This window comes from Escherichia sp. B1147, from assembly GCF_001660175.1.
Classification (GTDB): Bacteria; Pseudomonadota; Gammaproteobacteria; order Enterobacterales; family Enterobacteriaceae; genus Escherichia; species Escherichia whittamii.
The window spans coordinates 57,672-173,014 of sequence record NZ_LFHY01000003.1 but is presented as its reverse complement, the minus strand read 5'-3'; the positions used below and the strand labels follow the sequence as shown (position 1 = coordinate 173,014).

The window sequence follows — 115,343 nt, the reverse complement described above, 5'->3', positions numbered from 1 at the left end:
CCAGCAGGATGAAGACAGTAACCAGCCCACACTGCATCCACATGGCGATAGACGGCATGCCCATGGCGTTCAGGCGCGTCATCGGTTCCGGCCATAACGCTTTCGGCGTACCCTGGATGATCGCTTTTAGTGGCGAGTAGCAAAGTGTAAAGAACGCGCCGGTGTAAGCCAGGAACATCGAAAGCCCGGTAATACGCGCAAACCATACGCCCAGCGACAATGACGCTTCAGGTGACAAATGCAGCACGTTACCCAGCGTCATCCCCAGGCTTTTCATCAATACATAGGTGATATTGCCGAGGTTAACGGAACCATTACTTAATACCTGCTGCCAGTTAGTGCTGACGCCCCATAAAAATATCGCCAGTGAATAACCGATTGAAATAACAATAGCGGCAAAAACAATACCTTTGGCAAAGTTCTTTTCTGGGTTTTCTGTTTTATCTACCAGACCACCAACAGCTTCAATTCCGCCGTAAGCGAAAATGGCAAATACCACAAACGATAACATCGCCAGACCGGATTGATATCCTGGATTCGGCGATACCACGAAATTAATATCTTGTGCAAAATGGCCACCATTTAATAACAAAATGGCAATGCTCACTAACAGTAACACTAAATTAAGACACATTACTGCAATACCACCTACTGCAGTAATACGGGCAATTTTATTAATCCCTTTTGAGGCAACCACGGTAACCAGGATCATCCATGCCACCGCCAGCAGCCCCACTACCTGCGTTGGCTCCAGGCCAGCAATGCGCCAGTGCTGGGTCATGTCGGTACCGTAGAGGAACGTAGAAAATGGTACCCAGACTTTAGCTGAAGTACTCACCATCCAGATGATATAAGAGGAAAACCACATAAATGTGCCGATAAAGGCGAAACGTGGTCCGACACTATTATTCATCCAGGAATAAATGCCGCCTTCTTCTTTGCGATAGGCCGCGCCCATTTCTGCCATCATTAAGGCAAATGGTATGAAAAATAATAATGCAGAAAATATATAAAAGGGAATCGCACTATATCCCATTAAATAATAAGCTGCCGGGCTATTGGCAAACCCAAATACTGAAGTAAAGATCATCAATATGAGCCCTATCAGACTCATCTTCTTTATCGTGTGAGGCATGAAATTATCCTTCGTGTTAGCACATGTATAAAACGCGCGCACTGAACTGCACTACCCATCGATTGACGGGCCGCAATAAAAAATCATACAGAATTGATACCTGGATGATAGCAAATATCCAGTCTTAAATTGTGGCCTTTAGCAGAAAAATGAAAACATCCGCTACAGAATGGCGTTACAGCGCCATTCTGTGTGGTTAATTAGATGATTTTTCAGAATTATGCCCGGTCAACGCTAAAGGCAATCACTTCCGCAAGAGTCTCCGCGCCCAGCGCCAACATCACCAGACGATCAACGCCCAGAGCCACACCGGAGCAGTCAGGCATACCGACTTTCAGAGCTTCTATGAGGTTTTGGTCGATAGGATGCTGCGGTAAACCACGCGCCGCACGCTTGCGGTTATCCTGCTCAAAGCGTTGTTGCTGTTCACGGGCATCCGTCAATTCATGGAAACCATTCGCCAGCTCAATACCTTTGTAGTAAACCTCGAAGCGTTCTGCGACCCGATGATCCTCGGTACTAATTTGCGCCAGTGATGCCTGACTGGCAGGGAAATGATAAACAAAGGTCGGTTTTTCTTTACCAATGTTCGGTTCCACACCAAAGGTAAACAGCAACTGTAACAGCGTATCGCGGTCTTCTTCGGTATCTGCAACGTTGCTCAGATCCAGTTTCGCCGCCACTTCCCGCAGCTGCGTTTTATCAGCTGAGAGTGGATCAATGTCCAGATAACGTAAGAAGGCTTGCTGATAAGAAAGGCTTTCTGCTGCCGGGCAATCCAGTACTTGCTGCAGAAGATCGTCAACTTCGTTCATCAACCGGTACATATCATAATGCGGCCGATACCACTCCAGCATCGTGAACTCAGGGTTGTGATAACGCCCCATCTCTTCATTACGGAAGCTGCGACACAGCTGGAATACTGGGCCACAACCGGCAACCAGCAGGCGTTTCATGTGATATTCAGGGCTGGTCATTAACCACAGATTCATCCCCTGAGAGTGTCCGGGGCCAACGAAACGAGTCTCAAACGGGACCAAATGAATATCGGTTACCGTCGCCTGGCTCATACAAGGCGTCTCCACCTCCAGCACTCCACGATCGGCAAAGAAACGACGGATCTCCGCCATAATCGCCGCGCGTTTTAATAAGTTAGGAATGGATGCGCTCGGCTGCCAGGATGCCGTTTCGCTCATAGTGAAATCTCCAGTTTTTAACAAGGGCACGAAGTCTACTCGCAACGCGACGGCGAGACAAATTTTACGCAGGAATCAATCATCGGTGGGCGGTGACTAAAAAAACCGCAATATGATGGTTTAGTAATTAAATTAATCATCTTCAGTGATAATTTAGCCCCCTGGCGCACTAAAAAAATCGATCTCGTCAAATTTCAGACTTATCCATCAGACTATACTGTTGTACCTATAAAGGAGCAGTGGAATAGCGTTCGCAGACCGTAACTTTCAGACACTTCCCCTGAAGTACGGTGCTGCGGGATAAAAACAATCTGGAGGAATGTCGTGCAAACCTTTCAAGCCGATCTTGCCATTGTAGGTGCCGGTGGCGCGGGATTACGTGCTGCAATTGCTGCCGCGCAGGCAAATCCGAATGCAAAAATCGCACTAATCTCAAAAGTATACCCGATGCGCAGCCATACCGTTGCCGCTGAAGGGGGCTCCGCCGCTGTCGCGCAGGATCATGACAGCTTCGATTATCACTTTCACGATACCGTAGCGGGTGGCGACTGGTTATGTGAGCAGGATGTTGTGGATTATTTCGTCCACCACTGCCCAACCGAAATGACCCAACTGGAACTGTGGGGATGCCCCTGGAGTCGTCGTCCGGATGGTAGCGTGAACGTACGTCGCTTCGGCGGCATGAAAATCGAGCGTACCTGGTTCGCCGCCGATAAGACCGGCTTCCATATGCTTCACACTCTGTTCCAGACATCTCTGCAATTCCCGCAGATCCAGCGTTTTGACGAACATTTCGTGCTGGATATTCTGGTTGATGATGGTCATGTTCGCGGCCTGGTAGCCATGAACATGATGGAAGGTACGTTGGTGCAGATCCGCGCTAATGCGGTAGTCATGGCAACCGGCGGTGCTGGCCGTGTTTATCGTTACAACACCAATGGCGGCATCGTAACTGGCGACGGTATGGGTATGGCACTGAGCCACGGTGTTCCGCTGCGTGATATGGAGTTTGTTCAGTATCACCCGACTGGCCTACCGGGTTCCGGTATCCTGATGACCGAAGGTTGCCGTGGTGAAGGCGGTATTCTGGTCAACAAAAATGGCTACCGTTATCTGCAAGATTACGGCATGGGTCCAGAAACTCCGCTGGGCGAGCCGAAAAACAAATACATGGAACTGGGTCCACGCGACAAAGTTTCTCAGGCCTTCTGGCACGAATGGCGTAAAGGCAACACCATCTCCACTCCACGTGGCGATGTGGTGTACCTCGACCTGCGTCACCTGGGCGAGAAAAAACTGCACGAACGTCTGCCGTTCATCTGTGAACTGGCGAAAGCTTACGTTGGCGTCGATCCGGTTAAAGAACCGATCCCGGTACGTCCGACCGCGCACTACACCATGGGCGGTATCGAAACCGATCAGAACTGTGAAACCCGCATTAAGGGTCTGTTCGCCGTGGGCGAATGTTCCTCTGTAGGTCTGCACGGTGCAAACCGTCTGGGCTCTAACTCCCTGGCGGAACTGGTGGTCTTTGGTCGTCTGGCCGGTGAGCAAGCGATGGAGCGCGCATCTACTGCCGGTAATGGCAACGATGCAGCAATCAATGCACAGGCTGCTGGCGTTGAACAGCGTCTGAAAGACCTGGTTAACCAGGACGGCGGCGAAAACTGGGCGAAGATCCGCGACGAAATGGGCCTGGCCATGGAAGAAGGCTGCGGTATCTACCGTACGCCGGAACTGATGCAGAAAACCATCGACAAGCTGGCGGAACTGCAGGAACGCTTCAAGCGCGTGCGTATCACCGATACTTCCAGCGTGTTCAACACCGACCTGCTTTACACTATTGAGCTGGGCCACGGTCTGAACGTTGCCGAATGTATGGCGCACTCCGCAATGGCGCGTAAAGAGTCCCGCGGCGCGCACCAGCGTCTGGACGAAGGTTGCACTGAGCGTGACGACATCAACTTCCTCAAACACACCCTCGCCTTCCGCGATGCTGATGGCACTACCCGCCTGGAGTACAGCGACGTGAAGATTACTAAGCTGCCGCCGGCCAAACGCGTTTACGGTGGCGAAGCGGATGCAGCCGATAAGGCGGAAGCAGCCAATAAGAAGGAGAAGGCGAATGGCTGAGATGAAAAACCTGAAAATTGAGGTGGTGCGTTATAACCCGGAAGTCGATACCGCACCGCATAGCGCATTCTATGAAGTGCCTTATGATGAAACCACCTCATTGCTGGATGCGCTGGGCTATATCAAAGACAACCTTGCGCCGGACCTGAGCTACCGCTGGTCTTGCCGTATGGCGATTTGTGGCTCCTGCGGCATGATGGTTAACAACGTGCCGAAACTGGCATGTAAAACCTTCCTGCGTGACTACACCAACGGCATGAAGGTTGAAGCGTTAGCTAACTTCCCGATCGAACGCGATCTGGTGGTCGATATGACCCACTTCATCGAAAGCCTGGAAGCTATCAAACCGTACATCATCGGCAACTCCCGCACTGCGGACCAGGGGACTAACATCCAGACCCCGGCGCAGATGGCTAAGTATCACCAGTTCTCCGGTTGCATCAACTGTGGTCTGTGCTATGCCGCATGCCCGCAGTTCGGCCTGAACCCAGAGTTCATCGGTCCGGCTGCCATTACGCTGGCACACCGTTATAACGAAGATAGCCGCGACCACGGTAAGAAGGAGCGTATGGCGCAGTTGAACAGCCAGAACGGCGTATGGAGCTGTACTTTCGTGGGCTACTGCTCCGAAGTCTGCCCGAAACATGTCGATCCGGCTGCGGCCATTCAGCAGGGCAAAGTAGAAAGTTCGAAAGACTTTCTTATCGCTACCCTGAAACCACGCTAAGGAGTGCAACATGACGACTAAACGTAAACCGTATGTACGGCCAATGACGTCCACCTGGTGGAAAAAATTGCCGTTTTATCGCTTTTACATGCTGCGCGAAGGCACGGCGGTTCCGGCTGTGTGGTTCAGCATTGAACTGATTTTCGGGCTGTTTGCCCTGAAAAACGGCCCGGAAGCCTGGGCGGGATTCGTCGACTTTTTACAAAACCCGGTTATCGTGATCATTAACCTGATCACTCTGGCGGCAGCTCTGCTGCACACCAAAACCTGGTTTGAACTGGCGCCGAAAGCTGCCAATATCATTGTAAAAGACGAAAAAATGGGACCAGAGCCAATTATCAAAAGTCTCTGGGCGGTAACCGTGGTTGCCACCATCGTAATCCTGTTTGTTGCCCTGTACTAGTAAGGAGCCTGAGATGATTAATCCAAATCCAAAGCGTTCTGACGAACCGGTATTCTGGGGCCTCTTCGGGGCCGGTGGTATGTGGAGTGCGATCATTGCACCGGTAATGATCCTGCTGGTTGGCATTCTGCTGCCGCTGGGTCTGTTCCCGGGTGATGCACTGAGCTACGAACGCGTTCTGGCGTTCGCGCAAAGCTTCATTGGTCGCGTATTCCTGTTCCTGATGATCGTCCTGCCGCTGTGGTGTGGTTTACACCGTATGCACCACGCGATGCACGATCTGAAAATCCACGTGCCTGCGGGCAAATGGGTTTTCTACGGTCTGGCTGCTATCCTGACAGTTGTCACGCTGATTGGTATCGTTACAATCTAACGTATCGCCAATGTAAATCCGGCCCGCCTATGGCGGGCCGTTTTGTATGGAAACCAGACTTTATGCTCAAAACAACGCTTTGCGCCTTACTGATTACCGTCTCTTGCTCCACACTTGCCGCCCCCCACAGTGAACAACAAATCAACGATATTGTGCATCGCACGATTACCCCACTTGTTGAGCAACAAAAAATCCCCGGCATGGCCGTTGCAGTGATTTATCAGGGCAAGCCTTATTACTTTACCTGGGGCTACGCTGACGTGGCAAAAAAGCGACCCGTCACACAGCAAACATTGTTTGAGTTAGGCTCGGTCAGCAAAACATTTACGGGCGTGCTTGGTGGCGACGCTATTGCACGAGGGGAAATCAACCTGAGCGATCCCGTCACAAAATACTGGCCTGAACTTACCGCTAATCAGTGGAACGGGATCACACTATTACATCTCGCTACCTACACCGCTGGCGGCCTGCCATTGCAGGTGCCGGATGACGTTAAATCCGCAACTGACCTGCTACGTTTCTATCAAAACTGGCAGCCTGCATGGGCGCCAGGAACACAACGTTTATATGCGAATTCCAGTATTGGTTTGTTCGGCGCATTGGCTGTGAAGCCATCTGGTTTGGGTTTTGAGCAGGCGATGCAAACTCGTGTCTTCCAGCCACTCAAACTCAACCATACGTGGATTAATGTACCGCCTGAAGAAGAAAAGAATTACGCCTGGGGGTATCGCGAAGGTAAGCCGGTGCATGTTTCACCGGGGGCGCTGGATGCTGAAGCTTACGGTGTGAAATCAACGATTGAAGATATGGCACGCTGGGTACGAAGCAATATGAATCCCCGTGATATCAACGAAAAAACACTTCAGCAAGGTATCCAACTAGCGCAATCTCGCTACTGGCAAACCGGCGATATGTATCAGGGCCTGGGCTGGGAAATGCTGGACTGGCCGGTAAATCCTGACAGCATCATTAATGGTAGCGACAGTAAAATTGCGCTGGCGGCACGACCAGTAAAAGCGATGACGCCCCCAACTCCTGCTGTACGTGCATCATGGGTACATAAAACAGGCGCGACTGGTGGTTTTGGCAGCTACGTCGCGTTTATCCCAGAAAAAGAGCTGGGTATTGTGATGCTGGCTAACAAAAACTATCCCAATCCAGCGAGAGTCGACGCCGCCTGGCAGATCCTCAACGCCCTGCAGTAAAATTTCACCGGGTCCGAATTTTCGGACCTTTTCTTCGCATTTTCTTGCTGTCATCTACACTTAGAAAAAACCAGTAAGGAAACATCTATGCGCCTGCTCCCCCTCGTTGCCGCAGCGACGGCTGCATTTCTGGTCGTTGCCTGTAGTTCTCCTACGCCACCGCGTGGCGTGACCGTAGTGAATAATTTCGACGCTAAACGCTATCTTGGCACCTGGTATGAGATTGCTCGTTTTGATCACCGATTTGAGCGCGGGCTGGAGAAAGTCACCGCAACATACAGCCTGCGGGATGATGGCGGCCTGAACGTCATCAATAAAGGCTATAACCAGGACCGGGAGATGTGGCAGCAAAGTGAAGGGAAAGCATACTTTACCGGCGCGCCTGACCGCGCGGCGCTAAAAGTGTCGTTCTTTGGCCCTTTCTATGGCGGCTATAACGTGATTGCGCTCGATCGGGAGTACCGCCACGCGCTGGTTTGCGGACCGGACCGCGACTACCTGTGGATACTCTCCCGCACGCCAACCATTTCTGACGAAGTTAAACATGAGATGCTGGCAGTCGCGACCCGGGAAGGGTTTGATGTCAGTAAGTTTATTTGGGTACAGCAGCCCGGTAGTTAGTGAGTGCTAAGTTTCAGACCAATAATACCCAGTACGATTAACGCCAGACTCGCCAGGCGCATCGGGTTAGCGGACTCGCCGAGCAGCACAATGCCGGTGATGGCCGCGCCGACTGCGCCAATCCCCGTCCAGACCGCATAAGCCGTCCCTACAGGCAATGACTTCATCGCCCAGGCGAGCAGCGCCATACTGACAATCATCGCCATCACGGTAATAACACTTGGCGTCAAACGGCTAAAACCGTGGGTATATTTCAGGCCAACGGCCCATACTACTTCGAGCAGACCAGCAATAATTAATATTATCCAGGACATATCAGGCTCCGGAGAATTGGGGCCGTCCCCGGTGGAAAGAAGCGTTTGCAGGTCGTCCTGCAAAGCTGATGGTTGAACGGGTATTTTGCCTGGTGGCAGGGGAATTTCAACTATTACCTTAGTGACTATCGCAGAAAAAAACAAACGGCACGACACAGCTGTCGCACCGTTACACATTGTTGACAAAATGCGCGTTGTTTATGCCGGATGCGGCGTAAACGCCTTATCCGGCCTGCAAAATCGTGCAAGTTCAATACATTGCATGGGAAATGTAGGCCTGATAAGCGAAGCGCATCAGGCAGTTTTGCGTTTACCATAAGTCTCAAACGGCACGACAACTCTGCCGTACCGTTATTGCTTATTGCTGTGCCTTCGTCGCTGCGCCAGAAATCGCATTACCGCCGTCGGAAATATCTTCACCAACGCCACGCGTGGTGTTGCAGGCAGTTAATACAGTTGAAAGCACCAGAACAGAAAAGATCGCTGCAATTGTCTTCTTCACCATAACGTCTTCCTTTTAGGTAATGTTATTTGTGTTTGCCTATAGCAAATTAATAATAGACAACACCACCGAAAATGACGGAAATCTGATGATTTTTATGAAGAGAAGAAAAATTAGCTGGCAGCGCGGGAGATGGAATTACCGAGATGTTTAATGTCTTCACCAAAACCGCGAGCGGTGTTACAGCCCGTGAGCAGCGCACTGGCAAGCAAAACAAGAAGGATAAGGCGTTTCATCATCTCTGACCTGAGAAAGTGATGGTGCAGCCAACAGGCCGCACCACAACCGCATTACTTCACGCGAGATACGTATTCACCAGAGCGGGTATCCACTTTGATGACTTCGCCGATCTGTACGAACAGCGGAACTTTAACCACAGCGCCAGTAGACAGGGTAGCTGGTTTGCCGCCAGTACCTGCAGTATCACCTTTCAGACCTGGATCGGTATCAACGATTTCCAGTTCAACGAAGTTCGGCGGAGTTACGGAGATTGGCTGGCCGTTCCACAGAGTTACGATGCACTCAGCCTGATCCAGCAGCCATTTAGCGTTGTCGCCAATTGCTTTCGCATCAGCAGACAGTTGCTCGAAGGTTTCGTTGTTCATGAAGTGCCAGAACTCACCGTCGTTGTACAGGTAAGTCAGGTTCATATCGACAACATCAGCGCCTTCAGCGGAATCGGTAGATTTGAAGGTTTTTTCTACGCGAGTACCAGTCAGCAGACGACGCAGTTTAACGCGAGCGAATGCCTGACCTTTACCCGGTTTCACGAATTCACTCGCTTCAACCGCGTAAGGTTCGCCATCTAACATGATTTTAAGACCAGCACGAAAATCGTTGCTATAGTACGTTGCCATAAGGCCCTCTGAAATTTGTTAATTGGTAGCTAAGCCACAAAATGGCACATATTGTAACCCTAAATACCCCATCCAGAGAAGATTGGTTAACGCAACTTGCCGATGTTGTGACCGATCCTGATGAACTTCTGCGTCTTTTGAATATAGACGCGGACGAAAAACTGTTGGCCGGACGCAGTGCTAAAAAGCTGTTTGCCCTGCGAGTGCCCCGCTCATTTATCGATCACATGGAGAAAGGCAATCTGGACGATCCACTTTTGCGTCAGGTACTTACCTCGCAAGATGAGTTTGTCGTCGCGCCCGGATTCTCCACCGACCCATTGGAAGAACAGCACAGCGTAGTGCCTGGTTTGTTGCATAAATACCACAACCGGGCGCTATTGCTGGTCAAAGGCGGCTGCGCGGTAAATTGCCGCTATTGCTTCCGCCGCCACTTCCCGTATGCCGAAAATCAGGGCAATAAACGTAACTGGCAGACGGCACTGGAGTATGTTGCTGCGCATCCTGAACTGGACGAGATTATTTTCTCCGGCGGCGATCCGCTGATGGCGAAAGATCACGAACTGGACTGGTTGTTAACGCAACTGGAAGCCATCCCACATATCAAACGTCTGCGTATTCACAGCCGTCTGCCGATTGTGATTCCCGCTCGTATTACAGAGGCGTTGGTTGAACGCTTTGCCCGTTCTACGCTGCAAATCTTGCTGGTGAATCACATCAACCATGCCAATGAGGTGGATGAAACATTCCGTCAGGCGATGGCTAAATTACGCCGTGTCGGCGTCACCCTGCTTAACCAAAGCGTTCTGTTACGTGGCGTGAACAATAACGCGCAAACGCTGGCAAATCTGAGTAATGCACTGTTTGACGCCGGTGTGATGCCCTATTACCTGCATGTGCTCGATAAAGTGCAGGGCGCGGCGCATTTTATGGTGAGTGATGACGAAGCGCGGCAGATTATGCGTGAGCTTCTGACGTTAGTATCGGGATATCTGGTGCCCAAACTGGCACGCGAGATTGGTGGCGAACCCAGCAAAACACCGCTGGATCTCCAGCTACGCCAGCAGTAACTGATTAAACATAGAAGTTAGATGTAAACATTGCCTGATGCGCTTCGCTTATCAGGCCTACATCGGGCATTGTAATTGATTGAATTTTCTATGAGCTGTAGGCCGGATAAGGCGTTTACGCCGCATCCGGCCAGAGCAACGAACACGAGTACAGCGATCTGTCATTAAACAGGGAAGTTTAATCTTTACCCGTTGCATTAGCCTTAAATATTCATTTGATGTATTTTTTATCACTTACATAATTAACATCAATAATTATCCATTCTTTTCTGTTTATCTAGAGTGCCCCCCCTAATTTGTGTTATTTTAACAGCTATTACTATGAAGCTCATTTATCTAGCTTATAAATTAAATTTAATTATTTTTTTGAGAAATGGTTAGGGAGAACCTACATGGCCATAAGCATCAAGGGTGTTAATACTGGTGTTATTCGCAAGAGTAATAATTTCATTGCGCTGGCGCTGAAAATAAAAGAGCCTCGCAATAAAGAATCGTTGTTTTTCATGTCTGTGATGGAAATGCGCGACCTACTGATTGCACTGGAAAGTCGTCTACATCAAAAGCATAAACTGGATGCTGATGCACGCCTTCAGTACGAGCAGGCTCGCGATAAAGTCATTAAAAAAATGGCAGAAAATATCCCAGAAATCCAGGTTGATGAGCTGAAGAATGCCGATATTAATCGCCGAGTTAACACGCTGGAACTTGCAGATAACCAAGGTGAAAATCTCACATTCACATTAACTCTGCATGATGGCAGCAAAAGTGAATTAATCGTCAATGAGTTGCAGATTGAAATGTTGGCGCGGGCAATCATTCATGCAATTAATAATGCAGAAATGCGTGAACTGGCATTGCGTATTACATCTCTGTTAGATTTCCTGCCGTTATATGACGTCGACTGCCAGGAGAATGGTAATCTGGAATATGACACCTATTCACAACCAGCATGGAAACATAATCTGTTTAACCATTATCTGGCGGTACTTTATCGCTTTAAAGATGAAAGTGGCAAAGAGCAATTTAGCGGCGCAGTAGTAAAAACGCGTGAAGCAACACCGGGTAAAGAAGTGGAGGCTATCACTCGCCGGATGCTTGATTTCAGCCCTCGACTGAAAAAGCTCGCTGGAGTGCCATGTCAGGTCTACGTTCGTACCGTGGCAGCAAATAACGCCCAACCACTAACCCAGGATCAATGCTTACGCGCGCTGCATCACCTACGCGTCCAGTCCATCAGCAAAACTGCACCACAGGCGAAATAATCTCATCTGTTTTACTACAAGGCTGGAATCATCCAGCCTCGGATTGCTGATAACGTGATCGTTTCTCTTGCTGGATGCGGCGTAAACGCCTTATCTGGCCTACAAATTCTCGAACATTCCATCAATTACAATGCACGATGTATGCCTGATAAGCGAAGCGCATCAGGTAATTACACGTTTGCTATCCAGCCTCTGAATCACATCAGTTCGGGCACTTGTAGACCTGGCCGATAATCTGGCTATCAGTCGGGACAAAGCTGGACAACATTCCCTGCGACGGGCTGCTGATACCATAAATCACGTTACCGCCCATTGCTGCCGCCTGGTTGCGCAGATCGTTTGCCGCTCCGCGCATAGAACCGCCTTCTTCACCGTGTTGTCCGGAAAGCCAGTTACTTTGCTTACCTGTAGCTGTACCAATCAGCTGGCACTCTGCACCTGGTTGCTCGTCCACGATGCGAACGCTCTGTCCGGCAGCGCTCAATTCGTTGCTGGAGCTACAACCCGCCATCAGTAGCGCGGCACCGACAATCCCTGCTAAGTATTTTACGTGCATGTTATTCCCCATAATCAATGAGCTGGACGCAACTCGCGTCGTCCGTGTCTGAATCTTATACTAGAAAGATGACCAAAAGAAAAACCCCCAGACATTTCTGCCCGGGGGTTTCTTTATTTCTGCGAGGTGCAGGGCAATTACATCATGCCGCCCATGCCACCCATGCCGCCCATACCGCCAGCAGCGCCTAAGTCAGCTGCATCGTTTTTCGGCAGGTCGGTAACCATGCACTCAGTGGTGATCATCAGGCCAGCCACAGAAGCTGCGTACTGCAGAGCAGAACGAGTTACTTTGGTTGGATCCAGGATACCCATGTCGATCATGTTGCCATATTCTTCGGTTGCAGCGTTGTAGCCGTAGTTGCCGTCGCCAGCTTTAACAGTGTTCGCAACAACAGACGGTTCTTCACCGCAGTTCAGCACGATCTGACGCAGCGGAGCTTCCATTGCACGCAGTGCAACTTTGATACCCACGTTCTGCTCTTCGTTCTGACCACGCAGGTCAGCCAGTTTAGACGCTACGCGGATCAGCGCAACACCACCACCAGCAACCACGCCTTCTTCTACCGCAGCACGGGTCGCGTGCAGGGCGTCTTCAACGCGTGCTTTTTTCTCTTTCATTTCAACTTCGGTAGCAGCACCAACTTTGATAACTGCAACGCCGCCAGCCAGTTTCGCTACGCGCTCCTGCAGTTTTTCACGGTCGTAGTCAGAAGTTGCTTCTTCAATCTGCTGACGGATCTGAGCAACACGGCCCTGGATTGCAGCTTCTTCACCCACGCCATCGATGATGGTGGTGGTGTCTTTGTTGATTACAACACGTTTAGCCTGACCCAGGTCTTCCAGGGTTGCTTTTTCCAGCTCCATACCGATCTCTTCAGAGATTACAGTACCGCCGGTCAGGGTTGCGATATCCTGCAGCATAGCTTTACGACGATCGCCGAAGCCCGGAGCTTTAACCGCAGCGACTTTCACGATGCCACGCATGGTGTTAACAACCAGAGTTGCCAGCGCTTCGCCTTCAACATCTTCAGCGATGATCAGCAGCGGTTTGCCTGCTTTTGCAACAGCTTCCAGAACTGGCAGCATTTCGCGGATGTTGGAGATTTTCTTGTCAGCCAGCAGGATGAACGGGCTTTCCAGTTCTACTGCGCCAGTTTCCGGCTTGTTGATGAAGTAAGGAGACAGGTAACCACGGTCGAACTGCATACCTTCAACCACGTCCAGTTCGTCCTGCAGACCAGTACCGTCTTCAACGGTGATAACGCCTTCTTTACCGACTTTGTCCATCGCTTCAGCGATCAGTTTACCTACGGTTTCGTCGGAGTTAGCGGAGATAGTACCAACCTGAGCAATCGCTTTAGAGTCAGAGCACGGTACGGACAGCGCTTTCAGTTCTTCAACTGCAGCGGTTACAGCTTTGTCGATACCACGTTTCAGGTCCATCGGGTTCATGCCCGCAGCAACAGCTTTCAGACCTTCAGTGATGATAGCCTGAGCCAGTACGGTTGCGGTGGTGGTACCGTCGCCTGCAGTGTCGTTCGCTTTAGAGGCAACTTCTTTCACCATCTGCGCGCCCATGTTTTCGAACTTGTCTTCCAGTTCGATTTCACGAGCAACGGAAACACCATCTTTGGTGATGGTCGGTGCACCGAAAGATTTATCCAGAACTACGTTACGGCCTTTCGGACCGAGGGTAACTTTCACTGCATCTGCCAGTACGTTTACGCCGCGCAGCATTTTCACACGAGCGTCGTTACCGAATTTTACGTCTTTAGCTGCCATTATCTTTATTCCTTAAATTCGTATGTTCAGTGTCGTGCGCGGATTACGCTTCAACAATTGCCAGAATGTCGCTTTCGGACATGATCAACACTTCTTCATTGTCGATCTTCTCAGACTTCACACCGTAGCCATCATTGAAAATTACGATGTCGCCAACTTTCACGTCCAGCGGCTTCACTTCGCCATTTTCAAGGATACGGCCATTGCCAACAGCCAGCACTTCGCCACGGGTAGATTTAGCCGCTGCAGAGCCGGTCAGAACGATGCCGCCAGCAGATTTAGTTTCAACTTCTTTACGCTTGACGATCACGCGATCATGCAATGGACGAATATTCATTGATAACTCTCCTTTGAGAAAGTCCGTATCTGTTATGGGTGACGCCGGACCTTACGTGGTTTCCCGGCTGGTGACCAGTGAAATGGGGATGGGCATCTCCCCCTTCAAGGGGGCAAATGAAAAAAAATTCTGATCAGTACAAAATCGGGTAAAAATCCTGATTCACATCACATTTCATCGCAATTTCTCCATCGCCGCCATACGCGAATCCGATTGTGCTACCATCAAAATCCTGCGCAGTTGCCCAAAATTTGGGCACAATTGGACATTAACCCATGAGTGGACTCAAACAAGAACTGGGACTGGCCCAGGGGATCGGCCTGTTATCAACCTCATTATTAGGCACAGGCGTATTTGCCGTTCCCGCATTAGCTGCCCTGTTAGCGGGCAATACCAGTCTGTGGGCCTGGCCCGTTTTGATTATCTTAGTGTTCCCGATTGCAATCGTCTTTGCGCTGCTGGGACGCCACTATCCCAGCGCGGGCGGCGTCGCGTACTTTGTTGGCATGGCATTCGGCTCGCGGCTTGAGAGGGTCACTGGCTGGCTTTTTTTATCGGTCATTCCCGTTGGCTTGCCCGCTGCGCTACAAATTGCCGCTGGCTTTGGCCAGGCAATGTTTGGCTGGCATAGCTGGCAACTGTTATTGGCGGAACTCGGTACGCTGGCGCTGGTGTGGTACATCGGTACTCGCGGTGCCAGTTCCAGTGCTAATCTACAAACGATCATTGCCGGGCTTATCGTTGCGCTGGTTGTCGCTCTCTGGTGGGCGGGCGATATCAAACCTACAAATATCCCCTTCCCTGCGCCTGGTAATATCGAACTTACCGGGTTATTTGCTGCATTATCGGTGATGTTCTGGTGCTTTGTCGGTCTGGAGGCATTTGCCCATCTCGCCTCGGAGTTTAAAAATCCGGAGCGTGATTTTCCGCGCGCTCTGATGATTGGTCTGCTGCTGGCAGGACTAGTCTATTGGGGCTGTACGGTGGTGGTATTACACTTCGACGCCTACGGTGAAAAAATGGCGGCGGCAGCATCGCTTCCAAAAATTGTGGTGCAGCTATTTGGTGTAGGAGCGTTGTGGATTGCCTGTGTGATTGGTTATCTGGCCTGCTTTGCCAGCCTCAACATTTATATACAGAGTTTCGCCCGCCTGGTCTGGTCGCAAGCACAACATAATCCTGACCACTACCTGGCACGCCTCTCTTCTCGCCATATCCCGACTAATGCCCTTAATGCCGTGCTCGGCTGTTGCGTGGTGAGCACGTTGGTGATCCATATGTTAGGGATCAATCTGGACGCACTCATCATCTATGCCAACGGCATCTTTATTATGATCTATCTGCTGTGCATGCTGGCAGGCTGTAAATTATTGCAAGGACGTTATCGGCTACTGGCGGTAATTGGCGGGCTGTTATGCGTTCTGTTACTGGCGATGGTCGGCTGGAAAAGTTTATATGCACTGATCATGCTGGCAGGGTTATGGCTGTTTCTGCCAAAACGAAAAACGCCGGAAAATGGCATAACCACATAATCCGGCGTTTCGACATTAATCCTGGCGATCGTCTTTATGATCAAGGCGGTCGCGGTCATCATCCTTTCGCTGATACTCACCATCAAAAGTATTACCGCCACCGGTCCCGGCGCTAAAACCGCCGCCCGGCATACGGGAAAAGCGCAAATGCGGCATCAGCTTCACAGTCAGGTGCTTTTGCACTGGCGGTAATAAAAGAAGAAGGCCGAGGAAATCGGTGAAAAAGCCCGGTAATAAAAGCAACAAACCGGCAATGATCAACGAAACACTTTTAATCATTTCCGCCGCCGGGTTTTCACCCGTCGCCATTTTTTGTTGCATCAGCACAAAATTCTTAAAGCCCTGGTTACGTACCAGCGACATACCGATAACCGATGTGAATATAACCAATACAAGAGTTAGCAATACACCTAATACATGAGCAACCTGAATAAAGATTGAAATCTCAATATAGACATAAAGGAAAATGGCAATAAAAGGTAACCAGCGCAAAGGTTTCTCCTGTAATAGCAACCGGTTAAATCCGGATGCCTGAATGGGTTGCGAATCGCGTTCAGCTTATATTGTGGTCATTAGCAAAATTTCAAGATGTTTGCGCAACTATTTTTGGTAGTAATCCCAAAGCGGTGATCTATTTCACAAATTAATAATTAAGGGGTAAAAACCGACACTTAAAGTGATCCAGATTACGGTAGAAATCCTCAAGCAGCATATGATCCCGGTTATTCGACTGATGCAGGGGATAATCGTCGGTCGAAAAACATTCGAAACCACATATATTCTATGTGTTTAAAGCAAATCATTGGCAGCTTGAAAAAGAAGGTTCACATGTCAAACAACATTCGTATCGAAGAAGATCTGTTGGGTACCAGGGAAGTTCCAGCTGATGCCTACTATGGTGTTCATACTCTGAGAGCGATTGAAAACTTCTATATCAGCAACAGCAAAATCAGCGATATTCCTGAATTTGTTCGCGGTATGGTAATGGTTAAAAAAGCCGCAGCTATGGCAAACAAAGAGCTGCAAACCATTCCTAAAAGTGTAGCGAATGCAATCATTGCTGCATGTGATGAAGTCCTGAACAACGGAAAATGCATGGATCAGTTCCCGGTAGACGTCTACCAGGGCGGCGCAGGTACTTCCGTAAACATGAACACCAACGAAGTGCTGGCCAATATCGGTCTGGAACTGATGGGTCACCAGAAAGGTGAATATCAGTACCTGAACCCGAACGACCACGTTAACAAATGTCAGTCCACTAACGACGCCTACCCGACCGGTTTCCGCATCGCGGTTTACTCTTCTCTGATTAAACTGGTAGATGCTATTAACCAACTGCGTGAAGGCTTTGAACGTAAAGCTGTCGAATTCCAGGACATCCTGAAAATGGGTCGTACCCAGCTGCAGGACGCAGTACCGATGACCCTCGGTCAGGAATTCCGCGCTTTCAGCATCCTGCTGAAAGAAGAAGTAAAAAACATCCAACGTACCGCTGAACTGCTGCTGGAAGTTAACCTCGGCGCAACGGCAATCGGTACTGGCCTGAACACGCCGAAAGAGTACTCTCCGCTGGCAGTGAAAAAACTGGCTGAAGTTACTGGCTTCCCATGCGTACCCGCTGAAGACCTGATCGAAGCGACCTCTGACTGCGGCGCTTACGTTATGGTTCATGGCGCGCTGAAACGCATGGCTGTGAAGATGTCCAAAATCTGTAACGACCTGCGCTTGCTCTCTTCTGGCCCACGTGCCGGCCTGAACGAGATCAACCTGCCGGAACTGCAGGCGGGCTCTTCCATCATGCCAGCTAAAGTAAACCCGGTTGTTCCGGAAGTGGTTAACCAGGTTTGCTTCAAAGTCATCGGTAACGACACCACTGTTACCATGGCAGCAGAAGCAGGTCAGCTGCAGCTGAACGTTATGGAGCCGGTCATTGGCCAGGCCATGTTTGAATCCGTTCACATTCTGACCAACGCTTGCTACAACCTGCTGGAAAAATGCGTTAACGGCATCACTGCTAACAAAGAAGTGTGCGAAGGTTACGTTTACAACTCTATCGGTATCGTCACTTACCTGAACCCATTCATCGGCCACCACAACGGTGACATCGTGGGTAAAATCTGTGCCGAAACCGGTAAGAGTGTACGTGAAGTCGTTCTGGAACGCGGTCTGTTGACTGAAGCAGAACTAGACGATATTTTCTCCGTACAGAATCTGATGCACCCGGCTTACAAAGCAAAACGCTATACTGATGAAAGCGAACAGTAATCGTACAGGGTAGTACAAATAAAAAAGGCACGTCAGACGACGTGCCTTTTTTCTTGTGAGTAGTAACTTAAAAATAACAACCTTATATCAACTTGTTAAAAAACAAGGAAGGCTAATATGCTAGTTGTAGAACTCATCATCGTTTTGCTGGCGATCTTCTTGGGCGCCAGACTGGGGGGAATCGGTATTGGTTTTGCAGGCGGATTGGGGGTCCTGGTTCTTGCCGCTATCGGCGTCAAGCCTGGTAACATCCCGTTCGATGTCATTTCCATTATCATGGCGGTTATCGCCGCTATTTCTGCCATGCAGGTTGCTGGCGGCCTGGACTATCTGGTTCACCAGACAGAAAAGCTGCTGCGCCGTAACCCGAAATACATCACGATCCTTGCACCGATCGTGACCTATTTCCTGACCATCTTTGCGGGTACCGGCAACATCTCTCTGGCAACACTGCCAGTTATCGCTGAAGTTGCGAAGGAACAAGGCGTTAAGCCTTGCCGTCCACTATCAACGGCGGTAGTTTCCGCGCAGATTGCGATCACCGCATCGCCAATCTCTGCGGCGGTGGTTTACATGTCTTCCGTGATGGAAGGTCATGGCATCAGCTACCTGCATCTGCTCTCTGTGGTCATCCCGTCTACCCTGCTGGCAGTTCTGGTGATGTCCTTCCTGGTAACCATGCTCTTCAACTCCAAACTGTCTGACGATCCGATTTATCGCAAGCGTCTGGAAGAAGGTCTGGTTGAACTGCGCGGTGAGAAGCAGATTGAAATCAAACAAGGCGCGAAAGCATCCGTCTGGCTGTTCCTGCTGGGCGTAGTTGGCGTGGTTATCTATGCGATTATCAACAGCCCGAGCATGGGCTTGGTTGAAAAACCGCTGATGAACACGACTAACGCTATCCTGATTATCATGTTGAGCGTTGCAACCCTGACCACTGTTCTTTGCAAAGTGGACACCGACAACATCCTCAACTCCAGCACCTTCAAAGCAGGTATGAGCGCCTGTATTTGTATCCTGGGTGTTGCATGGCTGGGCGATACTTTCGTTTCCAACAACATCGACTGGATCAAAGATACCGCTGGTGAAGTCATTCAGGGTCATCCGTGGCTGCTGGCTGTTATCTTCTTCTTTGCTTCTGCTCTGCTGTACTCTCAGGCTGCAACTGCAAAAGCACTGATGCCGATGGCTCTGGCACTGAACGTTTCTCCGCTGACCGCTGTAGCTTCTTTCGCAGCCGTGTCTGGTCTGTTCATTCTGCCGACCTACCCGACGCTGGTTGCTGCGGTACAGATGGATGACACGGGTACCACTCGTATCGGTAAATTCGTCTTCAACCATCCGTTCTTCATCCCGGGTACTCTGGGTGTCGCCCTGGCCGTTTGCTTCGGCTTCTTGCTGGGCAGCGTGATGCTGTAATGACAAATCGCGGGGCATTCACGCCCCGCTTTCTTTCCCGCCGACTAACATCCTTTCCCCGTCCGTTGTATAGTGACCTCTCTCTTGCGGTTCCATCTGTTCTTGCGAGGTGTTTATGCTTGATGAAAAAAGTTCGAATACCGCGTCTGTCGTGGTGTTGTGCACCGCGCCGGATGAAGCAACGGCCCAGGAATTAGCCGCCAAAGTGTTGGCGGAAAAACTGGCGGCCTGCGCGACCTTGATTCCTGGCGCTACCTCTCTTTATTACTGGGAAGGTAAACTGGAACAAGAATACGAAGTGCAGATGATTTTAAAAACCACCGTATCTCACCAGCAAGCACTACTGGAATGCCTGAAGTCTCATCATCCGTATCAAACCCCGGAGCTTCTGGTTTTACCTGTTACACACGGAGACACAGATTACCTCTCATGGCTCAACGCATCTTTACGCTGATCCTGCTACTTTGCAGCACTTCCGTTTTCGCCGGATTATTCGACGCGCCAGGACGCTCACAATTTGTCCCCGCGGATCAAGCCTTTGCTTTTGATTTTCAGCAAAATCAACATGACCTTAATCTGAGCTGGCAGATTAAAGACGGTTACTATCTTTACCGTAAACAGATCCGCATTACGCCGGAACAAGCGAAAATTACCGACGTGCAGCTGCCGCAAGGCGTCTGGCATGACGATGAGTTTTACGGCAAAAGCGAGATTTACCGCGAGCGGCTGACGCTTCCTGTGACCATCAACCAGGCAAGTGCTGGTGCGACATTAACTGTCACTTACCAGGGCTGTGCTGACGCCGGTTTTTGTTATCCACCAGAAACCAAAACCGTTCCGTTAAGCGAAGTGGTTACCAACAACGCGACGCCACAGCCTGCATCCGTTCCGCAGCAAGAGCAGCCCACCGCGCAATTGCCCTTTTCCGCGCTCTGGGCGTTGTTGATTGGTATCGGTATCGCCTTCACGCCATGCGTGCTGCCAATGTACCCACTAATTTCCGGTATCGTGCTGGGTGGTAAACAGCGGTTATCTACCGCCAGAGCATTGTTGCTGACCTTTATTTATGTGCAGGGGATGGCGCTCACCTACACGGCCCTGGGTCTGGTGGTTGCTGCCGCAGGATTACAGTTCCAGGCGGCGCTACAGCATCCTTACGTGCTTATCGGCCTCGCTATCGTCTTTACCTTGCTGGCGATGTCGATGTTTGGTCTATTCACCCTGCAACTTCCCTCATCACTGCAAACACGCCTCACGCTAATGAGCAATCGCCAGCAAGGTGGCTCGCCCGGCGGTGTGTTTGTTATGGGGGCGATTGCCGGGTTGATCTGTTCACCATGCACCACCGCGCCACTTAGCGCGATTCTGCTGTACATCGCCCAAAGCGGGAACATGTGGCTGGGCGGCGGCACGCTTTATCTCTATGCGCTGGGCATGGGCCTGCCGCTGATGCTAATTACCGTCTTTGGCAACCGTCTGCTGCCGAAAAGTGGCCCGTGGATGGAACAGGTCAAAACCGCGTTTGGTTTTGTGATCCTCGCGCTGCCGGTGTTCCTGCTGGAGCGAGTAATTGGTGATGTCTGGGGATTACGCTTGTGGTCGGCGCTTGGCGTCGCATTCTTTGGCTGGGCATTTATCACCAGCTTACAGGCCAAACGCGGCTGGATGCGCATTGTACAAATTATTTTGCTAGCAGCGGCGCTGGTTAGCGTGCGCCCATTACAGGATTGGGCATTTGGCGCCACTAACATCGCGCAAACTCAGGCGCATCTCAACTTTACGCAAATCAAAACGGTAGATGAATTAAATCAGGCACTCGCCGAAGCCAAAGGCAAACCGGTGATGTTAGATCTCTATGCCGACTGGTGCGTCGCCTGTAAAGAGTTTGAGAAATACACCTTCAGCGACCCGCAGGTGCAAAAAACGTTAGCAGACACGGTCTTACTTCAGGCCAACGTCACTGCCAACGACGCCCAGGATGTGGCGCTGTTAAAGCATCTTAATGTCCTTGGCCTACCGACAATTCTCTTTTTTGATGGACAAGGCCAGGAGCATCCACAAACGCGCGTCACGGGCTTTATGGATGCAGAAACCTTCAGCGCACATTTGCGCGATCGCCAACCGTGAACGACACTTCAGTGGGAAAGACGGAGGAAAATAGCGTGCAACGTGAAGATGTTCTGGGAGAAGCCCTGAAATTATTAGAATTACAAGGGATTGCCAACACCACGCTGGAGATGGTTGCTGAACGTGTGGATTATCCACTGGACGAACTGCGCCGCTTCTGGCCAGACAAAGAGGCAATCCTCTACGACGCGCTGCGCTATCTTAGCCAACAGATAGATGTCTGGCGTCGTCAGCTGATGCTGGACGAAACGCAAACCGCCGAACAAAAGCTGCTGGCGCGTTATCAGGCGTTATCAGAGTGCGTTAAAAACAACCGCTATCCCGGCTGTCTGTTTATCGCTGCCTGTACGTTTTATCCCGATCCTGGCCACCCTATTCATCAACTGGCCGATCAGCAAAAAAGCGCGGCCTACGATTTCACCCACGAACTGTTAACCACGCTGGAAGTTGACGATCCGGCGATGGTGGCAAAGCAGATGGAACTGGTGCTGGAAGGTTGTTTAAGCCGAATGCTGGTGAATCGTAGCCAGGCGGATGTCGACACCGCACACCGACTGGCGGAAGATATCCTGCGCTTCGCCCGCTGCCGCCAGGGCGGAGCCCTGACGTAATTCGGATTTCTGGCTCTTTCGTATACGCATATAATTCCGCCAACACGGATATATAAAAGGGAATTATATGCGCCTGCTTCACCACTCCACACTTGCCGCTCTTTTTGTTATACCATTTTTTGCCAATGCCATAAGTGGCCTTACTTTCAGCCATAAAGACTGGGAACTCGCGTGCGATAACACCGGCACCTGCCGCGCAGCGGGCTATGGTGATAACGTCAGTACATTGCTGACGCGTCGTGCGGGTATATCCCCTGATACAAGAATAGAGGTAACTTTTTCCCAACGAGAACAAGGGCAATCCCCCATATCCACTGCCGTGCTTTTTATTAATAATCAAAAACAAAGGCCGCTTATTCCTGTTTCTGATGGCTATTTTTTGCTGGGAAGTGATATCAGGTCTGACTTTATTCGGGCATTACAACAAAATGACGTGATTGAATTTGAAGCCGACGGCGAACGTAAAATGCTCTCTCTGGCAGGATCTGACGCCGTACTGCTGAAAATGGATGCGTTCCAAAAACGCATTAACACCGAAAGCGCCCTGCTTAAGCCAGGACCTGACAACAGTTTCAAAGCACTCCCCGAATCTCCCACACCGCTTATCACGACACGCCCCGTTATCTCATCACCGAAAATTACACAACTAACGGAATTACAGCTCCAAAATATCCAGTCACAGCTTCAACTGACACCAGAGATGAACTGTAGCGGGACGGCGGAGGAGGGAAATAACCGCTATTACGCCATTCCGGTTGATAAAAATCATACGTTAATTCAAACAGCCTGTTTCGATATCTCCCGTTACGCCATGTGGCTAACTAACTCCACACTAACAGCCCCTCCGCAATTGATTACCAACGATGCAAGCGGCTATGAGGACGGAGAGATAAGAAAATTTGCCGAGCCGATACAGGTCTGGCGCTGGACCGGAAAAACGTTTGCATTAACCGATGAATACCGTAGCGGTGGTCGGGGAACTTTATCTGTTAACGGAGTCTGGACGCTACCCACGTTCGTGAGCCATGTCCGCACGCAACAAGACATCGACAAAGATAATGCCGCGCTAAAGTCCCTTCGTGATGCCATCAATAAAGAAAAAGCGATTAACCCAGAACTGAATCTGAAGAAAGTTGCCGACCAGTTTCCATTAATGGGGCAGTCTACGGATTTCTCCGTGCAAAGCATCGATGAACAAGATAATCCATTACCCGATCAAAAACCCTCAGCCGAAATCAGTGACGATGAATGGCAGGCCTTTAAACAATCGCCGGTAGGAGGAGTTTCCGAAAATGGGCGAATCGACTATGTGTTGGTTGATTTAGATGGTGACGGAAAACGCGATCTCATTATTAACTGCTATGTTGGTGGTACGGGGCTTTTCAGCTACACGGGCGTACTAAAACGCGGAGATAAGACATTTTATGCGGTAAAGAGCACTGACGATGAAAACCTTGAGATAGCAGGTGCGTTGTTCTCGGAATCCATACGTGGTGCTAACCAGTGGAGTCAATGGGTTCGCATAAACGACCAGGTTTATGCGCTCTGGTATAACGGACAGTTTGGTGAAGATAACCTTTATTTACTGCGACCTTTTATCAACACAGACAAAGTTCCTGTTGTGACTATTCGTCACCGCTATGCATTAGAAATAATGAAAGCCCACAGCAAAGAACTCCCGGCAATCAGTGGTAAAGACCGCAATGGGCTGTTGAAAGCTCTCGCCCGGATGCAGGACCATCTCATTAAAGATATGCCCTCAAATCAACCTCCTGCTGCTATATGCCCAATTCCACCAAACACGTCTGCCGCAGATGCAAATAACTACCGCTTCGGTGAGCCACTGCATTACGCCTTTGAAACGGTTGCCGTCATTCCCGTCTGGTTGAATAACAAATGCTACCTGGGTACTGTTGCCAGTCATCACGGTTATTACCAGAATGGCGTAGATGCAGAAATAATTATCGACTCCCCGAGACAAGAAGACGGTTTTATACCGGGCTATTCGCTTACGGGTAAACGGCATGTCACCGCAATCCAAAGCGGCTGGAAACCGCGGGAAGGTGATATGGGAGTGATGTAATTTTCCGCAGTAATGGTCCAGAACTGCGCAAATTGCCGCAAAGATAAGCAACCAGACAGCAAAACGTGAAATTGAGTTGACGAGATGTGCAGATTACGGTTTAATGCGCCCCGTTGCCCGGATAGCTCAGTCGGTAGAGCAGGGGATTGAAAATCCCCGTGTCCTTGGTTCGATTCCGAGTCCGGGCACCAAATTCATATAAGCGGACCTCCACGGAGGTCCGTTTTTCGTTTCAGAACGCCAGGATTTAAGCGTTCTGCCTCCAAAGCATTACTACCAAACTCAACCAAATTCTCTACATCACCAGCATTTTGCGGGTATATCCCAGTTCGAGAGAATTTCTCCCTATGCTATGGCAGCTATGGCACTGACTGACGCGAAATGTCGTGCGCCCCCGTGATGCTGTTGAACGTCACATGACGTCATCATGAGCGTAACGGTGTCGTTGCCGATGACATCCATAAAGCACAACATCAGGCAGAACGCCGTCTGATGAGATTTTCTGAATGAGAACAAAGAGAAATGCATCAGTCCGCTTGATCATGCAAAGACTAACAATCCATTAAAATAGTTAGCGTTCCGGGAATTATTTCCTGAACATTTTTCTTTGGCAAAGATGATGAATTTTGATGGTAAGGCAAATTACTTCTGCTTTTCATTAAAGTCCTTTTGTAATGCCATGTAATCAAGAAGTTTATGGTTGGTAAAAATAACGTCCTATATTCACTGATAATATGTAAACACATTCATCTATAGATGGTAAAAATAGGTTATGGCAATTATCATTGCACCATTCCCTTTTCGAATGAGTTTCTATTATGCAACAACCTGTAGTTCGCGTTGGCGAATGGCTTGTGACTCCTTCCATAAATCAAATCAGTCGCAATGGGCGTCAACTTACCCTTGAGCCGAGATTAATCGACCTTCTGGTTTTCTTTGCTCAACACAGTGGCGAAGTACTTAGCAGGGATGAACTTATCGATAATGTCTGGAAGAGAAGTATTGTCACCAATCATGTTGTGACGCAGAGTATCTCAGAACTACGTAAGTCATTAAAAGATAATGATGAAGATAGTCCTGTTTATATCGCTACTGTACCAAAGCGCGGTTATAAATTAATGGTGCCGGTTATCTGGTACAGCGAAGAGGAGGGAGAAGAAATAATGCTGTCTTCGCCTCCCCCTATACCAGAGGCGATTCCTGACACAGATTCCCCCTCCCACAGCCTTAACATTCAAAACACCGCTACGCCACCTGAACAATCCCCAGTTAGAAGCAAACGATTCACTACATTTTGGGTATGGTTTTTTTTCCTGTTGTCGCTAGGTATCTGTGTAGCACTGGTGGCGTTTTCCAGTCTTGAAACGCGTCTTCCTATGAGCAAATCGCGTATTTTGCTCAATCCACGCGATATTGACATTAACATGGTGAATAAGAGTTGTAACAGCTGGACTTCCCCGAATCAGCTCTCTTACGCGATAGGTGTGGGCGATTTGGTAGCCACGTCACTTAATACCTTCTCCACCTTTATGGTGCATGACAAAATCAACTACAACATTGATGAACCGAGCAGTTCCGGTAAAACATTATCTCTTGCGTTTGTTAATCAGCGCCAATACCGCGCTCAACAGTGCTTTATGTCGGTGAAACTGGTAGACAATGCAGATGGTTCAACCATGCTGGATAAACGTTATGTCATCACTAACGGTAATCAGTTGGCGATTCAAAATGATTTACTGGAGAGTTTGTCAAAGGCGTTAAATCAACCGTGGCCACAACGAATGCAGGAGATGCTCCAACAAATTTTGCCTCCTCGTGGTGCGTTATTAACTAATTTTTATCAGGCACATGATTATTTAATGCGTGGCGATGATAAATCATTGAACCGTGCCAGTGAGTTATTAGGTGAGATTGTTCAATCATCTCCCGAATTTACCTACGCGAGAGCAGAGAAAGCATTAGTTGATATAGTACGTCATTCTCAGCATCCTTTAGATGAAAAACAATTAGCAGCACTGAACACAGAAATTGATAACATTGCTACACTGCCAGGAATGAATAATCTGGCCATTTTCTATCAAATAAAAGCAGTTAGTGCTCTGTCAAAAGGGAAAACAGACGAATCTTATCAGGCGATAAATACTGGCATTGATCTTGAAATGTCCTGGCTAAATTATGTGTTGCTTGGCAAAGTTTATGAAATGAAGGGGATGAACCGAGAAGCTGCTGATGCATATCTCACCGCCTTTAATTTACGCCCAGGAGCAGACACTCTTTACTGGATTGAAAATGGCATATTCCAGACTTCTGTTTCTTATGTTGTCCCTTATCTCGACAAATTTCTTGCTTCAGAATAAGAAAATCCTGGGTTGATTCATTCACGGGAATTCTGAGTGTTGAGTTTTTGTATATTTTTATTGGTATAATATGTTGCAGCAATTTATTTGCTGCATAATTTTTATCACATTAACTTAACCATCAACTTTCTCGCAACTCATTGTAAACATTGAATGTTTATCTTTTCATGATATCAACCTGCGATCCTCATGTGTTAATAAAAAACCTCAAGTTCTCACTTACAGAAACTTTTGTGTTATTTCACCTAATCTTTAGGATTAATCCCTTTTTCGTGAGTAATCTTATCGCCAGTTTGGTCTGGTCAGTAAATAGTTATACATCATGACCCGGACTCCAAATTCTAAAATGAAATTAGGAGAAGAGCATGAGTTCTGCCAAGAAGATCGGGCTATTTGCCTGTACCGGTGTTGTTGCCGGTAATATGATGGGGAGCGGTATTGCATTATTACCTGCGAACCTTGCAAGTATCGGTGGTATTGCTATCTGGGGTTGGATCATCTCTATTATTGGTGCAATGTCGCTGGCTTACGTATATGCCCGACTGGCAACAAAAAACCCGCAACAAGGTGGCCCAATTGCTTATGCTGGAGAAATTTCCCCTGCATTTGGTTTTCAGACAGGTGTTCTTTATTACCATGCTAACTGGATTGGTAACCTGGCGATTGGTATTACCGCTGTATCTTATCTTTCCACCTTCTTCCCGGTATTAAATGATCCTGTTCCGGCAGGTATCGCCTGTATTGCTATCGTCTGGGTATTTACCTTTGTAAATATGCTCGGCGGTACCTGGGTGAGCCGTTTAACCACTATTGGTCTGGTGCTGGTTCTTATTCCTGTGGTTATGACTGCTATTGTTGGCTGGCATTGGTTTGATGCTGCTACTTATGCAGCTAACTGGAATACTGCGGGTACCACTGATGGTCATGCGATCATTAAAAGTATTCTGCTCTGCCTGTGGGCCTTCGTGGGTGTGGAATCCGCAGCTGTAAGTACTGGTATGGTTAAAAACCCGAAACGTACCGTTCCACTGGCAACCATGCTGGGTACTGGTTTAGCAGGTATTGTTTACATTGCTGCGACTCAGGTGCTTTCCGGTATGTATCCGTCTTCTGTAATGGCAGCTTCCGGTGCTCCGTTTGCAATCAGTGCTTCTACTATCCTGGGTAACTGGGCTGCGCCGATGGTTTCTGCATTCACCGCCTTTGCGTGCCTGACTTCTCTGGGCTCCTGGATGATGCTGGTAGGCCAGGCAGGTGTACGTGCCGCTAACGACGGTAACTTCCCGAAAGTTTATGGTGAAGTCGATAGCAACGGTATTCCGAAAAAAGGTCTGCTGCTGGCTGCAGTGAAAATGACTGCTCTGATGATCCTCATCACTCTGATGAACTCTGCCGGTGGTAAAGCATCTGACCTGTTCGGTGAACTGACCGGTATCGCAGTACTGCTGACTATGCTGCCGTACTTCTACTCTTGCGTTGACCTGATTCGTTTTGAAGGCGTTAACATCCGCAACTTTGTCAGCCTGATCTGCTCTGTACTGGGTTGCGTGTTCTGCTTCATCGCTCTGATGGGCGCAAGCTCCTTCGAGCTGGCAGGCACCTTCATCGTCAGCCTGATTATCCTGATGTTCTACGCTCGCAAAATGCACGAGCGCCAGAGCAACTCAATGGATAACCACACAGCGTCTAACGCACATTAATTAAAAGTATTTTCCGAGGCTCCTCCTTTCATTTTGTCCCATGTGTTGGGAGGGGCCTTTTTTACCTGGAGATATGACTATGAACGTTATTGCAATATTGAATCACATGGGGGTTTATTTTAAAGAAGAACCCATCCGTGAACTTCATCGCGCGCTTGAACGTCTGAACTTCCAGATTGTTTACCCGAACGACCGTGACGACTTATTAAAACTGATCGAAAACAATGCGCGTCTGTGCGGTGTTATTTTTGACTGGGATAAATATAATCTCGAGTTGTGCGAAGAAATTAGCAAAATGAACGAGAACCTGCCGTTGTACGCGTTCGCTAATACTTATTCCACACTCGATGTAAGCCTGAACGATCTGCGTTTACAGATTAGCTTCTTTGAATATGCGCTGGGTGCTGCTGATGATATTGCTAACAAGATCAAGCAGACCACTGACGAATATATCAACACTATTCTGCCTCCGCTGACCAAAGCACTGTTTAAATATGTTCGTGAAGGTAAATATACTTTCTGTACTCCTGGTCACATGGGCGGTACCGCATTCCAGAAAAGCCCGGTAGGTAGCCTGTTCTATGATTTCTTTGGTCCGAACACCATGAAATCTGATATTTCCATTTCAGTATCTGAACTGGGTTCCCTGCTGGATCACAGCGGTCCACACAAAGAAGCAGAACAGTATATCGCTCGCGTCTTTAACGCAGACCGCAGCTACATGGTGACCAACGGTACTTCCACTGCGAACAAGATTGTTGGTATGTACTCTGCTCCGGCAGGCAGCACTATCCTGATTGACCGTAACTGCCACAAATCGCTGACCCATCTGATGATGATGAGCGATGTTACGCCAATCTATTTCCGCCCGACCCGTAACGCTTACGGTATTCTTGGTGGTATCCCACAGAGTGAATTCCAGCACGCAACCATTGCTAAACGCGTTAAAGAAACACCAAACGCAACCTGGCCGGTACATGCCGTAATTACCAACTCTACCTATGATGGTCTGCTGTACAACACCGACTTCATTAAGAAAACGCTGGATGTGAAATCCATCCACTTTGACTCCGCGTGGGTGCCTTACACCAACTTCTCACCGATTTACGAAGGTAAATGCGGTATGAGCGGTGGCCGTGTAGAAGGGAAAGTGATTTACGAAACCCAGTCCACTCACAAACTGCTGGCGGCGTTCTCTCAGGCTTCCATGATCCACGTTAAAGGTGACGTAAACGAAGAAACCTTTAACGAAGCCTACATGATGCACACCACCACTTCTCCGCACTACGGTATCGTGGCGTCCACTGAAACCGCTGCGGCGATGATGAAAGGTAATGCCGGTAAACGTCTGATCGACGGTTCCATTGAACGTGCGATCAAGTTCCGTAAAGAGATCAAACGTCTGAGAACGGAATCTGATGGCTGGTTCTTTGATGTATGGCAGCCGGATCATATCGATACCACTGAATGCTGGCCGCTGCGTTCTGACAGCACCTGGCACGGCTTCAAAAACATCGATAACGAGCACATGTATCTTGACCCGATCAAAGTCACTCTGCTGACTCCGGGGATGGAAAAAGACGGCACCATGAGCGACTTCGGTATTCCGGCCAGCATCGTGGCGAAATACCTCGACGAACATGGCATCGTTGTTGAGAAAACCGGTCCGTATAACCTGCTGTTCCTGTTCAGCATCGGTATCGATAAGACCAAAGCACTGAGCCTGCTGCGTGCTCTGACTGACTTCAAACGTGCGTTCGACCTGAACCTGCGTGTGAAAAACATGCTGCCGTCTCTGTATCGTGAAGACCCTGAATTCTATGAAAACATGCGTATTCAGGAACTGGCTCAGAATATCCACAAACTGATTGTTCACCACAATCTGCCGGATCTGATGTATCGCGCATTTGAAGTCCTGCCGACTATGGTAATGACTCCGTATGCTGCGTTCCAGAAAGAGCTGCACGGTATGACCGAAGAAGTTTACATCGACGAAATGGTAGGTCGTATTAACGCCAATATGATCCTTCCGTATCCGCCGGGAGTTCCTCTGGTAATGCCGGGTGAAATGATCACCGAAGAAAGCCGCCCTGTTCTGGAGTTCCTGCAGATGCTGTGTGAAATCGGCGCTCACTATCCGGGCTTTGAAACCGATATTCACGGTGCATACCGTCAGGCTGATGGCCGCTATACCGTTAAGGTATTGAAAGAAGAAAGCAAAAAATAATTAGCTCGTACAAGGGAAGTGGCTTGCCACTTCCCTTTTTTGCTCATAAGGAGGACACATGAAAACACCCTCACAGCCGCGCGCGATATACTATATCGTGGCGATCCAGATCTGGGAGTACTTCAGTTTTTACGGCATGCGTGCCTTACTCATTCTCTATCTCACCCATCAGCTTGGTTTTGATGATAACCATGCCATCAGCCTGTTCAGCGCATATGCTTCTCTGGTTTACGTTACCCCTATTCTCGGCGGCTGGCTTGCCGACCGCCTGCTCGGCAACCGCACTGCAGTGATTGCCGGCGCGCTGTTAATGACCCTTGGTCATGTGGTGCTGGGCATTGATACAAATTCAACCTTTAGCCTGTATCTGGCGCTGGCAATCATTATTTGTGGCTACGGTTTATTCAAATCAAACATCAGCTGTTTACTTGGCGAGCTCTACGACGAGAACGATCATCGACGTGATGGCGGTTTTTCGCTGCTGTATGCCGCGGGCAATATCGGTTCTATCGCAGCCCCCATCGCCTGCGGCCTGGCTGCACAGTGGTATGGATGGCATGTTGGCTTTGCCCTTGCGGGTGGCGGCATGTTTATCGGCTTGTTGATTTTCTTAAGTGGTCATCGTCATTTCCAGTCCACGCGTAGTATGGATAAAAAAGCGCTCACTAATGTGAAGTTTGCCTTACCGGTATGGGGCTGGTTGGTGGTGATGCTCTGTTTAGCTCCAGTATTTTTTACCCTGTTGCTGGAGAACAACTGGTCCGGATATTTGCTGGCGATCGTTTGCCTTATTGCTGCACAAATCATTGCCCGCATGATGATCAAATTCCCCGAACACCGTCGTGCTCTTTGGCAAATTGTATTGCTGATGTTTGTCGGGACGTTGTTCTGGGTACTGGCACAACAGGGCGGCAGTACCATCAGCTTGTTTATCGATCGCTTTGTGAATCGTCAGGCATTCAATATTGAAGTACCTACTGCGCTATTCCAGTCGGTGAATGCAATTGCGGTGATGCTCGCTGGGGTTGTACTTGCCTGGCTGGCATCGCCAGATAACCACGGCAACTCAACGTTACGCGTCTGGCTGAAGTTTGCCTTTGGCTTACTGCTGATGGCTTGTGGCTTTATGTTACTGGCATTTGATGCCCGACATGCAGCGGCTGGCGGCCAGGCGTCAATGGGCGTGATGATATCCGGGCTGGCGCTAATGGGCTTTGCCGAACTCTTTATTGACCCAGTGGCGATTGCGCAAATTACGCGTCTGAAAATGTCTGGCGTATTAACCGGTATTTATATGCTGGCAACAGGCGCGGTCGCCAACTGGCTGGCAGGCGTAGTGGCACAACAGACGACAGAGTCGCAAATTAGCGGTATGGCAATTGCAGCTTACCAGCGATTCTTTTCTCAGATGGGAGAGTGGACGTTGGCTTGTGTCGCGATCATCGTGGTATTGGCCTTTGCTACCCGATTTCTGTTTAGCACGCCGACTAATATGATACAGGAGAGTAACGATTAACTATTGCAAAAACAATCAGTTATGAATTTATTGATTTTCAGTTTATCACACTAGTAAATACATGTTTACAAGTCATTTAAACCACATTAATGATTATTTATTAGTGATATCAACTTGAGATGAGCGTTGGTTAAGATAAGATGAACTGAGTTACAAAGAGTCGAGGCAGATAATACAGTGTACCGATCTGCCTCTTTATCTACGCTAAATTGAAAGCTGGATTTAGAGGAACCAAAATGTCTGAACAAGAAACACGAGGAGCCAATGAGGCTATTGATTTTAACGATGAATTGAGAAATCGTCGCGAAAAACTGGCAGCACTGCGTCAACAAGGAGTGGCGTTTCCCAATGATTTTCGCCGCGACCATACCTCTGACCAGTTGCACGAAGAGTTCGATGCGAAGGATAGCCAGGAACTGGAATCCTTAAACATTGAAGTCTCGGTTGCTGGACGAATGATGACCCGTCGTATCATGGGGAAAGCCTCCTTTGTAACGTTGCAGGATGTCGGTGGCCGTATTCAACTGTACGTTGCTCGAGATAGCCTGCCAGAAGGTGTTTATAACGATCAGTTTAAAAAATGGGACCTGGGTGACATTATCGGTGCCCGCGGTACGCTGTTTAAGACGCAAACTGGTGAACTTTCCATTCACTGTACTGAGTTACGCCTGCTGACCAAAGCACTACGTCCTTTACCAGATAAATTCCATGGTTTGCAGGATCAGGAAGTCCGTTATCGTCAACGTTATCTCGACCTAATCGCTAACGATAAATCACGTCAAACTTTTGTTGTCCGTTCAAAAATTCTGGCCGCTATCCGCAAATTCATGGTTGCTCGTGGGTTTATGGAAGTAGAAACCCCGATGATGCAGGTAATCCCTGGTGGGGCATCTGCTCGCCCGTTTATCACTCATCACAATGCCCTTGATTTGGATATGTACCTGCGTATTGCGCCGGAGCTGTATCTGAAACGTCTGGTTGTTGGTGGTTTTGAGCGGGTATTCGAAATCAACCGTAACTTCCGTAATGAAGGTATTTCTGTACGTCATAATCCTGAGTTCACGATGATGGAGCTCTACATGGCGTATGCGGATTATCACGACTTGATTGAGCTTACAGAGTCGCTGTTCCGTACCCTGGCACAGGATGTACTGGGTACCACTAAAGTCACTTATGGTGAGCATGTGTTTGATTTTGGCAAACCGTTTGAAAAACTCACCATGCGCGAAGCAATCAAAAAATATCGTCCAGAAACCAATATGGCCGACCTGGATAATTTTGATGCCGCTAAAGCATTAGCTGAATCTATCGGTATTACAGTAGAGAAAAGCTGGGGGCTGGGACGTATTGTCACCGAAATCTTTGATGAAGTGGCAGAAGCACATCTGATTCAGCCAACCTTTATTACTGAGTATCCGGCAGAAGTGTCACCGCTGGCACGCCGTAATGATGTTAACCCGGAAATCACCGACCGTTTTGAATTCTTCATCGGTGGTCGTGAAATCGGTAATGGTTTTAGCGAATTAAACGACGCAGAAGATCAGGCTGAACGTTTCCAGGAACAGGTTAACGCTAAAGCTGCAGGTGACGACGAAGCTATGTTCTATGACGAAGATTACGTGACTGCGCTGGAATATGGTCTGCCGCCAACCGCTGGTCTGGGTATTGGTATCGACCGAATGATTATGCTGTTTACTAACAGCCATACTATTCGCGACGTTATTCTCTTCCCGGCGATGCGTCCACAGAAATAAGTTTCACTTTAATGAACGAAGCAGCCAGGCGACTGCTTCGTTCGTCGTTCCGCAAATCCAGTTTTGAGGAGAGACGCTTCGTTTCAAGATAACCAGCGGGTCCACTCAACCACAGCTCCTAAAAAAGAGAAAAAAGTAATGCCACAGGCAGACTCATTGGCCAGGTTATGCCTACCAGGAATGCACTAAGTAAACGAATATGTGTTTTCTCATGCGAGATAAACCAGATAATGACAAAGGATATGTTCACACCAATCACATAAAAAATTAATATTTTAGAGAATAGTGTCATTTTGAATATCTTCTTATCCTCCCCATCTATTTGTAAAACTGACGAAAATAGTCGTCGACTATCATAATGTTGAGGTCAAAATCAATATCCGGTAAGTCTAAGCATTTGAGCCTGATTAAATCTTCAATTTCACTTGCGGCTAATGATGTCGTTATTGCGAAAGAATTTTCATTCAATTGTCGTGGTATTCCGTACTCATCAGCCACTATAGAGGAAAAATTCATATCATACATCAATGATCTTAACCTTAAGAAAACTGAGGAATAAGATGATGGATAATCAAAAGAAACAACATAAGTATTGAACTTTTTTTTACCTTCCATAATATGACTCCTATCAATATTAAATGCCCTGGGGATGCAAAATTTATTAACCCCGATTGTTCCTTCTCATTCATATAGGAGATATTCTTTTTTTTGCTCAGTAGAGGGGATGATTTGGGACAAAAAAACGCTCTCTCTGACCATTCTTTGTGCATCCCCCTACCCTTCAGATACTCCCATGCATCACACCACGGAGCGCATAAAAAATATCGTTACTCCGTACTCTCCCATCAACTGCGAATATCATCATACTCACGCGTTTTATCAAATTCATGTTTCGCAAACGGGCATAGTGGGATAATTTTTCGTTTTTCCCGGCGCATTTTTTCTACGACTTTCGCCACCAGTTGTTTACCAATCCCTTGTCCTTTCAGGCTTTCATCGACATCGGTATGTTCGATAATCGCTAAATTCTCTCCGGTCGGCACAAAGACAATTTCAGCGATTTGCTTGCCCTGTTCGTCATTGATGTAAAATTTATTGTGGCCTTCACGTATTTCCATTTTTCCCTCACTTATTTATGACGGTATTTCAGCGCGCCGCTCGGGCACGTATCAATCACTTTCACTACAGTGGCAACGTCGACTTCATCCGGCATGATCCACGGCTTACGTTTGAGATTAAATAACTTGCCGTTGCCACGTACGCAATTGCCGGAATGCTGACATATTGCAGAGTTAAAATAGACATCAATCTTTTCGCCGGTATAGCAGCGATAACCGGTATCCACTAGCTCTTGATCCATAAACAACCCTCCATCCTGAGTATGATTTTCGCTATAAGCATAGCCCGGAATCTTCATACAGCACTGGCTGTTTCAGTTGTCAGAGCCTCTTCCCCTATATAGCCAATCATTCTTACTCCCTTTGAATTACCCGCCTCATCAGGGATAATGCTTAAGAAATTTGTCACACAAGGAAGCTGATGAGACATTCATTGCCCTACCGCATGCTACGCAAACGTCCGATGAAGTTGAGTACCACAGTGATCTTAATGGTCAGCGCGGTGCTGTTCTCGGTGCTGTTGGTGGTGCATCTGATTTACTTCTCGCAAATCAGTGACATGACGCGTGACGGACTGGCCAACAAGGCGCTGGCTGTAGCGCGTACCCTTGCCGATTCGCCGGAAATCCGTCAGGGCTTGCAGAAAAAACCGCAGGACAGCGATATCCAGGCCATCGCGGAAGCCGTGCGCAAACGTAACGATCTGCTGTTTATTGTCGTTACCGATATGCAAAGCCTTCGCTACTCGCACCCTGAACCCCAGCGTATTGGTCAGCCATTTAAAGGTGATGACATCCTTAAAGCGCTGAATGGCGAAGAAAATGTTGCTATCAATCGCGGCTTCCTCGCGCAGGCCTTGCGCGTATTTACCCCCATCTATGATGAAAATAATAAACAGATTGGCGTAGTGGCGATCGGCCTTGAATTAAGCCGTGTAACTCAACAGATCAACGACAGTCGCTGGAGTATTATCTGGTCGGTGTTATTTGGCATGCTGGTAGGGCTCATCGGCACCTGCATTCTGGTTAAAGTGCTGAAAAAAATGCTTTTCGGTCTGGAACCCTACGAAATCTCCACCCTATTTGAACAACGCCAGGCTATGTTGCAGTCAATAAAAGAAGGCGTTGTGGCCGTGGACGATCGCGGCGAAGTCACGCTAATCAACGATGCCGCGCAAGAGTTGCTTAACTACCACAAATCGCAGGATGACGAGAATCTCTCAACGCTAAGTCAGGCATGGTCACAGGTGGTGGATGTCTCGGCTGTGTTACGCAACGGTACGTCGCGCCGTGACGAAGAGATTACCGTCAAAGATCGGCTATTACTGATCAACACCGTTCCGGTGCGCAGTAATGGCATTATCATCGGTGCCATTTCAACCTTCAGAGACAAAACTGAAGTACGTAAACTGATGCAGCGACTCGATGGCCTGGTCAACTATGCTGACGCACTTCGTGAACGATCCCACGAATTTATGAATAAATTGCACGTGATTCTCGGATTATTGCATCTGAAGAGTTATAAGCAGTTGGAAGATTACATTCTCAAAACAGCCAATAACTATCAGGAAGAGATTGGCTCTCTGCTGGGCAAGATCAAATCTCCGGTTATCGCTGGTTTTTTAATCAGCAAGATTAACCGCGCGACCGATTTAGGCCATACGTTGATTTTAAACAGCGAAAGCCAGTTGCCAGACAGCGGCAGTGAAGACCAGGTCGCGACGCTGATTACCACGCTGGGAAACCTGATAGAAAACGCACTAGAGGCATTAGGGCCGGAACCCGGTGGCGAAATCAGCGTAACATTGCACTACCGCCACGGCTGGCTGCACTGTGAAGTTAACGATGATGGACCGGGGATCGCCCCCGAAAAAATCGCTCACATTTTTGACAAAGGTGTCTCGACTAAAGGAAGCGAACGAGGCGTCGGTTTAGCACTTGTCAAACAACAGGTAGAAAATCTCGGCGGCAGTATCGCCGTAGAATCGGAACCCGGGATTTTCACACAATTTTTTGTCCAGATACCCTGGGACGGGGAGAAGTCGAGCAAATGATCAATGTATTAATTATCGATGATGACGCAATGGTGGCGGAGCTGAATCGCCGATACGTGGCGCAGATCCCGGGCTTTCAATGCTGCGGAACGGCCTCGACACTGGAAAAAGCCAAAGAGATTATTTTCAACAGCGACACGCCTATTGACCTGATATTGCTCGATATCTATATGCAGAAAGAGAACGGGCTCGATTTACTTCCGGTACTGCATAACGCTCGCTGCAAAAGCGATGTGATTGTCATCTCTTCCGCCGCCGATGCCGCGACGATTAAAGATTCGCTGCATTACGGCGTTGTTGATTACCTGATCAAACCATTCCAGGCATCACGCTTTGAAGAGGCGCTCACCGGCTGGCGACAAAAGAAAATGGCGCTGGAGAAGCATCAATATTATGACCAGGCCGAGCTGGATCAGCTGATCCACGGCAGCAGTTCCAACGAACAGGACACCCGCCGCCTGCCGAAAGGGTTAACACCGCAGACCCTTCGCACGCTGTGCCAGTGGATCGACGCTCATCAGGATTATGAGTTTTCAACCGACGAGTTGGCCAACGAGGTGAACATCTCGCGCGTTTCCTGTCGCAAATACCTAATCTGGCTGGTCAACTGCCACATCTTATTTACCAGCATCCATTATGGCGTAACTGGTCGTCCGGTTTACCGTTACCGTATTCAAGCGGAACATTACTCATTGCTGAAACAATATTGCCAATAACACATCCCTGGTTATCCGCAAGTAACAATTATTGCAGTAATGCAAAAGAACACTGGCACAAGTTACATCACCCATCAGTAAAACTTGTGCCAGATCAAATATAATTATCCCCTTCTCATCCCAGCAATTTAATATTCTTTAGGATAAATAGTGTTTTTAATTTCAAAACGCTAACAAAAGTTAATTAACTATTATGTCACCCGCATTATGTGTATTTTTACCCACAAATGGGTAGATCAGAATAATCTATAACCTAAATGATAATCACCCTTAGAACATAAAACATACTAATAAATATCAATAAGATAGTGAAAAACAAACCATTAACATCTGCGCAGCACAAACTATAACCCCATCGCCAGAGAGTATTTTTCTCTGAAAAAGTCGCTTATCACAGTGTATTAATTTATCGCTGCCTGAATCAGCCAATATTCACTGTGAAGTAATTACTCAGGCCAGTAACGACCAAAAGGATATTTAGTCAGGCTCTGAAAAAAGTTCATACGAAACAGAACGAGACTGCGTTCTATTCAGTAGAAATTTAAATGGGATTATCGTGAGGGGTCACAAATGTTATTTACTATCCAACTTATCATAATATTGATATGTCTGTTCTATGGTGCCAGAAAGGGCGGTATTGCACTAGGTTTATTAGGCGGTATCGGCCTCGTCATTCTGGTATTCGTCTTCCATCTTCAGCCGGGTAAACCACCGGTTGACGTTATGCTGGTTATCATCGCGGTGGTGGCGGCATCGGCCACATTGCAAGCCTCGGGCGGCCTTGACGTCATGCTGCAAATTGCCGAGAAACTGCTGCGCCGCAATCCGAAATATGTCTCCATTGTCGCGCCGTTTGTTACCTGTACGCTGACCATTCTTTGCGGTACAGGTCACGTGGTTTACACCATCCTGCCAATCATCTACGACGTGGCAATTAAGAACAATATCCGTCCGGAACGTCCGATGGCGGCAAGTTCTATCGGCGCCCAGATGGGGATTATCGCAAGCCCGGTGTCGGTTGCGGTAGTATCACTGGTCGCAATGCTGGGTAACGTTACCTTTGATGGTCGTCATCTTGAGTTCCTCGACCTGCTTGCTATCACCATTCCATCTACTTTGTTAGGTATCCTGGCAATCGGTATCTTCAGTTGGTTCCGCGGTAAGGATCTGGATAAAGACGAAGAGTTCCAGAAATTCATCTCCGTACCGGAAAACCGTGAATACGTTTACGGTGATACCGCGACGCTGCTGGATAAAAAGCTGCCGAAAAGTAACTGGCTGGCTATGTGGATCTTCCTCGGGGCAATCGCCGTGGTCGCACTTCTCGGTGCTGATTCGGACCTGCGTCCATCCTTCGGCGGCAAACCGCTGTCGATGGTGCTGGTTATTCAAATGTTTATGCTGCTAACCGGCGCGCTGATTATTATCCTGACCAAAACCAATCCCGCGTCTATCTCAAAAAACGAAGTCTTCCGTTCCGGTATGATCGCCATCGTGGCGGTGTACGGTATTGCATGGATGGCAGAAACCATGTTCGGTGCGCATATGTCTGAAATTCAGGGCGTACTGGGTGAAATGGTGAAAGAGTATCCGTGGGCCTATGCCATTGTTCTGCTGCTGGTTTCCAAGTTTGTAAACTCCCAGGCCGCGGCGCTGGCGGCGATTGTTCCTGTCGCACTGGCGATTGGCGTTGACCCGGCTTACATCGTGGCTTCAGCACCGGCTTGCTACGGTTATTATATCCTGCCGACCTATCCGAGCGATCTGGCAGCGATTCAGTTTGACCGTTCCGGCACCACCCACATCGGCCGCTTCGTCATCAACCACAGCTTTATTCTGCCAGGGTTGATTGGCGTGAGCGTATCTTGCGTCTTTGGCTGGATCTTCGCCGCGATGTACGGGTTCTTATAAATGCACTTTGCGTGCCGCCCGTCGCTGTGCGGCACGCCATTTTCGTATAATAAATACAGAGTTACAGGCTGGAAGCTATGTCAAACAAACCATTTATCTACCAGGCGCCTTTCCCGATGGGGAAAGACAATACCGAATACTATCTGCTCACTTCCGATTACGTTAGCGTTGCCGAATTCGACGGCGAAACCATTCTGAAGGTGGAACCAGAAGCCCTGACCCTGCTGGCGCAGCAAGCCTTCCACGACGCCTCTTTCATGCTCCGCCCGGCACACCAGAAACAGGTTGCTTCTATTCTTCACGACCCTGAAGCCAGCGAGAACGATAAGTACGTGGCGCTGCAATTCTTGAGAAACTCCGAAATCGCCGCCAAAGGTGTACTGCCGACCTGCCAGGATACCGGCACCGCGATCATTGTTGGTAAAAAAGGTCAGCGCGTATGGACCGGCGGCGGTGATGAAGAAGCACTGTCGAAAGGTGTCTATAACACTTATATCGAAGATAACCTGCGCTATTCACAAAACGCACCGCTGGACATGTACAAAGAGGTCAACACCGGCACTAACCTGCCTGCGCAAATCGACCTGTACGCGGTGGATGGCGATGAGTACAAATTCCTCTGCGTCGCCAAAGGTGGCGGCTCTGCCAACAAAACCTATCTCTATCAGGAAACTAAAGCCCTGCTGACTCCGGGTAAACTGAAAAACTTCCTCGTCGAGAAAATGCGTACCCTCGGTACTGCAGCTTGCCCACCGTACCATATCGCGTTTGTGATTGGCGGCACTTCTGCGGAAACCAACCTGAAAACCGTTAAGTTAGCAAGTGCTCACTATTATGATGAACTGCCGACTGAAGGGAACGAACACGGTCAGGCGTTCCGCGATGTACAACTGGAACAGGAACTGCTCGAAGAAGCCCAGAAACTCGGCCTCGGCGCGCAATTTGGCGGTAAATATTTTGCCCACGATATCCGCGTAATCCGCCTGCCGCGTCACGGCGCTTCCTGCCCGGTCGGTATGGGCGTTTCCTGCTCCGCTGACCGTAACATCAAAGCGAAAATTAACCGCGAAGGTATCTGGATCGAAAAACTGGAACACAACCCAGGCCAGTACATTCCGGAAGAACTGCGCCAGGCTGGTGAAGGCGAAGCGGTGAAAGTCGATCTCAACCGCCCGATGAAAGAGATCCTCGCCCAGCTTTCGCAATATCCTGTGTCCACTCGTTTGTCGCTCACCGGCACCATTATCGTGGGTCGCGATATTGCGCACGCCAAGCTGAAAGAGCTGATCGACGCTGGTAAAGAGCTGCCGCAGTACATCAAAGATCACCCGATCTACTACGCGGGTCCGGCAAAAACACCCGCCGGTTATCCTTCTGGTTCACTTGGCCCAACCACAGCAGGCCGGATGGACTCCTACGTGGATCTGCTGCAATCCCACGGCGGTAGCATGATCATGCTGGCGAAAGGTAACCGCAGTCAGCAGGTCACCGATGCATGTCATAAACATGGCGGCTTCTACCTCGGCAGCATCGGCGGCCCGGCGGCGGTACTGGCGCAGCAGAGCATCAAGCATCTGGAATGCGTCGCTTATCCGGAACTGGGTATGGAAGCAATCTGGAAAATCGAAGTAGAAGATTTCCCGGCGTTTATCCTGGTCGATGACAAAGGCAACGACTTCTTCCAGCAAATCGTCAACAAACAGTGCGCGAACTGCACTAAGTAACCTCTTCGGCCCGGCGCCTGGCGGCATGCTGCCTGGTGATCCCCCCGGGCCACCTCTTCTGCAGTTGTAATTTCACACTTGCTGGTGAATAGTCAGTATTTTCCCTGACTTGCGAACTCACCATGATCCGCACACTCAAGCCATTAATTCTTAACTCCGGCGCGCTGGTACTAACGTTAATCCTGATTTACACCGGCATTTCGGCCCATGACAAACTCACCTGGTTGATGGAGGTGACACCCGTGATTATCGTGGTGCCACTACTGCTTGCCACCGCCAGATGTTACCCGTTAACACCGCTGCTCTATACGCTGATTTTCTTTCACGCCATCATCCTGATGGTCGGCGGGCAGTACACCTACGCGAAAGTCCCCATCGGTTTTGACGTGCAGGAATGGTTAGGGTTGAGCCGTAATCCGTATGACAAGCTGGGACATTTTTTCCAGGGGCTGGTACCTGCGCTGGCAGCACGAGAAATCCTCCTGCGCGGGATGTACGTGCGCGGACGTAAAATGGTGGCGTTTCTGGTCTGCTGCGTAGCGCTGGCGATTAGCGCGATGTATGAACTGATCGAGTGGTGGGCGGCGCTGGCGATGGGCCAGGGAGCGGATGATTTTCTCGGTACTCAGGGCGACCAGTGGGACACGCAATCCGATATGTTCTGTGCGCTGCTGGGCGCATTAACTACCGTGATATTGCTCGCTCGTCTTCACTGTCGCCAGTTACGGCGCTATGGCCTTATCACCAGAGCGCCGGAAGCAATTACACCTTAGCGGTGCAACCAGCCAGGCAGCCAGTCGCCGTGAGCGGCAATCAGGTCGTCAACAAGAGCATAAATTTCGTCAATGCCCAGCACGGCGGCGGTGTGCGGGTCCATCATTGCGGCGTGGTAAACACGGTCACGGTTTTCGGTGAGAATGGCTTCGGTCAGCAGCGTCTGTACGTTGATATTGGTTTGCATCAGGGCAGCCAGATGCGAAGGCAGCGTACCGACTTTGGTTGGCTGAATACCATTGGCGTCAACCAGACAGGCCACTTCCACACAGCATCCTTGCGGCAGGTTATCAATCAAACCATCGTTACGGACGTTGCCGTAAATTACACTCGGTTCACCGGTCCAGATAGCGTTCATAATCGTGCTGGCATATTCCCGCGACGGTTTAATATCAATCCGGGAGGCGTTCTTATACTCCTCCAGCTCTTTATGCCAGTTCGCCAACTGTTCAACACAGCGTTTCGGATACTCATCTAACGGCACTTTATAACGCTCAATCAAATCCTCGCGACCTGGCTTAATAAACCAGGGCGTGTATTCGGCAAAGTGTTCTGACGATTCCGTGACGAAGTAGCCCAGCTTTTTGAACATTTCATAGCGCACAATATTCTGGCAACGAGTATTACCATGAATATTCGGTTTCGGTGCCTGGCCTGCGTCATAAGCCGCCAGCAATTCCGGGTAGAGATCCACGTAACTGCCGTCTGCGGTTTTGCGCTCCAGCTCCAGGTAGAACGCCATATGGTTAATACCTGCGCAACGATAACGCAGCGTGGACGGATCGATGTTCAGGTCGCGGGCCAGCTCTTCCGCCGTTCCCTGCACCGAGTGGCACAGCCCCACCTGTTTGATATGCGGATAGCGGGCATACATCGCCCAGGTATTCATCGCCATCGGGTTAACGTAATTGAGCATGGTGGCATCGGGGCAAACTTCCGTCATGTCCTCGCAAATCTGCCACAGATGTGGAATGGTACGTAGCGCACGCATAATGCCGCCCGGCCCCAGCGTATCGGCAATGGTTTGTTCCAGACCGTGGCGCTTACAGACCTCAAAATCCGTCACCGTGCAGGGTTCATAACCGCCAATCTGAAACGCCACCACGACAAAATCGGCGTCCTGTAAGGCTTCTTTCTGTTCGCTGTGACAAGTGATTTTGCCGCTGGCCCCTGCTGAATCCATCAACTTGCGCACCACAATGTGCGACTCTTCCAGGCGGGTGGGATCAATGTCCATCAGAGCGATATGCGCCGTTTTCAGCGCCTCACGGTGAAACACATCACCTAGAATATTCTTAACGAAAATTGTCGAACCAGCGCCGATAAATGTAATTTTGGGTGCAGACATCATGCAGATCTCCTGGCTTGCTTGAATGTCTTCATCATGGCAGGCGATACCACAGAAAACTTCCGGCTTCCCCGCTGAACATTCCCGTAAACTCAGATCCTGAGTGAAGCATCAGTAAATCTGAGTTTATGGGAATAAATTACTTAAAAAGCAGAGATTTCGGCCTTCTGCTGCTCTGACGATCCCCTCGTCCCTCCGGGAAGAGGGCGAAAACCGTGCTCCCATTCGCAGTCATCCTCACCTGCTCATGTCATAATTCTGATAATCCAGGAAAGAGAGCCATCCATGAATACTGATACCTTTATGTGTAGCAGCGATGAAAAGCAGACCCGCAGCCCGCTATCTCTGTACTCGGAATATCAGCGAATGGAGATTGAGTTTCGCGCACCACATATCATGCCCACCAGCCACTGGCATGGTCAGGTCGAAGTGAATGTGCCTTTCGATGGCGATGTGGAATACCTGATCAACAATGAAAAAGTGAATATCAATCAGGGGCATATCACGCTGTTCTGGGCCTGTACGCCACATCAGCTAACAGATACAGGAACCTGTCAGAGCATGGCGATTTTTAATTTACCGATGCATCTGTTTCTCTCCTGGCCGCTGGATAAAGACCTTATAAACCACGTCACTCACGGTATGGTGATCAAATCACTGGCGACACAACAGCTTAGTCCGTTTGAAGTGCGTCGCTGGCAGCAGGAACTCAACAGCCCAAATGAGCAAATCCGCCAGCTCGCCATTGATGAAATTGGCCTGATGCTCAAGCGATTTAGTCTCTCTGGCTGGGAGCCGGTTCTGGTCAATAAAACCTCGCGTACGCACAAAAACAGCGTCTCGCGCCATGCACAGTTTTATGTCAGCCAGATGTTGGGCTTTATTGCAGAAAACTACGATCAAGCGCTAACCATCAACGACGTGGCCGAGCACGTCAAACTTAACGCCAACTATGCGATGGGGATCTTCCAGCGGGTAATGCAATTGACGATGAAACAGTACATTACGGCGATGCGCATCAACCACGTTCGCGCGTTACTGAGCGATACCGATAAAAGTATTCTCGATATTGCCCTGACAGCAGGTTTTCGTTCGAGCAGTCGCTTTTACAGCACTTTCGGCAAATATGTCGGTATGTCGCCGCAAAAATACCGCAAACTTAGCCAACAACGCCGCCAGACGCTTCCCGGATAAAGATGATATCAGTATCAGCCAAAAAAATAGTTTAGCTGTCGATAATAAGCAGTGAAAACAACTTTAAAAATCAATGTAATCACTTGTTTATAAAAATAAAAAAAACAAAAGTGACTGTTTTTCACTCGCTTTACAGCCTGAAATACCCAGAAGATACTTGCCCGCAACAAAGATTCCTTCATAACCGGGTAAGCAATGATGAAAGTATTAATTGTTGAAAGCGAGTTTCTCCATCAGGACACCTGGGTCGGTAGCGCCGTTGAGCGTCTGGCAAATGCATTAAGCCAGCAAAATGTTACCGTGATTAAATCCACCTCCTTTGATGACGGCTTTGCCATTCTCTCTTCAAATGAGGCCATTGATTGTCTGATGTTCAGCTATCAAATGGAACATCCAGACGAACATCAAAACGTCAGAGAATTGATCGGTAAGCTTCATGAGCGCCAACAAAACGTGCCGGTCTTCCTGTTGGGCGATCGGGAAAAAGCCCTCGCTGCAATGGATCGCGACCTGCTGGAGCTTGTCGATGAATTCGCCTGGATTCTGGAAGATACCGCCGATTTTATTGCTGGACGCGCCGTTGCTGCGATGACCCGCTATCGTCAGCAACTGTTACCGCCACTGTTCAGCGCGCTGATGAAATATAGCGACATCCACGAGTATTCCTGGGCCGCACCGGGCCACCAGGGTGGTGTCGGCTTTACCAAAACGCCAGCTGGACGTTTCTACCATGACTATTATGGTGAAAATCTGTTCCGTACCGACATGGGCATCGAAAGAACTTCCCTTGGTTCTTTACTTGACCATACTGGCGCATTTGGCGAAAGCGAAAAATATGCCGCGCGCGTATTTGGCGCCGATCGTTCCTGGTCAGTCGTCGTCGGGACTTCTGGCTCTAACCGCACCATCATGCAGGCTTGCATGACCGATAACGATGTGGTGGTCGTTGACCGTAACTGCCACAAATCCATCGAACAAGGCTTAATGCTGACTGGCGCGAAACCGGTCTACATGGTGCCAAGCCGCAACCGCTACGGCATTATCGGGCCAATCTACCCGCAGGAAATGCAGCCTGAAACCTTACAGAAGAAAATCAGCGAAAGCCCGCTGACCAAAGATAAAGTTGGGCAAAAACCCTCTTACTGCGTGGTAACCAACTGCACCTACGACGGCGTCTGCTACAACGCCAAAGAAGCGCAGGATCTGCTGGAAAAAACCTCCGATCGTCTGCACTTCGACGAAGCCTGGTACGGTTATGCGCGTTTTAACCCGATCTATGCCGATCACTACGCCATGCGCGGTGAACCGGGCGATCATAACGGCCCAACCGTTTTCGCGACCCACTCCACTCACAAACTGCTGAATGCGCTGTCGCAGGCGTCTTACATTCATGTGCGTGAAGGCCGTGGCGCGATTAACTTCTCTCGCTTTAATCAGGCATATATGATGCATGCCACCACTTCTCCGTTGTATGCCATCTGCGCATCAAACGATGTGGCAGTATCGATGATGGACGGCAATAGCGGCCTGTCGCTGACGCAGGAAGTGATCGACGAAGCGGTCGATTTCCGTCAGGCAATGGCGCGGTTGTATAAAGAATTTACCGACGAAGGAAACTGGTTCTTTAAACCGTGGAATAAAGACGTGGTTACCGACCCGGAAACTAGCAAAACCTATGACTTTGCCGACGCGCCGAGCAAACTGCTGACCACCGTTCAGGACTGCTGGGTAATGCACCCAGGCGAAAGCTGGCACGGCTTTAAAGATATCCCGGACAACTGGAGCATGCTCGACCCGATTAAAGTCAGCATCCTCGCGCCGGGGATGGGAGAAGACGGCGAACTGGAAGAGACTGGCGTACCTGCTGCACTGGTCACCGCCTGGCTTGGTCGTCACGGCATTGTGCCAACCCGCACCACTGACTTCCAGATTATGTTCCTGTTCTCTATGGGCGTAACCCGTGGGAAATGGGGAACTCTGGTTAACACACTTTGCTCTTTCAAACGCCACTACGACGCTAATACACCGCTGGCGCTGGTGATGCCGGAACTTGCTGCGCAATATCCTGACACTTACGCGAATATGGGTATTCACGATCTGGGCGACAAAATGTTTGCCTGGCTGAAAGAAAACAACCCAGGCGCACGGTTGAACGAAGCCTATTCTGGCCTGCCGGTGGCTGAAATCACCCCGCGTGAAGCCTACAACGCGATTGTCGATAACAACGTCGAACTGGTATCCATTGAAAACCTGCCTGGACGTATTGCGGCGAACTCTGTCATCCCGTATCCGCCAGGAATCCCAATGCTGCTCTCTGGCGAAAACTTCGGCGATAAAAACAGTCCGCAGGTAAGCTATTTACGCTCACTACAATCCTGGGATCATCATTTCCCTGGTTTCGAACACGAAACTGAAGGTACCGAAATTATTGATGGTATTTACCACGTGATGTGTGTGAAAGCGTAACCACTATTCCGCTGAAGGCGTAATTGTTTAAATAACATTACGCCGCCTGGCCTGAGGCCTTTTGAGTATGGCAACGTTTTCATAAAAATTGCTGCAAACAAAAATGTCATACTTTTTGCGCGGTCCCACCCCGCGCTTTTTTTTGCCTGTTATTTACACTTTTTCAGCATGTAAAAATTTTTGTACATGAGAAATTACTATAAAAATTTGTAATATTAGTAAAACACGTTATTTTTATGCATGTTTTGATTCGTCATACAATTATATAACCATTTCCCCGTATCGCTCTTCCTGGCGAAAACGGGTCTTTTATTTGCATTCAGGAGTACATGTATGAGGATTTGCAGCGACCAACCTTGTATTGTTTTATTGACTGAAAAAGATGTCTGGTTAAGGGTTAATGGGAAAGAACCTATAAGCCTGAAGGCTAACCACATGGCGTTATTAAGTTGTGAAAATAATATTATTGATGTCTCCTCACTTAATAACACTTTGGTTGCGCAAATTAGTCATGACATCATCAAAGATTACCTCCGTTTTCTGAATAAAGATCTCTCAAAAATACCCGTCTGGCAACGAAGCGCTACCCCAGTCCTGGCCTTACCATGCCTGACACTAGACCTCTTTCGCGTCGCGGCTCAACATAGCATGATGCCCGCTGAAACAGAGTCAGAAAAAGAGCGTACTCGTGCATTATTATTCACTGTGCTATCACGTTTCCTCGACAGTAAAAAATTCCTTTCTCTTATGATGTATATGTTACGTAATTGTGTAAGTGACAGCGTTTATCAAATAATTGAAAGCGATATTCATAAAGACTGGAATCTTAGTATGGTAGCCAGCTGTTTATGTCTAAGCCCCAGCTTGTTAAAGAAAAAACTGAAAAGTGAAAACACCAGTTATAGCCAAATAATCACCACCTGCCGTATGCGTTATGCCGTAAATGAATTAATGATGGACGGCAAAAATATCTCACAGGTATCACAATCCTGCGGCTACAACAGCACTTCCTATTTTATATCTGTATTTAAAGACTTCTATGGTATGACGCCTCTCCATTATGTTAGTCAGCACAGAGAACGTTCTGTCGCCTGATTTATAACCTGAACGAAGAGCTATATTAATAACAGCATCAGCGATAACCCGGTTGAGAATAATTCAACTCGCGAATGTAGGCGTATGATATGACTTAATTTATTGTCATGAAGCTCACCTTCGCAGGAGTTTAATTATGTCTTCGGATGCTGACGCTCACAAAGTGGGCTTAATCCCCGTCACTCTGATGGTGTCGGGGAATATTATGGGGTCAGGTGTTTTTCTGTTACCTGCAAACCTGGCCTCGACTGGCGGGATTGCCATATATGGATGGTTGGTGACGATTATCGGTGCGTTGGCTTTGTCGATGGTCTACGCCAAAATGTCTTTCCTCGATCCCAGCCCTGGCGGTTCATACGCCTACGCGCGCCGCTGCTTTGGCCCTTTCCTCGGGTATCAAACAAACGTTCTCTACTGGCTGGCCTGCTGGATCGGCAATATTGCCATGGTGGTCATTGGCGTAGGATATTTAAGCTACTTCTTCCCCATCCTCAAAGATCCGTTGGTATTAACCATCACCTGTGTGGTGGTGCTGTGGATCTTCGTTCTGCTTAATATCGTCGGTCCAAAAATGATCACCCGCGTGCAGGCTGTCGCCACTGTGCTGGCGCTGATCCCCATTGTCGGGATTGCCGTATTCGGCTGGTTCTGGTTCCACAGTGAAACGTATATGGCAGCATGGAACGTGAGTGGGCTGAGTACTTTCGGTGCGATTCAAAGTACCTTAAACGTAACGTTGTGGTCGTTTATTGGGGTAGAAAGTGCTTCCGTTGCGGCGGGCGTGGTGAAAAACCCGAAACGCAACGTGCCTATCGCCACCATTGGCGGGGTGTTGATTGCCGCCGTCTGCTACGTGCTCTCGACCACTGCAATTATGGGGATGATCCCTAATGCCGCGCTGCGCGTTTCCGCCTCACCTTTTGGCGATGCCGCGCGGATGGCGCTGGGCGATACCGCTGGGGCCATTGTCTCCTTCTGCGCAGCGGCAGGTTGCTTAGGCTCGCTGGGCGGCTGGACACTACTGGCCGGGCAAACGGCGAAAGCGGCTGCCGATGACGGTCTGTTCCCCCCTATTTTTGCCCGCGTTAACAAAGCGGGTACCCCTGTTGCCGGGTTGATTATCGTTGGTATTCTGATGACTATCTTCCAGTTCAGCAGCATCTCGCCAAACGCAACCAAAGAGTTTGGTCTGGTGTCTTCCGTATCGGTGATCTTTACCCTCGTGCCTTATCTTTACACCTGTGCCGCTTTACTGCTTTTAGGTCACGGTCACTTTGGCAAAGCGCGCCCGGCGTACCTGACCATCACAACTATCGCCTTCCTTTACTGTATCTGGGCGGTGGTCGGTTCTGGCGCACAAGAGGTCATGTGGTCATTCGTCACTCTGATGGTAATCACAGCCATGTATGCGCTGAACTACAACCGGATGCATAAAAACCCCTATCCTTTAGATGCACCGATCAGTAAAGATTAAGTCCCCCCTTAATCCAGCAAACGCATAAGCCAACCTTAAGAACTTAAGGTTGGCTTAACTTTGCTTTGCGAACATATGCGCACTTTGTTTGATGGAAACACCGTGATGTTGAAGCGCCTTCTAAAAAGACCCTCTTTGAATTTACTCGCCTGGCTATTGCTGGCTGCTTTTTATATCTCTATCTGCCTGAATATTGCCTTTTTTAAACAAGTGTTGCAGGCGTTACCGCTGGATTCACTGCATAACGTACTGGTTTTCTTATCAATGCCAGTCGTCGCGTTTAGTGTGATGAATATTGTCCTGACGCTAGGCTCTTTCTTATGGCTTAATCGCCCGCTGGCGTGCCTGTTTATTCTGGTCGGCGCGTCGGCGCAATATTTCATCATGACCTATGGCATCGTCATCGACCGCTCGATGATTGCCAATATTATTGATACCACTCCGGCAGAAAGTTATGCGCTGATGACACCACAAATGTTATTAACGCTAGGGTTAAGCGGCGTACTTGCGGCGCTGATAGCCTGCTGGATTAAAATCAAACCTGCCACCTCGCGTCTGCGCAGCGTTCTTTTCCGTGGGGCCAATATCCTGATTTCAGTGCTGCTGATTCTGCTGGTCGCCGCGCTGTTTTATAAAGACTACGCCTCGCTGTTTCGCAACAACAAAGAGCTGGTGAAATCCTTAAGCCCGTCTAACAGCATTGTCGCCAGCTGGTCATGGTATTCCCACCAGCGACGGGCAAATCTGCCGCTGGTGCGCATTGGTGAGGATGCTCACCGCAACCCGTTAATGCAAAACGAGAAACGTAAAAATCTGACCATTTTGATCGTCGGCGAAACCTCGCGGGCAGAGAACTTCTCGCTCAACGGCTACCCGCGTGAAACTAACCCGCGGCTGGCGAAAGATAACGTGGTCTATTTCCCCAATACCGCGTCTTGCGGCACGGCAACGGCAGTTTCAGTGCCATGCATGTTCTCGGATATGCCGCGTGAGCATTACAAAGAAGAGCTGGCACAGCACCAGGAAGGCGTGCTGGATATCATCCAACGGGCGGGCATTAATGTACTGTGGAATGATAACGATGGCGGCTGTAAAGGCGTCTGCGACCGCGTACCTCACCAGAACGTCACTGCGCTGAACTTGCCTGGTCAGTGCATCAACGGTGAATGCTATGATGAAGTGCTGTTCCACGGGCTGGAAGAGTACATCAATAATCTGCAAGGTGATGGCGTGATTGTATTACACACCATCGGCAGCCACGGCCCGACCTATTACAACCGTTATCCGCCGCAGTTCAGGAAATTTACCCCCACTTGCGACACCAACGAGATCCAAAACTGCTCGAAAGAACAACTGGTGAACACTTACGACAACACGCTGGTCTACGTTGACTATATTGTTGATAAAGCGATTAATCTGCTGAAAGAACATCAGGATAAATTTACCACCAGCCTGGTTTATCTTTCTGATCACGGTGAATCGTTAGGTGAAAATGGCATCTATCTGCACGGCCTGCCTTATGCCATCGCCCCGGATAGCCAAAAACAGGTGCCAATGCTGCTGTGGCTGTCGGAGGATTATCAAAAGCGGTATCAGGTTGACCAGAACTGCCTGCAAAAACAGGCGCAAACGCAGCACTATTCACAAGACAATTTATTCTCAACGCTGTTGGGATTAACCGGCGTCGAAACGAAGTATTACCAGGCCGCGGATGATATTCTGCAAACTTGCAGGAGAGTGACTGAATGAAAATTCTAATTGTTGAAGATGATACGCTGTTATTGCAGGGACTGATTCTGGCGGCACAAACCGAAGGCTACGCCTGCGACGGCGTCACAACCGCTCGGATGGCAGAGCAAAGTCTTGAAGCGGGTCATTACAGCCTGGTGGTGTTGGATCTAGGTTTACCTGACGAAGATGGGCTGCATTTTCTCGCCCGCATCCGACAGAAAAAATACACACTGCCGGTGCTGATCCTCACCGCCCGCGACACCCTGACCGACAAAATCGCCGGGCTGGATGTCGGGGCCGACGACTATCTGGTGAAGCCTTTTGCACTGGAAGAGTTACACGCCCGCATCCGCGCCCTGCTGCGACGCCATAATAATCAGGGCGAAAGCGAGTTGATTGTTGGCAACCTGACGCTGAATATGGGGCGCCGTCAGGTATGGATGGGCGGTGAAGAACTGATTCTGACGCCGAAAGAATATGCTCTGCTGTCGCGCTTGATGCTCAAGGCCGGCAGCCCGGTGCATCGGGAAATTCTCTACAACGACATCTATAACTGGGACAACGAACCCTCGACCAATACCCTGGAAGTGCATATTCACAACCTGCGCGACAAAGTAGGTAAGTCGCGCATCCGCACCGTACGCGGCTTTGGCTATATGCTGGTCGTAAATGAGGAGAACTAATTGAATCTGATGCGTTTTCTGCGTCGGCCAATATCGCTGCGCCAGCGGCTGATATTGACCATCGGGGCCATTCTGCTGGTGTTTGAGCTGATTAGCGTCTTCTGGCTATGGCATGAGAGTACCGAGCAGATTCAGCTATTTGAGCAGGCGTTACGCGACAATCGCAACAACGATCGTCACATCATGCGTGAGATCCGCGAAGCGGTTGCCAGTCTGATTGTCCCCGGCGTGTTTATGGTCAGCCTGACGCTATTTATCTGCTATCAGGCGGTACGGCGCATCACCCGTCCGCTGGCGGAGCTGCAAAAAGAGCTGGAAGCGCGTACCGCCGACAACTTAACGCCCATTGCCATTCACAGTGCCACCCTCGAAATCGAATCGGTGGTTTCGGCTTTGAACGATCTGGTATCTCGCCTGACCAGCACGCTGGATAACGAACGGTTGTTTACCGCTGACGTCGCTCACGAACTGCGAACGCCGCTGGCGGGAGTACGTTTGCATCTGGAGTTGCTGGCGAAAACGCATCACATTGATGTAGCGCCGTTAGTGGCGCGACTTGATCAGATGATGGAGAGCGTCTCCCAGTTGTTACAACTGGCGCGTGCTGGCCAATCATTTTCATCGGGTAATTATCAGCATGTAAAACTACTAGAAGATGTGATTCTGCCCTCGTATGACGAGTTAAGTACCATGCTCGACCAGCGTCAGCAAACCTTGCTGTTGCCAGAAAGCGCCGCCGACATCACCGTCCCGGGCGATGCTACCCTGCTGCGGATGTTATTGCGAAACCTGGTGGAAAATGCCCATCGTTACAGCCCACAAGGCAGCAACATTATGATTAAACTGCAAGAAGATGGCGGTGCGGTAATGGCCGTTGAAGATGAAGGGCCGGGTATTGATGAGAGTAAATGCGGGGAGTTAAGTAAAGCGTTTGTACGAATGGACAGCCGTTATGGCGGAATTGGTCTGGGATTAAGTATTGTCAGCCGCATCACGCAGTTGCATCACGGGCAGTTTTTCCTGCAAAACCGGGAAGAAACTTCCGGTACGCGTGCCTGGGTACGGCTGAAGAAAGATCAGTACGTGGCAAACCAAATATAGAGAAAGCTACTGACTACCAACACGCTGAACACGGTAGTTAAACGTTCATAAATACGGTTTTTCATTGCACTCTCCTCCGTTAATCTGGAGGAGAGTATGCGCGTCAGAGATTAAGTGAACCTTAAGAGTTCGGGTGTAGACCTGATAAGACAACGTCGCAGCAGGCAATCCATTTCAGGTTACTCATCAATACGTGGATGTTGCTGCACCAGACGAGAACGTTTCGCCTGCAAATCGGCAATCTCGTGGTCAATATCCTCGATTTTTTGCTCAATATTATCGTAATGCTCGACGAGAATTTCCTTCGCTTCCTGTAAATCTGACGCTGCTGGTGTCGCACCTTTCAGTGGACGATTCGCTGTCTCTTTCATGGTCATGCCGGTAATCAAACCAATCACCGCCACCACCATCAAGTAATACGCGGGCATCATCAGATTCTGCGAGCTTTCCACCAGCCAGGCCGCCAGTGTTGGCGTCAGACCGGCAATCAGCACAGAAATATTAAATGCCGCCGCCAGCGCGCTGTAACGGATATGCGTCGGAAACATTGCTGGCAGCGTTGAGGCCATAACCCCCGTAAAGCAGTTAAGGATCACTGCCAGCATCAACAACCCGGCGAAAATCAGGCCGATGATATTACTGTTAATCAGGATGAACGCAGGGATCGCCAGCGCAAACAGCGCAACACTGCCGAGGATCACAAACGGACGACGGCCAAAACGGTCACTTAGCAACCCCATCACCGGTTGCACAAACAGCATACCAATCATAATGGCGATAATAATCAGCACTCCGTGGTCTTCGGAGTAGTGCAGATTATGCGACAAATAACTCGGCATGTAGGTTAGCAGCATGTAGTAAGTGACGTTGGTGGCAATCACCAGGCCAATACACGTCAACAGACTGCGCCAGTGTTTGGTGGCAATCTCTTTAAACGAGACTTTCGGACCATCCTGCAAACCTTCTCGGTCGCCCTGCTCCAGTTTCTCAACATGTTGCTGGAAAGCAGGCGTCTCTTCCAGAGCGTGGCGCAAGTAAAGCCCGATAATCCCTAAAGGCAGAGCGATAAAGAACGGAATACGCCAGCCCCAGTCGAGGAAGTTCTCTTCACCGACGATGGTCGAAATTAACACCACCACGCCCGCACCCAGCACAAACCCGGCAATAGAACCGAAATCCAGCCAACTGCCCATAAAGCCGCGTTTACGGTCAGGGGAGTATTCCGCAACAAATATTGACGCCCCGGTATATTCGCCCCCCACCGAGAATCCTTGCGCCATCTTACAGATCAACAACAGAATCGGTGCCCAAATACCAATAGAGGCGTAGGACGGTATTAAACCAATACAAAACGTACTGATCGACATAATCACAATAGTGATCGCAAGGATCTTCTGGCGACCATATTTGTCGCCCAGCATACCAAAGAAGAGCCCGCCAAGCGGTCGAATCAGAAAGGGAACGGAGAAGGTGGCAAGTGCAGCAACCATCTGCACGCTGGGGTCAGCCCCCGGGAAAAAGACTTTACCTAATGCGTAGGCAACAAAACCATAAACACCAAAATCGAACCATTCCATTGCATTACCCAGCGATGCTGCAGTAATGGCTTTGCGCAGTTTACCGTCATCAATAATAGTGACGTCACGAAGGGTAATCGGTTTTACTTTTTTCCTTTTCAGCATAGCTATCCTCGCAGAGTAAGCCCATTTCCGCACACGCCAGACAAATGACGTGGCGCCCGCAAAAGGGAAGCGGGAATTGCAGGGTGCAATCTCTGTAACAAGCGTAGCGGGTTTACTTACACGTTCCGATTAAGAACTGTACAACCAAACCAGTTGACGCCTGAATTGGGCAGTTAATGACCTTTTTACCCTACCAGCGTTTAAATTTGTGATCAACTTCACACATGAATTTCGTTAAACACTCACCAATGTAACTGATTATTTACACGTAATTTACAGAGAAGATTTCCTCAACCATTGCCTCCACCAGACGTTGCGCTGAACAGAGCCGTGGCATCCCTACCGCAACAGTTTGCCAGCGTTGGGTCACCGACCAGCAAACGGGCTGTTTATCTGCATCGGACCACTTACCCAACCAACCTAAAAAGTCAGCATGTTCCCCACTGCTTACAGCTGTAGGTGATGTGAACCACTGGTGGTAATAATGACGAGTAGTCGGTGCCGCGTTGATACTTTCAGCCAGATATTGCGTCGCTTTCACGCGCAAATCAGCAAGCAACAACGCTGCCGCTTGCGGACTTCCCAGACGGCAGGCATCGCCAAACGCCCCCCAACGCAGTTCTTCCAGAACGATGAAACAACGTCCAGGCAGCGACCAACTGCCATACGCCCCGGCACGCCAGCGAGTAAAAATTTGCTCGCTCTGTTCGCCCGCCTGCACCAGTAACCCTCGTTGCATTAACGCTTTTTCCTTCCAGTGACAACGGGCTGAAAACCACTCATATAAAGCGGTAATTTGCTGCTGGAGTTCCGGGAAAGCGGATTGTGGGCGGAGATCCCTTTTTTGCAGTAACGCCAGATATTGTGCGATCTGTGTCAACGCCAGATGACCGGGGTCAAGCATTGCCGCCAGTTTTTCCACCAATGCCAGGCGTAGACTAAGCGACGCATTTAACATTCCGGCATTCGCCCACGTCTGAAGCTGTGTGCGAGCAAGGATCTCCTGCATCAGTCGTTCACGAAACTGCTGCTGATGGGCATGCGGATGGCGGGTATCATCGCCCAGCGCCAGATCCACTAAAAAGCGGGGATGAACCGACTCCAGCACGCGGCCTGGGCCGTCCAGTAACGTCTTTGTCAATACTGTTCTGCCGTGAAAAGAGTTTGAATATCATCGCGTAACAACTGAGAGTCCGTATAAATCCAGCCGTGCGTTGTTGCTGCCTGCTGCAATTGCTGCTGCATTATTTTCACCACGGATTCATTTTGCTGTCGCAAAGCCAGACTTTCGCGTAAACGCGTGTGTAATTCCGTCAAACATACAGCGAAATCAGCGAAAAATGTGCTCATCCCTGCCGTGACAGAATCATCGACCTGAACCGCTAAAACTTTAGCCATTTGTTGGCAATAGAGGTCAAATTCTTCGGTTAACGTACGTTGTAGCACACTGTAATCAACGGCCTTTTTTGTAGATTTCTCATTACTCTGTCCCCAGTCAGGTTGATTCAACCAGCGCGAGAAAGTCTCGCGTACAACGCCTAAACGGGTGACCTGCTCATCCGGCATTTCCTGAGGCGATATTGCATCGTTGAATAGCTGACGAGTATTGAAGTGGGGAACCGCGCTGCGAAAAACAGGAAAATCAAATCCAGGGCGAAACCCAGACTCACTCAATGCCACTTTAACCCGTTGCTCAATGGGACGAATAACATCAGTTAGTACCCGGCAAAGAGTTGATTCCAGTTCAGCAAAACGCAACGTGAAATCCCGGCTGATTTTGGTCTGCGCCGTCTGTAACAGTGTCTCGCAGCGAGTGCGAATCTCGCTTAATGGCCACGAATCATGTTGAAACAGCGCGGCTAACTGGGCATTCACCTCATCTTGCTGCTGACGCAAAAAATCGTTGGCTGATGCCAGGGCCAGCTCAATTTCATGTTGAATCTCACCGCTCACCTGCGCCTGATTGAGTTGCAATAGCTGCAAGTTTTCTTCGAGTTGGTGGATATTTTGCCGTAATTGTTCGCAGGCGACAGTCAGGCCGTGGGCGCGAAAATCAAGGTATTCCCGCGCCTGCTGGGCGTAATTCAACAACTTATGCGAGGCAGAACGCAGAGCGTACAACGACGCGTTGGCATACGCGGCATGAAGCAACGCCTGCACCGGCTGTTCGAATAACGAGTCTTCCCACAATTGCTCAACGGCATGGCGAATATGGTCGATATCCTCCAGATCCGCGTTACGCCAGCGCCTGCCGAGCGCCGCATGGGCAAAATCCTCCACCCAGCGTTGCTGTTGAGGATCCGGCAGCCTGCCGCTGCTAGCTAACTCATGGCGCGCCCGATTCGCCAGATAGCCCCACATCGACGATACTGGAAATATCTGCCCTGGCGTAACACAGCCTTTCATCAACGTCCCGGAAATCAGCGCCCGCACCTGTTCGGCATCGTCGCTGTTACGATCCTGCTGATCGAATTTATTGACCAATACATACAGCGGCACCGACTTGCCGACGGCCATAACCGCCGCGCGCACCTCTTCATCGGAGATCGATTTCAGTTGCGTATAATCCATCACCGCCAGCACCGCAGAAGCGCGCGCCAGCTGCTCATTAAGCATTTTTTGCAGATGTGGTTGCCCGGCTTCGTTTGGCCCGGGAGTATCCAGTAATGTTAACTGCCCCGGATAACTTTCCAGCCCCGCCAGATGGACGAATTCCACTTCAATCACCGGGATATGTTCAATAGCTGCGTAAGCAGAAAAAGGAAAATCGACGTCCAGCGCTTTCGCCAGGCGCACCAAATCATTCAAACTTTTCAGACAATGAAAAATAGGCTGGGCGCCCTGGTAATATTTTTCGAAAGCGACGCCATTTTCGATCCGCTGCATAAGTGCACGCATATCTTTATCTATTTCCAGCAGATCGGCCAGATGCTTAATATCGTAATCACGCAGGCGCTGTTGTAATTGTTGGATTAAACAGTCAACTGGCGAGACATGCGAAAAATGCAGCACCGGTTCTTTTTGTCCCGGCGTATGGCGAATAAGCGTTGGCAGCGCAGTCATAGGGCGATTGCGATTAGGAAGAACCTCTGTGCCAACAATGGCATTAATGGTCGTTGATTTCCCTGCTTTCATAGTGCCGACAATCGCCAGCACCATTTCCAGACGGGAAATTTTACGCAGCTCATTATTCAGCATCACGTGACGCTCGACGATATTATGCTGACTCCAGGGTAAAGTCAGTGGCGGTGCATCTTCTCCAGGTACAGTGAGAGGCATTTTTTCCAGTAACTGCAACTGTTGTCGGGAAAGCAGTAACAAACGTTCCGCCTCCTGACTTAACTCATATATTGTCTGTGTGCACATGGAAAGTTCTTCCTTAAAGCAAATTTTATTACTTTTATTTAGCCAGATCGTTTTTTAGTTCTGTTTTCGGCTTTTATAATTACTGCGGGAAATAGTTTATATTTAACTTATTGTTTTTATTGGAATGACAAAGCCCCTTCCGACAAATTTAAAACGTCAGAAAGATAAAAAACAATTAAATAAAAAAAGAACAAGAATAAAGTTAACCTTATCTCAAATAATAAACTGAGGCAAAAAGATTATTTTCTTTTTGTCGTCTCTTTCAAATGAAAACGATCGTCGTCTAAAATCAGCAGTACCCCCGACAAACTCAGGGATTTTGTGTATAATTGCGGCCTTTTTCGGCAATCTGCCGTTTTTTGGCGCTTTTGCCCCGCTGACTTTTGAGGAAATCCACATGTCATTACCACACTGCCCAAAATGCAACTCCGAATACACTTACGAAGATAACGGCATGTACATCTGCCCGGAATGCGCCTACGAATGGAACGACGCAGAACCTGCACAGGAAAGTGACGAGCTGATCGTTAAAGATGCTAACGGCAATCTGCTGGCTGACGGCGACAGCGTTACCATCATTAAAGATCTGAAGGTGAAAGGTAGCTCTTCAATGCTGAAGATCGGCACCAAAGTGAAAAACATCCGTCTGGTTGAAGGCGACCACAACATCGATTGCAAAATCGACGGTTTTGGTCCGATGAAACTGAAATCTGAGTTCGTGAAAAAGAACTGATTGTATTGCTCAATGTAATATTGGCACGTAATCGGTAGGCCGGATAAGGCGCTCGCGCCGCATCCGGCAACGGTGCCGAATGCCTGATGCGACGCTCGCGCGTCTTATCAGGCCTACAAATTCCCACACCATCCGGCAACTGTGCCAACGCCTGATGCGACGCTTGCGCGTCTTATCAGGCCTACTCGTCATCTGTACAAAATTCAAACTACACTTAACTGACTTCTCTTCACTGAGGTCACCATCATGCCGTTAAGTCCCTACATCTCTTTTGCCGGTAACTGTGCCGACGCCATTGCTTATTATCAACGCACATTGGGCGCGGAGCTGCTCTATAAAATCAGCTTCGGTGAAATGCCAAAATCAGCGCAGGAAAGCGCCGAGGGCTGCCCTTCTGGTATGCAATTTCCCGATACCGCCATCGCCCATGCTAACGTGCGCATTGCCGGAAGCGACATAATGATGAGTGATGCCATGCCATCAGGAAAAGCCAGCTACTCCGGCTTTACGCTGGTGCTCGATTCACAACAGGTCGAGGAAGGGAAACGCTGGTTTGACAACCTTGCCGCCCACGGAAAAATCGAAATGGACTGGCAGGAAACCTTCTGGGCGCATGGCTTCGGCAAAGTCACCGATAAATATGGCGTACCGTGGATGATTAATGTCGTCAAACAACAACCAACGCAATAATCAGCCGGGAGGCCCGTCCTCCCGCTTTGCCAACAGACGTTATTGTTGCAAGTGACCGAAGTCGAGGAGTCACTGACGATTCTGGCGACAAGCATTGTGGATAAACTGAAGCTGGAATTAACCAGCTATCAGACAAAAACAATCCGACTAACGCCCATACTCATCTTCCATTCTCCGCTCTTCATCTTCCAGTTGCCGACGCTCCTGATCAAGCTGGCGCTGGCGGTCGTCCAGCTGCCTACGGCGATCTTCAAACTGGCGGCGGCGGTCGTCATACTGTCTGCGACGATCGTCGCTCACTTCACGCTGCCAGCCGTCGTCGCGCGAATCTTCATAGTCTCGCCCACGGTCAGGGTTATAAGCGTCGTTAATCGCCTGCTGAATATTGCCAATGGTGTCGTCGATAATATCGGCCTGGGCCGGAACGGCACTCAGCGTGAGCTGGATAAATAAAAGAAATAGCGGATAGCGTTTCATTAGCCAACCTCAGAAAAAAACTCTATCCACATTAGTCATTACTCATCCATACACATAGTGGATGAATCTCAATTCCTTCGCTGCTCAATTGCCGTAATCGCCTCTACACGTTGTTGATGGCGACCACCTTCGTATTGCGCGCCCAGCCACGCGTCCACAATCATTTTCGCCAGTTCGAGGCCAACCACCCGTGAACCAAAGGCCAGCACGTTGGTGTCGTTATGTTGCCGCGAGAGTTGCGCGGAATAAGGTTCACTACAGACGACCGCGCGAATCCCGGCAAACTTGTTCGCTGCTATCGAAATACCGACACCAGTACCACAAATCAAAATCCCGCCATCAACCTCTCCGCCAGCAACTGCCAGTGCGACTTGACTGGCGTAATGCGGATAATCAGTACGCTCTGACGACCAGGTTCCTTTATCAATCACTTCAACGCCACGCTCAACTAAATGTGCCACTATTTCATGTTTTAAAATGAAACCGACATGATCACAGCCAAATGCAATCTTTTTCATTCATCTTCCCCGCTCGCGCAAAACTTCACAGTTAAAAAACATTTGTGATGTAAACGAATTAAAAACACCCATAATCGATGAAAACCGCCTTCCTGACCTGTTTTACAGAGTTAAATTCGGCAGCGCAATAGCGTTAAAGAAACTCGCTATCCAGAAAGCTCTATCATCTAAAAAACAAGAAAAACAAATAAACTCATGTTTTTAAAGTGATTAAATGAAATAATATTTTAAGTTACTCGCTTTTGTTCACAATAAAACAAACTTTATAAATTTTATTTTTTTGTGAAGCTACCAGCATCTTTTCTGTTCTTGCTGTGGTGATATAGTGGCGTCTTCAATTCAAGGACAAGAGAACGTGATGAGCCAGTCAGAGTTTGATTCAGCGCTTCCGAACGGTATCGGGTTAGCGCCTTACCTGCGAATGAAGCAGGAAGGGATGACAGAAAACGAAAGCCGCATCGTGGAGTGGTTACTCAAACCAGGTAACCTGAGTTGTGCACCCGCAATTAAAGATGTCGCAGAAGCTCTGGCGGTATCTGAAGCGATGATAGTTAAGGTATCAAAGCTGTTGGGGTTTAGCGGCTTTCGTAACTTACGCAGTGCGCTGGAAGATTATTTTTCTCAGTCAGAACAGGTATTACCTTCCGAGCTGGCTTTTGATGAAGCGCCGCAGGATGTGGTGAATAAGGTATTTAACATCACTTTACGCACCATTATGGAAGGCCAGTCGATCGTCAACGTTGATGAGATCCACCGTGCCGCCCGCTTTTTCTATCAGGCCAGACAGCGGGATTTGTACGGTGCCGGAGGATCAAATGCTATCTGTGCTGATGTACAGCACAAGTTCTTGCGTATTGGCGTACGCTGTCAGGCCTATCCGGACGCTCACATCATGATGATGTCCGCTTCGTTGTTACAGGAAGGAGATGTTGTGCTGGTAGTGACCCATTCCGGGCGAACCAGTGATGTAAAAGCGGCCGTAGAACTGGCAAAAAAGAACGGGGCAAAAATTATTTGTATAACGCATAGCTATCATTCACCAATAGCGAAACTGGCCGATTATATTATTTGCTCACCTGCCCCGGAAACGCCGTTATTAGGTCGAAATGCCTCGGCAAGAATATTACAACTGACTTTGCTGGACGCGTTTTTTGTTTCTGTTGCCCAACTCAATATTGAACAGGCCAATATTAATATGCAAAAAACTGGCGCAATTGTTGATTTCTTTTCACCAGGCGCGCTGAAATAAGAAAAGGTAATCCCGTGACAGCGGGATTCCTTCTTCCCTTACCGTGAGAACATTATTATGAATAAATATCTGAAATATTTCAGCGGCACACTCGTGGGCTTAATGTTGTCAACCAGCGCTATTGCTGCCGCCGAATATGCTGTCGTATTGAAAACGCTCTCCAACCCATTTTGGGTAGATATGAAAAAAGGCATTGAAGATGAAGCAAAAACGCTGGGCGTCAGCGTCGATATTTTTGCTTCGCCATCAGAGGGTGATTTTCAGTCCCAGCTACAGCTATTCGAAGATCTCAGTAATAAAAATTATAAAGGCATCGCCTTCGCGCCATTATCCTCAGTGAATCTGGTTATGCCTGTCGCTCGCGCATGGAAAAAAGGCATTTATCTGGTCAATCTCGATGAAAAAATCGACATGGATAACCTGAAAAAAGCAGGCGGCAATGTGGAAGGTTTTGTCACCACCGATAACGTTGCCGTCGGGGCGAAAGGCGCGTCGTTCATTATTGACAAGCTGGGTGCCGAAGGGGGGGAAGTTGCAATTATTGAGGGTAAAGCCGGTAATGCCTCCGGCGAAGCACGTCGTAATGGCGCCACCGAAGCCTTCAAAAAAGCAAGTCAGATCAAGCTTGTCGCCAGCCAACCTGCCGACTGGGACCGCATTAAAGCGCTGGATGTCGCCACCAACGTGTTGCAACGCAATCCGAATATTAAAGCGATCTATTGCGCGAACGACACGATGGCAATGGGTGTCGCTCAGGCAGTCGCAAACGCCGGAAAAACGGGCAAAGTGTTGGTCGTCGGTACAGACGGCATTCCGGAAGCCCGCAAAATGGTAGAGGCCGGACAAATGACCGCGACGGTTGCCCAGAACCCGGCGGATATCGGCGCAACAGGGCTGAAGCTGATGGTTGACGCAGAGAAATCTGGCAAGGTTATCCCGCTGAATAAAGCACCGGAATTTAAATTGGTCGATTCCATCCTGGTCACTCAATAAAACTGAATTACGCCGGATGATGATGCTAATGAAGTGTCTTATCCGGCCAACAAAATAACCTGAACGTAGACCTGATAAGCGTAGCCCATCAGGCAATAACACGATATTTAGTGCAGAGAGGTTATTTATGGCCACGCCATATATATCGATGGCGGGGATCGGCAAGTCCTTTGGTCCGGTTCACGCATTAAAATCGGTTGATTTAACGGTTTACCCTTATGAAATACATGCGTTATTAGGCGAGAATGGTGCGGGTAAATCCACGCTAATGAAAGTGTTATCCGGAATACATGAGCCGACCAAAGGCACCATTACCATTAATAACATTAACTATAACAACCTGGATCATAAATTAGCGGCACAACTTGGTATCGGGATTATTTATCAGGAACTCAGCGTTATTGATGAGTTAACCGTACTGGAAAATTTATATATCGGTCGTCATCTGACGAAAAAAATCTGCGGCATGAATGTTATCGACTGGCGAGAAATGCGTGTGCGCGCAGCCATGATGTTATTACGCGTGGGCTTGAAAGTTGATTTAGATGAGAAGGTGGCGAACTTATCTATCAGCCACAAGCAGATGCTGGAAATTGCCAAAACGCTGATGCTCGACGCCAAAGTCATCATCATGGATGAACCCACCTCCTCACTCACCAATAAAGAGGTGGACTATCTGTTTCTGATCATGAATCAGTTGAGTAAAGAGGGTACGGCCATCGTCTATATCTCGCATAAGTTAGCGGAAATTCGCCGTATTTGCGACCGCTATACGGTGATGAAAGACGGGAGCAGCGTTTGCAGCGGTATGGTGAGCGATGTGTCAAATGACGATATCGTCCGTCTGATGGTAGGCCGCGAACTGCAAAACCGTTTTAACGCGATGAAGGAAAATGTCAGCAACCTTGCGCACGATACGGTTTTTGAGGTGAAAAACGTCACCAGTCGCGACAGAAAAAAGGTCCGGGATATCTCATTTAGCGTCAGCCGGGGAGAAATATTAGGCTTCGCCGGGCTGGTCGGTTCCGGACGTACTGAGCTGATGAATTGCCTGTTTGGTGTTGATAAACGCGCTGGCGGAGAAATCCGTCTTAATGGCAAAGATATCTCTCCACGTTCCCCCCTGGATGCCGTGAAAAAAGGAATGGCTTACATCACTGAAAGCCGCCGGGATAACGGCTTTTTCCCCAACTTTTCTATCGCTCAGAACATGGCTATCAGCCGCAGTCTGAAAGACGGCGGCTATAAAGGCGCGATGGGCTTGTTTCATGAAGTTGACGAGCAACGTACCGCTGAAAATCAACGCGAACTGCTGGCGCTGAAATGCCACTCGGTAAACCAGAACATCACCGAACTCTCCGGCGGTAACCAGCAGAAGGTGCTGATCTCCAAATGGCTGTGCTGTAGCCCTGAAGTGATCATTTTCGATGAGCCTACCCGTGGTATCGACGTCGGCGCGAAAGCCGAAATTTACAAAGTGATGCGCCAACTGGCAGACGACGGAAAAGTCATCCTGATGGTGTCATCTGAACTACCTGAAATTATCGCCGTCTGCGACCGCATCGCCGTGTTCTGCGAAGGACGACTGACGCAAATCCTGACTAATCGCGATGACATGAGCGAAGAGGAGATTATGGCATGGGCTTTACCACAAGAGTAAAAAGCGAAGCGAGCGAGAAGAAACCGTTCAACTTTGCGCTGTTCTGGGATAAATACGGTACCTTTTTTATCCTGGCGATCATCGTCGCCATCTTCGGCTCGCTGTCGCCGGAATATTTTCTGACCACCAATAACATTACCCAGATTTTTGTTCAAAGCTCCGTGACGGTACTGATCGGCATGGGGGAATTCTTCGCCATTCTGGTTGCCGGTATCGACCTTTCGGTTGGCGCGATTCTGGCGCTTTCCGGTATGGTGACCGCCAAACTGATGTTGGCAGGTGTTGATCCGTTTCTCGCAGCGGTGATTGGCGGTGTACTGGTTGGCGGCGCACTGGGGGCGATCAACGGCTGCCTGGTCAACTGGACGGGGCTACACCCGTTCATTATCACTCTTGGCACCAACGCGATTTTCCGTGGGATCACGCTGGTGATCTCCGACGCCAACTCGGTATACGGCTTCTCGTTTGACTTCGTAAACTTCTTTGCCGCCAGCGTGATTGGGATACCCGTCCCCGTTATCTTCTCGTTAATTGTCGCGGTCATCCTCTGGTTTCTGACAACGCGTATGCGGCTCGGACGCAACATCTACGCACTGGGTGGCAACAAAAACTCGGCGTTCTATTCCGGGATTGACGTGAAATTCCACATCCTGGTGGTGTTTATCATTTCCGGTGTCTGCGCGGGGCTGGCAGGCGTCGTCTCAACGGCACGACTCGGTGCCGCAGAACCGCTTGCCGGTATGGGGTTTGAAACCTATGCCATTGCCAGCGCCATCATTGGCGGCACCAGCTTTTTCGGCGGAAAAGGACGCATTTTCTCTGTGGTGATTGGCGGCCTGATCATCGGCACCATCAACAACGGTCTGAATATTCTGCAGGTACAAACCTATTACCAACTGGTGGTGATGGGCGGATTAATTATTGCGGCTGTCGCCCTTGACCGTCTTATCAGTAAGTAAGGAATTGAACATGAAAATCTCCCCCTCATTAATGTGTATGGATCTGCTGAAATTTAAAGAACAGATCGAATTTATCGACAGCCATGCCGATTACTTTCACATCGATATTATGGACGGCCACTTTGTGCCGAATCTGACGCTCTCGCCGTTCTTCGTAAGCCAGGTAAAAAAGCTGGCAAGTATTCCGCTCGACTGCCATCTGATGGTGACGCGTCCGCAAGATTACATTACCCAACTGGCGCGCGCGGGTGCGGATTTCATCACTCTGCATCCGGAAACCATCAATGGTCAGGCGTTCCGCCTGATTGACGAAATCCGACGTCATGGCATGAAAGTGGGGCTGATTCTCAACCCGGAAACGCCGGTTGAGGCAATGAAATACTATATCCATAAAGCCGATAAAATTACGGTCATGACTGTCGATCCCGGCTTTGCCGGACAACCGTTCATTCCTGAAATGCTGGATAAAATTGCCGAACTGAAGGCATGGCGTGAACGAGAGGATCTGGAATACGAAATCGAGGTGGATGGTTCCTGCAACCAGGCAACCTACGAAAAACTGATGGCTGCCGGGACAGATGTCTTTATCGTCGGCACATCCGGGCTGTTTAACCATGCAGAAAATATCGACGAGGCATGGAAAATAATGGCAGCGCAGATTCTGACTGCAAAAAGCGAGGTACAGCCTCATGCAAAAACAGCGTAACGTTGTTGCGGGCGTGGATATGGGGGCAACGCATATCCGTTTTTGTCTGCGGACAGCAGAAGGTGAAACGCTACACTGCGAAAAAAAACGTACTGCAGAAGTCATTGCTTCCGGCGTGATGGCGGGTATCGTCGGAATGCTCGACGAGCAACTCAGGCATTTTAACGCTCGCTGTCATGGTCTGGTGATGGGATTTCCGGCGTTGGTCAGCAAAGATAAGCGCACCATTATTTCTACACCTAACCTGCCATTAGCAGCGGAAGCGTTACATGGCCTCGCCAGTAAACTTGAAGACGCGCTGAACTGTCCGGTTGAATTTTCCCGCGACGTAAACCTGCAACTCTCCTGGGACGTTATGGAAAATCGACTCACACAACAGCAGGTTCTTGGCGTCTATCTCGGTACTGGTATGGGCTTCGCGGTGTGGATGAACGGTGCCCCCTGGACTGGAGCACACGGCGTGGCAGGCGAACTGGGCCATATTCCCCTGGGGGATATGACCCAACACTGTGCCTGCGGCAACCTAGGGTGTCTGGAAACAGTCTGCTCCGGACTGACGCTAAAACGCTGGTATGAACAACAGCCCCGAAATTATGCGTTGAGTAATCTGTTCGTCCATGCGGGAAATGTCCCTTTCGTCCAGAGTCTGCTGGAAAACGCTGCCCGCGCAATGGCTACCAGCATAAACCTGTTCGATCCTGACGCTGTGATTCTGGGCGGCGGCGTGATGGATATGCCTGCCTTCCCGCACGAAACACTGATTGCGATGACCCAAACGTACCTACGCCGTCCACTGCCGCATCAGGCCGTGCGCTTTATTACCGCCTCGTCTTCTGACTTTAATGGCGCTCAGGGGGCAGCGATATTCGCGCATCACCGTTTTTTATCGCAATCTGACACTGCCCTGCGCTAATTCCCTATGAGTAAAGCGTTGGCACAGTAGCGCAATATCCCGCTGTGCTAACGACATTACCATTTACATATAATAAATGAATAAACCGCATCGTATTATTTACAAGAAAAATGAAACTATCGCCGTTTTCCCTCATCAGCACAAATGCCTAATAAAATGGCTTGTTCTGTTCACACTTCTGCTTATTCAATTCGTCGTTTCCCAATTATGATAACGTCAGCTTTAAATGACGTATTTTGCATGGATTACATATTTACGACATAAATGATAAATGGAGATTTATATGAATAACTCTCGGTTATTCCGTTTGAGCAGGATTGTTATTGCATTAACTACCGTCAGCGGCATGATGGTAAATACCGCTTACGCAACAGATGAAGCGAAAGCCGCCACTCAATATACCCAACAGGTTAATCAGAATTACGCAAAATCATTGCCGTTTAGCGATCGTCAGGATTTTGACGATGCCCAGCGTGGATTTATCGCCCCGCTGCTGGACGAAGGTATTTTGCGTGATGCCAACGGCAAAGTTTACTACCGCGCAGATGATTACAAATTTGATATTAATGCCGCCGCGCCGGAAACCGTAAACCCCAGCCTGTGGCGTCAGTCGCAGATCAACGGTATTTCTGGCCTGTTCAAAGTCACCGATAAAATGTATCAGGTGCGCGGCCAGGATATCTCTAACATTACGTTCGTGGAAGGCGAGAAAGGCATTATCGTTATCGACCCGCTGGTGACGCCGCCAGCCGCGAAAGCCGCGCTTGATCTCTACTTCCAGCATCGTCCGCAAAAGCCGATTGTTGCTGTTATCTACACCCACAGCCACACCGACCACTATGGCGGTGTTAAAGGGATTGTCTCTGAAGCCGACGTAAAATCCGGAAAAGTGCAGGTGATCGCTCCGGAAGGCTTTATGGACGAAGCCATCAGTGAAAACGTGCTGGCAGGTAACATTATGAGCCGCCGTGCGCTCTACTCTTACGGTCTGTTACTGCCGCACAACGCGCAAGGCAACGTGGGTAACGGCCTCGGCGTCACGCTGGCAACCGGCGACCCGAGCATCATCGCACCAACCAAAACCATTACCAAAACCGGCGAGAAGATGGTCATCGACGGTCTGGAGTTTGACTTCCTGATGACCCCGGGCAGCGAAGCGCCAGCCGAAATGCACTTCTATATTCCGGCGCTGAAAGCCCTGTGTACCGCCGAGAACGCCACTCATACCCTGCACAACTTCTACACCCTGCGCGGCGCGAAAACCCGCGATACCAGCAAGTGGACCGAGTACCTGAACGAAACGCTGGATATGTGGGGTAACGAAGCGGAAGTGCTGTTTATGCCACACACCTGGCCGGTCTGGGGCAATAAGCATATCAATGATTATATTGGTAAATATCGCGATACCATCAAGTACATTCACGACCAGACCCTGCACCTGGCAAACCAGGGCTACACCATGAATGAAATTGGCGACATGATTAAACTGCCGCCTGCTCTTGCTAATAACTGGGCCAGCCGCGGCTATTACGGTTCTGTCAGCCACAACGCTCGCGCGGTGTACAACTTCTATCTCGGCTATTACGACGGCCACCCGGCAAACCTGCATCCATATGGTCAGGTGGAGATGGGCAAACGTTACGTGAAAGCGCTGGGCGGTTCCGCACGCGTCATCAACATGGCGCAAGAAGCGAACAAGCAAGGGGATTATCGCTGGTCAGCAGAACTGCTGAAACAGGTGATTGCTGCCAATCCGGGTGACCAGGTGGCCAAGAATCTGCAAGCGAATAACTTTGAACAGCTTGGCTATCAGGCGGAGTCCGCCACCTGGCGCGGTTTCTACCTGACCGGCGCGAAAGAGCTGCGCGAAGGGGTGCATAAGTTCAGTCACGGCACCACCGGTTCCCCGGACACCATTCGCGGGATGTCGGTCGAAATGCTGTTCGACTTTATGGCCGTTCGTCTCGATAGCGAAAAAGCCGCTGGCAAAAATATCAGCCTGAACTTCAATATGAGCAATGGCGATAACCTCAATCTGACGCTGAACGATAGCGTACTTAACTACCGTAAAACGCTGCAACCGCAAGCCAATGCCTCTTTCTATATCAGCCGTGAAGATCTGCACGCCGTGCTGACCGGACAAGCGAAAATGGCCGATCTGGTAAAAGCGAAGAAAGCCAAAATTATTGGCAATGGTGCGAAACTGGAAGAAATTATTACCTGTCTGGATAATTTTGATTTGTGGGTGAATATCGTAACCCCGAATTAATGCCACTCACTTTTGGGGGCGCTCAGGCCCCCAAAAGTATTTACTCTAAAAATATATACTGCAAATTAATACACATAACATATAAGTTATGAATGCGGTGGCTGAATAAAGCTATTTTTATTCATCAAAAAAATAGCCATACTGACGCATTCAATGGATATTGATATTCACTACAGATATTGTTCGCAGCAGACAGGATGTATTTATTATGCCAACAGTTCTCTCTCGCATGGTGATGCAACTCAAAAAAGCAGCCTGGATAATTCCCGTCTTCACGGTTTCGGGATGCTCATTATCTCCGGCGATCCCGGTGATTGGCGCTTATTATCCCAGCTGGTTTTTCTGCGCTATTGCCAGCCTTATTTTGACGCTCATCACGAGGCGAATTATTCAGCGGGCGAATATTAATCTGGCATTTGTCGGAATTATTTATACCGCCCTTTTTGCTCTCTACGCCATGCTGCTCTGGCTGGCATTTTTCTAATCTAGTTTGAGACGCGCTCATGGAAAGTACGCCGAAAAAAGCTCCTCGCAGTAAATTTCCTGCTCTGTTAGTGGTTGCGCTGGCGCTGGTTGCCCTTGTTTTCGTTATCTGGCGCGTAGACAGTGCGCCATCAACTAACGACGCTTACGCGTCAGCCGACACCATTGATGTGGTGCCGGAAGTCAGCGGTCGCATTGTGGAGCTGGCGGTCACCGACAACCAGGCAGTCAAACAGGGCGATTTGCTGTTCCGCATCGACCCGCGCCCGTACGAAGCCAATCTGGCGAAAGCCGAAGCCTCCCTCGCCGCACTGGATAAGCAAATTATGCTCACCCAGCGTAGTGTTGATGCGCAACAGTTCGGTGCCGACTCGGTTAACGCCACGGTAGAAAAAGCCCGTGCCGCCGCGAAACAGGCCAGCGATACATTGCACCGTACCGAGCCATTACTGAAAGAAGGTTTTGTCTCAGCGGAAGATGTTGACCGCGCGAGAACCGCACAGCGTGCGGCAGAAGCGGATCTTAATGCCGTATTGTTACAGGCGCAGTCAGCCGCCAGTGCTGTCAGCGGCGTCGATGCGCTGGTCGCCCAACGTGCGGCGGTCGAAGCGGATATTGCCCTGACCAAACTGCATCTGGAAATGGCAACAGTACGCGCGCCGTTCGATGGTCGCGTCATTTCGCTGAAGACCTCCGTCGGGCAGTTTGCATCTGCCATGCGCCCTATCTTCACGCTAATCGACACTCGTCACTGGTACGTTATTGCCAACTTCCGTGAAACCGATTTGAAAAACATTCATGCCGGTACACCTGCAACGATTCGTCTGATGAGCGACAGCGGCAAAACCTTCGAAGGCAAAGTGGATTCTATTGGCTACGGTGTGCTACCTGACGACGGCGGTCTGGTGCTTGGTGGTCTGCCGAAAGTTTCTCGTTCTATTAACTGGGTCCGCGTCGCCCAGCGTTTTCCGGTCAAAATCATGGTTGATAAACCTGACCCGGAAATGTTCCGCATCGGCGCTTCGGCAGTCGCTAATCTCGAGCCGCAATAATGAGCGCGCTCAACTCCCTGCCATTATCGATGGTCAGGCTGCTGGCGTTCTTTCATGAAGAGTTAAGCGAGCGGCGACCAGGTCGTGTACCGCAGACCGTGCAGCTCTGGGTAGGCTGCCTGCTGGTGATTCTGATCTCAATGACCTTCGAGATCCCCTTCGTGGCGTTATCACTGGCAGTGCTGTTTTACGGTATTCAGTCGAACGCGTTTTACACCAAATTTGTGGCGTTCCTGTTTGTGGTCGCCACAGTGCTGGAGATCGGCAGCCTGTTTTTGATCTACAAATGGTCATACGGCGAACCGTTGATCAGATTGATCATCGCCGGGCCGATTCTGATGGGATGTATGTTTTTGATGCGTACCCATCGGTTGGGGCTGGTCTTTTTTGCCGTTGCGATTGTCGCCATTTACGGGCAAACCTTCCCCGCCATGCTCGATTACCCGGAAGTCGTTGTGCGCTTAACGCTGTGGTGTATCGTTGTCGGCCTCTATCCAACCTTACTGATGACGTTAATCGGCGTGCTGTGGTTTCCCAGCCGCGCCATCACTCAGATGCATCAGGCGCTTAATGACAGACTGGACGATGCCTTAAGCCATCTGGCAGAAAATCTCACGCCTTTACCGGAAAAACTGGTTGAAAGAGAGGCGTTGGCGCTGCAAAAACTGAACGTATTTTGCCTCGCGGACGACGCTGACTGGCGAGCAAAAAGCGCATGGTGGCAGAGCTGCGTAGCGACGGTGACCTACATTTACTCTACGCTAAATCGCTACCACCCCGCCGATTTTGCCGAATCACAGGCCACGAAAGAGCTGCGGCAAAAACTAGCGGCTGAAATCGAAAAACTTCAGCAAGCTATTGCGCTAGGTGAAAGTTGGCAAAGTGACTGGCGTCTTAGCGAAGAAGAAGCCGTAGCGGCCCGGGTATGCAACCTGGAGAATATCTGCCAGGCACTAATGCAGTTGGGTCAAATGGATCCCAACACACTGCCAACACCAGCAGCCAAACCACCATCAATGGTTCCCGATGCTTTTACCAATCCGGACTATATGCGCTATGCGGTAAAAACGCTGCTGGCCTGTTTAATCTGTTACACCTTCTACAGTGGTGTCGACTGGGAAGGCATTCACACCTGTATGCTGACCTGCGTGATCGTCGCTAACCCCAATGTTGGTTCGTCGTATCAGAAAATGGCGCTGCGTTTTGGCGGTGCCTTCTGCGGTGCGATTCTGGCGCTGTTATTCACACTGCTGGTCATGCCCTGGCTGGATAATATTGTCGAATTGTTGTTCGTTCTCGCCCCGATATTCCTGTTGGGCGCGTGGATTGCCACCAGTTCTGAACGCTCTTCCTATATAGGCACACAAATGGTGGTCACCTTCGCGTTGGCCACACTCGAAAACGTTTTTGGGCCAGTGTATGACCTGGTGGAAATTCGCGATCGCGCCATCGGTATTCTTATCGGCACGGCAGTATCGGCGGTGATTTACACCTTTGTCTGGCCTGAAAGTGAAGCGCGCGCACTGCCACAAAAACTGGCTGGCGCGCTAGGTATGTTAAGCAAGCTGATGCGTATTCCACGCCAGCAGGAAACCGCCACGCTACGAGGTTATCTGCAAATTCGCATCGGTCTACATGCGGCATTTAATGCCTGCGAAGAGATGTGTGACCGCGTGGCGCTGGAGCGTCAACTGGACGGACAGGAACGTGCAACGCTGGTGGCACGCGTGCAAAGTGTCATTCGTCAGGGGCGCGATATCCTGCACGCCTGGGACGTGACCTGGAATTCGGCACAAATGTTGGATCACGCACTACGCCCAGACAGGGCCGGTCAATTTGCCGATGCGCTGGAGAAATACACCGCCGGTCTGACGACGGCCTCCAGTCTCCCACCGCAAATCATGCCTGAAGAGTTATCGCCCTCGTCGGTCGAACTCTCCACTTTAGTAAAACAGGAGCAACAGGTCTGCCAGCTTATATCCCGCTTGCCAGACTGGACAGCCCCGGCATTAACGCCCGCCACGGAACAGGCACAAGGAGCCGCGCAATGATCAATCGTCAACTTTCACGCCTGCTGTTATGCAGCATTCTCGGCAGCGCGACCCTAATGTCTGGCTGCGCGTTGGTGCGTAAGGATTCGGCGCCTCATCAACAGCTTAAACCGGAGCAGATTAAACTTGCCGATGATATTCATCTGGCCAGCTCCGGCTGGCCGCAGGCGCAGTGGTGGAAACAGTTTAACGACCCGCAACTGGATGCCCTGATCCAGCGTACACTGCAAGGTTCACACACGCTTGCTGAAGCGAAACTGCGGGAAGAAAAAGCGCAATCACAGGCCGACCTGTTAGATGCTGGTTCACAATTGCAGGTGGCGGCATTAGGGATGCTCAACCGCCAACGTGTCTCGGCGAACGGCTTTTTAAGCCCTTATTCAATGGATGCGCCAGCACTGGGTATGGACGGGCCGTACTATACGGAAGCCACAGTCGGTTTGTTTGCCGGACTGGATCTTGATTTGTGGGGAGTACATCGCTCGGCGGTTGCCGCCGCCATTGGCGCGCATAATGCCGCCCTGGCAGAAACCGCAGCGGTGGAGTTATCACTCACAACGGGCGTGGCGCAGCTTTATTACAGCATGCAGGCCAGCTACCAGATGCTCGATCTGTTAGAACAAACTCGCGATGTGATTGATTACGCGGTGAGAGCGCACCAGAGCAAAGTGGCGCACGGCCTGGAAGCGCAAGTGCCTTTCCACGGCGCGCGGGCGCAGATTCTGGCGGTCGATAAACAAATTGCCGCTGTCAAAGGGCAGATTACCGAAACGCGAGAATCTCTGCGTGCATTGATTGGTGCAGGCTCCAGCGATATGCCGGAAATCAAGCCGGTGGCATTACCGCAAGTACAGACCGGCATTCCGGCGACTCTCTCTTATGAGTTGCTCGCCAGACGCCCGGATCTGCAAGCGATGCGCTGGTATGTTCAGGCGTCATTAGATCAGGTAGATTCCGCGCGGGCGTTGTTCTATCCGAGCTTTGATATCAAAGCGTTTTTCGGTCTGGACTCCATCCACCTGGATACCTTATTCAAAAAGACCAGTCGTCAGTTCAACTTCATTCCGGGTCTAAAATTGCCGCTGTTTGATGGCGGGCGATTGAATGCCAATCTCGAAAGCACTCGCGCCACCAGCAACATGATGATTGAACGTTACAACCAGTCAGTGCTGAACGCAGTGCGCGATGTTGCAGTCAATGGCACACGTCTGCAAACGCTCAATGACGAACGGCAGATGCAGGCCGAACGCGTGGAAGTGACCCGCTTCACGCAGCGTGCCGCTGACGCTGCCTACAAACGCGGTCTAACCAGTCGCTTACAGGCAACCGAAGCCCAGTTGCCGGTGCTTTCCGAAGAGATGTCATTACTGATGCTGGACAGCCGCCGTGTGATTCAAAGTATTCAGTTGATGAAATCGCTGGGCGGCGGATATCAGGCGGCTCCTGACATCGAGAAAAAATAAAATGTCTGCCGCGTGATGGCTGTCACGCGGTATTTCGTTTCGTCACGTCAAAACTGACGACAGCCTGTTTTTCGTCAGCGTTTTGAATAAATAGTGCCCGTAATATCAGGGAATAGCCTCAAATAAAATGTGGCATAAAAGATGCATACTGTGGTCGAGAGCGCGTATGCGTGATTTGATTAACTGGAGCGAGACTGATGAAAAAAGTCGTCACGGTTTGCCCATATTGCGCATCAGGTTGCAAAATCAACCTGGTCGTCGATAACGGCAAAATCGTCCGGGCGGAGGCAGCGCAGGGGAAAACCAACCAGGGTACTCTGTGTCTGAAGGGTTATTATGGCTGGGATTTTATTAACGATACCCAGATCCTGACCCCGCGCCTGAAAACCCCCATGATCCGTCGCCAGCGTGGCGGCAAACTCGAACCTGTTTCCTGGGATGAGGCACTGAATTACGTTGCCGAGCGCCTGAGCGCCATCAAAGAGAAGTACGGTCCGGATGCCATCCAGACGACCGGCTCCTCGCGTGGTACGGGTAACGAAACCAACTATGTAATGCAAAAATTTGCGCGCGCCGTTATTGGTACCAATAACGTTGACTGCTGCGCTCGCGTCTGACACGGCCCATCGGTTGCAGGTCTGCACCAATCGGTCGGTAACGGCGCAATGAGCAATGCCATTAACGAAATTGATAATACCGATTTAGTGTTCGTCTTCGGGTACAACCCGGCGGATTCCCACCCTATCGTGGCGAATCACGTGATTAACGCTAAACGTAACGGCGCGAAAATTATCGTCTGCGATCCGCGCAAAATTGAAACCGCGCGCATTGCTGACATGCACATCGCACTGAAAAACGGCTCGAACATCGCGCTGTTGAATGCGATGGGCCATGTCATTATTGAAGAAAATCTGTACGACAAAGCGTTTGTCGCTTCCCGTACGGAAGGCTTTGAAGAGTATCGTAAAATCGTTGAAGGCTACACGCCGGAGTCGGTTGAAGATATCACCGGCGTTAGCGCCAGTGAGATTCGTCAGGCGGCGCGGATGTATGCCCAGGCGGAAAGCGCATCTATTCTGTGGGGCATGGGTGTTACCCAGTTCTATCAGGGCGTGGAAACCGTACGTTCTCTGACCAGCCTCGCGATGCTGACCGGTAACCTCGGTAAGCCGCATGCGGGCGTTAACCCGGTTCGTGGTCAGAACAACGTGCAGGGGGCCTGTGATATGGGCGCACTGCCAGATACGTATCCTGGCTATCAGTACGTGAAAGATCCGGCTAACCGCGAGAAATTCGCCAAAGCCTGGGGCGTAGAAAGCCTGCCGGCCCATACCGGTTATCGCATCAGCGAACTGCCGCACCGTGCGGCGCATGGCGAAGTCCGTGCGGCGTACATTATGGGCGAAGATCCGCTGCAAACGGATGCGGAACTGTCGGCAGTACGTAAAGCCTTTGAAGATCTGGAACTGGTCATCGTCCAGGACATCTTTATGACCAAAACCGCGTCAGCGGCGGATGTCATTTTGCCGTCAACCTCGTGGGGCGAGCATGAAGGTGTCTATACTGCGGCAGACCGTGGCTTCCAGCGTTTCTTCAAGGCAGTTGAACCGAAGTGGGATCTGAAAACGGACTGGCAGATTATCAGTGAAATCGCCACCCGTATGGGTTATCCGATGCACTACAACAACACCCAGGAGATCTGGGACGAGTTGCGTCATCTGTGCCCGGATTTCTACGGTGCGACTTACGAGAAAATGGGCGAACTGGGCTTCATTCAGTGGCCTTGCCGCGATACTTCAGATGCCGATCAGGGAACCTCTTATCTGTTTAAAGAGAAGTTTGATACCCCGAACGGCCTGGCGCAGTTCTTCACCTGCGACTGGGTAGCGCCAATCGACAAACTCACCGACGAGTACCCGATGGTACTGTCAACGGTGCGTGAAGTTGGCCACTACTCTTGCCGTTCAATGACCGGTAACTGTGCGGCACTGGCGGCGCTGGCTGATGAACCTGGCTATGCGCAAATCAATACCGAAGACGCCAAACGTCTGGGTATTGAAGATGAAGCGCTGATTTGGGTCCATTCGCGTAAAGGCAAAATTATCACCCGTGCGCAGGTCAGCGATCGTCCTAACAAAGGGGCGATTTACATGACCTACCAGTGGTGGATTGGCGCCTGTAACGAGTTGGTTACCGAGAACTTAAGCCCAATTACCAAAACGCCGGAATACAAATACTGCGCCGTGCGCGTCGAGCCGATTGCCGATCAGCGCGCCGCCGAGCAGTACGTGATTGACGAGTACAACAAGTTGAAAACTCGCCTGCGCGAAGCGGCACTGGCGTAAATAAGTCCCTTCTACAGCCTCCTTTGGGAGGCTGTTTTTTTATCCATTCGAACTCTTTATACTGGATACACCCTACCCAATCGTATTATCAAAATGAAAAAAATTATCGCATTGATGTTGTTTTTGACATTCTTTGCCCACGCGAATGACTCTGAGCCTGGCAGCCAATATGTAAAGGCGGCAGAAGCCGGAGACAGACGCGCACAATATTTTCTTGCCGACAGCTGGTTTAGCTCCGGCGATTTGAGCAAAGCCGAATATTGGGCACAGAAAGCCGCCGACAGTGGTGATGCCGATGCCTGCGCGCTGTTAGCGCAGATTAAAATCACCAATCCGGTGAGTCTGGACTATCCACAAGCAAAAATTCTCGCTGAAAAAGCAGCGCAAGCGGGCAGTAAAGAAGGTGAAGTGACGCTGGCGCATATTCTGGTGAATACTCAGGCAGGTAAACCAGATTATCCGAAGGCGATTTCGCTGTTAGAAAACGCTTCGGAAGATCTGGAGAACGACTCCGCCGTCGATGCCCAGATGCTGCTTGGTTTGATTTACGCCAACGGCATAGGCATTAAGGCCGACGATGAGAAAGCGACCTGGTATTTCAAGCGTAGCTCCGCTATTTCCCGTACCGGTTATTCCGAGTACTGGGCGGGAATGATGTTCTTAAACGGTGAAGAAGGTTTTATCGAGAAGAACAAACAGAAGGCGCTGCACTGGTTGAACCTGAGCTGTATGGAAGGGTTTGATACCGGGTGTGAAGAGTTTGAAAAGTTAACCAACGGCTAAAATGATGTGTCGGATGCGGCGTAAACGCCTTATCCGACCTACCAAAATCACGCTAAATCAGGCTATTACGCTGTCTGGCGTAGGCCTGATAAGACGCGTTAAGCATCGCATCAGGCATTATTGATGTCGGATGCGGCGTAAACGCCTTATCCGACCTACCAAAATCACGCTAAATCAGGCTATTGCGCTGTCTGGCGTAGGCCTGATAAGACGCGTTAAGCGTCGCATCAGGCATCCGCACATTGCCGGGTGGATGACCCCGGCAATCTTCAATTACTGATCCGCAGTCTTATCAAATTTGCCCAGCATTTCACGTTCATAGGCCATCGCCTTTTTGCGGTCAAATTTGTGTTCCCACTTGGCAATCACCAGCACCGCCAGCGCATTACCCACCACGTTCAGCGCAGTTCGCGCCATGTCGAGAATACGGTCTACACCGGCAATAAACGCCAGACCTTCCAGCGGGATCCCCACACTTCCCAGCGTCGCCAGCAGCACCACAAACGACACGCCCGGTACGCCCGCAATCCCTTTCGAGGTCACCATCAGCGTCAGGACCAGGACAATTTCCTGCCAGATGGACAGGTCAATACCATACAACTGCGCGATGAAGATAGCCGCAATACTTTGATACAGCGTCGAACCGTCGAGGTTAAAGGAGTATCCCGTCGGCACCACGAAACTGGTGATCGACGCCGGGGCGCCATAAGCTTCCATCTTCTCAATAATTCGCGGCAGCACACTTTCAGAGCTGGCAGTGGAATACGCCAGAATCAGCTCATCTTTTAGAATACGAATCAGGATCCAGACGCTCAGTCCGCACAGGCGCGCCACAATACCCAGCACCACTAGCGCGAAGAACAGAATAGCGAAATGCACCAGCAGCACCAGCTTCGCCAGCGGCCACAGGGAAGAGAAACCGAAGTTAGCCACCGTCACCGCAATCAGCGCGAATACCCCCACTGGAGCGTAACGCATCACCATGTGAGTCACTTTAAACATGGTTTCGGAGATGGAGCGGAACACAGTCACCAGCGGTTCACGATGCAACGCGGGCAGGGAAGAAAGCCCCAGACCAAACAGCACCGAGAAGAAGATGATTGGCAGCATTTCGCCTTTCGCCATCGACGCCACAATGTTCGTCGGCACCAGCGACAAAATCGTCCCCATAATGCCGTGGGAACTGCTTTGGACAGCTTCAGTAGTGCTCTGATATTTCGAGATATCGACAGTCGCCAGCTGCGACATATCCACCCCAGCACCGGGCTGGAAGACGTTCGCCAGGGTGATCCCCAGAATGATGGCGATGGTAGTGATCACCTCGAAGTAGATAATGGTTTTCGCACCAATTCGCCCGAGCTGTTTGGCGTCACCGACTCCAGCAATACCGACCACCAACGTGGAAATCACGATCGGCACAACGATCATTTTAATCAGGTGGATAAAGATATCACCTGCCGGGGAGAGAAAATTAACGACTAACCAGTCACGGCTGTCGCTGTGATAATGGAGGTAACTTCCCAGTAGAATGCCCAGCACCATAGCAATGAGTATCTGCCAGGCCAGGCTGATTTTTATATTTTTCATACGATTGACTTCCTCAGTGGAACGCCGTTCCCCGTTCAAAAACGCAAGAACGTTATAAACTGCAGGGTATGGATTGTGTTGCGTTGGTTTGTAGATTTTTTTAACGCCTATGATCAGTATCATTTGCGCGGTATGTTGCGCAACCCTTTAACAACAGAGCTTTTCGCTGCATTAATGCATAATAACGCGAGTTTATGGCAAGATTGATGAATAACTATTTGTTATGGAAAGATTTTTATTTGTTTGGTCTGCAATAATACTGATTGGTGATTATTTTTAGCACATGTTCATTCGGTTATTTTTTATGCAGCTCAATCACATAATCTTCAACACGAAAGATTAATCCGATCGCTGCAGCAACAGTTTTGCCATATTAATCGACTCGACCAACTGCGTTCGGTTAACTCGCGGTGAGTTGAGATCCATCACTTTTTGCCATAGTTCGATGGCTTGTGCGTAGTTCGCCTGCATAAACGCATCGGAAGCCAGCAGCATCAGAGCAGTGATTTCGTTTTCGTCCAGCATGAGAGCTTTATCGATCATCGTGCGAGTCTGAGCAGTCATATGCTGGCTTGCCTGATAGTAGAGCACCGTCGCCAGCGCCGCGTACAGTTCAGCGTTCTCACCACGTATCTGTAACGCCTGCCGGTACGCCAGCAGCGAATTGCGGTAATCGTTTTGCCACAGGTAATACTCACCCAGCAACGCCCATTGCTCGCTGTTTTGCGGGTTAGCGCGGATTTTATCCTGCAATGCCTGAAGCTGTGCCTCCGGCGTTTGCTGGCGGGCAAACTGATGTAACGGATCGCGCTGACGCTGATATTCACCGCGTACAGCTTGCCATCTCGGACTCAACAAATAACTGCTGATACAGAGAAATAACATCAAAATCGTGAGTGTTGTCAGCATTTTCACCGGAATTTGAGGCTGTCTCATCGCTTCGCCCTCACCCGCCAGAGGATCAGCGCCATCAGCAGTAACAACACCACGGGCAGCGCCCACAGGACCAGCGTCTGACCAGTTAATGGTGGGTTATAGCGAACAAAATCACCGTAGCGTTCAGTCATCCAGCCGATGATCTCGGCTTCGTTTTTCCCCTCCGCCACCATGCTGTAGACCTGATGGCGCATACTAACCGCCACCGGCGCGTTGGATTCCAGTAAGTTTTGATTCTGGCACTGCGGGCAGCGTAACTGGCTGGCAATATTTAACGCCTGTTCCTGTTGTTGTGGATTGGCAAATTGCCAGGTGTCTACGACCTGAGCACGCACAAAACAGGCGAACAGCAGCAGCAAAGTGAGAAACCCTTTATTCATCGCGCTTCCTCCCCCGCCATGCACTTAATAATGCGCCTGCAATCATCAACAATCCTCCCCCCCAGATCCAGCGCACGCCGCTTTGTACATACAAACGAAATGCGTAGCGATCCGACCCGGTTTTCTCGCCCATGACCGCATACCAGTCATGAATGCCGTTCCAGCGAATTGACGGCTCCATCATTTGCTGACGGCGTGCTTCATAAAAACGCCGCTCCGGCGTTAATTCACCAATACGTTGCTGATGGTCAAACAGTGCCACTACCGCTTTTTCGCTGGTGTAATTGCCTTTGGCTTGCAGATCGAGACGCTCAAAACGGAAGGTGTAACCCGCCAGCGTTACCTCCTGCCCGGGCTGTAAATTCAGGCTGATCTCCTGACGACTCATGCTGGAAACTACAATCCCGGCGGCAAATAACAGTACGCCCGCATGCGCCAGCAGCGCCGGAAGCTGCGCGCGTTTGCCAGAAACAAACGTCGCCAGCACAATCGCCACCAGCATCAACAGGCCAAACGGCAAGGTCGCGCGGTTGAAATACGGCGCGCCAACGGAGAGTCGCCCCCAGCCCAGCAGGCCGTAAATCATCGGATAAAGCGTTCCCACCAGCACGATCAGTAACACCGCGCAAAACAGCAACAGCGTTGCGAGGATTAACATTTCCCGCGATAACCCTGAAAAACGCATAACCGGACCACCGTCCCGCGCTCGCCAGCCATATAGCGCCAAAGACGCAAGGCTAATCAGCATAAACAGACTGAATAACGGCACGGCGCGGACGTTATCCAGCGCGAACGCATGAACCGAAACCAGAATACCGGAACGAACAATCAACGTACCCAGCAGCGACAGCATCAGAGTGACTATCGCCAGCAGCAGCGACCAGTGACGGAAAATCCCCCGCTGGCGTGTCAGGGACAAACTGTGCAACAGCGCAGTGGCAGAAAGCCAGGGTAATAAGGAGGCGTTTTCCACCGGGTCCCAGAACCACCAACCGCCCCACCCCAGTTCACAATAAGCCCACCAGGAACCGAGGATGATCCCCGCCGTTAATGCACACCACCCCGGCAGCGCCCAACGCCAACAAACATGGGCGCAGGCAGCATCAAACTCGCCACGCAGTAAACTTGCCAGCGCCACACTCGCCGCCACCATCAAACCGCCATAGCCAAGATAAAGCAGCGGCGGATGGAAGATAAGACCAGGATGCTGCAGCATCGGATTGAGATCGCGGCCTTCGATTGCTGGGGGGAATATCCGCACAAAGGGATCGGACCACAGCACCACAAACAGTAGCAGCGCGGCGAGCATGAGAGATAAAACGGATAACGTCAGCGGAAATAGCGGATCGGTTTGCTGCCGATAACGCCAGGCAAACAGCGCGCTCCAGGCGGAAAGTAGCAGCACCCAAAGCAGCAGCGAACCTTCATGACCGCCCCACACCGCCGCCAGTTTAAGTTCCCACGACAGCAGGCTGTAGCTATGTTGGGCGACATAAATGACCGAGAAATCGCTGATGAGAAAACAATACGTCAGCACGCCAAAGGCGAGCAGCAGGAGCGCGAACTGCGCCAGGATGCCAATGCTGGTGAGTCGCATCATGGCAGGCCTGCGCAACCGCACTCCCGCGAAGGTTGTCAGCGGGGTCAACACGTTGACCCCGAGACTTAACAACAACGCCAGAAAACCGACTTCAGGAAGGAATACGTCCAGAAACCACCTCTTTTCTGGCTTACGCCACCGTTAACTGTCCGGCGTAGAGAATGAAAAAGCGCAGCATCAACACTCCGACCAGGCTGGCTCCACACGCCGTCAACACGGCAGGAATGCCGGAACTGCGATTCACCCACGGTTTGAGTAGCAGCGGTACAATCAGTCCCAGCCCGGCGACACCAAGCCAGAACCACCACGTCCAGAAACCGCCGCCCAATGCCGCCGCCAGTGCACGCACTTTACCGTCATCGCCCAGCGCGAGGCCGACGAAAAACGCCACCAGCAGGAAGATTTCGCCCCATACCACAGGGATTTCCATTCGGTGAACAAAGTGCGCTTCCGTGGAATGCGGATTACTACGCTGACGTATCGCCATAGCGATCAGCGCCACAGCCGCACCGGACGAGATGCCGGAAAAGAGAAACAGCACCGGCAGGATCGGGTTATTGAGGAACGGATACGATTTCAGCGCCGACAGCAGAAAACCGGTATAAGCCCCCAGCAGCACCGCCAGCACCAGCATCAACGTTTCCAGTCCGCGATGAACGGGCGTCAGCAGGCTCAGAACTTTTTGAACGATCCCCAGCTTCGGCAACCAGCGTTGTTGCAGGGCAAGCAAATCGTGTTCAAAGATTTTCGCCAGCCACAGCACCAGCACCACCATGTAGAGCTGAAACAGCATCACCCCCATCGACATGACCGAGGTAAAACTGTAGTGAAACATCAGCTTCCAGAAGGTCCACGGCTTTGTCAGGTGGAAGACGAGGATCAGCAAACCGAGGATCACCGCCCCAGGCCCGACAATCAGCGTGGTGCGCAGCAACGTGCTGTCTGCGCCGCCTGCCTGTGGATAGAAGCGACGCAGCAACACCGCCAGCGTCACCAGTCCGGCAGAAATACCAACCAAAAACAAATAGATGGCAATCGGCCAGTCCCACACCAGCGATTCAAAATGAAATGCGGAAGCCTGCGTCATTGGCTCACCTCCCCGTATTTAAACGGTACACGGTACAGCTTCGGTTTGGTTCCCAGCGCCAGCTTGTAGCGGTAAGTGGGCTTCTGGCGCAGCAGTTGCGAAATCTCACTGTTGGGATCGTCCAGATTGCCAAACGTCAGCGCCTTCGTCGGGCAAGCCTCAACGCACGCGGGTAGCTTACCGGCTTGCAAATTGGTCTTACGGCAGAAATCGCATTTGTCCGCCGTCTTCGTGACCGGATGGATAAAGCGCACGCGGTACGGACAGGCGGCGATGCAGTACTGACAACCGACGCAGAGATCCGGGTTAACATCGACAATCCCGCTGGCGGCATCGCGAAAAGACGCGCCCGTTGGGCAGACGTCAACGCACGGCGCATGGTCGCAGTGCTGACAAGACTTACGGAAGAAGCGATATTTCACATCAGGAAATTTGCCCTGCGGCTCGCTACGAATAATCGTCAGGCGCGACACACCTTCCGGCACCTTGTTCACTTCCCGACAAGCATCCATACAGGCGGTACAGCCGATGCATAACGACTCATCATGCACCATGCCGTAACGTACCCCATTGATATTCAACGTTTTCGCCACCACGCGCCCTGCGGTGCCGCTGACGGCTGCCAGCACGCCGACGCCGGTGAGAAACTGGCGACGTGACCAGGTCATGGCTGCTCCTTAAGCAACGGAACAGACGCCGGGTTAAAGTTCGGATTGGTGCGTTGATCGCTGTGGCAGTCGACGCAAATCTTAATCCGTCCTTTGTCACTTAACGTCTGCATCGTATCTTGCTGTGGATGCAGAGAATGGCAACTGGCGCACGCCACCTTGGTCACGTGGACATCGTGCGGCCAGAACGCTTTTTGCAACTGTTCCGGCAGATGGCAGGACATACAAACGCTGTTCTGCTCACCAACGTTGTACATCGGCTCGTTAAAGCGCATCACATCTTTCACCCCTTCGCGGTGTTGCGGTGACGGCTGGCCGTGACAGTTGGTACAGGTGACCGGCAGTTTGTTATTCGGGTTGATAACAGAAGCATGTTTGCCATGCATACCTTCGGTGTCTGGCTTATGACAGTCCAGACAGGCGGCATCCGGGTTACGCTGCTGGGTAACCTCGTAGCGATCATCAGATGCCTGCGCCGCAGGGGTAGCGGTAATTCCGTTCAGGCTCCACAACAGGCCCGACGCCAGCACCCCGGCAGTTAATAACGAACGTAATACGCTCATATTCACTCCATTGTGTTTTCCGCCCCTTGCGAGGCGGAACGGGGGTTATTGGCTTAACAGACCGTTTTTACGAGCCTGGTCTTCCCACTGCGGGATCACCGTTTTAATGAAATCCTGTTTCTCGGCTTTGATTTGCTCCATGTTCAGGCCAATTGCCTGCTGGGCTTTCTCTTTGGTCGAGATATCCGGGATCTGGATTTCATGGGTAATGCCTTTGGTCGCCAGCAAACGCGCCAGTTTGGTACGGGCATCTGCCGCTTTATCCATCGCCGTGCCAAGCATCCGCAGACCTTCTTCCGGCGCGTGCATATGAATGCCGTGGGAAGCGATCGCCAGATCCCAACGCCACTGGGCATGACGGATGTCGTCCTGAATCGGCTTCATCTCAGCTTCTGTCGCGCCTGCATCCAGCGCTGCTTTTGCTTCGAAGTGGGCGTGTACCAGTTGGTCTTCAACCTTGATTTTCAGGTCATTAATCGACTGTTTACGTTCCGCGACCACTTTTTGCAGCGTGGCTTTGTCCTGGGTATGACAGTTCGCACAGGTCTGGGCGAAGTTATCAAACGGATTGCCAATTTTATGGTCGGTGTAAAGTTTGCCTTCGGCGTTCTGCACTTTCGGCATATGGCAGTCGATACAGGTCACGTTGTTTTTGCCGTGAATGCCCGCACTCCAGGTTTCATATTCCGGGTGCTGCGCTTTCAGCATTGGCGTTTTCGACAGGGAGTTAGTCCAGTCAGAGAAGGCAATTTTGTCGTAATACTGCTCCATATTTTCGACTTTCATGCCGTTATCCCACGGGAATTTTACGGCCTTATCTTTACCGTCAAAGTAATATTCCACGTGGCATTGACCGCAGACCATTGACTGCTGGTCGAAGCGTCCGCCTTTCTCAAAAGGCTTGCCAATCGCTTCCATCGCACGTGCCGCATACGGACGTGAAAGGGTTAACTCCGGTTTACCTTTGGCGAACTCTGGTGAGGCGGTGTTATGGCAGTCGGCACAACCTAAGTTGTTGACGATTTCCGGGCCGCCGCGCGCCCATTTACCGTGGAAGTAACCATCTTCTCCATCTTTCTGGATTAACCGCGCCACGTCCGGGCTTTTACAGCTCCAGCAGGCCATCGGCATCGTGCCATCTTCGGCATTTTTCGGTGCACCGGTACGCAAAGTTTCACGCACATCGGTCACAGCAAAGGCATGCCCGCGCGGCTTGTTGTAATCGCGTGAGAAGGGATATCCCGCCCACAGGATCACCAGACGTGGATCTTCCGCCAGTGCGTCAACACGCTCTGATTGTTCCGAGGTAGCTTTCCAGGAGAGATATTGATCGGGGTGCTGTGGGGCAAAGGTTTCATTCTTCGCTTCCACAGTTACAGGTTTCGCGGGAGCAGCCGTTTGTTCAGCGTGAACAGAAGTGAAAAAGAAAAAAGGAATCAATAAGCTGAAGATACGGCGTGCGTTTATTTTTATCCTTGTCATAGGGGCTTCATCCAAATTTTGCCATTGAGGTAATGGCAGTTTTTATTGTTTTTTCATAACAGTAACCGCACATACACTGTTATGACATTGCTCGCCCCTATGTGTAACAAATAACCATACTCATAATGTTGTCTTTAATCAATTGTAAGTGCATGTAAAATACCACTTTAGAGTTAGTCAGTATTCCTCCTGTTTTCAACAGCATGCATAACTGCATGTTCCAGAAAGAAAATGCCAACTTTTGTTGGTACCCTTCAAAAATAATCCTGTCGCTTATTTGCACAATTCTACTTTTGCGTGATCTGCCGCCCAAATACTAAACAAAACTGCCAATACCCCTACGTTTAACGCTTATGCCACATATTATTAACATCCTACAAGGAGAACAAAAGCATGAGTCAAATACACAAACACACCATTCCGGCCAACATCGCAGACCATTGCCTGATAAACCCTCAGCAGTACGAAGCGATGTACCAACAATCAATTAACGCACCTGATACCTTTTGGGGCGAACAGGGAAAAATTCTCGACTGGATCAAACCGTATCAGAAGGTGAAAAACACCTCCTTTGCCCCGGGTAATGTCTCGATTAAATGGTACGAGGACGGCACGCTGAATCTGGCGGCCAACTGCCTCGACCGCCATCTGCAAGAAAACGGTGATCGTACCGCCATCATCTGGGAAGGCGATGACGCCAGCCAGAGCAAACATATCAGCTATAAAGAGCTGCACCGCGACGTATGCCGCTTCGCCAATACCCTGCTCGAGCTGGGCATTAAAAAAGGCGACGTGGTGGCAATTTATATGCCGATGGTGCCAGAAGCTGCGGTTGCGATGCTGGCTTGTGCGCGCATTGGCGCAGTGCACTCAGTGATTTTCGGCGGCTTCTCACCGGAAGCGGTTGCCGGGCGCATTATCGATTCCAGCTCACGACTGGTGATCACGTCCGATGAAGGCGTGCGGGCCGGACGCAGCATCCCGCTGAAGAAAAACGTGGATGATGCGCTGAAAAACCCGCATGTCACCAGTGTTGAGCACGTCGTGGTACTGAAGCGTACTGGCGGAAAAATTGACTGGCAGGAAGGGCGCGACCTGTGGTGGCACGACCTGATTGAGCAAGCGAGCGATCAGCACCAGCCGGAAGAGGTAAACGCCGAAGATCCGCTGTTTATTCTCTACACATCCGGTTCTACCGGAAAGCCGAAAGGCGTGCTGCACACTACCGGTGGTTATCTGGTGTACGCGGCGCTGACCTTTAAATATGTCTTTGATTATCATCCGGGCGATATCTACTGGTGCACCGCCGATGTGGGCTGGGTGACCGGACACAGTTACTTGCTGTATGGCCCGCTGGCCTGCGGCGCGACCACGTTGATGTTTGAAGGCGTGCCCAACTGGCCGACGCCTGCCCGTATGGCGCAGGTGGTGGACAAGCATCAGGTCAATATTCTCTATACCGCGCCCACGGCGATTCGCGCGCTGATGGCAGAAGGCGATAAAGCGATTGAAGGCACCGACCGTTCGTCGCTGCGCATTCTCGGTTCCGTGGGCGAGCCAATTAACCCGGAAGCGTGGGAGTGGTACTGGAAGAAGATCGGCAACGAGAAATGCCCAGTGGTTGATACCTGGTGGCAGACCGAAACTGGCGGTTTCATGATTACACCGCTGCCTGGGGCGACCGAACTGAAAGCCGGTTCTGCGACGCGTCCGTTCTTCGGCGTGCAACCGGCGCTGGTGGATAACGAAGGCAATTCGCTGGAAGGGGCCACTGAAGGCAGTCTGGTAATCACTGACTCCTGGCCGGGTCAGGCACGTACGCTGTTTGGCGATCACGAGCGTTTTGAACAGACTTACTTCTCCACCTTCAAAAATATGTATTTCAGCGGCGACGGCGCGCGTCGAGATGAAGATGGCTATTACTGGATCACCGGGCGTGTGGACGACGTGCTGAACGTCTCCGGTCACCGTCTGGGGACGGCGGAGATTGAGTCAGCACTGGTAGCGCATCCGAAGATTGCCGAAGCCGCCGTGGTGGGTATTCCGCACAATATTAAAGGCCAGGCGATCTACGCCTACGTCACGCTTAATCACGGGGAGGAACCATCACCAGAACTGTACGCAGAAGTCCGCAACTGGGTGCGTAAAGAGATTGGCCCGCTGGCGACGCCAGACGTGCTGCACTGGACCGACTCCCTGCCTAAAACCCGTTCCGGCAAAATTATGCGCCGTATTTTGCGCAAAATTGCGGCGGGCGATACCAGCAACCTGGGCGATACCTCGACGCTTGCCGATCCTGGCGTGGTCGAGAAGCTGCTTGAAGAGAAGCAGGCTATCGCAATGCCATCGTAACTCTCAATTGCCGGATGCAGCGTAAACGCCTTATCCGGCCTACGTTCGGCAAGGGTTACCCAAGCGTTAACCTTCTCCCAAACGGGAGCTGGAATTAAAACAATCCCTACATTACCTCTGGAGAATCTGTGATGAATGGCACTATTTATCAGCGGATAGAAGACAATGCGCATTTCAGGGAGTTAGTCGAAAAACGGCAACGGTTTGCCACCATCCTGTCGATTATTATGCTGGCAGTTTATATCAGCTTTATTTTACTGATCGCCTTCGCGCCCGGCTGGCTGGGCACCCCGCTGAATCCGAACACCAGCGTCACACGCGGTATTCCCGTTGGCGTTGGGGTAATTGTTATCTCCTTTGTTCTCACTGGTATCTACATCTGGCGGGCGAACGGTGAATTCGACCGTCTAAATAATGAAGTCCTGCATGAGGTACAAGCATCATGAAAAGAGTTCTGACGGCGCTTGCCGCCACACTCCCTTTCGCAGCTCACGCCGCGGATGCTATTAGCGGGGCCGTTGAGCGCCAGCCAACAAACTGGCAGGCGATTATTATGTTCCTGATTTTCGTCGTGTTTACGCTCGGCATTACCTATTGGGCGTCAAAACGCGTGCGTTCTCGTAATGACTACTACACCGCAGGCGGCAATATCACAGGCTTCCAGAACGGGCTGGCGATTGCCGGTGACTATATGTCTGCCGCCTCATTTTTGGGGATCTCCGCGCTGGTGTTTACCTCCGGCTATGACGGGCTGATCTACTCGCTGGGCTTCCTGGTGGGCTGGCCGATCATTCTGTTCCTGATTGCCGAACGTCTGCGTAACCTGGGCCGCTATACCTTTGCGGATGTGGCTTCTTACCGCCTGAAACAAGGGCCGATTCGTATTCTTTCGGCCTGTGGTTCTCTGGTGGTGGTGGCGCTTTACCTTATCGCCCAGATGGTCGGCGCCGGTAAATTGATCGAGCTGTTGTTCGGCCTTAACTATCACATTGCAGTGGTGCTGGTCGGCGTGCTGATGATGATGTACGTCCTGTTCGGCGGCATGCTGGCGACCACCTGGGTACAGATTATCAAAGCCGTGCTGCTGCTGTTCGGCGCCAGCTTTATGGCCTTTATGGTGATGAAACACGTCGGCTTTAGCTTCAACAATCTGTTCAGCGAAGCGATGGCGGTACACCCGAAAGGTGTCGACATCATGAAGCCGGGCGGACTGGTGAAAGATCCGATCTCAGCACTGTCGCTGGGGCTTGGACTGATGTTTGGTACGGCTGGGTTACCGCACATTCTGATGCGTTTCTTTACGGTCAGCGATGCCCGCGAAGCACGTAAGAGCGTGTTCTACGCCACCGGATTTATGGGCTACTTCTACATCCTGACCTTTATTATCGGCTTTGGCGCGATCATGCTGGTTGGTGCGAATCCGGAATATAAAGACGCGGCGGGTAAGTTGATTGGCGGTAACAACATGGCGGCGGTTCACCTGGCTAATGCGGTGGGCGGCAACCTGTTCCTCGGCTTTATTTCAGCGGTTGCTTTCGCCACCATCCTCGCGGTGGTTGCGGGTCTGACGCTGGCGGGCGCATCAGCGGTTTCTCACGACCTGTACGCCAACGTCTTCAAAAAAGGCGCAACTGAACGTGAAGAGCTGCGGGTATCGAAAATCACCGTGCTGATCCTCGGCGTGATTGCCATTATCCTCGGCGTGCTGTTTGAGAATCAGAACATCGCCTTCATGGTGGGCCTGGCGTTTGCCATCGCCGCGAGCTGTAACTTCCCGATCATTCTGCTTTCCATGTACTGGTCGAAACTGACCACCCGTGGGGCGATGTTGGGCGGCTGGTTAGGGCTGATTACTGCGGTGGTGCTGATGATCCTCGGCCCGACTATTTGGGTACAGATCCTCGGTCACGAAAAAGCCATCTTCCCGTACGAATACCCGGCGCTGTTCTCCATCTCCGTGGCATTCCTCGGCATCTGGTTCTTCTCGGCAACCGATAATTCAGCGGAAGGGGCGCGTGAGCGTGAACTGTTCCGTGCGCAATTTATCCGTTCCCAGACCGGCTTTGGCGTTGAGCAAGGCCGCGCGCATTAATCTCTACCCTTCCCCGGTCGCCTGATCGGGGAATTTCTTCAGAACATCATCCAGGCCACCAGCGGCGAAACCAGTACCATCAATATGCCAGAAAGCATCATGACCAGACTGGCAACCACGCCCTCTTGTTGACCCAGTTCATACGACCGCGCAGTCCCGGCGCCATGAGACGCCGCGCCAAATCCGGCGCCTTTCGCCATCCCTTCGCGAATAGAGAGACGTAAAAACAGCACGTCGCCAATCGCCATACCAAACACGCCGGTGACCACCACAAACAGCGCCACCAGATCGGGCTGTCCGCCGAGCGACTGGCTCGCTGCCAGAGCAAATGGCGTAGTGACCGAACGCACCGCCAGGCTACGCTGGATTTCATCCGGCAGGGTAAATAATCGTGCCAGCCATACCGAGCTGGTCACGGCCACCACCGTTGCCGTCAGTACGCCCGCCGTCAGCGACATCCAGTGACGTTTAATGATCGCCCGATTGTCATACACCGGCACCGCAAAAGCGATGGTTGCCGGGCCTAATAACCATAGTAGCCAGTGCGCTTCGCCAATATAGTTTTGCCAGGAAATATTGCCAAAAACCAGCAGCATAACCAGTAGCGCAGGCGTCAGCACCAGAGGCATCAACGGCAGTTTACGAAAGCGGCGATAAAGGCGTTTGTTTAGAAAATAGATAACCAGCGTAATCGCCAGGCAGAGCATACTTAGCTGAAAATTAGTCACGGTTTAACCTGCGCATTTCATAGCGATAGACTTTTTCCACTACCCAGGCGGTCGTGCCCAGTACCATCACCGTGCTCAACGCGATCACCGCAAAAATACGCCAACCATCCACCAGTAACAGTTGTGCATAGTTCACCACCGCCACCACGGCAGGAACAAAAAACAGCAGCATTTCGGCCAGTAGCCAGCGCGCCCCGGCACGTACCCATTGCAGCGGAATAATGCGGCAAACAATCAGCGCCAGCATCAGGATCATCCCCACCAGGTTGGCGGGCAGCGGCAAATGCAGCCAGGAGACGAGATATTGCGCAAAAATAAATAAACCTGCATACAGCACAACCTGGACAAATACCTGGATAGATTGCACAACGGCAGGGGTAATGCGGCGAAGCGCCACGGACATGAGGGGATATCCTGAAAATAAAACAGAACGTTAAGTATAGAGAGCCCCATGCCGCTACTGAAATGAATTAAAATCATTGCAGGTATAGTCAAAGGGAATAGTTATGGATATCAGAACGCTGCGTTATTTTGTCGAAGTGGTGCGCCAGCAAAGCTTCACCCGCGCAGCGGAGAAGTTGTTTGTGACCCAGCCAACTATCAGCAAGATGCTGAAGAATCTCGAAGATGAGCTGAACTGTATATTGTTGATCCGCGATGGTCGTCGGCTGCTTCTCACTGATACTGGTCACGTCGTGTTTGAGCGCGGGCTGGCTATACTGGCTGAGTTTCGGCAACTGGAGGCTGAACTTGGCGATATCAATCAGCTTAAAACCGGCGTTTTGCGGCTGGGGATCCCGCCGATGGTTGGCATGTTAATGGCCGGGCCGATTGGCCTGTTTCGCCAGCGTTACCCCGGCGTCGAGCTGAAGATTTCGGAATTTGGCGGGCTGACCGTGCAGCAGGCGGTAATGAACGGCGAACTGGATATGGCTCTGACCGCCCTACCGGTAGAAGAAAGCGGCCTGACAACGTTATCGCTGTTTAGTCATCCGCTTTGTGTGCTGGCGCCGCGTTCAGGTAAATGGCTTGAGCGTGATGCCGTCTCACCGGAGACACTGGCGGAACATCCTCTACTTATCTATAACGAAGATTTTGCCTTAAGTAAGCAATTGATGGCGTTATTCGATGAACATGGCGTTAAACCGAGGATTGCGGTTCGCAGCGGGCAATGGGATTTCCTCGCCGCGATGGTTCAGGCAGGTGTCGGTATAGCCATTTTGCCGGAACCCATTTGCCAGCGATTAGATAAAAACACCTTAAAATGGCTGCCGCTGGAAAGCGAACTAAGCTGGAAATTAGGAATGATTTGGCGTGAGGGCGTTTACCTTTCCCACTGTGCTCAGGCGTGGCTGACCTGTTGTGAAGGTTACTGGTTAACGCCAGAGTAAGACGGGTTGGCGGGCTCGCCCGCCAACCATGCAGGTTATTGATTTTCTTCAATCAACAACGCTTCCAACAAATCGAGATCGTGCAGTAATTTTTGCAGCGTTTCGTTGCTGATCTCCCGCGTGGCGCGCAGGTGATAAAGTTCCGCACGTTCAGAACGCAGTGCCGCCAGACGGAAGCGACGTTCCAGGTTCTCTTCCTGCACCGAACTTTCAACGTCATTACGTCCATCGGCGCGACGACGCAAGTTACCAATGACGCGAGAGCTGACTTCGGTAAGCAACTGGTTGTCGATATTCTCTTCAGCGTCTGCCGCCAGTCGTTCTTCCATTTTCTGGATCGCCACAATCGCCACTTCTGCCGTTGCCGCGCGCGCAATGCGTTCCTCTTTCAACTGCTGCGAATGGTCTGCAACTTCAATGTGTTGTAGCAGAACAGGCAGCATCACCACGCCAACAAACAGCGAGAAAAGAATGACGCCAGCCGCCAGGAACACCAGCTCATAACGTGCCGGGAAGACGTTACCATCCGGCAACAGCAGCGGAATAGAGAGCACACCGGCCAGGGTGATGGCACCGCGAACTCCGGCAAAAGACGCGATAAGAATTTCTCGTGTGGTCCACGAACCAAACTCCATCGGTTTCTTCTTCAGGAAGCGGTTACTGAATTTTTTCATCGTCCACAGCCAGCCGAAACGGACCAGCATGAGCGCGGCGTAAATCAAGATGATGTCGGTAAATAGCATCCAGATTTCGACGTTCGGGTCGATCTCTGCCGCCATCAGCGACGTCTCCAGAATACCCGGTAGTTGCAGGCCCAACAGCAAGAACACCATGCCGTTAAAGACAAACTCCAGCATCGCCCAGGTGCTGTTCGCACGCAGACGCATCGCCAGCGGCGCACGGCGCATCACGCCTGAACGGGTGATAGTCATCCCGGCAGCAACCGCCGCAAGGATACCGGAAACGCCAATATGTTCGGCAATCAGATAAGAGGCGAACGGCAGCAGGAACAGCAGTACGATCTGTGTCGCAGGTTCATCGCCGCCCCAGCGGCTCAGGAAGCGCAGCGAGCGACCATACAGCCAGCTCACTACAAACCCCGCGAGAATACCGCCGATCGCGACTTTCATAAATTCGACCGTCGCACCACCAACAGTGAAGATCATGGTCCCCATCGCAACTGCCACGGCAAACTTCAGCGACACCAGGCCGGAGGCGTCATTCATCAACGCTTCGCCCTGCAAAATGCCCATGATTTTTTTCGGTATTCGCCCTTCACCGACAATCCCGGAAAGCGCCACGGCATCGGTCGGAGAGAGCACCGCCGCCAGCGCAAAGGCCGGAATTAGCGGAATGCCTGGCACCACCCAGTAAATGAGGAAGCCAATGCCGACTACGGTGACGACCACCAGCGCCAGCGCAAGACCGAAGATCTCTCGGCCATGTTCGAGAAATTCGCGGGTCGGCGTTTTCCAGCCATCAGCAAACAGCAGCGGCGGGATAAACAAAACTAAAAAGAGTTCAGGATCAAACTCCACATGCAAACCAAACGTCGGCCACGCCAGTAGCGCACCAATGGCGATTTGCATAAGCGGAAGCGGGATCTGAAAGGGCATGACACGAGTGACCACCCCGGACAGCGAAACCACGAGGGTCATTATCAGTATGGTAAAGAAGATTTCCATGCGTTCCCTGTTTGCAATGTTTTTTATGATTTGAGAAAGGCGTTATGCCCAGACTCTCAGTATTTTCAGAATATCGCAAAAGCTCACACAATGTACGGAGAAAATAAAAACGGGCAGCCATTGCCGCCCGTTTTCAGAATCTTATTAAAGCTTAGATAGCCCAGCCACCCGCGTAGAAGGTGACCAGCGCCACGGCGATAACGACCGTACCAATATTCAGTTTACGCCATTCGCCAGAAACCAGACGACCAATCACAAGGGTCGCGAAGCCGATCATGATGCCAGTTACGATGTTACAGGTCAGCACGATGAATACCGCCGTCACCAGCCCCGCCATCGCATCGACGAAATCAGCAAAGTCGATTTTCGCCACGTTGCTCAACATCAGCAGGCCAACGTACATCAGCGCCGGAGCCGTTGCGTAACCAGGAACAAGGTAAGAGAGCGGAGAGAGGAACAGAATCAGCAGGAACAATACGCCAACGGTGATAGCCGTCAGACCAGTTTTACCGCCCGCCGCCGTACCCGCCGCAGATTCGATGTATACCGCTGCCGGAGCCGCGCCCACCAGGCCTGAGAAAACGCTGCTCAGGGAGTCGGTGGTCAGCGCTTTGCCGCCATCAATGATCTGCCCGTCTTTATCCAGCAGGTTCGCCTGACCGGCGACTGCACGGATGGTTCCGGTCGCGTCGAAAACAGCAGTCATCACCAGCGCCAGTACGCTCGGCAGTACCACCGGATTCAGCGCGCCCATAATGTCCAGGCTACCAATTAGCGAATTACCATTTTCATCGCTCAGTGACGGCATGGCGAAAACGCCAGAGAAGTGGACATTAGGATCGAAGAGCAGGCCCACAATCGAGATACCGATAATAGTCAGCAGAATGCCGCCCGGCACTTTCAGTTTTTCCAGACCGATAATCACCGCCAGACCTACCAGCGACATAATGACCGGGAAGGTTGCGAAATCCCCCAGCGCAACCGGCAGACCATCAAGCGGGTTTTTAATGACCAGGCCAACACCATTAGCTGCAATCAGCAGCAGGAACAGGCCGATACCAATCCCCGTACCGTGCGCCACACCGTGCGGCAAGTTGCGCAAAATCCAGCTACGGATACCCGTTGCAGAAATGACTGTAAACAGCACCCCCATCAGGAACACGGCGCCCAGCGCGACCGGAACGCTAATATGCTGCCCCAGCACCAGGCTGAATGCAGTAAACGCCGTCAGGGAGATGGCGCAACCGATAGCCAACGGCAGATTGGCCCACAGCCCCATCGCGATAGAACCAATCCCGGCAACCAGACAGGTCGCAACAAAAACTGCCGCTGGCGGGAAGCCCGCTTTACCCAACATGCCCGGAACGACGATTACCGAGTAGACCATCGCCAGAAACGTTGTTAACCCGGCAACCACTTCCTGACGGACAGTGCTTCCACGTTGTGAAATTTTAAACCAGGCGTCGAGTGAACCGCCGGTACGCGCTGATGGCGTAGACATAGAAAACATCCCCTGAGAGTTTATTTTTCGTCAAGATGCGTGGCGGACAATCCCCTGCCAGCGAAACGTTATCTTCCTGCTCCAGGTTTGCGACAATTTGGGGCGTCGCAAAAAAGCAAACGTTTAGCTCCGCGCATACAAAACGGGTGGTAAAAAAAAGCAAACGATTATCCGGCGATCATAGCGGCTTTTTCAACCGAAGTTTGCTGCTTTTTTCCCTTTTCTTGTATTGCCGATGAAAAACCAGGCAATTGATGCGCAAACGTTATCGTCGATGCGCAAGATTGCAGCGTTATCGAGCCGTATACCGTTCAGGATTGCGATAAAAAATCGTCTGAGATGACAAAAATATTGCGGCTAAAAAGTGTACTTTTACACTGGCGAAGAAACGCCGGTAACATACAATTAAAGCATCAACACCAACCGGAACCTCCACCACGTGCTCGAATGAGGTGTGTTGACGTCGGGGGAAACCCTCCTGTGTACCAGCGGGATAGAGAGAAAGACAAAGACCGGAAAACAAACTAAAGCGCCCTTGTGGCGCTTTAGTTTTGTTCATCTTCCAGTAAGCGTGCGCCGGTACCTTCTTCTCCTAATCGGTCGCCCGGGTTACGCAACGGGCAATCACTGCGCGAAAGGCAGCCACAACCAATACATCCATCCAGTTCGTCACGCAGCGCCACTAAGGTATGAATGCGCCGATCCAACTCTTCTCGCCATTGGGACGAAAGCTGTTTCCACTCTTTCGCACTTAACGTATGCCCTTCTGGCAACACGCCAAACGCTTCACGAATGGTTGCGAGCGGAATGCCAATACGCTGAGCAATTTTGATAATTGCGACATATCGCAACACATCACGTTTATATCGCCGCTGATTGCCGCTATTACGGATACTGGTAATCAACCCTTTGCTTTCATAGAAATGCAGCGCCGATACCGCCACACCGCTGCGTTTCGCCACTTCGCCGGGGGTTAGCAGCGCTTTAATGCGGGGTAATTTCTTTTCCATAAATCGCTTTACCTCAAGTTAACTTGAGGAATTATACTCCCCAACAGATGAATTAACGAACTGAACACTGAAAAGAGGCAGATTTATGTCCCATCAGAAAATTATTCAGGATCTTATCGCATGGATTGACGAGCATATTGACCAGCCGCTTAACATTGATGTCGTCGCAAAAAAATCTGGCTATTCAAAGTGGTACTTGCAACGGATGTTCCGCACGGTGACGCATCAGACGCTTGGCGATTACATTCGCCAGCGCCGTCTGTTACTGGCCGCCGTTGAGTTGCGCACCACCGAGCGTCCGATTTTTGATATCGCAATGGACCTGGGTTATGTCTCTCAGCAGACCTTTTCCCGCGTTTTCCGTCGGCAGTTTGATCGCACTCCCAGCGATTATCGCCACCGTATCTAGAATTATTGCCCGCACATTAACTCATGTGCGGGCAATTTCCCTGTCCATTCCATAAACATTTGCGGTGGCATCGCCTTTGCAAAGTACCAGCCCTGACAATAACGCACGCCGCGTTTGCGCAGCCAATTAACTTGCTCCGACGTTTCTACCCCTTCCGCTATCGTTTTTAGCCCCAGACTATGCGCCAGTTCAATGATGTGTTCCGCAATCAAATGGCTGGTTTTGTGCGTGGTCAGCGTCTCAACAAACGATTTATCGATTTTCAAAATATCGATATTCAATGAATTAAGGTTGTGCAAGTTAGAGTAGCCAATGCCGAAGTCATCAATCGCAACTTCATAACCGGCCTGACGGAAAGCATGAATAATCGGCGTCATTTTGGTGACATCAAGAAACGCATGTTCAGTGACTTCAAATTTAATTTGCTGCGGATGCACCGCGTATTGCTCTATTTTCTGATTGGTGCACGCAATTAAACGCGATGTATGAAAATCGGAGGCCGACAGGTTAATAGAAATATAGCGATCGGCATGTGTTGCCAGATACGCCCCCAGATCGCTGAATACATTATCAATAACATAATCAGTTACTAACTCAATCATCCCCTCTTTTTCCGCCAACGGGATAAACTCTGCCGGACTCATCACTTGCCCCTGGCCACCAGGCCAACGTAGCAACGCTTCAGCGCCAATACATTTTTCTGTTTTGATATCGATAATTGGCTGGTAATAAAGACAAAGCTGTCGTTTTTCGAGGGCGCGTTGCAATTTGCGTTTAGGTGACTGATACTCCTGGCTAATCCGCAACCAGAGTAACAGCAGTACCAGACTGCAAAAAATACCTGCGGGCAAAGCAAAGATAAGGTGATTATAAAAATGAGCGATAAGACGTTTATTTGAAGTGGCAACAATGGCCGCAATCGGGCGTTTTGTCGAATGTACCATCGCATACAAATGACCATTTCGTTGCACAGTTAACTCATTCAGATGAATTAGCGGAGTAAACGTTTCAGCCGAGGCCTGGTTGCTTAACGAAAAAAAGGTTTTCGTCACCGTATCATACACGCCCCATTGCAGCGTCGGATCGTCAGATATCACCTCACTCCAGAATAAAGGATTGATGACCGCCACATAATTACCCCGCTGCATATAAGTCATTTTATAACCGGAGAAAAAAGGGGTATCTCGGTAATAATAGATAGAAATATCAGGGGCGCGCTTATAATCTGCGGGGGAAATCATATACCCGTCAACAGGAGCGATAAGCGAAGAACATAAAAAACGGTTGTCATGGGCGTATATCAGTTCATTGATATAAAGATAGCCACGAATAATATTCAACATTCGCTTTTGATGATCCGGAGTACAAACTTGCCCCTGATAGCGTTCCGCTTCATCGCTCGCTGAATCTGCCTGTTGAATCACCAGCTCGGATTTATCCAGCGCCAGTTGGGCAAAGACACGAAGCTGATTGTTCACTTCTGATTTTGCCCAAATGAAGGCAATCCATAGTGACAAGATGATGGGAAGAAGAGCTACAAAGGTAATGCCCGGCAACGCCAGCAATTTGTGTCGTGCACGATGACTCATTTCTATCAATTCCCTGTCTGGTTATAGCTGGTCATTGCAAGGTGGAAACCCTGGCCACCGACGACGTTAGATAAATCTTACGGTATAAATAGCACTTTTGCCTGATTTGAAATTGATACCTTTATAATCGTTGTTTTAATAAAAATAACATGCTGATATCAAAAGGAATTTACTAAAAATGCGCGTCAGTCAGGAAGATACGATATTTTATATTTCTGCGTCGCCACTGAAAAACCACAAGATAAGCACGCTAATAAAAATAACGACACTATCTGGCTAACAAACAACCAATTGTGATATAGTTCACAAAAATAATGAAACACACTAATTGTTTCATTTTGGTATTTCGCAGGCCCCATGATAGCCAGAGTGCATCACGCCCCCCGTGAGAAAGCCGTGCTGTCCAGGGCATCGGTTATTTTCAGAGGAAATGTTCGATGGCTACCCTCACCACTGGCGTGGTTCTTCTTCGCTGGCAGCTTCTTAGCGCCGTACTGATGTTTCTGGCAAGTACGCTCAACATCCGTTTTCGTCGGTCTGATTACGTAGGGCTCGCGGTGATCAGCAGTGGTCTGGGCGTTGTTTCCGCCTGCTGGTTTGCGATGGGGCTGCTCGGAATCACAATGATGGATATTGCCGCAATCTGGCACAATATTGAGTCGGTAATGGTGGAAGCAACAAATCAGGCACCGCCACAATGGCCGATGATTTTGGTGTGATATACAGAAGCCTCCATATTGGAGGCTTCTTTTTTATCCCTGGCAGATGCGTTAATCACCTACCTTAAAACAATATAATCTATTGTTTTAGACAAAAATCAGAATGGGATATCGTCATCGAAATCCATCGGCGGCTCGTTAGACGGCGCTGCCGGTGCGGACTGCTGCGGGCGAGACTGCGCGCCGCCGCTGAACTGATTGCCACCCTGCGGCTGCTGAGGCTGACCCCAACCGCCCTGCGGCTGACCGCCGCCCATATTGCCGCCTGCCGGTGCGCCACCGCCCTGACGACCACCCAGCATCTGCATGGTGCCGCCAACGTTCACCACCACTTCTGTGGTGTAGCGCTCCTGACCAGATTGATCGGTCCATTTGCGGGTACGCAGCTGACCTTCGATATAAACCTGGGAACCTTTGCGCAGATATTCGCTGGCCACTTCAGCCAGTTTGCCGAACAGCACAACGCGGTGCCATTCAGTCTGCTCTTTCATCTCGCCGGTCGCTTTATCACGCCAGGATTCGGAAGTAGCCAGCGTAATGTTGGCAACTGCGCCACCATTTGGCATGTAGCGTACTTCCGGGTCCTGACCCAGATTACCAACGAGAATAACCTTGTTTACGCCTCTGCTGGCCATGTTCATGTCTCCTGAAAAAAACGTTCTAATAAGTGTAAACGCGCGATTGTAGCATTACCAATAGCGGTTTTACTATGTTGTGACCTCGGTTCCGCTAAACAATTCTGGTCAAACATTGTTACATAGCGCTCTGGGTTTTGCATTCCAACACTGTATATTCATTCAGGTCATTCTGTGTCATAATTAACCGTTTGTGATCGCCGGTAGCACCATGCCACCGGGCAAAAAAGCGTTTAATCCGGGAAAGGTGAATGGATAAGATCGAAGTTCGGGGCGCCCGCACCCATAATCTCAAAAACATCAACCTCGTAATCCCCCGCGACAAACTCATTGTCGTGACCGGGCTTTCGGGTTCTGGCAAATCCTCGCTAGCTTTCGACACCTTATATGCCGAAGGGCAGCGTCGTTACGTTGAATCCCTTTCCGCCTACGCGCGGCAGTTTCTGTCACTGATGGAAAAGCCAGACGTCGATCATATTGAGGGGCTTTCTCCTGCCATCTCAATTGAACAGAAATCGACGTCTCATAACCCGCGCTCCACGGTGGGGACAATCACCGAAATCCACGACTATTTGCGTCTGCTGTACGCTCGCGTCGGTGAGCCACGCTGCCCGGACCACGATGTTCCGCTGGCGGCGCAAACCGTCAGCCAGATGGTGGATAACGTGCTGTCGCAGCCGGAAGGTAAACGTCTGATGCTGCTGGCGCCGATTATTAAAGAGCGCAAAGGCGAACACACAAAAACGCTGGAGAATCTGGCAAGTCAGGGCTACATCCGTGCGCGCATAGATGGCGAAGTCTGCGATCTTTCCGATCCACCGAAACTGGAACTGCAAAAGAAACACACTATTGAAGTGGTTATTGATCGTTTCAAAGTGCGCGACGATCTCACCCAACGCCTGGCAGAGTCGTTTGAAACGGCGCTGGAGCTTTCTGGCGGTACGGCGGTCGTCGCTGATATGGACGATCCCAAAGCGGAAGAGCTGCTCTTCTCCGCCAACTTCGCCTGTCCGATTTGCGGTTACAGTATGCGTGAACTGGAACCGCGTCTGTTTTCGTTTAACAACCCGGCGGGGGCCTGCCCGACCTGTGACGGCCTCGGCGTACAGCAATATTTCGATCCTGACCGCGTGATCCAGAATCCGGAGCTGTCGCTGGCTGGCGGCGCGATCCGCGGCTGGGATCGCCGCAACTTCTATTACTTCCAGATGCTGAAATCGCTGGCAGATCACTATAAGTTCGACGTCGAAGCACCGTGGGGCAGCCTGAGCGCGAACGTGCATAAAGTGGTGCTGTACGGTTCTGGCAAAGAAAACATCGAATTCAAATACATGAACGATCGCGGCGATACCTCCATCCGCCGCCATCCGTTCGAAGGCGTACTGCATAATATGGAGCGCCGTTATAAAGAGACGGAATCCAGCGCGGTACGTGAAGAATTAGCCAAGTTTATCAGCAATCGTCCGTGTGCCAGCTGCGACGGAACACGTCTGCGTCGGGAAGCGCGCCACGTTTATGTCGAGAATACGCCGCTGCCTGCTATCTCCGACATGAGCATTGGCCATGCGATGGAATTCTTCAACAATCTCAAACTTGCCGGGCAAAGAGCGAAGATTGCGGAAAAAATCCTCAAAGAGATTGGCGACCGCCTGAAATTTCTCGTTAACGTCGGTTTGAACTATCTGACACTTTCCCGCTCGGCAGAAACGCTTTCCGGCGGTGAAGCCCAGCGTATCCGTCTGGCGAGTCAGATTGGCGCGGGGCTGGTTGGCGTTATGTACGTGCTCGATGAGCCGTCTATCGGCCTGCACCAGCGCGATAACGAGCGCCTGCTGGGTACGCTTATCCACCTGCGCGATCTGGGTAATACCGTAATTGTGGTGGAGCACGACGAAGACGCTATTCGCGCCGCTGACCACGTTATCGACATTGGCCCGGGCGCTGGCGTACACGGTGGTGAAGTGGTCGCGGAAGGTCCGCTGGAAGCGATTATGGCCGTGCCAGAGTCGTTAACCGGACAGTACATGAGCGGCAAACGCAAGATTGAAGTGCCGAAGAAACGCGTTCCGGCGGATCCAGAAAAAGTGCTGAAGCTGACAGGCGCACGCGGCAACAACCTGAAAGACGTGACGCTGACGCTGCCGGTGGGTCTGTTTACCTGCATTACTGGTGTTTCAGGTTCCGGTAAATCCACGCTAATTAACGACACGCTGTTCCCGATTGCCCAACGCCAGTTGAACGGCGCGACTATCGCCGAACCGGCACCGTATCGCGATATTCAGGGGCTGGAACATTTCGACAAAGTGATCGATATCGACCAGAGCCCGATTGGTCGTACTCCGCGTTCTAACCCGGCGACCTATACCGGCGTGTTTACGCCTGTACGTGAACTGTTTGCGGGCGTACCGGAATCCCGTGCGCGCGGCTATACGCCAGGTCGTTTCAGCTTTAACGTTCGTGGCGGACGCTGCGAAGCCTGTCAGGGCGATGGCGTGATCAAAGTGGAGATGCACTTCCTGCCGGATATTTACGTGCCGTGCGACCAGTGCAAAGGTAAACGCTATAACCGTGAAACGCTGGAGATTAAGTACAAAGGCAAAACCATCCACGAAGTGCTGGATATGACCATCGAAGAGGCGCGAGAGTTCTTTGATGCGGTGCCAGCTCTGGCGCGTAAGCTGCAAACGTTGATGGACGTTGGCCTGACGTACATCCGCCTCGGGCAGTCCGCCACCACACTTTCTGGTGGTGAAGCCCAGCGCGTGAAGCTGGCGCGTGAGCTGTCAAAACGCGGCACCGGGCAGACGCTGTATATTCTCGACGAGCCGACTACCGGCCTGCACTTTGCCGATATTCAGCAACTGCTCGACGTACTGCATAAACTGCGCGATCAGGGCAACACCATTGTGGTGATTGAGCACAATCTCGACGTGATCAAAACCGCCGACTGGATTGTTGACCTGGGGCCGGAGGGCGGCAGCGGCGGCGGCGAAATCCTCGTCTCCGGCACGCCAGAAACCGTCGCGGAGTGCGAAGCCTCACATACGGCACGCTTCCTCAAGCCGATGCTGTAGCATCAACTATCGCGCCCTGGGATCCCAGGGCGTGCAAGGAAACTGAATATTTAAAGGATTAAACATCAGATGAATATGCCATGCTGCGCTCTGCTCTTCGCGGGACTGATTGGACTTAGCAGTATCTGTAATGCGAAACAACTTACTCCTGAACAAGTAACCAATCTCTATCTACACACCTTTATCAATGGCAATTCAGCCAGTGCCAACACGTTATATAACGCTATTAAGGCAGAGTTTCCGGGTTATGCCGATACAGTAAGTCGCGCAACGGTAGAAGACCTTCCGCAGGACATTGCAGCTGTACTGATCGACGGCCAGTGGGGTAATTTTCTCGATACGATATCTGATGCCGATCAGAAAAAGTTGGAGCCTGCCTCGCATCAATTCTTTGCTGCGGTTGTTACCGCTTTAATGCGTTCCGATTGCCATGCAACTCATAGTGAAAAGGATGATAATGCTTCTTTTGCTGGCCAGTATGTCGTAGCAGTGCAGTTCAGCTGCACAGTTCCAGCCATCCAGCCAGATATGACGAAACTGGTTAAACTTGCCGCCGCAGAAACACCAGACATCAGCGCGCTGGAAAAAATGCTACGCCAATACAGTGCCAGCCTTGCCAAAGCGCCAATGAACAAAACTATTCATGGGCAATTTAAACTAATGCATATGGAACAAAAGACGTGGCTTGCACACATCAAGGGGGAAAAATTGCCGCCCGAAACGCCTGCAAGCCTGGAGAAAGGCATCTGGTATCCCACAGAAGATGGGCATATTTTACCGTTTATTGTACTGGAAGTGATAGACAGAGAGATTTTTTCTCCGCTTTAATCACAGTCAACAGCATTACACCAGCAATTTACGTTTTTCTTCCGGCAGCAAATTCACCGCCTGCTGATACGACGCATCGACCAGATAATAGATTTGCGAATCCGGCAACGACCCGTCGAGATACACGGTGCTCCAGTGCGCTTTGTTCAGATGTCGGCTGGGACGAACATCGCTATGCTGCTGTCGCAAAAGCTCGGCCAGAGCAGGGCTGGTTTTCAGCGAAACCGCTGGGCGATTTTCCACTTCTTTCACCATCGCAAACAGCACATCTTCCACTTTGATTTGCGTTGCTTTCCAGTCGCTATGCACACTCTGTTCTGCGCCTGGTTTTGCCATGCAATATTGTAGCAACTCCGAAATAGTCATTTTTTACTCCCCTTGAAGTGTCGCAATGATGCGACGCGATCCGCCGTGGATGCGATGTTCCCCAAGCCATATTCCCTGCCAGGTGCCGGTCTGAATACGCCCCTTATGCACTGGCAATACGAGCGATACCCCCAGCATCGAGGATTTGATATGAGAAGGCATATCGTCTGCCCCTTCATAGTCATGCTCATAGTTTCCGTGGTCGGGAACGGTGCGGAGGAAAAAACGCTCCATGTCATGGCGTACCGTGGGGTCGCAATTCTCATTAAGTGTCAGAGAGGCGGAAGTGTGTTGCAGCAACAGGTGCAGTAAACCGACATTAACACGCGGCATATCAGCTAGTTGAGTCAGGATTTCATCCGTTACCAAATGAAACCCACGAGATTTAGCGCTAAGCGTGAGCGTCTTTTGAAACCACATGTGCTGCTCCTTGATAAAACTCTCTTAATCAGTTTGCAGCAAGACAGCGAAAGGATAAAGGTGTGATTAAAAAAACAGCACTCGGGAGAGCCAGACACTCTCCCGACTTATCAGTACTCTGAATTGATGATTACCTCTTCATCGAATGCCCCCGCTTGTGGCAAGGGTTTGTAGGTGGAGTTGGAGGCTCGCAGAATGCGGATGCCACGGATGCCAGCATCACGCGCAGCGGTAATATCGTTATCGGAATCACCATAAAAAATTCGGATATTTTTATCCTGTAGCCACTGCGTTTTTGTATTTTGTCCTGCTTTATCGCCCGCAAAAATCACCGGATTCATACTGGTTGCAGGAATATGAAAGTCATCAGCCAGCGTTTTTGACACTGTTTCAGTTTTCGTCGGGCTACGACCCGTCACAAAGAAAATGGTGTCGCCACGGCGGACATGCATATCAATTAGCTGACGCGCGACCTCTTTTGGAATACTGAATTCATCCCAACCGTTGTTCATCTTTTCCCAGAATGCTGGGTTTTTTAGATAATCTTCGCTTTCTGGCGAGAAGGTTTTTTTGCCGCGCCAGAATCCGGGGCTGGAAAACAGAACAGTGTCATCAATATCAAAGCCAACAGCCATCTGTGGACGTCCTGCCAGACTATTTTCAATTTGGGCGACTGAAACCCAATGAATTGGCGCCTGTTCAGCGAGTTTGGCTACGTTAGTACCCGGATTAAGCGGTGAAGGTGATGAGGCCAGGGCAACAGCGGAACTGTTTAGAGCGAACAATAAGCAAACGGCACTCAATGCCTGTGTGATCTTGCGCATATTTTTCCCTAAATAGTCAGTAAGTTAAAACTTTTTATTGTGAGATTTGTTGAAAAAACCATCTGACCATAACGCCAGCAGCGGGGGAAAGGAAGGATTATCTGCGGTTTTGTTAGAGAAAGGGAGCAGGATCACATGAGAGAAGTTCGTGTTTTTTAATAACTTAATGTCTATCCATGGTGTAGGTATATCCATTTAGTCCGTGGTTAATATCGCTTTACAGAAGGAAGCGGCTTCGTATGAGGGGGCAGAATATTTCTCTCACTCTATTCTCCAGTATAGTAATTGTATTAATAAGTTAAAATTGAGCAGGCGGCTGTTCAACCACCTGCTAACGACATCACATCACTGCTGCGAACGCCTTCGCCACGCGATGCACATTTTGCGCGTTAAGCCCGGCAACACACATGCGCCCGCTGGCAATCAGGTAAACACCAAACTCTTCACGCAGTCGGTCAACCTGAGCAGCACTTAAACCGGTATAGCTGAACATGCCGCGCTGCTTAAGCAGATAATCAAAATTGCGTTCTGGCATCTCTTTACTCAATACCTTCACCAGTTCCTGACGCATCGCCAGAATACGGGTACGCATTTCTTCTACTTCCGCCAGCCAGCTGGCTTTTAACGCCACATCATTCAGCACCGTAGCCACCACCTGCGCACCAAAATTCGGCGGGCTGGAGTAAATACGGCGCACAGTAGCTTTGAGTTGCCCCAGCACGCGGCCTGCGACTTCGGCATCTTCACACACCACAGAAAGACCACCGACACGTTCGCCGTAAAGGGAGAAAATTTTCGAGAATGAATTGCTCACCAGAGCAGGTAATCCAGCGCTGGCGATCGCGCGAATGGCGTAGGCATCTTCTTCCATACCGGCACCAAATCCTTGATAGGCAATATCGAGGAATGGGATAAGTTCGCGTGCTTTGAGAATTTCAATCACCGCGTCCCATTGGTCGTTGGTGAGATCGGCGCCCGTTGGGTTATGACAGCACGGATGCAGCAGCACAATGCTGCGGGCAGGTAATGTTTTCAGCGTCGCCAACAGGTCATTAAAACGCACACCGTTGGTTGCTTCATCATACCAGGGGTAAGTACTCACTTCGAATCCAGCTCCCGCGAATATTGCCACATGGTTTTCCCAGGTGGGATCGCTGACCCAGACGCCTGATTCCGGGAAGTAGCGTTTCAGGAAGTCAGCGCCCACTTTCAATGCCCCCGAGCCGCCAAGCGTTTGAATGGTTGCTACGCGCTGTTGTTGCAGTACCGGATGGTCGGTGCCAAACAGCAGCGGCGCAATGGCATGGCGATAGCTGGTAAGCCCTTCCATTGGCAAGTAAAGCGAAGCACCGTGAGGCTGCGCATTCAGACGCGCTTCTGCTTCTGCCACGGCTTTTAGTTGCGGAATAATCCCGTCTTCGTTGTAGTACAGACCGATACTCAAATTCACTTTGTCGCTGCGAGTGTCTTCTTTAAAACGCTCCATAAGCGAAAGAATCGGGTCGCCAGCGTAGGCGTCAACTTTTTGAAACACGCGATGGTTCTCCAGGTTTACGGGCAGGTGGTTAAAACACAATAAACCGGAAGATGGCGAAGATCGAGAGGATGTTCAGCGGCGAACGACAATTAACAACGGAGTAAGACTGATGGCAAACGCAAAACCGCCAGATGCCTGGCGTTTATCATGCGTTGCAAGAATATCAATTTATTGAATTTACAAGATATTATGGGCCGGATAAGACATTAACGCCGCATCCGGCACAGACAATCAACTATTGCAGAACGATTAATCGACGTATTTCATCGCGACCCTTGACGTCAGGCGCGTGATAAGTTCGTAAGCACTCACTTTTGTTATTTCAGCGATACGCTCTACGGGCAAACCTTCGCCCCATAAAATGACCTGATCCCCGGCTTTATCCTGCGCCTGCGGGCCTAAATCAACGCAGATCATATCCATCGCCACGCGACCGACAATCGGCACTTCGCGACCATTGACCAGCACCGGAGTACCAGACGGTGCAGCACGCGGATAACCATCGCCATAGCCCATTGCGACTACGCCGAGACGGGTATCACGTTCGCTAATCCAGGTTCCGCCATAACCTACCGGTTCACCCGCTTTATGCTCGCGCACGGCAATCAGGCTGGAGGTCAGTGACATCACCGGCTGGCAGCCGAAATCGGCACCGGTGGAGCGATCTTCCAGTGGCGACACGCCGTAAAGAATGATGCCCGGGCGCACCCAGTCAAAATGCGACTGTGGCCACAGCAAAATGCCACCTGACGCAGCAATCGAACGCTGACCCGGTTTGCCTTCGCAAAAGGTGTTGAAGATATCGAGTTGTTTTTCAGTTGCGCCACATTGCGGTTCATCAGCACGAGCAAAGTGACTGACAATATTCACCGGCTGACGGACGTTTTTACATTGCGTAAGACGATGATAAAACGCCTCGGCTTGTTCCGGCCTGACGCCCAGACGGTGCATACCCGTATCGAGTTTCATCCAGACGGTAACCGGCTCTTCCAGGCTAGCCTCTTCCAGAGCTGCGAGCTGTTCTTCGTTATGCACAGCAGTGTGAAAATGCTGGGCAGAAATTGTCGGCAGATCTCTGGCGTCAAAAAAGCCTTCGAGCAGCAACACAGGTTTGGTGATTCCTCCCGCCCGGAGTCGCTGGGCTTCTTCGAGACGGGCAACGCCAAAGGCGTCGGCATCAGGAAGCGTTCGCGCGGTTTCAAGAAGACCGTGACCATAAGCGTTCGCTTTCACCACCGCAACCATTTTACTGGCAGGTGCCAGTTCACGAAGACGTTGCAGGTTGTGTCGCAGAGCGCGGCGGTTAATCACTACAGTTGCCGCTTGCATTTGTGTTCCTTGATAAGTGTTTGCTTTAATTACCTAATACATAAAATAATTATTATTCGTCGTCGTACTGCGGCCCCGCGTAGTTGTCGAAGCGCGACCATTGACCGTTAAAGGTCAGGCGTACCGTCCCGATTGGGCCGTTACGTTGTTTACCGATAATAATTTCCGCGATGCCTTTCAAATCACTGTTCTCGTGATAAACCTCATCACGATAGATAAACATGATCAAGTCTGCATCCTGCTCGATGGAGCCAGATTCACGCAAGTCGGAGTTGACCGGGCGTTTGTCGGCACGTTGTTCCAGAGAACGGTTCAACTGGGACAGGGCCACCACCGGCACGTTCAGTTCTTTCGCCAGAGCTTTCAGCGAGCGGGAGATTTCTGCAATTTCCAGCGTACGGTTGTCGGAAAGTGACGGCACACGCATCAGCTGCAGGTAGTCGATCATGATAAGCCCGATGCCGCCATGCTCACGGGCAATGCGACGCGCGCGCGAGCGCACTTCCGTTGGCGTCAGACCGGAGGAGTCATCGATATAGATATTACGTTTTTCGAGCAAAATGCCCATCGTGCCGGAAATACGCGCCCAGTCTTCATCATCCAGTTGCCCGGTACGGATTTTGGTCTGGTCGACGCGCGACAGCGACGCCAGAGAACGCATCATAATCTGTTCCGATGGCATCTCCAGTGAGAAGATAAGCACCGGCTTATCCTGCAACATCGCCGCGTTTTCGACGAGGTTCATCGCAAATGTCGTTTTACCCATCGACGGACGCGCTGCGACGATAATCAAGTCCGACGGCTGCAAACCGGCAGTTTTTTTGTTGAGATCGTCATAGCCGGTGTTTACCCCGGTCACGCCATCGTGCGGCTGCTGGAACAATTGCTCAATACGCGCCACGGTAGCGTCGAGCACATCGGCGATGTTCTTCGGACCTTCATCTTTATTGGCGCGACTTTCGGCAATTTTAAAGACGCGGGATTCAGCAAGGTCGAGCAAGTCTTCACTGGTGCGTCCTTGCGGATCAAAACCAGCTTCGGCAATCTCGTTAGCAACCGAGATCATCTCACGGACAACAGCACGTTCGCGTACGATGTCAGCATAAGCGCTGATGTTCGCTGCACTTGGGGTATTTTTTGACAGTTCTGCCAGATAAGCAAAACCACCGACGCTATCAAGCTGCCCCTGACGCTCCAGCGATTCCGCCAGAGTTATCAGGTCTATCGGTCTACCGCCTTCCTGCAAACGCGCCATTTCGGTAAAGATATGGCGGTGCGGACGGGTGTAGAAATCGTCTGCCACTACACGCTCGGCCACATCGTCCCAGCGTTCGTTATCCAGCATTAAACCGCCCAACACCGACTGCTCCGCTTCGATCGAGTGCGGAGGCACTTTCAGCCCGGCAACTTGTGGATCGCGTTCGCGGGGTTCAGCCTGCTGTTTGTTGAAGGGTTTATTTCCTGCCATAGTGAATGGAGTTACCGAGATAAAGAATGGGTCGAAACTTTACCATATGAAGCAGACCCTGACGATACGTTCTGGAGGACACATGGCAACACGCATCGAATTTCACAAGCACGGTGGTCCGGAAGTACTACAAGCCGCAGAGTTTACTCCTGCCGCCCCGGCAGAGAATGAAATCCAGGTCGAAAATAAAGCCATTGGCATTAATTTTATCGACACGTATATCCGCAGCGGCCTTTATCCGCCGCCATCGCTGCCCAGTGGATTAGGGACAGAAGCAGCTGGCATAGTGAGCAAAGTCGGCAGCGGCGTGAAACATATTAAAGCGGGCGATCGTGTGGTTTATGCGCAGTCAACGTTAGGGGCTTACAGTTCTGTGCATAACGTTAATGCCGATAAAGCGGCAATTCTGCCAGCGGCGATCTCTTTTGAGCAAGCGGCCGCGTCGTTCCTGAAAGGATTAACAGTTTATTATCTGCTGCGCAAAACGTATGAAATCAAACCTGACGAACAGTTCCTGTTCCATGCGGCTGCTGGTGGCGTGGGCTTAATTGCCTGCCAGTGGGCAAAAGCCTTAGGGGCAAAACTTATTGGCACCGTCGGCAGCGCGCAAAAAGCACAAAGCGCCTTAAAAGCAGGCGCATGGCAGGTGATTAACTATCGCGAAGAGAATCTGGTCGAGCGGTTAAAAGAGATTACCGACGGCAAGAAAGTGCGCGTAGTGTACGATTCCGTGGGCAGAGACACCTGGGAACGGTCGCTGGATTGCCTGCAACGTCGCGGTTTAATGGTCAGTTTTGGCAACTCATCAGGCGCGGTTACCGGCGTTAACTTAGGCATTCTCAATCAGAAAGGCTCGCTATATGTAACGCGCCCTTCCCTGCAAGGTTATATCACCACGCGGGAGGAGTTAACTGAAGCCAGTAATGAGCTGTTTTCATTGATTGCCAGTGGCGTAATTAAAGTGGATGTCGCGGAACAACAGAAATATCCGCTGAAGGATGCGCAGCGTGCGCATGAGATTCTGGAAAGCCGGGCGACACAGGGTTCCAGCTTACTGATTCCATAAAGAAATTGGGCTTCCACCTGGGAAGCCCTTTCTTTTATAGTTCGGCTGTATGTAGGGTACAGCACGATGAATCTGTTAGAGGCGCAATAGTGACAGATTTGATAATCAATTCCTATTTTGTTCTAAGGATAAAACCTGAGGTTGTGATCATCCGCACAATCCCTTAGTAACGCCAGCGGTCATAACGCTGATATTTCGGCACTTTTGGCGCTTTAATCGCCTTGATCACCCACACTACTGCAATTGCCAATAACAGCCACGGCAGCAACTTAATCATCAATGCCAGCATACCGCCGAGGAACATAATGGCCGTCGCCACAACCAGCGCGGCGATAATGCCCAGCAACGAAACGCCGGTGACCATCAACATGACAAAAAAGCCAATCACAAAAAGTAGTTCCAGCATGATGTTCTCCCAAATATGAAATCTCTTGCAGCCATTACAAGAATCATGCCAAAACATAATATGTTGATTTATAAAAAATATGCCCCGCGGCGATGCGCAGGGCATGGTGAATTTGACTACTTTGTGGTGAAAAATTAACGCTTATCTGCCACCAGTTTGAGCGCATGTTCCAGCACGTTAATGTCAGCGCCCGCTTTATGGGCATTTTCACTTAAATACCGCCGCCACTGACGCGCGCCAGGAATCCCCTGGAACAGCCCCAGCATATGCCGGGTGATATGGCCCAGATACGTTCCCTGGCTGAGTTCACGCTCAATGTACGGGTACATGGCGCGCACCACTGCCACCGGGTCAGCATCGGTATCCGAGGAACCAAATATCTCTCGATCCACCGCCGCCAGAATGCCTGGATTTTGATATGCCTCGCGCCCCACCATCACGCCATCCATATACTGCAAATGCACCTTAGCCTCTTCCAGTGACTTGATGCCGCCGTTAATCGACATTGTCAGATGCGGGAAATCACGCTTCAGTTGATAGACGCGCGGGTAATCGAGCGGTGGGATTTCACGGTTTTCTTTCGGGCTTAAACCAGAAAGCCAGGCTTTACGCGCATGGATGATAAACATCTCGCATTCACCTTTGCCGGAAACGGTGTTGATGAAATCACAGAGAAATTCATAGCTGTCCAGGTCGTCAATGCCAATACGCGTTTTCACCGTCACTGGAATCGATACTACGTCGCGCATCGCTTTTACGCAGTCGGCTACCAGTTGCGCATTGCCCATCAGGCATGCGCCAAACATGCCGTTCTGTACCCGGTCAGATGGACAACCGACGTTCAGATTGATTTCATCGTATCCGCGCGCTTCTGCCAGTTTTGCGCACTGTGCCAGCGCCGCCGGATCGCTACCGCCCAACTGCAACGCCACCGGATGCTCCTCCTCACTGTATGCCAGGTAATCACCTTTACCGTGAATAATCGCCCCCGTGGTTACCATTTCGGTATAGAGCAACGTATTGCGGGAAAGCAGACGCAGGAAATAACGGCAGTGTCTGTCCGTCCAGTCGAGCATAGGAGCAATAGAGAAACGGTATGCGGGATAAGCGGTTTGTGATTCTTCTGACATGGCGATTTTTTAAGCATCTGGTGAATTGGGGGCGCTACTATAGCATAACGAATATGCGATCAGGCAATGTGACAGCTTCGACGCCCGGTTGTCGGCGTTTAAGTGAGAATTATGGTAAAGTAAGGACATTCTTAACCCCACTTTCGAGGTGCACAATGGAAAAGACCACAACGCAGGAGTTATTGGCGCAGGCTGAAAAACTCTGCGCGCAGCGTAATGTGCGCCTGACTCCACAACGTCTCGAAGTGCTGCGCCTGATGAGCCTGCAAGAAGGGGCTATCAGCGCCTACGATCTACTTGATTTGCTGCGCGAAGCCGAGCCGCAGGCCAAGCCGCCGACAGTTTATCGCGCGCTCGATTTTCTGCTTGAACAAGGTTTTGTGCATAAGGTGGAGTCCACCAACAGCTATGTGCTCTGCCATCTGTTCGATCAGCCTACGCATACTTCAGCCATGTTTATTTGCGATCGCTGCGGCGCGGTTAAAGAAGAGTGTGCGGAAGGTGTGGAAGACATCATGCATACGCTGGCGGCAAAAATGGGGTTTGCCCTGCGGCATAATGTGATTGAAGCACATGGACTCTGTGCGGCATGTGTGGAAGTTGAAGCGTGTCGTCATCCTGAACAGTGCCATCATGACCACTCTCTTCAAGTGAAAAAGAAACCCCGCTAAGAGGGCGTACATCCTTGTACACGTCGGGCAGGAGGGATTAATTACCAACGGTAATCATGGCGTTTTTCCCAGCTATCAACCTCTTTTTCTGCCTGATCTTTCTGGTAACCGTAACGTTCCTGGATTTTACCCACTAACTGGTCACGTTTGCCTTCAATGACCGTCATGTCATCATCGGTCAGTTTGCCCCATTGCTCTTTCACTTTACCTTTGAACTGTTTCCAGTTACCGCCGACTTCGTCTTTATTCATATTCAAATCCTCATCGTTAGGTGGTGAATGAGAGTACGCTCACTTTTCTTCTGAACGTGGGATTAAGTGTAGTCAGGAATCTGGCTTAGGATTATTTATTCAGAATTTTTAACCGTCACGCTCCGGCAAACCAGGTTCCGTTACGCCAGTGACGACGCCAGATAGCAGCCAGAGAAAGCCCGCGCAGCGCCAGAAAGACGGTTAACGCCAGCCATAAACCATGGTTACCCAACCACGGCAACGTCAGTAGAGTTAAAGCAAACCCTGCTGCAGCGACTGCCATACTATTGCGCATTTCGGCAGCGCGTGTTGCGCCAATAAACATACCGTCCAGCAGATAACACCAGACTCCCACCAGCGGTAAAATAACCTGCCAGATTAGGTAGCGATCGGCCAGATTCTGGATCTGCGTTAACGACGTTAGCAACGCGATGATATATTCACCCGCCAGCAAATAAACCACCGAAAACAACAGTGCCACGATCCCCGACTGGCGGCATGCAGCGCGCCAGACATCCAGTAACTGGCTACCGTCGCGCGCGCCATACGCCTGACCGGAGTGGGCTTCAACGGCATAGGCAAAACCATCCAGCGCATAGGCGGTAAAGGTGAGTAGCGTCATCAGAACCGCGTTGACGGCGATAATATCGCTCCCCAGTCGCGCGCCAAGAACTGTTATTGCGCCAAAACAGAGTTGCAGCAGCAGTGATCTCAGCATAATGTCGCGGTTAAGCGCCAGCAAACGTCGGAAGTTTCCTCGCCAGGCTGTTTTCAGCATTTCGCCGGAGATACCGCGTAGTTTGATGATTTTACGCACCATGAGCAGGCCAATAAGCAACGTCGCATATTCGGCAAGCACTGTTGCCAGCGCCGCGCCTTGCACGTTCATATGCAGCCCCATCACCAGCCAGACATCCAACACAATGTTGAGGATATTGCCAACCACTAACAAAATCACTGGCGCGCGGGCATATTGCACGCCGAGCAACCAGCCGAGCAGCACCAGATTCGCCAGCGACGCAGGCGCGCTTAACCAGCGGATTTCAAGAAAGCGCCGCGCCTGTTCCAGAACCGCTTCGCTACCGCCAACAATATCCAGCGCCAGCTCGATAATCGGCGTACGCAGTAACGCAATCAACACTCCGGCCCCCAGTGCCAGCAGCAACGGCTGCACCAGCGCACGCGCTAATGCCTGAGGATTTTTGGCACCATAAGCCTGTGCAGTAAGCCCGGTAGTGCTCATACGCAAAAACAGCAACAGCATAAAGAGAAAACTGGTCGCCGTTGCGCCAACCGCCACGCCGCCCAGATAAACCGGGCTATCAAGATGACCAATGACCGCCGTATCAACCAGCCCCAGCAAGGGAACGGTGATATTGGAGAAAATCATGGGTAAGGCGAGATGCCAGAGTGCTTTATCAGATGAAGTGAGGAATGCCATGCAGACAAGCCTGATGAAGAGAGATTAAAAACAAACCGCGATGCCAGGCGGCATCGCGGTATCAGAGATAAATTACAGCCAGTCGCCGTTGCGAATAACCCCAACCGCCAGCCCTTCAATGCTGAAGCTCTGCTGACGAAGGTCAACGACAATTGGTTTAAACTCGCTATTTTCTGGCAGAAGCTCGACTTTATTGCCCTGTTTTTTCAGACGTTTAACGGTAACTTCGTCATCTATACGCGCGACAACAACCTGACCATTACGCACATCCT

At 50.5% G+C, this 115,343-nt stretch carries 103 protein-coding genes, 1 tRNA gene and 2 pseudogenes (2 of these 106 cut by a window edge); 59 read left to right on the top strand and 47 right to left on the bottom strand.

Annotated features, from left to right (window positions below; genetic code table 11):
- Together yjeM and epmA are read right to left on the bottom strand one after the other, a co-directional pair.
- Positions 1–1,135: pseudogene (yjeM, locus tag A9180_RS02065) on the bottom strand (glutamate/gamma-aminobutyrate family transporter YjeM); it reaches 357 nt to the left of the window's first position.
- Between the two features lie 218 nt (positions 1,136–1,353).
- On the bottom strand, positions 1,354–2,331 hold the full coding sequence (gene epmA, locus A9180_RS02060; protein ID WP_064525770.1) for an elongation factor P--(R)-beta-lysine ligase: 978 nt from the start codon (positions 2,329–2,331) through the stop codon (positions 1,354–1,356).
- 324 nt (positions 2,332–2,655) lie between these two features.
- Here epmA and frdA point away from each other — a divergent pair, with 324 nt between their 5' ends.
- The 6 genes from frdA (at position 2,656) to blc (ending at position 7,793) form a co-directional block, all read left to right on the top strand.
- Entirely contained in the window at positions 2,656–4,464 is a 1,809-nt protein-coding gene (gene frdA, locus A9180_RS02055) for a fumarate reductase (quinol) flavoprotein subunit (protein ID WP_064525768.1), read from the top strand.
- On the top strand, positions 4,457–5,191 hold the full coding sequence (frdB, locus tag A9180_RS02050) for a fumarate reductase iron-sulfur protein (RefSeq protein WP_064525766.1): 735 nt from the start codon (positions 4,457–4,459) through the stop codon (positions 5,189–5,191). The genes frdA and frdB overlap by 8 nt, the downstream gene beginning before the upstream one ends.
- Before the next feature lie 10 nt (positions 5,192–5,201).
- Complete coding sequence (gene frdC / locus A9180_RS02045; RefSeq protein WP_064525764.1) at positions 5,202–5,594, top strand: fumarate reductase subunit FrdC; 393 nt, start codon at positions 5,202–5,204, stop codon at positions 5,592–5,594.
- Between the two features lie 13 nt (positions 5,595–5,607).
- Complete coding sequence (gene frdD / locus A9180_RS02040; RefSeq protein ID WP_001299198.1) at positions 5,608–5,967, top strand: fumarate reductase subunit FrdD; 360 nt, start codon at positions 5,608–5,610, stop codon at positions 5,965–5,967.
- Positions 5,968–6,029: 62 nt separating this feature from the next.
- Positions 6,030–7,172: a BlaEC family class C beta-lactamase gene (locus A9180_RS02035; RefSeq protein WP_064525879.1), complete on the top strand. Its 1,143-nt coding sequence runs from the start codon at positions 6,030–6,032 to the stop codon at positions 7,170–7,172.
- 87 nt (positions 7,173–7,259) lie between these two features.
- Positions 7,260–7,793 carry a lipocalin Blc gene (blc, locus tag A9180_RS02030; RefSeq protein WP_064525762.1) on the top strand — a complete coding sequence of 178 codons (534 nt, stop codon included), beginning with the start codon at positions 7,260–7,262 and terminating at the stop codon, positions 7,791–7,793.
- On the opposite strand, the gene sugE is transcribed toward blc, so the two are convergent.
- The 4 genes from sugE to efp form a co-directional block, all read right to left on the bottom strand.
- Positions 7,790–8,107: a quaternary ammonium compound efflux SMR transporter SugE gene (gene sugE, locus A9180_RS02025; RefSeq protein ID WP_064525760.1), complete on the bottom strand. Its 318-nt coding sequence runs from the start codon at positions 8,105–8,107 to the stop codon at positions 7,790–7,792. The two genes, blc and sugE, sit on opposite strands and share 4 nt — an antisense overlap.
- A 358-nt stretch (positions 8,108–8,465) precedes the next feature.
- Positions 8,466–8,612, bottom strand: coding sequence for a lipoprotein toxin entericidin B (gene ecnB / locus A9180_RS02020; RefSeq protein ID WP_000239596.1), 147 nt, complete (start codon positions 8,610–8,612; stop codon positions 8,466–8,468).
- A gap of 110 nt (positions 8,613–8,722) precedes the next feature.
- On the bottom strand, positions 8,723–8,848 hold the full coding sequence (ecnA, locus tag A9180_RS02015; RefSeq protein ID WP_064525758.1) for a lipoprotein antitoxin entericidin A: 126 nt from the start codon (positions 8,846–8,848) through the stop codon (positions 8,723–8,725).
- Positions 8,849–8,899: 51 nt separating this feature from the next.
- Entirely contained in the window at positions 8,900–9,466 is a 567-nt protein-coding gene (efp, locus tag A9180_RS02010; protein ID WP_000257278.1) for an elongation factor P, read from the bottom strand.
- Between the two features lie 41 nt (positions 9,467–9,507).
- Here efp and epmB point away from each other — a divergent pair, with 41 nt between their 5' ends.
- The gene (epmB, locus tag A9180_RS02005; protein ID WP_064525757.1) at positions 9,508–10,536 is read left to right on the top strand and encodes an EF-P beta-lysylation protein EpmB; all 1,029 of its coding nucleotides are present in this window, start codon (positions 9,508–9,510) and stop codon (positions 10,534–10,536) included.
- 392 nt (positions 10,537–10,928) lie between these two features.
- Positions 10,929–11,798 (top strand): YjeJ family protein, encoded by an 870-nt coding sequence (locus tag A9180_RS02000; RefSeq protein WP_064525755.1) that lies wholly within the window; start codon positions 10,929–10,931, stop codon positions 11,796–11,798.
- Between the two features lie 202 nt (positions 11,799–12,000).
- Here the strand turns inward: A9180_RS02000 and A9180_RS01995 are convergent, their stop codons facing one another.
- The 3 genes from A9180_RS01995 to A9180_RS01985 all read right to left on the bottom strand — a co-directional run bounded on the left by A9180_RS01995 (position 12,001) and on the right by A9180_RS01985 (position 14,475).
- Positions 12,001–12,354: a DUF4156 domain-containing protein gene (locus A9180_RS01995; RefSeq protein WP_000558209.1), complete on the bottom strand. Its 354-nt coding sequence runs from the start codon at positions 12,352–12,354 to the stop codon at positions 12,001–12,003.
- A 137-nt stretch (positions 12,355–12,491) separates the two neighbouring features.
- Positions 12,492–14,138 carry a chaperonin GroEL gene (gene groL / locus A9180_RS01990; protein ID WP_000729132.1) on the bottom strand — a complete coding sequence of 549 codons (1,647 nt, stop codon included), beginning with the start codon at positions 14,136–14,138 and terminating at the stop codon, positions 12,492–12,494.
- Between the two features lie 43 nt (positions 14,139–14,181).
- Entirely contained in the window at positions 14,182–14,475 is a 294-nt protein-coding gene (locus tag A9180_RS01985) for a co-chaperone GroES (RefSeq protein WP_001026276.1), read from the bottom strand.
- 275 nt (positions 14,476–14,750) lie between these two features.
- Here A9180_RS01985 and yjeH point away from each other — a divergent pair, with 275 nt between their 5' ends.
- Entirely contained in the window at positions 14,751–16,007 is a 1,257-nt protein-coding gene (gene yjeH, locus A9180_RS01980) for an L-methionine/branched-chain amino acid transporter (protein WP_064525753.1), read from the top strand.
- 15 nt (positions 16,008–16,022) lie between these two features.
- Here yjeH and A9180_RS01975 read toward each other — a convergent pair whose 3' ends face one another.
- A complete protein-coding gene (locus A9180_RS01975; RefSeq protein WP_044721443.1) occupies positions 16,023–16,499 on the bottom strand; it encodes an FxsA family protein in 477 nt (158 codons plus the stop codon).
- Positions 16,500–16,835: 336 nt separating this feature from the next.
- Here A9180_RS01975 and aspA point away from each other — a divergent pair, with 336 nt between their 5' ends.
- The 13 genes and pseudogenes from aspA (at position 16,836) to lysS (ending at position 34,066) form a co-directional block, all read left to right on the top strand.
- A complete protein-coding gene (gene aspA / locus A9180_RS01970; protein WP_064525750.1) occupies positions 16,836–18,272 on the top strand; it encodes an aspartate ammonia-lyase in 1,437 nt (478 codons plus the stop codon).
- Between the two features lie 117 nt (positions 18,273–18,389).
- Complete coding sequence (gene dcuA / locus A9180_RS01965; RefSeq protein ID WP_064525748.1) at positions 18,390–19,691, top strand: anaerobic C4-dicarboxylate transporter DcuA; 1,302 nt, start codon at positions 18,390–18,392, stop codon at positions 19,689–19,691.
- Positions 19,692–19,806: 115 nt separating this feature from the next.
- Complete coding sequence (gene cutA / locus A9180_RS01960; RefSeq protein WP_064525746.1) at positions 19,807–20,145, top strand: divalent cation tolerance protein CutA; 339 nt, start codon at positions 19,807–19,809, stop codon at positions 20,143–20,145.
- A complete protein-coding gene (gene dsbD, locus A9180_RS01955) occupies positions 20,121–21,818 on the top strand; it encodes a protein-disulfide reductase DsbD (RefSeq protein WP_064525744.1) in 1,698 nt (565 codons plus the stop codon). The genes cutA and dsbD overlap by 25 nt, the downstream gene beginning before the upstream one ends.
- Positions 21,819–21,853: 35 nt before the next feature.
- Positions 21,854–22,429 (top strand): transcriptional regulator, encoded by a 576-nt coding sequence (locus A9180_RS01950; RefSeq protein WP_001188520.1) that lies wholly within the window; start codon positions 21,854–21,856, stop codon positions 22,427–22,429.
- A gap of 67 nt (positions 22,430–22,496) precedes the next feature.
- Entirely contained in the window at positions 22,497–24,512 is a 2,016-nt protein-coding gene (locus A9180_RS01945; RefSeq protein ID WP_064525743.1) for a DUF1176 domain-containing protein, read from the top strand.
- A 115-nt stretch (positions 24,513–24,627) separates the two neighbouring features.
- A tRNA-Phe gene (locus A9180_RS01940) sits at positions 24,628–24,703 on the top strand.
- A gap of 204 nt (positions 24,704–24,907) precedes the next feature.
- Positions 24,908–25,083, top strand: a pseudogene (locus tag A9180_RS24675) (integrase); the annotation flags it as partial.
- 247 nt (positions 25,084–25,330) lie between these two features.
- A complete protein-coding gene (gene cadC, locus A9180_RS01935; protein WP_064525741.1) occupies positions 25,331–26,869 on the top strand; it encodes a lysine decarboxylation/transport transcriptional activator CadC in 1,539 nt (512 codons plus the stop codon).
- Positions 26,870–27,234: 365 nt separating this feature from the next.
- Positions 27,235–28,569, top strand: a complete 1,335-nt coding sequence (cadB, locus tag A9180_RS01930; protein WP_064525739.1) for a cadaverine/lysine antiporter — start codon at positions 27,235–27,237, stop codon at positions 28,567–28,569.
- 79 nt (positions 28,570–28,648) lie between these two features.
- Entirely contained in the window at positions 28,649–30,796 is a 2,148-nt protein-coding gene (gene cadA / locus A9180_RS01925) for a lysine decarboxylase CadA (protein WP_064525737.1), read from the top strand.
- Positions 30,797–30,854: 58 nt separating this feature from the next.
- Positions 30,855–32,312 (top strand): dipeptide/tripeptide permease DtpC, encoded by a 1,458-nt coding sequence (gene dtpC / locus A9180_RS01920; protein ID WP_064525734.1) that lies wholly within the window; start codon positions 30,855–30,857, stop codon positions 32,310–32,312.
- A gap of 236 nt (positions 32,313–32,548) precedes the next feature.
- A complete protein-coding gene (lysS, locus tag A9180_RS01915) occupies positions 32,549–34,066 on the top strand; it encodes a lysine--tRNA ligase (RefSeq protein WP_064525732.1) in 1,518 nt (505 codons plus the stop codon).
- 118 nt (positions 34,067–34,184) lie between these two features.
- On the opposite strand, the gene ghoT is transcribed toward lysS, so the two are convergent.
- From ghoT to yjdI, 4 genes are all read right to left on the bottom strand, one after another.
- The gene (gene ghoT, locus A9180_RS01910) at positions 34,185–34,358 is read right to left on the bottom strand and encodes a type V toxin-antitoxin system toxin GhoT (protein ID WP_064525730.1); all 174 of its coding nucleotides are present in this window, start codon (positions 34,356–34,358) and stop codon (positions 34,185–34,187) included.
- Between the two features lie 26 nt (positions 34,359–34,384).
- On the bottom strand, positions 34,385–34,681 hold the full coding sequence (gene ghoS, locus A9180_RS01905; RefSeq protein ID WP_074399409.1) for a type V toxin-antitoxin system endoribonuclease antitoxin GhoS: 297 nt from the start codon (positions 34,679–34,681) through the stop codon (positions 34,385–34,387).
- 230 nt (positions 34,682–34,911) lie between these two features.
- Entirely contained in the window at positions 34,912–35,184 is a 273-nt protein-coding gene (locus tag A9180_RS01895) for a GNAT family N-acetyltransferase (RefSeq protein WP_000405647.1), read from the bottom strand.
- An 11-nt stretch (positions 35,185–35,195) separates the two neighbouring features.
- Positions 35,196–35,426 (bottom strand): 4Fe-4S mono-cluster protein YjdI, encoded by a 231-nt coding sequence (gene yjdI, locus A9180_RS01890; RefSeq protein WP_064525726.1) that lies wholly within the window; start codon positions 35,424–35,426, stop codon positions 35,196–35,198.
- 179 nt (positions 35,427–35,605) lie between these two features.
- Between yjdI and A9180_RS01885 the strand changes: the two genes are divergently transcribed.
- The 5 genes from A9180_RS01885 (at position 35,606) to A9180_RS01865 (ending at position 42,361) form a co-directional block, all read left to right on the top strand.
- Positions 35,606–37,237 (top strand): sensor histidine kinase, encoded by a 1,632-nt coding sequence (locus tag A9180_RS01885; RefSeq protein WP_064525725.1) that lies wholly within the window; start codon positions 35,606–35,608, stop codon positions 37,235–37,237.
- On the top strand, positions 37,234–37,953 hold the full coding sequence (gene dcuR, locus A9180_RS01880; protein ID WP_064525723.1) for a two-component system response regulator DcuR: 720 nt from the start codon (positions 37,234–37,236) through the stop codon (positions 37,951–37,953). The genes A9180_RS01885 and dcuR overlap by 4 nt, the downstream gene beginning before the upstream one ends.
- Positions 37,954–38,523: 570 nt before the next feature.
- On the top strand, positions 38,524–39,864 hold the full coding sequence (gene dcuB / locus A9180_RS01875) for an anaerobic C4-dicarboxylate transporter DcuB (protein WP_000899528.1): 1,341 nt from the start codon (positions 38,524–38,526) through the stop codon (positions 39,862–39,864).
- 77 nt (positions 39,865–39,941) lie between these two features.
- Positions 39,942–41,588, top strand: coding sequence for a class I fumarate hydratase (fumB, locus tag A9180_RS01870; RefSeq protein WP_064525721.1), 1,647 nt, complete (start codon positions 39,942–39,944; stop codon positions 41,586–41,588).
- A 122-nt stretch (positions 41,589–41,710) separates the two neighbouring features.
- Entirely contained in the window at positions 41,711–42,361 is a 651-nt protein-coding gene (locus A9180_RS01865) for a DUF2238 domain-containing protein (RefSeq protein ID WP_064525720.1), read from the top strand.
- Here A9180_RS01865 and melA read toward each other — a convergent pair.
- On the bottom strand, positions 42,358–43,713 hold the full coding sequence (gene melA / locus A9180_RS01860) for an alpha-galactosidase (protein WP_064525717.1): 1,356 nt from the start codon (positions 43,711–43,713) through the stop codon (positions 42,358–42,360). The two genes, A9180_RS01865 and melA, sit on opposite strands and share 4 nt — an antisense overlap.
- Positions 43,714–43,995: 282 nt before the next feature.
- Here melA and melR point away from each other — a divergent pair, with 282 nt between their 5' ends.
- The 7 genes from melR to pmrB all read left to right on the top strand — a co-directional run bounded on the left by melR (position 43,996) and on the right by pmrB (position 53,454).
- The gene (gene melR, locus A9180_RS01855; RefSeq protein ID WP_064525714.1) at positions 43,996–44,904 is read left to right on the top strand and encodes a transcriptional regulator MelR; all 909 of its coding nucleotides are present in this window, start codon (positions 43,996–43,998) and stop codon (positions 44,902–44,904) included.
- A gap of 198 nt (positions 44,905–45,102) precedes the next feature.
- Positions 45,103–47,370 carry an arginine decarboxylase gene (gene adiA / locus A9180_RS01850; RefSeq protein WP_077883483.1) on the top strand — a complete coding sequence of 756 codons (2,268 nt, stop codon included), beginning with the start codon at positions 45,103–45,105 and terminating at the stop codon, positions 47,368–47,370.
- 333 nt (positions 47,371–47,703) lie between these two features.
- Positions 47,704–48,465 carry a DNA-binding transcriptional activator AdiY gene (adiY, locus tag A9180_RS01845; RefSeq protein ID WP_064525708.1) on the top strand — a complete coding sequence of 254 codons (762 nt, stop codon included), beginning with the start codon at positions 47,704–47,706 and terminating at the stop codon, positions 48,463–48,465.
- Between the two features lie 136 nt (positions 48,466–48,601).
- Positions 48,602–49,939: an arginine/agmatine antiporter gene (gene adiC, locus A9180_RS01840; RefSeq protein WP_064525706.1), complete on the top strand. Its 1,338-nt coding sequence runs from the start codon at positions 48,602–48,604 to the stop codon at positions 49,937–49,939.
- Between the two features lie 105 nt (positions 49,940–50,044).
- Positions 50,045–51,688, top strand: a complete 1,644-nt coding sequence (eptA, locus tag A9180_RS01835; protein WP_064525703.1) for a phosphoethanolamine transferase EptA — start codon at positions 50,045–50,047, stop codon at positions 51,686–51,688.
- Positions 51,685–52,353, top strand: a complete 669-nt coding sequence (gene basR, locus A9180_RS01830) for a two-component system response regulator BasR (protein WP_064525700.1) — start codon at positions 51,685–51,687, stop codon at positions 52,351–52,353. The genes eptA and basR overlap by 4 nt, the downstream gene beginning before the upstream one ends.
- Positions 52,354–53,454: a two-component system sensor histidine kinase PmrB gene (gene pmrB / locus A9180_RS01825; protein WP_187649014.1), complete on the top strand. Its 1,101-nt coding sequence runs from the start codon at positions 52,354–52,356 to the stop codon at positions 53,452–53,454.
- Here the strand turns inward: pmrB and pmrR are convergent.
- The 4 genes from pmrR to crfC form a co-directional block, all read right to left on the bottom strand.
- On the bottom strand, positions 53,430–53,519 hold the full coding sequence (pmrR, locus tag A9180_RS22345) for an LpxT activity modulator PmrR (RefSeq protein WP_074399408.1): 90 nt from the start codon (positions 53,517–53,519) through the stop codon (positions 53,430–53,432). The two genes, pmrB and pmrR, sit on opposite strands and share 25 nt — an antisense overlap.
- Positions 53,520–53,633: 114 nt before the next feature.
- Entirely contained in the window at positions 53,634–55,136 is a 1,503-nt protein-coding gene (gene proP / locus A9180_RS01820) for a glycine betaine/L-proline transporter ProP (RefSeq protein ID WP_064525697.1), read from the bottom strand.
- A gap of 262 nt (positions 55,137–55,398) precedes the next feature.
- Positions 55,399–56,277 (bottom strand): diguanylate cyclase regulator RdcB family protein, encoded by an 879-nt coding sequence (locus tag A9180_RS01815; protein WP_064525694.1) that lies wholly within the window; start codon positions 56,275–56,277, stop codon positions 55,399–55,401.
- A complete protein-coding gene (gene crfC, locus A9180_RS01810; RefSeq protein ID WP_064525692.1) occupies positions 56,274–58,502 on the bottom strand; it encodes a clamp-binding protein CrfC in 2,229 nt (742 codons plus the stop codon). The genes A9180_RS01815 and crfC overlap by 4 nt, the downstream gene beginning before the upstream one ends.
- A gap of 397 nt (positions 58,503–58,899) precedes the next feature.
- Between crfC and A9180_RS01800 the strand changes: the two genes are divergently transcribed.
- Both A9180_RS01800 and yjdN read left to right on the top strand, forming a co-directional pair.
- The gene (locus A9180_RS01800) at positions 58,900–59,235 is read left to right on the top strand and encodes a zinc ribbon domain-containing protein YjdM (RefSeq protein ID WP_001300891.1); all 336 of its coding nucleotides are present in this window, start codon (positions 58,900–58,902) and stop codon (positions 59,233–59,235) included.
- 246 nt (positions 59,236–59,481) lie between these two features.
- Positions 59,482–59,925 carry a VOC family metalloprotein YjdN gene (yjdN, locus tag A9180_RS01795; RefSeq protein ID WP_064525684.1) on the top strand — a complete coding sequence of 148 codons (444 nt, stop codon included), beginning with the start codon at positions 59,482–59,484 and terminating at the stop codon, positions 59,923–59,925.
- A gap of 147 nt (positions 59,926–60,072) precedes the next feature.
- On the opposite strand, the gene yjdP is transcribed toward yjdN, so the two are convergent.
- Positions 60,073–60,402, bottom strand: coding sequence for a DDRRRQL repeat protein YjdP (gene yjdP / locus A9180_RS01790; protein WP_064525680.1), 330 nt, complete (start codon positions 60,400–60,402; stop codon positions 60,073–60,075).
- Between the two features lie 68 nt (positions 60,403–60,470).
- A complete protein-coding gene (gene rpiB / locus A9180_RS01785) occupies positions 60,471–60,920 on the bottom strand; it encodes a bifunctional allose-6-phosphate isomerase/ribose-5-phosphate isomerase RpiB (protein WP_000716794.1) in 450 nt (149 codons plus the stop codon).
- A gap of 358 nt (positions 60,921–61,278) precedes the next feature.
- Between rpiB and alsR the strand changes: the two genes are divergently transcribed.
- The 13 genes from alsR (at position 61,279) to yjcO (ending at position 77,846) form a co-directional block, all read left to right on the top strand.
- The gene (alsR, locus tag A9180_RS01780; protein WP_000083216.1) at positions 61,279–62,169 is read left to right on the top strand and encodes a D-allose utilization transcriptional regulator AlsR; all 891 of its coding nucleotides are present in this window, start codon (positions 61,279–61,281) and stop codon (positions 62,167–62,169) included.
- 57 nt (positions 62,170–62,226) lie between these two features.
- A complete protein-coding gene (gene alsB, locus A9180_RS01775) occupies positions 62,227–63,162 on the top strand; it encodes a D-allose transporter substrate-binding protein (RefSeq protein ID WP_064525677.1) in 936 nt (311 codons plus the stop codon).
- Positions 63,163–63,289: 127 nt separating this feature from the next.
- Positions 63,290–64,822 (top strand): D-allose ABC transporter ATP-binding protein AlsA, encoded by a 1,533-nt coding sequence (gene alsA, locus A9180_RS01770; RefSeq protein ID WP_064525674.1) that lies wholly within the window; start codon positions 63,290–63,292, stop codon positions 64,820–64,822.
- Positions 64,801–65,781 carry a D-allose ABC transporter permease gene (gene alsC / locus A9180_RS01765; protein WP_064525671.1) on the top strand — a complete coding sequence of 327 codons (981 nt, stop codon included), beginning with the start codon at positions 64,801–64,803 and terminating at the stop codon, positions 65,779–65,781. The genes alsA and alsC overlap by 22 nt, the downstream gene beginning before the upstream one ends.
- A 10-nt stretch (positions 65,782–65,791) precedes the next feature.
- Positions 65,792–66,487, top strand: coding sequence for a D-allulose-6-phosphate 3-epimerase (gene alsE / locus A9180_RS01760; protein WP_064525668.1), 696 nt, complete (start codon positions 65,792–65,794; stop codon positions 66,485–66,487).
- The gene (gene alsK, locus A9180_RS01755; protein ID WP_064525665.1) at positions 66,471–67,400 is read left to right on the top strand and encodes an allose kinase; all 930 of its coding nucleotides are present in this window, start codon (positions 66,471–66,473) and stop codon (positions 67,398–67,400) included. Before alsE ends, alsK begins: the two co-directional genes overlap by 17 nt.
- Before the next feature lie 283 nt (positions 67,401–67,683).
- Positions 67,684–69,669, top strand: coding sequence for an alkyl sulfatase YjcS (gene yjcS, locus A9180_RS01750; RefSeq protein WP_064525661.1), 1,986 nt, complete (start codon positions 67,684–67,686; stop codon positions 69,667–69,669).
- A gap of 208 nt (positions 69,670–69,877) precedes the next feature.
- Positions 69,878–70,153: a YtcA family lipoprotein gene (locus A9180_RS01745; protein WP_064525658.1), complete on the top strand. Its 276-nt coding sequence runs from the start codon at positions 69,878–69,880 to the stop codon at positions 70,151–70,153.
- 19 nt (positions 70,154–70,172) lie between these two features.
- Complete coding sequence (gene mdtN / locus A9180_RS01740) at positions 70,173–71,204, top strand: multidrug efflux transporter periplasmic adaptor subunit MdtN (RefSeq protein ID WP_064525655.1); 1,032 nt, start codon at positions 70,173–70,175, stop codon at positions 71,202–71,204.
- On the top strand, positions 71,204–73,255 hold the full coding sequence (gene mdtO / locus A9180_RS01735; protein WP_064525652.1) for a multidrug efflux transporter permease subunit MdtO: 2,052 nt from the start codon (positions 71,204–71,206) through the stop codon (positions 73,253–73,255). The genes mdtN and mdtO overlap by 1 nt, the downstream gene beginning before the upstream one ends.
- The gene (gene mdtP, locus A9180_RS01730; protein ID WP_064525649.1) at positions 73,252–74,718 is read left to right on the top strand and encodes a multidrug efflux transporter outer membrane subunit MdtP; all 1,467 of its coding nucleotides are present in this window, start codon (positions 73,252–73,254) and stop codon (positions 74,716–74,718) included. Before mdtO ends, mdtP begins: the two co-directional genes overlap by 4 nt.
- A 197-nt stretch (positions 74,719–74,915) precedes the next feature.
- Positions 74,916–77,063, top strand: coding sequence for a formate dehydrogenase subunit alpha (gene fdhF, locus A9180_RS01720; protein WP_077883481.1), 2,148 nt, complete (start codon positions 74,916–74,918; stop codon positions 77,061–77,063).
- Positions 77,064–77,156: 93 nt separating this feature from the next.
- A complete protein-coding gene (yjcO, locus tag A9180_RS01715; RefSeq protein WP_064525643.1) occupies positions 77,157–77,846 on the top strand; it encodes a Sel1 family TPR-like repeat protein YjcO in 690 nt (229 codons plus the stop codon).
- Between the two features lie 273 nt (positions 77,847–78,119).
- On the opposite strand, the gene gltP is transcribed toward yjcO, so the two are convergent.
- The 8 genes from gltP to nrfA form a co-directional block, all read right to left on the bottom strand.
- Complete coding sequence (gltP, locus tag A9180_RS01710; RefSeq protein ID WP_064525874.1) at positions 78,120–79,433, bottom strand: glutamate/aspartate:proton symporter GltP; 1,314 nt, start codon at positions 79,431–79,433, stop codon at positions 78,120–78,122.
- Positions 79,434–79,772: 339 nt separating this feature from the next.
- Complete coding sequence (gene nrfG, locus A9180_RS01705; protein WP_064525641.1) at positions 79,773–80,369, bottom strand: heme lyase NrfEFG subunit NrfG; 597 nt, start codon at positions 80,367–80,369, stop codon at positions 79,773–79,775.
- The gene (gene nrfF / locus A9180_RS01700) at positions 80,366–80,749 is read right to left on the bottom strand and encodes a heme lyase NrfEFG subunit NrfF (RefSeq protein ID WP_064525637.1); all 384 of its coding nucleotides are present in this window, start codon (positions 80,747–80,749) and stop codon (positions 80,366–80,368) included. The genes nrfG and nrfF overlap by 4 nt, the downstream gene beginning before the upstream one ends.
- Complete coding sequence (locus A9180_RS01695) at positions 80,742–82,460, bottom strand: heme lyase CcmF/NrfE family subunit (RefSeq protein ID WP_074399407.1); 1,719 nt, start codon at positions 82,458–82,460, stop codon at positions 80,742–80,744. Before A9180_RS01695 ends, nrfF begins: the two co-directional genes overlap by 8 nt.
- Positions 82,461–82,479: 19 nt before the next feature.
- Positions 82,480–83,436 carry a cytochrome c nitrite reductase subunit NrfD gene (gene nrfD / locus A9180_RS01690; RefSeq protein ID WP_064525632.1) on the bottom strand — a complete coding sequence of 319 codons (957 nt, stop codon included), beginning with the start codon at positions 83,434–83,436 and terminating at the stop codon, positions 82,480–82,482.
- Entirely contained in the window at positions 83,433–84,104 is a 672-nt protein-coding gene (gene nrfC / locus A9180_RS01685) for a cytochrome c nitrite reductase Fe-S protein (RefSeq protein WP_052908218.1), read from the bottom strand. The genes nrfD and nrfC overlap by 4 nt, the downstream gene beginning before the upstream one ends.
- A complete protein-coding gene (nrfB, locus tag A9180_RS01680) occupies positions 84,101–84,667 on the bottom strand; it encodes a cytochrome c nitrite reductase pentaheme subunit (RefSeq protein ID WP_064525629.1) in 567 nt (188 codons plus the stop codon). The genes nrfC and nrfB overlap by 4 nt, the downstream gene beginning before the upstream one ends.
- Before the next feature lie 45 nt (positions 84,668–84,712).
- Positions 84,713–86,149: an ammonia-forming nitrite reductase cytochrome c552 subunit gene (gene nrfA / locus A9180_RS01675; RefSeq protein ID WP_064525626.1), complete on the bottom strand. Its 1,437-nt coding sequence runs from the start codon at positions 86,147–86,149 to the stop codon at positions 84,713–84,715.
- Between the two features lie 393 nt (positions 86,150–86,542).
- Between nrfA and acs the strand changes: the two genes are divergently transcribed.
- From acs to actP, 3 genes are all read left to right on the top strand, one after another.
- Positions 86,543–88,501 carry an acetate--CoA ligase gene (gene acs, locus A9180_RS01670; RefSeq protein ID WP_064525623.1) on the top strand — a complete coding sequence of 653 codons (1,959 nt, stop codon included), beginning with the start codon at positions 86,543–86,545 and terminating at the stop codon, positions 88,499–88,501.
- Between the two features lie 131 nt (positions 88,502–88,632).
- A complete protein-coding gene (locus A9180_RS01665) occupies positions 88,633–88,947 on the top strand; it encodes a DUF485 domain-containing protein (RefSeq protein ID WP_001337746.1) in 315 nt (104 codons plus the stop codon).
- Positions 88,944–90,593, top strand: a complete 1,650-nt coding sequence (gene actP, locus A9180_RS01660) for a cation/acetate symporter ActP (protein ID WP_064525620.1) — start codon at positions 88,944–88,946, stop codon at positions 90,591–90,593. The genes A9180_RS01665 and actP overlap by 4 nt, the downstream gene beginning before the upstream one ends.
- Positions 90,594–90,631: 38 nt before the next feature.
- Here actP and A9180_RS01655 read toward each other — a convergent pair whose 3' ends face one another.
- Both A9180_RS01655 and A9180_RS01650 read right to left on the bottom strand, forming a co-directional pair.
- Complete coding sequence (locus A9180_RS01655; protein ID WP_064525617.1) at positions 90,632–91,321, bottom strand: LrgB family protein; 690 nt, start codon at positions 91,319–91,321, stop codon at positions 90,632–90,634.
- Positions 91,314–91,724, bottom strand: coding sequence for a CidA/LrgA family protein (locus tag A9180_RS01650; RefSeq protein ID WP_064525613.1), 411 nt, complete (start codon positions 91,722–91,724; stop codon positions 91,314–91,316). The genes A9180_RS01655 and A9180_RS01650 overlap by 8 nt, the downstream gene beginning before the upstream one ends.
- A gap of 103 nt (positions 91,725–91,827) precedes the next feature.
- Here A9180_RS01650 and A9180_RS01645 point away from each other — a divergent pair, with 103 nt between their 5' ends.
- The gene (locus tag A9180_RS01645) at positions 91,828–92,712 is read left to right on the top strand and encodes a LysR family transcriptional regulator (RefSeq protein WP_064525610.1); all 885 of its coding nucleotides are present in this window, start codon (positions 91,828–91,830) and stop codon (positions 92,710–92,712) included.
- Between the two features lie 35 nt (positions 92,713–92,747).
- On the opposite strand, the gene A9180_RS01640 is transcribed toward A9180_RS01645, so the two are convergent.
- The 3 genes from A9180_RS01640 to soxR form a co-directional block, all read right to left on the bottom strand.
- On the bottom strand, positions 92,748–94,397 hold the full coding sequence (locus tag A9180_RS01640; RefSeq protein ID WP_064525607.1) for a Na+/H+ antiporter: 1,650 nt from the start codon (positions 94,395–94,397) through the stop codon (positions 92,748–92,750).
- Positions 94,398–94,548: 151 nt separating this feature from the next.
- Positions 94,549–95,898 (bottom strand): guanine/hypoxanthine transporter GhxP, encoded by a 1,350-nt coding sequence (gene ghxP / locus A9180_RS01635; RefSeq protein ID WP_000106865.1) that lies wholly within the window; start codon positions 95,896–95,898, stop codon positions 94,549–94,551.
- A 545-nt stretch (positions 95,899–96,443) separates the two neighbouring features.
- Positions 96,444–96,908, bottom strand: coding sequence for a redox-sensitive transcriptional activator SoxR (gene soxR, locus A9180_RS01630; RefSeq protein WP_000412431.1), 465 nt, complete (start codon positions 96,906–96,908; stop codon positions 96,444–96,446).
- Positions 96,909–96,993: 85 nt separating this feature from the next.
- On the opposite strand from soxR, the gene soxS reads away from it, so the two are divergent.
- Positions 96,994–97,317: a superoxide response transcriptional regulator SoxS gene (gene soxS / locus A9180_RS01625; protein WP_000019357.1), complete on the top strand. Its 324-nt coding sequence runs from the start codon at positions 96,994–96,996 to the stop codon at positions 97,315–97,317.
- 2 nt (positions 97,318–97,319) lie between these two features.
- Here soxS and A9180_RS01620 read toward each other — a convergent pair whose 3' ends face one another.
- On the bottom strand, positions 97,320–98,906 hold the full coding sequence (locus A9180_RS01620; RefSeq protein WP_064525604.1) for an EAL domain-containing protein: 1,587 nt from the start codon (positions 98,904–98,906) through the stop codon (positions 97,320–97,322).
- A gap of 437 nt (positions 98,907–99,343) precedes the next feature.
- On the opposite strand from A9180_RS01620, the gene A9180_RS01615 reads away from it, so the two are divergent.
- The gene (locus A9180_RS01615) at positions 99,344–99,625 is read left to right on the top strand and encodes a YjcB family protein (protein ID WP_064525602.1); all 282 of its coding nucleotides are present in this window, start codon (positions 99,344–99,346) and stop codon (positions 99,623–99,625) included.
- Between the two features lie 98 nt (positions 99,626–99,723).
- Here the strand turns inward: A9180_RS01615 and ssb1 are convergent, their stop codons facing one another.
- Positions 99,724–100,260 carry a single-stranded DNA-binding protein SSB1 gene (gene ssb1 / locus A9180_RS01610; protein WP_064525598.1) on the bottom strand — a complete coding sequence of 179 codons (537 nt, stop codon included), beginning with the start codon at positions 100,258–100,260 and terminating at the stop codon, positions 99,724–99,726.
- Positions 100,261–100,511: 251 nt separating this feature from the next.
- Here ssb1 and uvrA point away from each other — a divergent pair, with 251 nt between their 5' ends.
- Entirely contained in the window at positions 100,512–103,334 is a 2,823-nt protein-coding gene (gene uvrA, locus A9180_RS01605) for an excinuclease ABC subunit UvrA (protein WP_064525595.1), read from the top strand.
- A gap of 69 nt (positions 103,335–103,403) precedes the next feature.
- The gene (locus tag A9180_RS01600) at positions 103,404–104,162 is read left to right on the top strand and encodes a hypothetical protein (RefSeq protein WP_064525594.1); all 759 of its coding nucleotides are present in this window, start codon (positions 103,404–103,406) and stop codon (positions 104,160–104,162) included.
- Positions 104,163–104,177: 15 nt separating this feature from the next.
- Here the strand turns inward: A9180_RS01600 and A9180_RS01595 are convergent, their stop codons facing one another.
- The 6 genes from A9180_RS01595 to dnaB form a co-directional block, all read right to left on the bottom strand.
- Positions 104,178–104,528: an MmcQ/YjbR family DNA-binding protein gene (locus A9180_RS01595; RefSeq protein ID WP_064525589.1), complete on the bottom strand. Its 351-nt coding sequence runs from the start codon at positions 104,526–104,528 to the stop codon at positions 104,178–104,180.
- Positions 104,529–104,531: 3 nt separating this feature from the next.
- Positions 104,532–104,948: a secondary thiamine-phosphate synthase enzyme YjbQ gene (locus A9180_RS01590; protein ID WP_064525586.1), complete on the bottom strand. Its 417-nt coding sequence runs from the start codon at positions 104,946–104,948 to the stop codon at positions 104,532–104,534.
- Positions 104,949–105,058: 110 nt separating this feature from the next.
- On the bottom strand, positions 105,059–105,772 hold the full coding sequence (gene aphA / locus A9180_RS01585; RefSeq protein WP_064525583.1) for an acid phosphatase AphA: 714 nt from the start codon (positions 105,770–105,772) through the stop codon (positions 105,059–105,061).
- 340 nt (positions 105,773–106,112) lie between these two features.
- Positions 106,113–107,306, bottom strand: a complete 1,194-nt coding sequence (gene tyrB, locus A9180_RS01580) for an aromatic amino acid transaminase (RefSeq protein WP_064525580.1) — start codon at positions 107,304–107,306, stop codon at positions 106,113–106,115.
- Positions 107,307–107,558: 252 nt separating this feature from the next.
- Entirely contained in the window at positions 107,559–108,638 is a 1,080-nt protein-coding gene (gene alr, locus A9180_RS01575; protein WP_064525578.1) for an alanine racemase, read from the bottom strand.
- A gap of 52 nt (positions 108,639–108,690) precedes the next feature.
- Complete coding sequence (dnaB, locus tag A9180_RS01570) at positions 108,691–110,106, bottom strand: replicative DNA helicase (protein ID WP_064525575.1); 1,416 nt, start codon at positions 110,104–110,106, stop codon at positions 108,691–108,693.
- Positions 110,107–110,188: 82 nt separating this feature from the next.
- Between dnaB and A9180_RS01565 the strand changes: the two genes are divergently transcribed.
- Positions 110,189–111,172: a quinone oxidoreductase gene (locus tag A9180_RS01565; RefSeq protein ID WP_064525572.1), complete on the top strand. Its 984-nt coding sequence runs from the start codon at positions 110,189–110,191 to the stop codon at positions 111,170–111,172.
- Positions 111,173–111,335: 163 nt separating this feature from the next.
- Here the strand turns inward: A9180_RS01565 and pspG are convergent, their stop codons facing one another.
- Together pspG and dusA are read right to left on the bottom strand one after the other, a co-directional pair.
- Positions 111,336–111,578 carry an envelope stress response protein PspG gene (pspG, locus tag A9180_RS01560; RefSeq protein WP_000891404.1) on the bottom strand — a complete coding sequence of 81 codons (243 nt, stop codon included), beginning with the start codon at positions 111,576–111,578 and terminating at the stop codon, positions 111,336–111,338.
- Positions 111,579–111,712: 134 nt separating this feature from the next.
- Positions 111,713–112,708 (bottom strand): tRNA dihydrouridine(20/20a) synthase DusA, encoded by a 996-nt coding sequence (gene dusA / locus A9180_RS01555; protein ID WP_064525569.1) that lies wholly within the window; start codon positions 112,706–112,708, stop codon positions 111,713–111,715.
- Between the two features lie 155 nt (positions 112,709–112,863).
- On the opposite strand from dusA, the gene zur reads away from it, so the two are divergent.
- Positions 112,864–113,379 carry a zinc uptake transcriptional repressor Zur gene (gene zur / locus A9180_RS01550; protein WP_064525566.1) on the top strand — a complete coding sequence of 172 codons (516 nt, stop codon included), beginning with the start codon at positions 112,864–112,866 and terminating at the stop codon, positions 113,377–113,379.
- Between the two features lie 41 nt (positions 113,380–113,420).
- Here zur and A9180_RS01545 read toward each other — a convergent pair whose 3' ends face one another.
- The 3 genes from A9180_RS01545 to lexA all read right to left on the bottom strand — a co-directional run.
- Entirely contained in the window at positions 113,421–113,630 is a 210-nt protein-coding gene (locus A9180_RS01545; RefSeq protein WP_001030602.1) for a CsbD family protein, read from the bottom strand.
- Between the two features lie 115 nt (positions 113,631–113,745).
- Positions 113,746–115,071: an MATE family efflux transporter DinF gene (dinF, locus tag A9180_RS01540; protein ID WP_064525563.1), complete on the bottom strand. Its 1,326-nt coding sequence runs from the start codon at positions 115,069–115,071 to the stop codon at positions 113,746–113,748.
- 72 nt (positions 115,072–115,143) lie between these two features.
- Positions 115,144–115,343 carry the 3' end of a transcriptional repressor LexA gene (gene lexA / locus A9180_RS01535; protein WP_064525560.1) on the bottom strand. 409 nt of this gene lie beyond the right edge of the window, so the window shows 200 of its 609 coding nt (coding positions 410–609); its start codon lies beyond the right edge, outside the window; its stop codon occupies positions 115,144–115,146.

What these genes read in the sequence shown, in the direction of transcription:
- pspG (WP_000891404.1), bottom strand. Translation starts at nt 111,578, where the DNA reads ATGCTGGAACTACTTTTTGTGATTGGCTTTTTTGTCATGTTGATGGTC.
- alsE (WP_064525668.1), top strand. Translation starts at nt 65,792, where the DNA reads ATGAAAATCTCCCCCTCATTAATGTGTATGGATCTGCTGAAATTTAAA.
- alsB (WP_064525677.1), top strand. Translation starts at nt 62,227, where the DNA reads ATGAATAAATATCTGAAATATTTCAGCGGCACACTCGTGGGCTTAATG.
- A9180_RS01945 (WP_064525743.1), top strand. Translation starts at nt 22,497, where the DNA reads ATGCGCCTGCTTCACCACTCCACACTTGCCGCTCTTTTTGTTATACCA.
- gltP (WP_064525874.1), bottom strand. Translation starts at nt 79,433, where the DNA reads ATGAAAAATATAAAAATCAGCCTGGCCTGGCAGATACTCATTGCTATG.
- uvrA (WP_064525595.1), top strand. Translation starts at nt 100,512, where the DNA reads ATGGATAAGATCGAAGTTCGGGGCGCCCGCACCCATAATCTCAAAAAC.
- yjdN (WP_064525684.1), top strand. Translation starts at nt 59,482, where the DNA reads ATGCCGTTAAGTCCCTACATCTCTTTTGCCGGTAACTGTGCCGACGCC.
- ghxP (WP_000106865.1), bottom strand. Translation starts at nt 95,898, where the DNA reads ATGTCTACGCCATCAGCGCGTACCGGCGGTTCACTCGACGCCTGGTTT.
- yjdI (WP_064525726.1), bottom strand. Translation starts at nt 35,426, where the DNA reads ATGGATCAAGAGCTAGTGGATACCGGTTATCGCTGCTATACCGGCGAA.
- dnaB (WP_064525575.1), bottom strand. Translation starts at nt 110,106, where the DNA reads ATGGCAGGAAATAAACCCTTCAACAAACAGCAGGCTGAACCCCGCGAA.
- lysS (WP_064525732.1), top strand. Translation starts at nt 32,549, where the DNA reads ATGTCTGAACAAGAAACACGAGGAGCCAATGAGGCTATTGATTTTAAC.
- A9180_RS01985 (WP_001026276.1), bottom strand. Translation starts at nt 14,475, where the DNA reads ATGAATATTCGTCCATTGCATGATCGCGTGATCGTCAAGCGTAAAGAA.
- pmrR (WP_074399408.1), bottom strand. Translation starts at nt 53,519, where the DNA reads ATGAAAAACCGTATTTATGAACGTTTAACTACCGTGTTCAGCGTGTTG.
- crfC (WP_064525692.1), bottom strand. Translation starts at nt 58,502, where the DNA reads ATGTGCACACAGACAATATATGAGTTAAGTCAGGAGGCGGAACGTTTG.
- proP (WP_064525697.1), bottom strand. Translation starts at nt 55,136, where the DNA reads ATGCTGAAAAGGAAAAAAGTAAAACCGATTACCCTTCGTGACGTCACT.
- melR (WP_064525714.1), top strand. Translation starts at nt 43,996, where the DNA reads ATGAATACTGATACCTTTATGTGTAGCAGCGATGAAAAGCAGACCCGC.
- dcuB (WP_000899528.1), top strand. Translation starts at nt 38,524, where the DNA reads ATGTTATTTACTATCCAACTTATCATAATATTGATATGTCTGTTCTAT.
- cadC (WP_064525741.1), top strand. Translation starts at nt 25,331, where the DNA reads ATGCAACAACCTGTAGTTCGCGTTGGCGAATGGCTTGTGACTCCTTCC.
- ghoT (WP_064525730.1), bottom strand. Translation starts at nt 34,358, where the DNA reads ATGACACTATTCTCTAAAATATTAATTTTTTATGTGATTGGTGTGAAC.
- adiC (WP_064525706.1), top strand. Translation starts at nt 48,602, where the DNA reads ATGTCTTCGGATGCTGACGCTCACAAAGTGGGCTTAATCCCCGTCACT.
- dsbD (WP_064525744.1), top strand. Translation starts at nt 20,121, where the DNA reads ATGGCTCAACGCATCTTTACGCTGATCCTGCTACTTTGCAGCACTTCC.
- A9180_RS01645 (WP_064525610.1), top strand. Translation starts at nt 91,828, where the DNA reads ATGGATATCAGAACGCTGCGTTATTTTGTCGAAGTGGTGCGCCAGCAA.
- A9180_RS01590 (WP_064525586.1), bottom strand. Translation starts at nt 104,948, where the DNA reads ATGTGGTTTCAAAAGACGCTCACGCTTAGCGCTAAATCTCGTGGGTTT.
- dusA (WP_064525569.1), bottom strand. Translation starts at nt 112,708, where the DNA reads ATGTCAGAAGAATCACAAACCGCTTATCCCGCATACCGTTTCTCTATT.
- zur (WP_064525566.1), top strand. Translation starts at nt 112,864, where the DNA reads ATGGAAAAGACCACAACGCAGGAGTTATTGGCGCAGGCTGAAAAACTC.
- yjcS (WP_064525661.1), top strand. Translation starts at nt 67,684, where the DNA reads ATGAATAACTCTCGGTTATTCCGTTTGAGCAGGATTGTTATTGCATTA.
- nrfD (WP_064525632.1), bottom strand. Translation starts at nt 83,436, where the DNA reads ATGACGCAGGCTTCCGCATTTCATTTTGAATCGCTGGTGTGGGACTGG.
- rpiB (WP_000716794.1), bottom strand. Translation starts at nt 60,920, where the DNA reads ATGAAAAAGATTGCATTTGGCTGTGATCATGTCGGTTTCATTTTAAAA.
- aspA (WP_064525750.1), top strand. Translation starts at nt 16,836, where the DNA reads ATGTCAAACAACATTCGTATCGAAGAAGATCTGTTGGGTACCAGGGAA.
- A9180_RS01895 (WP_000405647.1), bottom strand. Translation starts at nt 35,184, where the DNA reads ATGGAAATACGTGAAGGCCACAATAAATTTTACATCAATGACGAACAG.
- adiY (WP_064525708.1), top strand. Translation starts at nt 47,704, where the DNA reads ATGAGGATTTGCAGCGACCAACCTTGTATTGTTTTATTGACTGAAAAA.
- mdtP (WP_064525649.1), top strand. Translation starts at nt 73,252, where the DNA reads ATGATCAATCGTCAACTTTCACGCCTGCTGTTATGCAGCATTCTCGGC.
- soxR (WP_000412431.1), bottom strand. Translation starts at nt 96,908, where the DNA reads ATGGAAAAGAAATTACCCCGCATTAAAGCGCTGCTAACCCCCGGCGAA.
- A9180_RS01800 (WP_001300891.1), top strand. Translation starts at nt 58,900, where the DNA reads ATGTCATTACCACACTGCCCAAAATGCAACTCCGAATACACTTACGAA.
- A9180_RS01885 (WP_064525725.1), top strand. Translation starts at nt 35,606, where the DNA reads ATGAGACATTCATTGCCCTACCGCATGCTACGCAAACGTCCGATGAAG.
- acs (WP_064525623.1), top strand. Translation starts at nt 86,543, where the DNA reads ATGAGTCAAATACACAAACACACCATTCCGGCCAACATCGCAGACCAT.
- sugE (WP_064525760.1), bottom strand. Translation starts at nt 8,107, where the DNA reads ATGTCCTGGATAATATTAATTATTGCTGGTCTGCTCGAAGTAGTATGG.
- yjeH (WP_064525753.1), top strand. Translation starts at nt 14,751, where the DNA reads ATGAGTGGACTCAAACAAGAACTGGGACTGGCCCAGGGGATCGGCCTG.
- A9180_RS01640 (WP_064525607.1), bottom strand. Translation starts at nt 94,397, where the DNA reads ATGGAAATCTTCTTTACCATACTGATAATGACCCTCGTGGTTTCGCTG.
- groL (WP_000729132.1), bottom strand. Translation starts at nt 14,138, where the DNA reads ATGGCAGCTAAAGACGTAAAATTCGGTAACGACGCTCGTGTGAAAATG.
- melA (WP_064525717.1), bottom strand. Translation starts at nt 43,713, where the DNA reads ATGATGTCTGCACCCAAAATTACATTTATCGGCGCTGGTTCGACAATT.
- aphA (WP_064525583.1), bottom strand. Translation starts at nt 105,772, where the DNA reads ATGCGCAAGATCACACAGGCATTGAGTGCCGTTTGCTTATTGTTCGCT.
- cadA (WP_064525737.1), top strand. Translation starts at nt 28,649, where the DNA reads ATGAACGTTATTGCAATATTGAATCACATGGGGGTTTATTTTAAAGAA.
- A9180_RS01595 (WP_064525589.1), bottom strand. Translation starts at nt 104,528, where the DNA reads ATGACTATTTCGGAGTTGCTACAATATTGCATGGCAAAACCAGGCGCA.
- cutA (WP_064525746.1), top strand. Translation starts at nt 19,807, where the DNA reads ATGCTTGATGAAAAAAGTTCGAATACCGCGTCTGTCGTGGTGTTGTGC.
- nrfA (WP_064525626.1), bottom strand. Translation starts at nt 86,149, where the DNA reads ATGACAAGGATAAAAATAAACGCACGCCGTATCTTCAGCTTATTGATT.
- soxS (WP_000019357.1), top strand. Translation starts at nt 96,994, where the DNA reads ATGTCCCATCAGAAAATTATTCAGGATCTTATCGCATGGATTGACGAG.
- blc (WP_064525762.1), top strand. Translation starts at nt 7,260, where the DNA reads ATGCGCCTGCTCCCCCTCGTTGCCGCAGCGACGGCTGCATTTCTGGTC.
- adiA (WP_077883483.1), top strand. Translation starts at nt 45,103, where the DNA reads ATGAAAGTATTAATTGTTGAAAGCGAGTTTCTCCATCAGGACACCTGG.
- cadB (WP_064525739.1), top strand. Translation starts at nt 27,235, where the DNA reads ATGAGTTCTGCCAAGAAGATCGGGCTATTTGCCTGTACCGGTGTTGTT.
- efp (WP_000257278.1), bottom strand. Translation starts at nt 9,466, where the DNA reads ATGGCAACGTACTATAGCAACGATTTTCGTGCTGGTCTTAAAATCATG.
- A9180_RS01600 (WP_064525594.1), top strand. Translation starts at nt 103,404, where the DNA reads ATGAATATGCCATGCTGCGCTCTGCTCTTCGCGGGACTGATTGGACTT.
- dcuR (WP_064525723.1), top strand. Translation starts at nt 37,234, where the DNA reads ATGATCAATGTATTAATTATCGATGATGACGCAATGGTGGCGGAGCTG.
- frdB (WP_064525766.1), top strand. Translation starts at nt 4,457, where the DNA reads ATGGCTGAGATGAAAAACCTGAAAATTGAGGTGGTGCGTTATAACCCG.
- alsK (WP_064525665.1), top strand. Translation starts at nt 66,471, where the DNA reads ATGCAAAAACAGCGTAACGTTGTTGCGGGCGTGGATATGGGGGCAACG.
- A9180_RS01620 (WP_064525604.1), bottom strand. Translation starts at nt 98,906, where the DNA reads ATGAGTCATCGTGCACGACACAAATTGCTGGCGTTGCCGGGCATTACC.
- ghoS (WP_074399409.1), bottom strand. Translation starts at nt 34,681, where the DNA reads ATGGAAGGTAAAAAAAAGTTCAATACTTATGTTGTTTCTTTTGATTAT.
- nrfF (WP_064525637.1), bottom strand. Translation starts at nt 80,749, where the DNA reads ATGAATAAAGGGTTTCTCACTTTGCTGCTGCTGTTCGCCTGTTTTGTG.
- A9180_RS01865 (WP_064525720.1), top strand. Translation starts at nt 41,711, where the DNA reads ATGATCCGCACACTCAAGCCATTAATTCTTAACTCCGGCGCGCTGGTA.
- mdtN (WP_064525655.1), top strand. Translation starts at nt 70,173, where the DNA reads ATGGAAAGTACGCCGAAAAAAGCTCCTCGCAGTAAATTTCCTGCTCTG.
- basR (WP_064525700.1), top strand. Translation starts at nt 51,685, where the DNA reads ATGAAAATTCTAATTGTTGAAGATGATACGCTGTTATTGCAGGGACTG.
- nrfG (WP_064525641.1), bottom strand. Translation starts at nt 80,369, where the DNA reads ATGAGACAGCCTCAAATTCCGGTGAAAATGCTGACAACACTCACGATT.
- nrfB (WP_064525629.1), bottom strand. Translation starts at nt 84,667, where the DNA reads ATGAGCGTATTACGTTCGTTATTAACTGCCGGGGTGCTGGCGTCGGGC.
- frdC (WP_064525764.1), top strand. Translation starts at nt 5,202, where the DNA reads ATGACGACTAAACGTAAACCGTATGTACGGCCAATGACGTCCACCTGG.
- mdtO (WP_064525652.1), top strand. Translation starts at nt 71,204, where the DNA reads ATGAGCGCGCTCAACTCCCTGCCATTATCGATGGTCAGGCTGCTGGCG.
- A9180_RS02035 (WP_064525879.1), top strand. Translation starts at nt 6,030, where the DNA reads ATGCTCAAAACAACGCTTTGCGCCTTACTGATTACCGTCTCTTGCTCC.
- nrfC (WP_052908218.1), bottom strand. Translation starts at nt 84,104, where the DNA reads ATGACCTGGTCACGTCGCCAGTTTCTCACCGGCGTCGGCGTGCTGGCA.
- actP (WP_064525620.1), top strand. Translation starts at nt 88,944, where the DNA reads ATGAAAAGAGTTCTGACGGCGCTTGCCGCCACACTCCCTTTCGCAGCT.
- yjcO (WP_064525643.1), top strand. Translation starts at nt 77,157, where the DNA reads ATGAAAAAAATTATCGCATTGATGTTGTTTTTGACATTCTTTGCCCAC.
- fumB (WP_064525721.1), top strand. Translation starts at nt 39,942, where the DNA reads ATGTCAAACAAACCATTTATCTACCAGGCGCCTTTCCCGATGGGGAAA.
- yjdP (WP_064525680.1), bottom strand. Translation starts at nt 60,402, where the DNA reads ATGAAACGCTATCCGCTATTTCTTTTATTTATCCAGCTCACGCTGAGT.
- ecnA (WP_064525758.1), bottom strand. Translation starts at nt 8,848, where the DNA reads ATGATGAAACGCCTTATCCTTCTTGTTTTGCTTGCCAGTGCGCTGCTC.
- epmA (WP_064525770.1), bottom strand. Translation starts at nt 2,331, where the DNA reads ATGAGCGAAACGGCATCCTGGCAGCCGAGCGCATCCATTCCTAACTTA.
- ssb1 (WP_064525598.1), bottom strand. Translation starts at nt 100,260, where the DNA reads ATGGCCAGCAGAGGCGTAAACAAGGTTATTCTCGTTGGTAATCTGGGT.
- dcuA (WP_064525748.1), top strand. Translation starts at nt 18,390, where the DNA reads ATGCTAGTTGTAGAACTCATCATCGTTTTGCTGGCGATCTTCTTGGGC.
- frdD (WP_001299198.1), top strand. Translation starts at nt 5,608, where the DNA reads ATGATTAATCCAAATCCAAAGCGTTCTGACGAACCGGTATTCTGGGGC.
- alsA (WP_064525674.1), top strand. Translation starts at nt 63,290, where the DNA reads ATGGCCACGCCATATATATCGATGGCGGGGATCGGCAAGTCCTTTGGT.
- A9180_RS01745 (WP_064525658.1), top strand. Translation starts at nt 69,878, where the DNA reads ATGCCAACAGTTCTCTCTCGCATGGTGATGCAACTCAAAAAAGCAGCC.
- epmB (WP_064525757.1), top strand. Translation starts at nt 9,508, where the DNA reads ATGGCACATATTGTAACCCTAAATACCCCATCCAGAGAAGATTGGTTA.
- A9180_RS01545 (WP_001030602.1), bottom strand. Translation starts at nt 113,630, where the DNA reads ATGAATAAAGACGAAGTCGGCGGTAACTGGAAACAGTTCAAAGGTAAA.
- alsC (WP_064525671.1), top strand. Translation starts at nt 64,801, where the DNA reads ATGGGCTTTACCACAAGAGTAAAAAGCGAAGCGAGCGAGAAGAAACCG.
- A9180_RS01665 (WP_001337746.1), top strand. Translation starts at nt 88,633, where the DNA reads ATGAATGGCACTATTTATCAGCGGATAGAAGACAATGCGCATTTCAGG.
- A9180_RS01650 (WP_064525613.1), bottom strand. Translation starts at nt 91,724, where the DNA reads ATGTCCGTGGCGCTTCGCCGCATTACCCCTGCCGTTGTGCAATCTATC.
- dtpC (WP_064525734.1), top strand. Translation starts at nt 30,855, where the DNA reads ATGAAAACACCCTCACAGCCGCGCGCGATATACTATATCGTGGCGATC.
- alsR (WP_000083216.1), top strand. Translation starts at nt 61,279, where the DNA reads ATGAGCCAGTCAGAGTTTGATTCAGCGCTTCCGAACGGTATCGGGTTA.
- A9180_RS02000 (WP_064525755.1), top strand. Translation starts at nt 10,929, where the DNA reads ATGGCCATAAGCATCAAGGGTGTTAATACTGGTGTTATTCGCAAGAGT.
- A9180_RS01615 (WP_064525602.1), top strand. Translation starts at nt 99,344, where the DNA reads ATGGCTACCCTCACCACTGGCGTGGTTCTTCTTCGCTGGCAGCTTCTT.
- dinF (WP_064525563.1), bottom strand. Translation starts at nt 115,071, where the DNA reads ATGGCATTCCTCACTTCATCTGATAAAGCACTCTGGCATCTCGCCTTA.
- A9180_RS01995 (WP_000558209.1), bottom strand. Translation starts at nt 12,354, where the DNA reads ATGCACGTAAAATACTTAGCAGGGATTGTCGGTGCCGCGCTACTGATG.
- A9180_RS01565 (WP_064525572.1), top strand. Translation starts at nt 110,189, where the DNA reads ATGGCAACACGCATCGAATTTCACAAGCACGGTGGTCCGGAAGTACTA.
- eptA (WP_064525703.1), top strand. Translation starts at nt 50,045, where the DNA reads ATGTTGAAGCGCCTTCTAAAAAGACCCTCTTTGAATTTACTCGCCTGG.
- ecnB (WP_000239596.1), bottom strand. Translation starts at nt 8,612, where the DNA reads ATGGTGAAGAAGACAATTGCAGCGATCTTTTCTGTTCTGGTGCTTTCA.
- alr (WP_064525578.1), bottom strand. Translation starts at nt 108,638, where the DNA reads ATGCAAGCGGCAACTGTAGTGATTAACCGCCGCGCTCTGCGACACAAC.